At 34.0% G+C, this 115,343-nt stretch carries 91 protein-coding genes and 1 tRNA gene (2 of these 92 cut by a window edge); 30 read left to right on the top strand and 62 right to left on the bottom strand.

Annotated elements, in window-relative coordinates; all coding sequences use genetic code 11:
* Nucleotides 1–1,678, top strand: partial view of a type I restriction endonuclease subunit R gene (locus V5J73_RS13320; RefSeq protein WP_338646470.1) — the 3' portion only. 1,160 nt of this gene lie to the left of the window's left edge; the window shows 1,678 of its 2,838 coding nt (coding positions 1,161–2,838); its start codon lies beyond the left edge, outside the window; the stop codon is at nt 1,676–1,678.
* Nucleotides 1,679–1,754: 76 nt separating this feature from the next.
* On the opposite strand, the gene V5J73_RS13315 is transcribed toward V5J73_RS13320, so the two are convergent.
* From V5J73_RS13315 to V5J73_RS13270, 10 genes are all read right to left on the bottom strand, one after another.
* Entirely contained in the window at nt 1,755–2,468 is a 714-nt protein-coding gene (locus V5J73_RS13315; RefSeq protein WP_338646469.1) for a hypothetical protein, read from the bottom strand.
* A gap of 202 nt (nt 2,469–2,670) precedes the next feature.
* Nucleotides 2,671–3,081 (bottom strand): lipocalin family protein, encoded by a 411-nt coding sequence (locus V5J73_RS13310; RefSeq protein WP_338646468.1) that lies wholly within the window; start codon nt 3,079–3,081, stop codon nt 2,671–2,673.
* Between the two features lie 252 nt (nt 3,082–3,333).
* Nucleotides 3,334–4,608 (bottom strand): hypothetical protein, encoded by a 1,275-nt coding sequence (locus V5J73_RS13305; RefSeq protein ID WP_338646467.1) that lies wholly within the window; start codon nt 4,606–4,608, stop codon nt 3,334–3,336.
* Between the two features lie 1,029 nt (nt 4,609–5,637).
* Complete coding sequence (locus V5J73_RS13300) at nt 5,638–5,859, bottom strand: hypothetical protein (RefSeq protein ID WP_338646466.1); 222 nt, start codon at nt 5,857–5,859, stop codon at nt 5,638–5,640.
* 11 nt (nt 5,860–5,870) lie between these two features.
* Nucleotides 5,871–7,157 (bottom strand): hypothetical protein, encoded by a 1,287-nt coding sequence (locus V5J73_RS13295; protein WP_338646465.1) that lies wholly within the window; start codon nt 7,155–7,157, stop codon nt 5,871–5,873.
* 156 nt (nt 7,158–7,313) lie between these two features.
* Entirely contained in the window at nt 7,314–7,592 is a 279-nt protein-coding gene (locus V5J73_RS13290) for a helix-turn-helix domain-containing protein (protein WP_131480035.1), read from the bottom strand.
* A gap of 86 nt (nt 7,593–7,678) precedes the next feature.
* Nucleotides 7,679–8,317 (bottom strand): hypothetical protein, encoded by a 639-nt coding sequence (locus V5J73_RS13285; RefSeq protein ID WP_338646463.1) that lies wholly within the window; start codon nt 8,315–8,317, stop codon nt 7,679–7,681.
* 154 nt (nt 8,318–8,471) lie between these two features.
* Nucleotides 8,472–9,845, bottom strand: coding sequence for a phage integrase SAM-like domain-containing protein (locus V5J73_RS13280; protein ID WP_338646462.1), 1,374 nt, complete (start codon nt 9,843–9,845; stop codon nt 8,472–8,474).
* Nucleotides 9,846–10,148: 303 nt separating this feature from the next.
* Nucleotides 10,149–10,838 (bottom strand): hypothetical protein, encoded by a 690-nt coding sequence (locus V5J73_RS13275; RefSeq protein WP_338646461.1) that lies wholly within the window; start codon nt 10,836–10,838, stop codon nt 10,149–10,151.
* Between the two features lie 15 nt (nt 10,839–10,853).
* Nucleotides 10,854–12,620: a DUF885 domain-containing protein gene (locus V5J73_RS13270; RefSeq protein ID WP_338646460.1), complete on the bottom strand. Its 1,767-nt coding sequence runs from the start codon at nt 12,618–12,620 to the stop codon at nt 10,854–10,856.
* A 181-nt stretch (nt 12,621–12,801) separates the two neighbouring features.
* On the opposite strand from V5J73_RS13270, the gene V5J73_RS13265 reads away from it, so the two are divergent.
* On the top strand, nt 12,802–14,949 hold the full coding sequence (locus V5J73_RS13265) for a M3 family metallopeptidase (RefSeq protein ID WP_338646459.1): 2,148 nt from the start codon (nt 12,802–12,804) through the stop codon (nt 14,947–14,949).
* Nucleotides 14,950–15,030: 81 nt separating this feature from the next.
* On the opposite strand, the gene V5J73_RS13260 is transcribed toward V5J73_RS13265, so the two are convergent.
* The 6 genes from V5J73_RS13260 to V5J73_RS13235 all read right to left on the bottom strand — a co-directional run bounded on the left by V5J73_RS13260 (nt 15,031) and on the right by V5J73_RS13235 (nt 20,040).
* Complete coding sequence (locus tag V5J73_RS13260) at nt 15,031–15,393, bottom strand: nuclear transport factor 2 family protein (protein WP_338646458.1); 363 nt, start codon at nt 15,391–15,393, stop codon at nt 15,031–15,033.
* Between the two features lie 84 nt (nt 15,394–15,477).
* Nucleotides 15,478–16,386: a pseudouridine synthase gene (locus V5J73_RS13255; RefSeq protein WP_338646457.1), complete on the bottom strand. Its 909-nt coding sequence runs from the start codon at nt 16,384–16,386 to the stop codon at nt 15,478–15,480.
* A 339-nt stretch (nt 16,387–16,725) separates the two neighbouring features.
* Nucleotides 16,726–17,679 (bottom strand): geranylgeranylglycerol-phosphate geranylgeranyltransferase, encoded by a 954-nt coding sequence (locus V5J73_RS13250; RefSeq protein ID WP_338646456.1) that lies wholly within the window; start codon nt 17,677–17,679, stop codon nt 16,726–16,728.
* A gap of 46 nt (nt 17,680–17,725) precedes the next feature.
* A complete protein-coding gene (locus V5J73_RS13245; RefSeq protein WP_338646454.1) occupies nt 17,726–18,664 on the bottom strand; it encodes a mevalonate kinase family protein in 939 nt (312 codons plus the stop codon).
* A gap of 57 nt (nt 18,665–18,721) precedes the next feature.
* Entirely contained in the window at nt 18,722–18,916 is a 195-nt protein-coding gene (locus tag V5J73_RS13240) for a hypothetical protein (protein ID WP_338646452.1), read from the bottom strand.
* 41 nt (nt 18,917–18,957) lie between these two features.
* Nucleotides 18,958–20,040 carry a diphosphomevalonate/mevalonate 3,5-bisphosphate decarboxylase family protein gene (locus V5J73_RS13235; RefSeq protein ID WP_338646450.1) on the bottom strand — a complete coding sequence of 361 codons (1,083 nt, stop codon included), beginning with the start codon at nt 20,038–20,040 and terminating at the stop codon, nt 18,958–18,960.
* 113 nt (nt 20,041–20,153) lie between these two features.
* Here V5J73_RS13235 and V5J73_RS13230 point away from each other — a divergent pair, with 113 nt between their 5' ends.
* A complete protein-coding gene (locus V5J73_RS13230; RefSeq protein WP_338646449.1) occupies nt 20,154–20,630 on the top strand; it encodes a TspO/MBR family protein in 477 nt (158 codons plus the stop codon).
* A gap of 36 nt (nt 20,631–20,666) precedes the next feature.
* Here the strand turns inward: V5J73_RS13230 and V5J73_RS13225 are convergent, their stop codons facing one another.
* The 9 genes from V5J73_RS13225 to V5J73_RS13185 all read right to left on the bottom strand — a co-directional run bounded on the left by V5J73_RS13225 (nt 20,667) and on the right by V5J73_RS13185 (nt 32,913).
* The gene (locus V5J73_RS13225) at nt 20,667–21,413 is read right to left on the bottom strand and encodes a hypothetical protein (protein ID WP_338646448.1); all 747 of its coding nucleotides are present in this window, start codon (nt 21,411–21,413) and stop codon (nt 20,667–20,669) included.
* A gap of 83 nt (nt 21,414–21,496) precedes the next feature.
* Nucleotides 21,497–22,705, bottom strand: a complete 1,209-nt coding sequence (locus V5J73_RS13220) for an NAD(P)/FAD-dependent oxidoreductase (RefSeq protein ID WP_338646447.1) — start codon at nt 22,703–22,705, stop codon at nt 21,497–21,499.
* Entirely contained in the window at nt 22,702–23,379 is a 678-nt protein-coding gene (locus tag V5J73_RS13215) for a glycerophosphodiester phosphodiesterase (protein WP_338646446.1), read from the bottom strand. The genes V5J73_RS13220 and V5J73_RS13215 overlap by 4 nt, the downstream gene beginning before the upstream one ends.
* Before the next feature lie 81 nt (nt 23,380–23,460).
* A complete protein-coding gene (locus tag V5J73_RS13210; RefSeq protein WP_338646445.1) occupies nt 23,461–25,119 on the bottom strand; it encodes an alpha-amylase family glycosyl hydrolase in 1,659 nt (552 codons plus the stop codon).
* A 117-nt stretch (nt 25,120–25,236) separates the two neighbouring features.
* A complete protein-coding gene (locus tag V5J73_RS13205; protein WP_338646444.1) occupies nt 25,237–27,111 on the bottom strand; it encodes a glycoside hydrolase family 13 protein in 1,875 nt (624 codons plus the stop codon).
* A gap of 202 nt (nt 27,112–27,313) precedes the next feature.
* Nucleotides 27,314–29,620, bottom strand: a complete 2,307-nt coding sequence (locus V5J73_RS13200) for a glycoside hydrolase family 65 protein (RefSeq protein ID WP_338646442.1) — start codon at nt 29,618–29,620, stop codon at nt 27,314–27,316.
* A 63-nt stretch (nt 29,621–29,683) separates the two neighbouring features.
* The gene (gene pgmB, locus V5J73_RS13195) at nt 29,684–30,337 is read right to left on the bottom strand and encodes a beta-phosphoglucomutase (RefSeq protein WP_338646441.1); all 654 of its coding nucleotides are present in this window, start codon (nt 30,335–30,337) and stop codon (nt 29,684–29,686) included.
* Nucleotides 30,338–30,339: 2 nt separating this feature from the next.
* Nucleotides 30,340–31,701 carry an MFS transporter gene (locus V5J73_RS13190; RefSeq protein WP_338646440.1) on the bottom strand — a complete coding sequence of 454 codons (1,362 nt, stop codon included), beginning with the start codon at nt 31,699–31,701 and terminating at the stop codon, nt 30,340–30,342.
* Between the two features lie 189 nt (nt 31,702–31,890).
* Nucleotides 31,891–32,913: a LacI family DNA-binding transcriptional regulator gene (locus V5J73_RS13185; protein ID WP_338646439.1), complete on the bottom strand. Its 1,023-nt coding sequence runs from the start codon at nt 32,911–32,913 to the stop codon at nt 31,891–31,893.
* Between the two features lie 236 nt (nt 32,914–33,149).
* Between V5J73_RS13185 and V5J73_RS13180 the strand changes: the two genes are divergently transcribed.
* From V5J73_RS13180 to V5J73_RS13165, 4 genes are all read left to right on the top strand, one after another.
* Complete coding sequence (locus tag V5J73_RS13180; RefSeq protein WP_338646438.1) at nt 33,150–36,089, top strand: SusC/RagA family TonB-linked outer membrane protein; 2,940 nt, start codon at nt 33,150–33,152, stop codon at nt 36,087–36,089.
* 17 nt (nt 36,090–36,106) lie between these two features.
* Complete coding sequence (locus V5J73_RS13175; RefSeq protein WP_338646436.1) at nt 36,107–37,705, top strand: RagB/SusD family nutrient uptake outer membrane protein; 1,599 nt, start codon at nt 36,107–36,109, stop codon at nt 37,703–37,705.
* 23 nt (nt 37,706–37,728) lie between these two features.
* Entirely contained in the window at nt 37,729–38,841 is a 1,113-nt protein-coding gene (locus V5J73_RS13170; RefSeq protein WP_338646434.1) for a SusE domain-containing protein, read from the top strand.
* Between the two features lie 66 nt (nt 38,842–38,907).
* Nucleotides 38,908–41,796, top strand: coding sequence for an alpha-amylase family glycosyl hydrolase (locus V5J73_RS13165; protein WP_338646433.1), 2,889 nt, complete (start codon nt 38,908–38,910; stop codon nt 41,794–41,796).
* Nucleotides 41,797–41,915: 119 nt separating this feature from the next.
* On the opposite strand, the gene acs is transcribed toward V5J73_RS13165, so the two are convergent.
* The 8 genes from acs to V5J73_RS13125 form a co-directional block, all read right to left on the bottom strand.
* Nucleotides 41,916–43,823 carry an acetate--CoA ligase gene (gene acs, locus V5J73_RS13160; RefSeq protein WP_338646432.1) on the bottom strand — a complete coding sequence of 636 codons (1,908 nt, stop codon included), beginning with the start codon at nt 43,821–43,823 and terminating at the stop codon, nt 41,916–41,918.
* A gap of 14 nt (nt 43,824–43,837) precedes the next feature.
* The gene (locus tag V5J73_RS13155) at nt 43,838–45,736 is read right to left on the bottom strand and encodes a propionyl-CoA synthetase (RefSeq protein WP_338646430.1); all 1,899 of its coding nucleotides are present in this window, start codon (nt 45,734–45,736) and stop codon (nt 43,838–43,840) included.
* Nucleotides 45,737–45,751: 15 nt separating this feature from the next.
* Complete coding sequence (locus tag V5J73_RS13150) at nt 45,752–46,114, bottom strand: response regulator transcription factor (RefSeq protein ID WP_338646429.1); 363 nt, start codon at nt 46,112–46,114, stop codon at nt 45,752–45,754.
* 6 nt (nt 46,115–46,120) lie between these two features.
* Nucleotides 46,121–48,823: a sensor histidine kinase gene (locus V5J73_RS13145; RefSeq protein ID WP_338646428.1), complete on the bottom strand. Its 2,703-nt coding sequence runs from the start codon at nt 48,821–48,823 to the stop codon at nt 46,121–46,123.
* A 318-nt stretch (nt 48,824–49,141) separates the two neighbouring features.
* The gene (locus V5J73_RS13140; RefSeq protein WP_338646427.1) at nt 49,142–49,366 is read right to left on the bottom strand and encodes a DUF6814 family protein; all 225 of its coding nucleotides are present in this window, start codon (nt 49,364–49,366) and stop codon (nt 49,142–49,144) included.
* Between the two features lie 100 nt (nt 49,367–49,466).
* A complete protein-coding gene (locus V5J73_RS13135) occupies nt 49,467–51,002 on the bottom strand; it encodes an MFS transporter (RefSeq protein WP_338646425.1) in 1,536 nt (511 codons plus the stop codon).
* Between the two features lie 24 nt (nt 51,003–51,026).
* Nucleotides 51,027–52,406, bottom strand: coding sequence for a porin (locus V5J73_RS13130; protein ID WP_338646424.1), 1,380 nt, complete (start codon nt 52,404–52,406; stop codon nt 51,027–51,029).
* A 102-nt stretch (nt 52,407–52,508) separates the two neighbouring features.
* Nucleotides 52,509–52,928: an IS1/IS1595 family N-terminal zinc-binding domain-containing protein gene (locus tag V5J73_RS13125; RefSeq protein ID WP_338646423.1), complete on the bottom strand. Its 420-nt coding sequence runs from the start codon at nt 52,926–52,928 to the stop codon at nt 52,509–52,511.
* Nucleotides 52,929–53,392: 464 nt separating this feature from the next.
* On the opposite strand from V5J73_RS13125, the gene V5J73_RS13120 reads away from it, so the two are divergent.
* A complete protein-coding gene (locus V5J73_RS13120; protein ID WP_338646422.1) occupies nt 53,393–54,703 on the top strand; it encodes a M28 family metallopeptidase in 1,311 nt (436 codons plus the stop codon).
* 379 nt (nt 54,704–55,082) lie between these two features.
* On the opposite strand, the gene V5J73_RS13115 is transcribed toward V5J73_RS13120, so the two are convergent.
* Nucleotides 55,083–55,155, bottom strand: a tRNA-Phe gene (locus V5J73_RS13115).
* A 98-nt stretch (nt 55,156–55,253) separates the two neighbouring features.
* Here V5J73_RS13115 and V5J73_RS13110 point away from each other — a divergent pair.
* The 6 genes from V5J73_RS13110 (at nt 55,254) to V5J73_RS13085 (ending at nt 61,508) form a co-directional block, all read left to right on the top strand.
* On the top strand, nt 55,254–55,988 hold the full coding sequence (locus tag V5J73_RS13110; protein WP_338646421.1) for a type III pantothenate kinase: 735 nt from the start codon (nt 55,254–55,256) through the stop codon (nt 55,986–55,988).
* Entirely contained in the window at nt 55,981–57,231 is a 1,251-nt protein-coding gene (locus V5J73_RS13105) for a hypothetical protein (RefSeq protein WP_338646420.1), read from the top strand. Before V5J73_RS13110 ends, V5J73_RS13105 begins: the two co-directional genes overlap by 8 nt.
* A gap of 47 nt (nt 57,232–57,278) precedes the next feature.
* Nucleotides 57,279–57,833, top strand: coding sequence for an LPS export ABC transporter periplasmic protein LptC (gene lptC / locus V5J73_RS13100; protein ID WP_338646418.1), 555 nt, complete (start codon nt 57,279–57,281; stop codon nt 57,831–57,833).
* A 12-nt stretch (nt 57,834–57,845) separates the two neighbouring features.
* Nucleotides 57,846–58,040, top strand: coding sequence for a hypothetical protein (locus V5J73_RS13095; RefSeq protein WP_338646416.1), 195 nt, complete (start codon nt 57,846–57,848; stop codon nt 58,038–58,040).
* A 3-nt stretch (nt 58,041–58,043) separates the two neighbouring features.
* Nucleotides 58,044–59,303: a hemolysin family protein gene (locus tag V5J73_RS13090; RefSeq protein ID WP_338646414.1), complete on the top strand. Its 1,260-nt coding sequence runs from the start codon at nt 58,044–58,046 to the stop codon at nt 59,301–59,303.
* Nucleotides 59,304–59,411: 108 nt separating this feature from the next.
* The gene (locus tag V5J73_RS13085; protein ID WP_338646412.1) at nt 59,412–61,508 is read left to right on the top strand and encodes a peptidylprolyl isomerase; all 2,097 of its coding nucleotides are present in this window, start codon (nt 59,412–59,414) and stop codon (nt 61,506–61,508) included.
* Between the two features lie 207 nt (nt 61,509–61,715).
* On the opposite strand, the gene V5J73_RS13080 is transcribed toward V5J73_RS13085, so the two are convergent.
* Nucleotides 61,716–62,633 carry a GYDIA family GHMP kinase gene (locus tag V5J73_RS13080; protein WP_338646410.1) on the bottom strand — a complete coding sequence of 306 codons (918 nt, stop codon included), beginning with the start codon at nt 62,631–62,633 and terminating at the stop codon, nt 61,716–61,718.
* Nucleotides 62,634–62,684: 51 nt separating this feature from the next.
* Nucleotides 62,685–64,001 carry a hydroxymethylglutaryl-CoA reductase, degradative gene (locus V5J73_RS13075; protein WP_338646409.1) on the bottom strand — a complete coding sequence of 439 codons (1,317 nt, stop codon included), beginning with the start codon at nt 63,999–64,001 and terminating at the stop codon, nt 62,685–62,687.
* 179 nt (nt 64,002–64,180) lie between these two features.
* Here V5J73_RS13075 and V5J73_RS13070 point away from each other — a divergent pair, with 179 nt between their 5' ends.
* The 4 genes from V5J73_RS13070 to V5J73_RS13055 are packed head-to-tail and all read left to right on the top strand — an operon-like array spanning nt 64,181 to nt 70,223.
* Complete coding sequence (locus tag V5J73_RS13070) at nt 64,181–66,352, top strand: S9 family peptidase (RefSeq protein ID WP_338646408.1); 2,172 nt, start codon at nt 64,181–64,183, stop codon at nt 66,350–66,352.
* Nucleotides 66,353–66,361: 9 nt separating this feature from the next.
* Entirely contained in the window at nt 66,362–67,906 is a 1,545-nt protein-coding gene (locus V5J73_RS13065; RefSeq protein ID WP_338646406.1) for a peptide MFS transporter, read from the top strand.
* A gap of 4 nt (nt 67,907–67,910) precedes the next feature.
* Complete coding sequence (locus V5J73_RS13060) at nt 67,911–69,716, top strand: peptide MFS transporter (RefSeq protein ID WP_338646405.1); 1,806 nt, start codon at nt 67,911–67,913, stop codon at nt 69,714–69,716.
* A gap of 45 nt (nt 69,717–69,761) precedes the next feature.
* Nucleotides 69,762–70,223 carry a thioredoxin family protein gene (locus V5J73_RS13055; protein ID WP_338646404.1) on the top strand — a complete coding sequence of 154 codons (462 nt, stop codon included), beginning with the start codon at nt 69,762–69,764 and terminating at the stop codon, nt 70,221–70,223.
* 1 nt (nt 70,224) lies between these two features.
* Here the strand turns inward: V5J73_RS13055 and V5J73_RS13050 are convergent, their stop codons facing one another.
* The 5 genes from V5J73_RS13050 to surE all read right to left on the bottom strand — a co-directional run bounded on the left by V5J73_RS13050 (nt 70,225) and on the right by surE (nt 75,167).
* Nucleotides 70,225–72,264 carry a ComEC/Rec2 family competence protein gene (locus tag V5J73_RS13050; protein WP_338646403.1) on the bottom strand — a complete coding sequence of 680 codons (2,040 nt, stop codon included), beginning with the start codon at nt 72,262–72,264 and terminating at the stop codon, nt 70,225–70,227.
* A 69-nt stretch (nt 72,265–72,333) separates the two neighbouring features.
* The gene (locus tag V5J73_RS13045) at nt 72,334–72,855 is read right to left on the bottom strand and encodes a C40 family peptidase (protein ID WP_338646402.1); all 522 of its coding nucleotides are present in this window, start codon (nt 72,853–72,855) and stop codon (nt 72,334–72,336) included.
* Nucleotides 72,856–72,901: 46 nt separating this feature from the next.
* Nucleotides 72,902–74,014, bottom strand: coding sequence for a lipid-A-disaccharide synthase (gene lpxB, locus V5J73_RS13040; protein WP_338646401.1), 1,113 nt, complete (start codon nt 74,012–74,014; stop codon nt 72,902–72,904).
* Nucleotides 74,015–74,122: 108 nt separating this feature from the next.
* On the bottom strand, nt 74,123–74,395 hold the full coding sequence (locus tag V5J73_RS13035; RefSeq protein WP_338646400.1) for a hypothetical protein: 273 nt from the start codon (nt 74,393–74,395) through the stop codon (nt 74,123–74,125).
* Entirely contained in the window at nt 74,388–75,167 is a 780-nt protein-coding gene (surE, locus tag V5J73_RS13030; RefSeq protein ID WP_338646399.1) for a 5'/3'-nucleotidase SurE, read from the bottom strand. The genes V5J73_RS13035 and surE overlap by 8 nt, the downstream gene beginning before the upstream one ends.
* A 207-nt stretch (nt 75,168–75,374) precedes the next feature.
* Here surE and V5J73_RS13025 point away from each other — a divergent pair, with 207 nt between their 5' ends.
* Nucleotides 75,375–77,552 carry a carboxy terminal-processing peptidase gene (locus V5J73_RS13025; protein WP_338646398.1) on the top strand — a complete coding sequence of 726 codons (2,178 nt, stop codon included), beginning with the start codon at nt 75,375–75,377 and terminating at the stop codon, nt 77,550–77,552.
* 224 nt (nt 77,553–77,776) lie between these two features.
* Complete coding sequence (locus V5J73_RS13020) at nt 77,777–78,637, top strand: DNA/RNA non-specific endonuclease (protein ID WP_338646397.1); 861 nt, start codon at nt 77,777–77,779, stop codon at nt 78,635–78,637.
* A gap of 104 nt (nt 78,638–78,741) precedes the next feature.
* Here V5J73_RS13020 and rodA read toward each other — a convergent pair whose 3' ends face one another.
* The 6 genes from rodA to purH all read right to left on the bottom strand — a co-directional run bounded on the left by rodA (nt 78,742) and on the right by purH (nt 85,964).
* The gene (rodA, locus tag V5J73_RS13015) at nt 78,742–79,977 is read right to left on the bottom strand and encodes a rod shape-determining protein RodA (RefSeq protein WP_338646396.1); all 1,236 of its coding nucleotides are present in this window, start codon (nt 79,975–79,977) and stop codon (nt 78,742–78,744) included.
* 5 nt (nt 79,978–79,982) lie between these two features.
* The gene (gene mrdA, locus V5J73_RS13010; RefSeq protein ID WP_338646395.1) at nt 79,983–81,935 is read right to left on the bottom strand and encodes a penicillin-binding protein 2; all 1,953 of its coding nucleotides are present in this window, start codon (nt 81,933–81,935) and stop codon (nt 79,983–79,985) included.
* Entirely contained in the window at nt 81,932–82,438 is a 507-nt protein-coding gene (locus tag V5J73_RS13005; protein WP_338646394.1) for a rod shape-determining protein MreD, read from the bottom strand. Before V5J73_RS13005 ends, mrdA begins: the two co-directional genes overlap by 4 nt.
* Nucleotides 82,431–83,255 (bottom strand): rod shape-determining protein MreC, encoded by an 825-nt coding sequence (gene mreC, locus V5J73_RS13000; protein ID WP_338646393.1) that lies wholly within the window; start codon nt 83,253–83,255, stop codon nt 82,431–82,433. Before mreC ends, V5J73_RS13005 begins: the two co-directional genes overlap by 8 nt.
* Nucleotides 83,256–83,355: 100 nt before the next feature.
* Nucleotides 83,356–84,384: a rod shape-determining protein gene (locus tag V5J73_RS12995; protein WP_035668436.1), complete on the bottom strand. Its 1,029-nt coding sequence runs from the start codon at nt 84,382–84,384 to the stop codon at nt 83,356–83,358.
* Nucleotides 84,385–84,437: 53 nt separating this feature from the next.
* The gene (purH, locus tag V5J73_RS12990) at nt 84,438–85,964 is read right to left on the bottom strand and encodes a bifunctional phosphoribosylaminoimidazolecarboxamide formyltransferase/IMP cyclohydrolase (RefSeq protein WP_338646391.1); all 1,527 of its coding nucleotides are present in this window, start codon (nt 85,962–85,964) and stop codon (nt 84,438–84,440) included.
* Between the two features lie 198 nt (nt 85,965–86,162).
* On the opposite strand from purH, the gene V5J73_RS12985 reads away from it, so the two are divergent.
* Nucleotides 86,163–87,413: an ABC transporter permease gene (locus V5J73_RS12985; protein WP_338646389.1), complete on the top strand. Its 1,251-nt coding sequence runs from the start codon at nt 86,163–86,165 to the stop codon at nt 87,411–87,413.
* A 118-nt stretch (nt 87,414–87,531) separates the two neighbouring features.
* On the opposite strand, the gene accD is transcribed toward V5J73_RS12985, so the two are convergent.
* The 3 genes from accD to tamL all read right to left on the bottom strand — a co-directional run bounded on the left by accD (nt 87,532) and on the right by tamL (nt 92,157).
* Nucleotides 87,532–88,386 carry an acetyl-CoA carboxylase, carboxyltransferase subunit beta gene (gene accD / locus V5J73_RS12980; protein WP_338646388.1) on the bottom strand — a complete coding sequence of 285 codons (855 nt, stop codon included), beginning with the start codon at nt 88,384–88,386 and terminating at the stop codon, nt 87,532–87,534.
* 75 nt (nt 88,387–88,461) lie between these two features.
* Nucleotides 88,462–89,529 carry a class II fructose-bisphosphate aldolase gene (fbaA, locus tag V5J73_RS12975; protein WP_338646387.1) on the bottom strand — a complete coding sequence of 356 codons (1,068 nt, stop codon included), beginning with the start codon at nt 89,527–89,529 and terminating at the stop codon, nt 88,462–88,464.
* Nucleotides 89,530–89,589: 60 nt separating this feature from the next.
* Nucleotides 89,590–92,157 carry a translocation and assembly module lipoprotein TamL gene (gene tamL / locus V5J73_RS12970; protein WP_338646386.1) on the bottom strand — a complete coding sequence of 856 codons (2,568 nt, stop codon included), beginning with the start codon at nt 92,155–92,157 and terminating at the stop codon, nt 89,590–89,592.
* A 37-nt stretch (nt 92,158–92,194) separates the two neighbouring features.
* On the opposite strand from tamL, the gene V5J73_RS12965 reads away from it, so the two are divergent.
* The gene (locus V5J73_RS12965; protein ID WP_338646385.1) at nt 92,195–92,920 is read left to right on the top strand and encodes a TrmH family RNA methyltransferase; all 726 of its coding nucleotides are present in this window, start codon (nt 92,195–92,197) and stop codon (nt 92,918–92,920) included.
* Nucleotides 92,921–92,924: 4 nt separating this feature from the next.
* Here the strand turns inward: V5J73_RS12965 and porT are convergent, their stop codons facing one another.
* The 4 genes from porT to V5J73_RS12945 all read right to left on the bottom strand — a co-directional run bounded on the left by porT (nt 92,925) and on the right by V5J73_RS12945 (nt 95,793).
* The gene (gene porT / locus V5J73_RS12960; RefSeq protein ID WP_338646384.1) at nt 92,925–93,629 is read right to left on the bottom strand and encodes a type IX secretion/gliding motility protein PorT/SprT; all 705 of its coding nucleotides are present in this window, start codon (nt 93,627–93,629) and stop codon (nt 92,925–92,927) included.
* Between the two features lie 21 nt (nt 93,630–93,650).
* A complete protein-coding gene (gene ubiE, locus V5J73_RS12955; RefSeq protein WP_338646383.1) occupies nt 93,651–94,382 on the bottom strand; it encodes a bifunctional demethylmenaquinone methyltransferase/2-methoxy-6-polyprenyl-1,4-benzoquinol methylase UbiE in 732 nt (243 codons plus the stop codon).
* Nucleotides 94,383–94,964: 582 nt separating this feature from the next.
* Nucleotides 94,965–95,447, bottom strand: coding sequence for a dihydrofolate reductase (locus V5J73_RS12950; RefSeq protein WP_338646382.1), 483 nt, complete (start codon nt 95,445–95,447; stop codon nt 94,965–94,967).
* A gap of 13 nt (nt 95,448–95,460) precedes the next feature.
* Nucleotides 95,461–95,793 (bottom strand): 2TM domain-containing protein, encoded by a 333-nt coding sequence (locus tag V5J73_RS12945; RefSeq protein WP_338646381.1) that lies wholly within the window; start codon nt 95,791–95,793, stop codon nt 95,461–95,463.
* Between the two features lie 237 nt (nt 95,794–96,030).
* Between V5J73_RS12945 and V5J73_RS12940 the strand changes: the two genes are divergently transcribed.
* A complete protein-coding gene (locus V5J73_RS12940) occupies nt 96,031–96,327 on the top strand; it encodes an isoamylase early set domain-containing protein (RefSeq protein WP_338646380.1) in 297 nt (98 codons plus the stop codon).
* A 24-nt stretch (nt 96,328–96,351) separates the two neighbouring features.
* On the opposite strand, the gene V5J73_RS12935 is transcribed toward V5J73_RS12940, so the two are convergent.
* The 5 genes from V5J73_RS12935 to V5J73_RS12915 form a co-directional block, all read right to left on the bottom strand.
* The gene (locus V5J73_RS12935; protein ID WP_338646379.1) at nt 96,352–97,176 is read right to left on the bottom strand and encodes a thymidylate synthase; all 825 of its coding nucleotides are present in this window, start codon (nt 97,174–97,176) and stop codon (nt 96,352–96,354) included.
* Between the two features lie 30 nt (nt 97,177–97,206).
* The gene (locus V5J73_RS12930; RefSeq protein WP_338646378.1) at nt 97,207–98,490 is read right to left on the bottom strand and encodes a metal-dependent hydrolase family protein; all 1,284 of its coding nucleotides are present in this window, start codon (nt 98,488–98,490) and stop codon (nt 97,207–97,209) included.
* Nucleotides 98,491–98,614: 124 nt separating this feature from the next.
* Nucleotides 98,615–99,238, bottom strand: coding sequence for a bifunctional nuclease family protein (locus tag V5J73_RS12925; protein WP_338646377.1), 624 nt, complete (start codon nt 99,236–99,238; stop codon nt 98,615–98,617).
* Between the two features lie 145 nt (nt 99,239–99,383).
* Nucleotides 99,384–100,352 (bottom strand): electron transfer flavoprotein subunit alpha/FixB family protein, encoded by a 969-nt coding sequence (locus V5J73_RS12920; RefSeq protein ID WP_338646376.1) that lies wholly within the window; start codon nt 100,350–100,352, stop codon nt 99,384–99,386.
* A gap of 46 nt (nt 100,353–100,398) precedes the next feature.
* Nucleotides 100,399–101,145, bottom strand: a complete 747-nt coding sequence (locus V5J73_RS12915; protein WP_338646375.1) for an electron transfer flavoprotein subunit beta/FixA family protein — start codon at nt 101,143–101,145, stop codon at nt 100,399–100,401.
* A gap of 290 nt (nt 101,146–101,435) precedes the next feature.
* Between V5J73_RS12915 and V5J73_RS12910 the strand changes: the two genes are divergently transcribed.
* From V5J73_RS12910 to V5J73_RS12890, 5 genes are all read left to right on the top strand, one after another.
* Nucleotides 101,436–102,416: a pyruvate dehydrogenase complex E1 component subunit beta gene (locus V5J73_RS12910; RefSeq protein WP_066082989.1), complete on the top strand. Its 981-nt coding sequence runs from the start codon at nt 101,436–101,438 to the stop codon at nt 102,414–102,416.
* Nucleotides 102,417–102,552: 136 nt separating this feature from the next.
* Complete coding sequence (locus tag V5J73_RS12905; RefSeq protein WP_338646374.1) at nt 102,553–105,039, top strand: DUF5686 and carboxypeptidase-like regulatory domain-containing protein; 2,487 nt, start codon at nt 102,553–102,555, stop codon at nt 105,037–105,039.
* Between the two features lie 141 nt (nt 105,040–105,180).
* Complete coding sequence (locus V5J73_RS12900; protein ID WP_338646373.1) at nt 105,181–105,789, top strand: DNA-3-methyladenine glycosylase family protein; 609 nt, start codon at nt 105,181–105,183, stop codon at nt 105,787–105,789.
* Between the two features lie 101 nt (nt 105,790–105,890).
* On the top strand, nt 105,891–106,421 hold the full coding sequence (locus tag V5J73_RS12895) for an inorganic diphosphatase (protein ID WP_338646372.1): 531 nt from the start codon (nt 105,891–105,893) through the stop codon (nt 106,419–106,421).
* A 111-nt stretch (nt 106,422–106,532) separates the two neighbouring features.
* The gene (locus V5J73_RS12890) at nt 106,533–108,992 is read left to right on the top strand and encodes a sodium-translocating pyrophosphatase (protein ID WP_338646371.1); all 2,460 of its coding nucleotides are present in this window, start codon (nt 106,533–106,535) and stop codon (nt 108,990–108,992) included.
* Nucleotides 108,993–109,078: 86 nt separating this feature from the next.
* On the opposite strand, the gene V5J73_RS12885 is transcribed toward V5J73_RS12890, so the two are convergent.
* Nucleotides 109,079–109,693 carry a deoxynucleoside kinase gene (locus V5J73_RS12885; protein WP_086453323.1) on the bottom strand — a complete coding sequence of 205 codons (615 nt, stop codon included), beginning with the start codon at nt 109,691–109,693 and terminating at the stop codon, nt 109,079–109,081.
* Nucleotides 109,693–110,484 (bottom strand): hypothetical protein, encoded by a 792-nt coding sequence (locus V5J73_RS12880; protein ID WP_338646370.1) that lies wholly within the window; start codon nt 110,482–110,484, stop codon nt 109,693–109,695. The genes V5J73_RS12885 and V5J73_RS12880 overlap by 1 nt, the downstream gene beginning before the upstream one ends.
* 115 nt (nt 110,485–110,599) lie before the next feature.
* On the opposite strand from V5J73_RS12880, the gene V5J73_RS12875 reads away from it, so the two are divergent.
* The gene (locus tag V5J73_RS12875) at nt 110,600–111,511 is read left to right on the top strand and encodes a GLPGLI family protein (protein ID WP_338646369.1); all 912 of its coding nucleotides are present in this window, start codon (nt 110,600–110,602) and stop codon (nt 111,509–111,511) included.
* A 31-nt stretch (nt 111,512–111,542) separates the two neighbouring features.
* Nucleotides 111,543–114,293, top strand: coding sequence for a carboxypeptidase-like regulatory domain-containing protein (locus V5J73_RS12870; RefSeq protein ID WP_338646368.1), 2,751 nt, complete (start codon nt 111,543–111,545; stop codon nt 114,291–114,293).
* A 45-nt stretch (nt 114,294–114,338) separates the two neighbouring features.
* Here the strand turns inward: V5J73_RS12870 and metK are convergent, their stop codons facing one another.
* On the bottom strand, nt 114,339–115,343 hold the 3' portion of the coding sequence (gene metK, locus V5J73_RS12865; RefSeq protein ID WP_338646366.1) for a methionine adenosyltransferase. Its footprint extends 264 nt past the window's final position; 1,005 of the gene's 1,269 nt are visible here — the last part of the coding sequence; the start codon falls outside the window, past its right edge — the gene reads right to left on this strand; its stop codon occupies nt 114,339–114,341.

Genomic DNA, 115,343 nt, shown 5'->3' with positions numbered 1-115,343 from the left:
CCAATATTTTGAAAACTATCAAATGTTTGGGTTTACCGGTACACCTATTTTTGCTGAAAATGCCTCGTCTAAAAACAAGCAAAACCAAACAACTGCAAGCTTATTTGGTGAGCAATTGCATAGTTATGTCATTACCGATGCGATAAAAGATGAAAATGTATTGCGTTTCTCTGTTGAGTATGTAGGGAAGTATAAAGAGCGTGCGAATTCTCAAAACGAAATTGACATTGAAGTCGAGGCGATAGACACCCAAGAATTGTTAGAAAGCAAAGATCGTATCGAAAAAATTACTAATTATATTATTCAGCAGCATCCAATTAAAACACAGAACAAAACCTTTACGGCTATGTTTTGCGTGAGTAGCGTAGATATGTTGATTAAGTATTATGATTTGTTCCTCAAACTAAAACAGGAAGGCAAGCATGATTTAAATATGGCTACAATTTTCAGTTTCGGTGCCAATGACGAAATGATTAGTGACACAGACGATTATGATAGTAAAGATTTTAATGAAGTAGCAGAAAGGGAAGAGGTATATAATGCCTATCATAAAAGAGATAAACTCGAAAGTTATATTGAAGAATATAATAAAACATTTAAAACCAGTTGGACTACAAAAGACAGTCAGTCCTTTTATAATTATTACAAGGACATAGCACAACGAGTACGTACCAAACAAGTAGATATTTTGTTTGTGGTTAATATGTTCCTCACAGGATTTGATAGTAAATCATTGAATACTTTGTTTGTAGATAAAAATTTAAAGTACCATGGTTTAATTCAAGCCTATTCCAGAACCAACAGAATTTTGGGTGATAAAAAATCACAGGGAAATATTGTTGTTTTTAGAAATCTGAAGAAAGCCACTGATGATGCTATTGCTTTATTTTCAGATAAAAAGGCCAAAGAAATAATCATTTTAAAACCATACGAAAGTTACGTTCAAGAAATTAATGAAGCCTATGCTAGTTTAATAGCAATTACTCCAACTTTCGAATCGGTTGATGATTTATATACCGAAGATGAAGAACTGGAATTTGTAAAAGCATTTCGTGAAATCATTAGGTTAAAAAACATAATTGCTTCATTTGTAGATTTCAAATTTGATGATATTGCTTTAGGCGAACAAGAATTTGAAAATTATAAATCCAAATACTTAGAGTTATCAGATAAAGGTAAAAAAGAAAAAACCTCCATACTTAACGAAGTCGATTTTGAACTGGAGTTGATTCATCGCGATGATATTACAGTAACCTATATTTTAGGATTGTTAGCCAAGTTAAAAGCAACAAACCCAGCGGAAAAAGAACGCAGACAAAAGGAAATATTAGATCTTGTTGCGGGTGATGTTAAACTACGTAGCAAACGAGAATTGATAGAACGTTTCATTGAAGAAAACTTGCCGGCACTAGATGATATGTCTATTGAAGAGGGTTATACTGCTTTTATGATTGAAGAGCAGGAGAAAGCTTTTAACAAGTTTGTAGCCGATGAAAAATTGAATGCGGACAAACTTAAAAAACTAACCGAAGATTTTTTATTTACCCAACGAATCCCTAGCAAACAAGAAGTAGTGGAAGTACTGGAAAATCAACCCTCTATTTTACAAAGAGCAAAAGTTGGAGATACTATTTTGAGTAAGTTCTTGAATTTTATCGACACCTTTTTTAATGATTAATACTTTCAGTACTGAATTATGAAGGTATCTACAGAAAGTAGAAAATTAATACAAGCAATGCTATTGTTTTTTCATTTCAAAAATCGCTTTTTAATTCATTCAATTTACCCTCCACATCGCTCAATTTTGAATGAACGTTTTGCATACTACTATCGTAATTTTCAATGCTTACATCACTTATTTCACTATACAAATCGTCTAATGCGACCTCTAAATTTTTAGTTTTTTCTTCTATTTCATAAATCTTTATTTGCAAATCAGCACTTTCAATTTTGGATGCTTTTAATTTCTCCTCCGATATTGAGTTTTCTGTTTTCCTATATCTTTTTCTATCGTATTCTATGTGTTCGGAAATTGTATAATATCCAAATATCATAAAATAAGAAGCAATAAACACAGCAATCATTTTATCTGTATTTATACCTTCAAATAATGAAGTCTTAACACTTGCTATAATAAACACAATAACACAAAAAACAACGCAAAAATTATATTTAAAATCATCAAGAAAAATATAATCTATTTTTAATATTTTTCTAAAAACAATATAATGATAAACGACTAAACAACTAAATACAATTAAGGGAAGGAAATAAAATCTTTTTTTGTCTGAAAGTGTTTCTGTATAATAGACACCATGAATTTCTTCTCTTTTAATAAAACTTCTTATTCGATAAGTGATAAAAACATCACAAGATTTTACAAGATAACTTAAGAAAAAAACAAATAATGAGGTTATGAAAAATAAAGGAAATAAAAAGAAAATAAAAGTCAAAACATCTTTAGTCATATTACTGTCCTCTAAATTAAACAAATATAATTACACTTTTTTCAATCAGTAATAACAAGCAGTCAAAGTTCCCGCAGCTAAAAGAAGTGACAATGTTCGTAACCGATATTTTTCGGCTAGCACTAAATTTCTTGCGAAACGTATATGTGATGTAGCCACTTAATTTGCCATTTCTTGTTATTGCTGTTGTAGCTAGTTTCTCTTATCTAATAAAGTTTTCAGTTAAGATTTTTCCATCAACAGTTGATTGCCATTTAAGTGAACTAGAAGTTAATTCCGTTATAGTAAACGTTGCAACCTCTAATCCTGGGTCTGCAGAATCCCAAGTTATTTTTAATGTATTTCCTGTTTTCTGCCAAGTTCCATTTTCGTTAAAATCCTGACCATTATTTCCTTGGCCTAAATAAGTAAAGGAAACTTTATTGTCTGAAGTAAATGTAATAGGAGTATTATCAGGAACACCAGAGTTGGTCCCATTAAATGTACTCGAAACACCATTCCATTTTCCAATAATCAAATCAGCATTTTGTGTGTTATCGTTATCATCTTTTGAACAAGAGTAACTTACAATACTCAAAATTGTAACGATTGCTAAAATAAATTTTTTTTTCATAGTTTATAATTTTTCCGATTACTTCACTCGAAGTTTAAAGGCGTCGAAATGGAATTTTTAGTTAGTTTTTGCCCGCCATTTTTATTTATTACTATTCTTTTGAAATTACCTACAGCGTCTCGCAGCTTGCAGAAGTGGCGGATTAAGGAAGCCTAAACTTTCGTTTAAACACTGGACTTTGCAAGTACAAAACCAACTTTAAATTGAGCCCAAAACCCGCCATTTTTGCAAACTGCTGTTAGCCGTTCGTGCTTATTTTACTAATCGAATTGCTTTTACTGGCCAAGTTGAATTTTCATTATCATTTTCAACATCATATATTTCTATTTTGCCTTTATCTTTTAGTACATTAATCTGTGCGTATGTTGGACCAAATGAATAACCTTTACTTGCAAGAACATTTGTAACAAAAGATTTAAGTCCGATAAAAGTCAGATTTTTATATTTTAAAGATTCTTCTGCTCTAATAAGTTCTTTTAATAAAGTTTCTTCGGATATTATTTCATAATCATTGTCAAGTTTTTCAGTTAAGTCAATTTTACCAACTATTTTTATGTTGGTTGCTAATTCTTCCGTTCTTGGTTGCAAGGATGTAATATTTTCACTCGAAGTTTTGATCATTGCTTCTTGCTCTTCAACAGAGAATCTAAAATCGTCTATTTTGTCTTCTGCTTTTAGAATTATATCTTTTATTTCTGCATGAAGTTTGATTGCAGTATCTAAATCGGGTTTAATAAACAAATTATTATGTGCTACTTTATTTCTTAATTGAAAAAGTTGTTTCCATTTACTGTCAAAACTAAAAGTTTGGAAATGTTGTTTAAAAAATCGGTTGTAATTTCCGTCTAAATCTTGTTGCAGTTTTTGAAGTTCTTCTGTTGAGCTAATTGATAGAATTTTATCTGTTAAATTTTCAGGTTTATTGAATCCTAACTTATGTTTATAAATTATTTCACCCAAATCATTAAAATCAATTAAGGTCATATCAGTTTCAACAATTTTAGAAAAAACATTTTCATTATCTTGTCGCATTTTGGTCTTTTCAATTACCTTATCAGGAACAGCTTGTTTCCACCAATCAAGTCCTACTTTTTGGGTAAAAAATTTAGCTAAATATCTTCTTAATATATTTTCTAACTCGTTTATTAATGGATATATTTTATTTGAAATTTCTGTAGAAATATCATCGGTTAGAATTCTTATGTGTTCAAATCGTAGTCTACTTTTTAAATGTACAACAAGTAAATATCTAAATTTCTCTAATTTTTCAAAATCACTTGATACTATTTTTAATATAAATGCTGCTTCGTACAAGTTATAAAGAACAGAACTTGTATCGACAGGTTTTATTTTTAAAGTCAAATTTTTGTCTTTAATAAATTTTTTCCCGTTATCTTCAACTTCTTCTGGATTTTCCCATAATTTTTCAGTTGACAAAAGTCCGTATAATAAACTCTTTGGTGACTGAATTTCACTGCTTCCACTTGGATCGATTATCAATAATTCAAATGTAAATTCTTTTTTCATATGTTTTTTTTATACGGTTTTTAGGCATGACGGCTAACTTCTGTATGGGTCTTATAAAATCAGACCTATCACCCCAATTTAGGGTAGATAGTTCTTACTAGAGTCATAATTTATCCATTATCACATATATACTGAGTATCTTATTAATCCGAAATGAATTTTTAATTTACTGAGTACTTTTGATGCCTAATTATCAAATGTGACATGCAAGATTACAACCACAAAACAAAGTAAATCTTATCAATCAACTTTTGCAATACCCACTTTTAGTGATATTTAGAATTAAATAAGTTTTCAAATGTCGAACATGTAGCTCAAATAATGAGTCTATTCCAAAACAAAGCTTTAGAACACGCACTTGCTACACATGTTGATCAAAGGTGGTACATATAAAAAATTGTAGATAGCTGCGTGGTGGAGGTGGTATACAGTTTTTTCGCGCCAACCGGCCCAAAGGAAAACACGATTGCAAAAGGCAGGGGGGTGTAAATTAGCGATGATGGTCCAGAGTTTTTGCCTTTTTACTCACTGATTGCGAACGTCTCACTCACGTACTACTATGGGAGTGCAGTCCTATCAAGAACACATTGTGCGTGTGTAACTTGCTGATAAGGTATGAATTGTGTGCGGTGCATACATGATATTTCCCGACATGTTCCCGATATTGTGGTCCATGTGCCTATTCTGCTCGTGATATTTACAACTTGACAACTGGAGTGCAGTAAATTAAACTCATGAAAGGACAAATTGACCAGAACCCAGTTTTTCCCTCCTTGAACGTTCGTGTGTATGTTTCGGAAAGTGAGAGACAATCTTCCTATTCATCAAACTAAGACTTATGCATGTGTTGTTGGTTTAGTTCTTGTTATTATATATATAATTTATATTATATTATTTTATAATACAAGAAATTGACAAATAATCTTTTGAATACTAGTGCAGTTATTTTTTTTCGTACCAAAGACGAATACGATATGCAAAGCTTTCGTGCACTATTACTCATTTACTCAATCTTCATAATTAAAAGTTTTATATTACTAAACCTTTATTCATTCCATCTAGAAAGGCGTTAGTAATATCGCTATTACTTTGTATCATGTCATCAGCATTATTGAATCCTAGTATTTTTGCTACACTATCAGAGCTGTAATAGATTTGATTTGTTGTTTTGTCTTTTTTAATATTTACTTCTATTCCTTGAATGTAATCAATGTAGTAATCGTATTGTGTATCTGAGTTTATCAATTTCATCTGTTTGTTGTTTATATTCCTAATTGATTTAATATGTTTATTTGTTGTGGTTGGTAGATCCTTTTTTGTTTTATTGTTCTATTACTATTTTCATTCCTGATATTGTGCGCAATCTCTTTTATTTGGGTTTCAAAATTTGATTCAAACCAGATTTTTGTTAAATACCGCCTTTTGATTTGTTCAAAGATCCTTTTGTCTGTATTGTAGTAGTATTTTAGTCCTGTATGAGAGAGTAGAGTACTGTTTTCTTTTTGCATCGAAATATTCAAACCAGTCACCTTGCAAACCCATTGATTTTTAATTTCAATTATAGTATCGTTATGGGTGCATATTCCCCTATTATATAACTGTGAATCTGCACCCTTTTTGATATTGTCTTTAGGTAGTGATATTGCACCCTTTTTTAGTATTTCAAGTTTGTCATAAATGATTTGTCGCAATTGATTTTTTAAATTAATAGGCACTTTGTTTATTAGTTTATAGTATGCGGTTTTGTTCTTACTAAAACTATTGCGGTTTGATCCGTTGTTTATCTTGTACCATTCCATTGGATTATTAAACTTTGATATTTTAGTTTGTTCCTTTCGATTAAGAGTATTAAAATCGGTTTCACAATCTAAAATTAAAGTGTCTTCAAATTCAACTATTAAACTATTTACAAAAGCAAAATATACATTTACATGCAATAGATCAGTTAAATTATACACGCCCAGTTTATTAATAAACCTACTTTTTTTACTTTTCACTTCAAATCTGAATGTGTTTATATCTGAGTACTTCGGAAATTGTAAACCTTTGGCATACGCCTTGATTATTTTGTATTGATTTGCAGTTCCATATTTGGTAACTGAATAACTTTTTTTACTGTATGACAGTCCCGTATCTGTTTTAAATTCATTTTTTGAGTGATATATTATATATGTTATTAAGTTTCTTATATCAATTGGCGAAATTATATTTAGACCGTATTCGATATTGATAACCTTGAATACTTCTAAATCTAAATTTAAGGCGTTTTTAACCTCGCATATAACTGCAATACAATCAATAATTTTAAAGTCGTTTGCATTGTGTACATTGTCGTTGGAATAGTAATGAGGTTTAAAAAGTATATCTAATTTATTAGAGTAAAAACAAAAATAAATTCCTTTGTATTGTTTTATTTTCTTTGTGTTTATAACCTCTTTATCAAATATATTTATTTTGTCGATATCACTATGCCAGTCCAATAATTCATGATTAAATAGATAATCAATTTGAGTTGTATTAGTAGTTTCTAATTTTAGTAAATCAATCATTTTTCACTACATTTGATATGTTTCTGCATTGCCTGTTGAAACGAACTTTTGAACAAAGTATAAACGAGAGCCTGAACAACTCTCGTTTTTTGTATCTTTTAGTTTGTGTTATAGGAGCTAAGTATGTTTTGAAGTATTTGTATTGGAATCAGATTCTTAAACGTTTAGGGGTTTAAGACTTGCCTCTACTTCGGATCGTAAAAAGTAAACTCGCCCAGAGATTCCGAGAGGTTTTAGTTTTCCTGATTTTTGCCAATTGGAAACGGTACTTATGTCAACACTGAACATTTTCGCCACGTCTGATCGGGTTAAATATTCCTTTGGTTGGATTGGTGCGAAATGTTTTAAAAATTCCTGTAACTGGATTTTTATGCCCTCGTTAATTTGTTGTTGTAGTTCCTGAGGAGTTGTTTGGATAAATTGAACTTGTGCCATATCTAATGCTTTAAAATTATTGATGTGGCAAAGGTTTCAATACGGTTGTACTGTTTAAAGTCTGAAATTGTACTTTTTGCAGTCTGTTATTTATTCTGAAGTTTAAACCAGTCTAACGAATTTGAATAATGTTTTAATCTGTTAGGGTTTTGAGTTATATTTAATGTTTTTATTTGAAAACTTTCAACATTGTATACCTTAGTAAACCATTCTACAAATGGAAAGGGTTTTTGGATAATATAATTATCATTGTACATTTTCCAATAATAAAAACTAATGTCGTTTATACGCCCCCTATTTTCTGTGATGTGATTGTTTAAAATGTATTCAAACAATTTGAAACTGCCATTAATAAACATATTAGGGTGTTTGTTTTCGGTGGCAGGTTCTGTATGATGTGTTTTGGTTTCGAGATAGGTTAGTTTTGATTCTAAAAAATCTATTATTTTAAATGAACTCAGATTATGTTTTTTTGCAAACTCTAAAAAATCCAGATCTCCATTTTTGTCTAATTCACCTTGTACATTTTTATGAAAAAAATTTACTGAGAATTCATTACTAACCTCGATTGCTGAAATATCTATAATGCCGGAATAAAATTTTTTTATTTCTTCACTTGCAAATATAAATTCGTCATGGTCTTCATATTTTAATAGAAATTTTTCTAACAAAATCGGGTAATTTTCTTGGTATTCATTTAGAGTATAACTATTTGAAATTCTCATTTTTATTTGCCTGTATTGCTTGAATTAATTTGAACTTTTGAACTTGAGTTTATTTAAGTATAACTGTCTTGTTCTTATTTTTTTGCTTAGTCTTTTGAACTTTACTTGTGATTTTTTGGCCGTTTTACGAGCCTCAAAATCTTATATTTCTTTTTTATTCATTTGTACCGTTAGGTAATAATACCATTTTAGCTGGTTTATCTTTGTTGATTTCTTCATAAAATTTCATAAATAAATCAGCATTTGTGTCTTTATCCTCTCGCTGGTTGATGTACGTTAAAAACAAACTTTCCTTACTGTGGCCCGTTATACCAATTAACACTGCAGTAGGGATCTTTTTATAGTAATTGCTAGCAAATGAACGTCTAAAACAATGGGAGGCAATTAACTCGTATTTAGGATAGTCCCCTAATTCCTTTCGGTTTGTTTCTGTATTTAGTTTTGTTCCTTTTACTATTTCAACTATTCCAGATAGTTTACAAATCACCTTTGCATATTCGTTTAGTTTTTGGTGTGGGATTTTTTTAGGGAAGTGGTTTTCTATTATTTGAACAACATGAGGTGCAATAATACCAATTGTAACACTCTTATTTGTTTTTTGTTGTATGAGATCGATATAGTAGTTTTTACCATTATAACGAATGTTGTCGGCTGTAATTTCTAGTAAATCCCCACCACGTTGCCCAATCTCACAACCTAATAAGATCCAATTTCGAATATTGTTCAAACTTTCGGGGGTAATAGAAAGGTTTTTAGTTAGTTCGGGATTTTCTTTTTTGAATTGGTTGAGGTATTCAATGTTTGATAAATCTAGATTTTTGATTTGTTCCAATTCAGCAAAAGATAAGGTTTGAATATAACGGTCTTTTTCACTTTCTCTAAAATGTTGAATTATTTTTGAGTAGGGAGTTATCTGTATGTCATTTTTTTCTGCATCAATACAAACAGTTTTAAGGATTTCCAATTGTTTACCAGCGTAATTAGTAGAATATTTTTTTTCATTAATTAGCCAATTGGTAAACTTGTCAACAAAAGGTTTTGTAACCTCAATAAATTGAATTTGTTTTTTAATCTTTTTTTGGTATTCTAAAATGATGTTTTTGAAAAGATTGTAGTTTTTGATTGTGCTGGGACTCAAACCAATTTTGTTTTTTACTTTACGAGTGTTTGCATTATCGATTATGTATTGAATATGATTTGTAATTATTCCAATATCGGTTTTTACAACTCTACTAAAGCAATCATTGATTTTTAACTCTAACCAATTGGAGTCAATCAAAATTCCTTTTCCCAAATCGATATTTAGATTTTTAGATACAAATGAATCTAGTTTCTTTAGGTCGCTAGATAATATTTTATTTTCAGGGTTGGTTTGTTTGGGCAGTCCTGTTGTTGCGCTCCAATCTTTTGGATGGATTGAAAAACCTGTACTTACTTCAAATACATTGTTTCGGTCTATTGATAGACGTATTTTTATAGAAACATTTTTATTTGCCTTGCTTCTTAATCTAAATTGTATTGTTGCCATTTTTTGAATTTTTGAACTTTGAACAATTCAAAAGTAATTAATTTTTAAATACATTTCACAAAGTTGCCCAACCATTGCCCAACCATTTTAAGATTTCGTTCTATTTTATTCTATTATTTTCTACTCTTAATTAAGCTGATGAAACCTTCTTAAGTGTTGAAATTATTGAATTTTAAGGTTGTTATTGTACAGTTTTCAGATGTTTAGTGTTTTGGCTGAATAGAATGTCTTGGCGTGTAGGTTCGAGTCCTATTATCCGCACAAAAAAAAGCTTCTCAATTTGAGAAGCTTTTTTTGTTTATTCTATAAATTCGATAAGAATTTTGAAATTTCAATAACACTCTTTTCATCTTTTAAAGAAAGGTTATTCTTTTTTAAGTAAACTGCAATCTCTTCTTTTTTCTCCGGAAAGAGATCTTGAAGTTCTTTCTTGTTTTTTGGCATCATAACAGCCGTTTCGTTTTTTAAACTCAAATAATACTCGTCATTTGCTTTTACATATCGAGCGGAAGTAGCAGGTGAATAGGAATTAATAGCTTCTTTTCCTTTTTGCAAATTAATTTTATCTCTTCTATACAAGGCAACTTCATTATTACTGTATAATAGTACGAGATAACCATTTACATCCCCATCTTTAGTTTTATAATTTGTAAGTTTAATTTTATCCGTAAATGGAATGATAGTGATGGTATTAAAAGGTTCTTTTTTCATTAGTGAGAAAATTTCCTTTTTTTCATTTTGTACTTCTATCATGTCCGTCATCGCATTATAACGTACCATAATCTGTTGAGGAATGCCAGCTACCTCAGCTAATCTAAATTCATCAACTAAGTATTCTGATCCTTCTATTTTTGTCATGTCTTTTTTATTCAAAACGTCGTTTCTGAATAAAGCTCCAGAGGAAGTAGGATCCATCGTGTCCATTAGTCGTTGTGCATTAGCTGTAAATGCCATAAAAGACAATAATAATGTGTTTAGCAATAATTTTTTCATAGTTTTTAATTTTTATTAGTTAGATTTATTTATCCACGTATTTATTTTCATCTCTAATAGTGCCAATGGCATTACTCCAGATTCTAATACTTTTTCATGGAATTTTTTAATATCAAATTTTGTACCCATTTTAGTTTCCGCTTTTTTACGAAGTTCTATAATCTTTAATTGTCCAATTTTATAAGACAATGCTTGTCCTGGAATGGCCATATAACGCTCTATTTCAGGAATAATACTGGCTTCACTTTCGGCTTCGTTGGCTAACGAATATTTAATGGCTTGCTCTCTAGTCCAGCCTTTGGAGTGCAATCCAGTGTCAACTACTAATCGGACAGCGCGGTGCATTTCATTGCCTAACATTCCAAAATACTGATACGGATCTTGATACAATCCAAGTTCTTTTCCTAGACTTTCGGTGTACAAAGCCCAGCCTTCGCCATAGGCACCAAACCAATTGAATTTTCTGAAGTCAGGCAAACTCTCATTTTCTTGTTGCAAAGAGATTTGAAAGTGATGTCCCGGAATCGCTTCATGCAAAAACAAATCTTCATCACCATACATATTATAATTTGCTACATCTGGAATTGGTACATAAAAAATTCCCGGACGAGATCCATCTGCAGTTCCTTGATTGTATTCAGCACTTGCGGTTTGTTCTCTAAAAGCTTCTGTTCTTCTAATTTCAAATTTCGTTTTGGGTTGCAGTGCGAATAATTTATCTACATTCGGTTTGATGCGCGTATAAATGTTTTGAAAATTGGCAATCACTTCCTCGGGTTTTGTAAATGGTTTCAATTCTTTTTTATTTCGAACTTCTTCAAAGAATTCTAATAATGTGCCTTTAAAGCCAACTTGAGTTTTTACCTTTTCCATTTCGGCAGTTAATCGCGCTACTTCTTTCAATCCTAATTCGTGAATTTGCTCAGGTGTCATGTCAGTAGTCGTCCATTGTTTTACATAGGTAGCATATACTTCTTTTCCAAAAGGCAAACTGCCAATACCGCTAGTAGTTCTTGAGGCAGGAAGATATTCCTTGGTCAAAAAATCGGCCATTTTCTTGTACTGTGGAATTAATTTGTTAGCAATGGTAGCGGTGTATTTTGCCGTTAAATCTTTTTTGATGCTTTCAGGAAACGACTCTGGCATTAATTTTATCGATGAGTAAAATAAATTGTCTTCAATATTTGGAGTAGCCATTTCTGCAAATTGTGGAATTAACTTTACGGTTAATGCTTTTGGTAATACGACTCCTTTTGTCATTCCTTTTTTCATGTACACCATTGCCGAATCAATCCATACAGCGTATTTATCCATTCTTTTGAGGAAATTAGTATAGTCTTTTTCTGTTTTAAAAGGCTGTGCGCTGGTTCCTCCTGCAAACTGCCCCATAGTAAGATGTGTTCCCCAAAATTGATGAACAGGAATTAGGTTCGTAGGTTGTTTCAACAAGTCTTTACCAATCTCAACTTCCCATTTAATGATTTCATAACTGTTTTTTTCTTCTTCAGATAAGGCTTCTTTATCAACCGTATTTAAGGCTGTTTGGTATTTGTCAAAAAAAGCTTCTTGAGACTTTCGGTAGCTGTCAGTCATTTCAAACTGTAATTGGTCATTGTATTCATTTTGACCACTTTGAGTGGCGTCCAAAGGACTCATCGCATTTTTATCATCAAAATAGTTTTTGGTGATACTGCTGAAATCTTGCTTTTTATCTTCCGATTTGCAGTTAACCAAAAATAAAGAGGTGATTAAAGTAAAAAGAAGAGTGGTTATTTTTTTCATAATATAAATTTGGTGTTTGATTAAGCTAATTTATTGATTTTTTTTAATATCTATTGTAAGATTAGTCATTCGTTTAGGAATGCCATTTATTTTATGTCATAAAATTTAGTTAACGCACCACTGGGATTCTTGTTTTATAATCATTTCTGTTAAATTTACTATTCTAATAATTTACATCTAAATGAGAAAAAAATCCTTTTTTATTTTGTTAGCCATCGGGAATATGCTAACAATTGAAGCTCAAGAGAAAAAAGAAAACACTATTATGAATCCATTTTTTCAAGCTTACGACACGCCCTTTAATGTGCCGCCTTTCGACAAAATTAAAAATGAACATTTTAAACCCGCTATTTTAGAGGGAATCAGTAAACATCAAGCGGAGATTGATGCTATTGCAGATAATACGCAGCCTGCCACTTTTGAAAATACGATTCTTGCCATGGAAAATGCAGGAGAATTATTGTCGAATGTGAATACGGTTTTTTCTAATTTGAATTCGGCGAACACTAACAAAGAGATTCAGAATATTGCTAAAGAAATGGCGCCGAATCTTTCTGCACACCGAGATAATATTTACTTGAACGAGAAATTATTCGCCAAAGTAAAATCGCTTTGGGACAAAAAAGAAACATTGGGCTTGAATTTAGAACAAACTAAAATTTTAGATAATGCCTACAAAGATTTCGTTCGAAGTGGAGCGAATTTATCAAATGCTGACAAAGAAATATTACGCAAAATAAACGGAGATCTTTCGCTAACCAGTTTAAAATACGGTCAGAATATTTTGGCGGAGACTAATTCATACGAGTTAGTTATTGATTCCAAAAAAGATTTGGCCGGATTGCCACAGGGATTAATCGATGCTGCAGCTGTTGATGCTAAAGCAAAAGGTAAAGAAGGAAAATGGGTTTTTACCCTTTCCAATTCTAGTGTGATGCCGTTTTTGCAATACAGTTCCAATAGAGAATTGCGTAAGCAAATTTGGAATGCGTACCAAACCAGAGGCAACCATGATGATGCTTTTGATAACAAGAAGAATGCAGTAGATTTAGCCAATCTTCGTGGGCAAAAAGCTCGATTGTTAGGTTTTAAATCGCACTCTAATTATGTTTTGGAAGAATCGATGGCTAAAACACCTGAAAATGTAAATAAGCTGTTGAATGATTTGTGGAAACCAGCTTTGGAAATAGCCAAAACAGAAGCCGCTGATATTCAGAAAATGATGGCTAAAGAAGGAATTAAAGGCGCGGTACAACCGTATGACTGGAGGTATTACACGGAGAAAATCAGAAAAGAACGTTTTGATCTTGACGAAGAAGAATTGAAACCATATTTCAGTTTACATAATGTTAGAAAAGGTGTTTTTCAAGTAACCGAAAAATTATACGGAATACAATTTAAAGCGTTGACTAATGTTCCAAAATACCACGAAGATGCAACCGTTTGGGAGATTTTAGAAAAAGATGGATCTCATATTGGGGTTTTATACATGGATTTTCATCCGCGTGAATCGAAACGTGGCGGTGCTTGGATGACCTCATACAGAAGTCAGAAAACGGTAGATGGCAAACGTGTTGCTCCGGTAGTTTCTATCGTTTGTAATTTTACGAAACCATCAGCAACCGCTCCTGCACTTTTGACTTTTGATGAAGTGACAACTTTTTTCCATGAATTTGGACATTCTCTACACGGATTATTATCGAATGTGACGTATAAAAGTTTAGCAGGAACTAGTGTTCCAAGAGATTTCGTAGAACTTCCTTCTCAAATTATGGAGAATTGGGCGGCTGAACCAGAAGTTTTAAAAATGTATGCGAAGCATTATAAAACAGGTGAAGTGATTCCGGAAACGCTAGTGAATAAATTGAAGAAAGCAGGTACTTTTGACCAAGGTTTTACCACAACCGAATATCTTGCAGCTTCTTTATTGGATTTAGAATACCATTCTCAAACCAAAGATATTACTGTTGATGCAAACGCTTTCGAAAAAGCTGCAATGACAAAAATTGGTTTAATTTCTTCTATTATTCCAAGATACCGTAGTACGTATTTCAGCCATATATTCTCAGGAGGATATTCTTCTGGATATTACAGCTACATCTGGTCAGGTGTTTTAGATACGGATGCTTTTGAAGCGTTCAAAACAACTACTTTGTTTAATCCAGAAAAAGCAAAATTATTCCGTGAGAATGTTTTGGAAAAAGGAGGAACCGAAGATCCGATGGTTTTGTACAAACGTTTCCGTGGTGCCGAGCCAAGTATCGAACCGCTATTGAGAAAACGTGGTCTGGACAAAAAAGCAGAACCGCTTAAAAAAATGAAAGGATAATTATAATTTTCTTCTAAAACAAAAACCCTACAACATAAATAAATTGTCGTAGGGTTTTTTGTTTTTAATCAAAATCGGTTTTTATCCGTGATACACTCGTGAAGCAATTATTTTGTCTTCTCTAATGTCTAATACTTCAGCTACCAATAAATCTTCTTCACCGGTAACTGTTCTTATGTATTCCATGAAAATGCGGTCACCATTGGCGGTAAGCGATTTTACTTTGTAATTCAAGCTTGGTAAACGCTCAAAAGCATCTTTCCACCATTCTCGCAAGGCTTCTTTACCGGTAACAAAGCCGTTACTTTCCGGTTTGTACATTTTTAGTTTTGGACTAAAATGAACGGCATCTTCATCATATAAAGACAGTAATTTTTCTAATTCTTTATTATTGAAAGTTTCAAACCATTTAAAAGCAATTGATTGTAATTTTTCTGGTGTCATACTTATTTAGGATTGAATTTTTAATTAAAAAAATCCCATTCCGTATAAACGGAAGGGATTTCATTGTATAATTTCAAAGAAATATTAAACGTTCTTCAAATTGATAATTTCTTGGTCAGTAAGCAATCTCCAGTTTCCTCTTGGCAAATTCTTTTTGGTCAAACCAGCAAAAGAAACTCGGTCAATACGCAATACATCATAACTAAAGTGTTCAAAAATAGAACGAACCACTTTCACGTTTGCTGAACGCAATTGCAATCCAATTTCACTTTTCGCTTCTCCTTCAATATAGCTTACATCTTCCACAAAAACGCGATGACCATCAAGCGTCAATCCTTTTTGTATTTTTTCTAAATCTTCAAATTTCAAATTTTTATCCAATGAAACTTGGTAAATTTTAGATGATTTTTGACTTGGTAACGTAAATTTACGAATCATATCCGTGTCATTTGTGAACAATAACAAACCAGTTGTATTCTTGTCCATTCTTCCCACTGCACCAATTTTTGCAGTCGTAGAACCTTTTACCAGTTCTAATACATTACGATACTCCTGACCTTCGTCCATCGCAGTTGTAAAGTTTTTTGGTTTGTTCAGTAAGATGTATACTTTTTTCTCCGGTGTCAAAGTCGCACCGTCAAAATTTACAACATCACCTGGTTTTACCATGTATCCCATTTCAGTAACAGGAATTCCGTTTACTTTTACCGTCCCGGATTGAATATAAATATCAGCATCACGACGCGAGCAAGCACCTGAATTAGCGATGTATTTATTCAAACGAATTTCGTCTTTTACTTTCGGTCTCTTTGGTGCTTGATTTGGTTTTTTCTCTACTTTATCAGTAGCAATATCGGCAACTTTAGTATTTACTTTAACTTTTTTCGGCCCTTGAGCGCGCTTCTGCATGGCAGGTTTTGGCTTATTTGAACTTGGTCTTGAGCTAGCTGCTCTTGGACCACTTTTCTTATTATTGCCTTCCTTGTTATTCATAATATTCCAATAATTTGTGCAAAGATACTATTTATATACTTGACAATCAATAACCACCAATTATAAAAACGCTAACTGTCTAGTTAATAAGCTAATTAATATATTTTAGTATTATTTTTTGGAGTTATTTAGCTGCGCTGAATCTTCGATGTCCCGCTTTCCACTCTATCTTTTTCTTTTTTAAAGGAAAAAAGAAAAAGGATGCCGTTACAAATGAAATTCACTGAACTCGGATGCGAACAAAGGCTAGGTGAAGTAATCGGGGCTACCCTATCGGTGAATATAGGAGAATTTTGAGAATGGTTTTTTATCCTTTTTATAATTTGAACTAAGGCAAAATTAAACCATCAACAATCGTTTTCCGTGCCATAAAACACTTGGATTAATCAAGACAATACAAAAGACTCCCGCAACAATAAGAAATTTCAATACATTGTGAAGTAGCAAATACTGTGGTTTCGCATTGGATTTCCACAAGTAAAGCAAGAAGAAAATTAGGATAATGAGACAAGAGTAAAAATAAATATCCATATAACCTACATCATAAATATTAATCAAAGCGTAAACTGGAAAAACAGTCAGAATGGTTAAAATAGTTATAGTTATTTTTGATGTTTCTTCGCCATAAACAATAGGAATGGTCTTGTAGTCATTTACTAAATCCCCTTTTAGGTTTTCTAGATCTTTGATCATCTCTCGAATCAGCAATAGCAAAAACAAAAAGGAAGCATGCGCTAAAATTACTCCAAGTTGCTGTTTATAATTTTCTATTTCTTCAAATGGGATTCGGGTGTAAAAATACAGCAGTATCGCAAAAAAAGGCAAAACCGCTAATAAAGCAGCCATTAGGTTTCCTATTATTGGGTATTTTTTTATTTTGTGAGAATAAAACCAAATGAAAAAGATATATCCTGAAAAGAATAAAAATACGCGCCACGAAACAAACAACGCCATTAAGGCGACAATAAAATTCAACGTAAAATAGACATTTAGTTTAGTTTTTTGACTCACTAGTCGATCCAACATTGATTTGTTTGGACGATTGATTAAATCCTTTTGGCTGTCATAAAAGTTATTGATGATATAGCCGGAAGCAATCGTAAGTGACGATGCAAAAACTAGAATAAATAAATTGAAATCGAGCAAAATATCTAACGCTCTTTTTTCTGGAGCCAGAATAAATATAGCCGAAAGGTATTGCGCCAAAATAATGACGGGAATGTTATAGCCTCTAACTACAGAGAACAAACTTGCAATTTTCATTAGGAGAAGTTTGTGCTGCCTGCTTAACATTATAGGAGTAAAATTTAATTTTTAAATTCCCCGTCGGGGTTAGGAGCTAAAACTGATATACTACTTCTAGTTTATAATCTTTCAACGATGCTTTGGCTTTTTCTAAATCTTCGGTAAAACCTAAAATATAGCCACCGCCACCAGAACCGCATAGTTTTAAATAATAATCATTACTATCAATTCCTTGTTGCCAAATTCCATGAAATTGCTCAGGAATCATTGGTTTGAAATTGTTCAAAACTACTTTTGATAATTTTTTGGTGTTCATGAATAACGATTTCATGTCTCCGCCAAGGAAATTTTCAACGCAAGCATCCGTATATTTTACAAATTGATTTTTCAACATCGCACGGAAACCTTTATCTTTTAAACTTTCCATGAAAATATTGACCATCGGAGCCGTTTCGCCCACAATTCCTGAATCTAACAAAAACACAGCGCCTTTTCCGTCAAAACTTTGTGTAGGAATCCCGGTTGCTTCAATATTGTCTTTGGAGTTAATCAAAATCGGAATACTCAAATAGCTATTCAAAGGATCTAAGCCAGAACTTTTTCCGTGGAAAAAACTCTCCATTTGAGAAAATATATTTTTTAATTCCAATAATTTTTCACGGGTAAGATTCTCTAAAACCGTAATTTTATTTTGTGCATATTTATCATAAATCGCAGCTACTAATGCGCCACTACTTCCTACGCCATACCCTTGCGGAATACTGGAATCAAAATACATTCCGGTTTCAACGTCTTCTTTCAAAAGTGCTAAATCAAAAGTTACTAAACCTGGCTGTTCGTTTTGTAGTATTTCTAAATAGGTAACAAATCGTTTCAAGTGACCGTTTGATTTGATAGCTTCGTCAGATGGATTATCCTCTCTTTTAAGCGCGCCGTTATAAAAATTATAAGGAATTGAAAGCCCTTTTGAGTCACGAATAATGCCGTATTCTCCAAAGAGTAATATTTTTGAATAAAATAAAGGTCCTTTCATAGTATGTTGTTAATTAACAATTTGAGATTGATAATTGTGTGTTGTAATAAATAATTTTTATAAATCTACTTGGTCTCCACGATTTGCTTCTAGAATTCCCAAGTCAATTTCTTCTTGTTGTTCAGGAGATAATCCTTTCCAAACGTCTTTTTTTTGTGCTTTGAAAATATTTTTTATGGCCTCGATTATAGCTTTGTCGTCAGTTTCCAAAACCATTTTTATCAATTCTAATTTATCTGATTGAATATCCATAATTTCAGCTCTTTAAAAAATAAAGATAGAAAAAAAACAAATTAAATCAACACAGCACCGTTTCCAATTTCGTCACAAATGTACTGACCATTTTGACAATAGCCAACTAATTCGTTCTGAATAAATTGTAAAACTTGTTTGCTAACGTTTTTGGGATACAAAACATGTACATTTGCGCCAGCATCAAGTGTGAAACAAACCGGAATTTGAGTCGCATTTCTAAATTTCCAAATTGCATTTATAATCTCTAAAGTGTTCGGTTTCATCAATATAAAATAGGGCATCGAGGTCATCATCATCGCATGCAACGTCAAGGCTTCACTCTCAACAATTTTGATGAATTCATCCAGATTCCCACTTTTGAAAATAGCAATTAGTTGGTCTAAGTTTTCATGCGCTTGTGCAAATCGCCTTTCGGCAAAAGGATGGTTGTGCATCAAATCATGGCCTACGGTACTGGAAACTTGTTTTTCTCCTTTGTCAACCAGTAAAATAGTGTCTTGGTAATTTCTGAAATTCTCATGAATGGCATGAGGAAATTCCACTCCAAATAATTCAGAACTTCCAGAAATGTTCTTTTGGCTTCCCCAAACTACAACCTGTCCTTTGACACTACGGCAAGCACTTCCAGAACCCAAACGCGCTAATAAAGACGCTTTTTGATAGAAATAATCATCAGTCATTTCCGGGTTTAATGCTTTTTCTACACTCATCAAATTCATAGCCAAAGCAGCCATTCCAGAGGCTGATGAAGCAATTCCCGAACTGTGCGGAAAGGTGTTTTCAGTATCAATCGTAAAATGGTAGTCTTTTAAAAAAGGCAAGTAGATTTCGATACGCTCTAGAAATTTTTGAATCTTTGGTTTGAAATCTTCTTTAGGTTGTCCTTCAAAAAGCAAGTCAAAAGAGAATTTATCATCATTGTCTTTTTTGGCGAAAGCCAATTTGGTAATTGTTTTGCAATTATTCAACGTAAAGCTCACCGAAGGATTCGCAGGAATTTGATTCTCCTTTTTCCCCCAATACTTTACGAGAGCAATATTACTTGGCGCGCTCCATTGAAAGTTTCCGTTTTCAACTGAATGTGTATATGGTGATGGAATAAAATCGTTTGTTGCAATCATGAATGTATAAATTTACGCAAAGATACTTTTTTTCAGTTATTTGTTTCTTTGTTTAATGCGTTATTCGTTCGAAAGATTTGATTAAATTTGGCTCACATTAGAAAAAAATAAAAATGAATAAAATCACTCGAATCTTAGCTGTTGTTGTTACGTGTCTTGCTATTGGATATTTCTCAGGAATGGTAACCCGATCCGCCATTACAACTTGGTATCCTACTCTAATAAAACCTAGCTTTAATCCGCCTAATTGGGTTTTTGCACCGGTTTGGAGTATGTTGTATGTGATGATGGGTGTTGCGGCAGGATTAGTTTGGGACCGCATAGAAGCAGATAAAGTAGTGGTAAAAAAAGCGTTAATTTTCTTTGCAATTCAACTAGCCCTAAATGCGTTGTGGTCGTATTTGTTTTTTGGATTACAAAACCCAATGCTTGCTGGTTTAGAAATTATCGTGTTGTGGCTGATGATTTATGAAACGTACATTCAGTTTTCTAAAATCAATAAAATTGCGGGTTATTTGTTTATTCCGTATTTGGCTTGGGTTAGTTTCGCTGCCGTTTTAAATGGAAGTATTTGGTGGTTGAATCGCTAATGCTGTAACTTATTTTTAGTAAATAGCTGCTATATGTTAATGCGAATCATTTTTTGTAAAGTACAGGATTTTACCACTCATAAATTCCATCAAAGTTAGGACATTTTGATTTTCAGCAATTAGTTTTGATTTGGGATCTTTGTCACAAAATTCAAGGAAAGCACTAATTTGTTCGGGTTTTAATTGTAGTGTTTGTGTAAAAAAATCTTGCTCGCATTTTGCTTTTGCAGCTTCTATAAAAGATAAGTGAGGACTTTGTTTTATTAGTGTATCTTTTTCTTTTTTGAATAAGCCAAGAATCATTTTTCCTATTCGCATAAAATTCATACCGTTTTCAATACTTCCATTGTAAACACCAGGGTTTTTAATTGAACTTGCCGCTTTTTGCAGTGCTAGTTGATCTAGTTTTCCTTGTTCCCACTTCGCATCTTTACTTAGCTTTATGGATGGATTGTTGTTTACCAAGACCTCTTTTAGCTCTTCGATTTTTTGGTTTAAAGTAACTTTTATAAATCCTTCAGCAAGTAATTTGCTACTCACTGTAATTTTTTTTATTTCATAATTTTTAGAAATAAAAACAAGTAAATCGTTTGGTTTGGCAGCAATAGAAAATCCACCATTTGCATCGGAAACTACTAGTGTTTTTGTGGTAGAATTGATGATTTCAACTTGAGAAACAGCATTATTGACAAAATAAATTTGCCCTTTGAGCGTACTATTCGTTTGGGCAATTCCCAACTGATATATTAAAAACAGGAGTGTACTAAGTAATTTTATTTTCATATATTTTTAATAAGCTATTCGTAAAGTTATTAGAATCGTCTTAAATAAAACTTAGTGATTTTGTAAACTCTTGTTAATTAAATTTAAATGGAAGCTGCCACAATAAACCCGCTTGTCCATGCATTCTGAAAATTAAATCCTCCAGTAATGGCATCAATGTTTACAATTTCTCCCGCAAAATAAAGGTTTTTATGCAATTTGCTTTCCATGGTTTTAAAATTGATTTCCTTCAAATCGATACCTCCAGCTGTTACAAATTCTTCTTTAAAAGTACTTTTTCCGTTCACTTGAAAAGTTGCATTCGTCAATTGATTCGCGAGATTTTGCAATTGTATTTTAGATAAATCGGCCCATTTCGTCTCCACTTCAATGCTTGAAGCAAGTACTAAACTTTCCCATAATCTATTGGTTAATTCGAAAGGAGATTTCTTTGAAACTGATTTTTTAGCGTGTTCCTGTTTTAATTCTTTCAGCTTTTTCTCGACATCAGCAGTATCTTCATCATTCAACCAATTCACGAAAATGGTAAACTGATAATTTTTGTCATGCAAGATTCGGGCACCCCAAGCAGAAAGTTTCAAGATGGCTGGGCCACTCATTCCCCAATGCGTAATTAATAAAGGTCCTGTTGTGGTGAGTTTGGTGTCTTTTACCTTTACAGTTACTTGTGTTGCAACTCCGGGTAATTCTTTTATTCTGGAGTCTTTGATATTGAAAGTGAATAGGGAAGGAACTGGACTGACAACAGCGTGACCAAAATTCTGTAACATTTCCCATACTTTAGGATTGCTTCCTGTGGACAGAATCAGCTTTTCGGCAAGATAGTTTTCAGTTTGGGTTTCTACTTTCCAAGCGGTGTCTTTCTTGAAAATAGATTGCACACTTTGTCCTGTAAGTACTGCAATCCCTAGTTTTTGTGTTGCTTTCAGGAAACAATCAATAATCGTTTGAGACGAATTCGAAACGGGGAACATGCGTCCGTCCGCTTCAATTTTGAGTTCTACGCCATGCTTCTCGAACCATTCAATCGTATCGCCAGAACAAAACTGATGAAAAGGACCGCGTAATTCTTTTTCGCCACGCGGATAAAACTTCACTAATTCGTTCGGTTCAAAACAAGCATGCGTCACGTTGCATCTTCCACCGCCGGAAATTCGAACTTTTTGTAATACTTCCGCACCGCGTTCTAAAATGGCAACTTTCAGTTTTGGATTTTTCTCCACGATGTTAATGGCTGTAAAAAAACCTGCTGCGCCGCCGCCTACTATTATTATATCGAAATTCTGATTCATATTCTATTTGGGAAATCGGTGATGATACCGTTTACGTTGCATGTTTTTATTTTTTGAATGTCTTCTAATGCATTGATGGTCCACGGGAAAACCTGCAATCCTTTTTCCTGTATTTTTGCCGTGTTTTCTTTTGTCAATAAATGAAAATGCGGATGAATGGATTTTGCCTGAATGAATTTGGCGAAAGCCAAAGCCAAGTCTAAATCAGTTTCCGTTAATACACCAACAGGAATTTTATCATTTAAAAATGCCACTTGTTGCAGTGCATTCCAATCAAAACTGGAAATTAAAAATCGGTCGTATTTCCATCCTTTTTTAGTGACGTATTTTTCTATAAGTGAAACCACTTTATCTGTTGCTTCATGACTTTTGAGTTCAATATTGATAAAACAATCTTGGTTTACCAAATCAAAAACTTCCTTCAGAGTTGGAATTTCATATTTTCCATCGATACGAAAAGCTTTTAATTCGCGCAAAGATAATGTATTTACAAAACCTTTTCCGTTGGTCGTTCGGTCAATAGATTCGTCATGAATAACGATTATTTCGCCATCAGCACTCAAATGCACGTCGAGTTCAATGCCGTCCACTTGCATGTCTAATGCTTTTTGGAATGAAACAAAGGTGTTCTCTGGTTCATAACCTTTTGCGCCACGATGTCCAATTTTGAGCATTTTCTTTGATTTTTTTGTAAAGGTAAACATAAAAAAAACGCCTTCATTTCTAAAGGCGTTTGGATTAAATCATTTTAAAAATTATTTTTTCAATTCCAATAAAACAATGTCGAATTCTGAATCAATACTTACTTTTCCATTGGAAACAATTGCTTCTTTACCAGAATAGGCATCTCTTACGTTAGTTCCATTTTTAAAAATAGAACCTACTGAAAGTTCTTTGGTCCCAATCGCTAAATCCAATCCAACTACAACATTATCTGAATAATTTTCTTTAGAAAAAGTTCTGGAAAAAGTATACGGTTGAGCCGAAATTTGTTGGTGTATTCCTGCTCCCACCGAAGCGTGGTTTTTTCTGAATTGACCCAGTTTTTGCCAATGTAACAGTGTTTTTTGTGTTTGAGGATTTGAATTAATAGCTTCCCAATTCATAAACGAACGCAAGGTTGCATCGCCTTGAGTGCCTTCGATTACTAAGGATCGAGCGCTTTCGTCACCATAATATACTTGAGAAAGTCCAGGACTCAGTAATAATTTTGTTCCGCTTTCTATAGTTTTGGTACGATTGGCATCAAATGGTCCGCCGTCATCGTGTGAAGACAAATAGTTCAAAACACTATATCCTTTTAAGTCATTGTTTAGCTTGTCAGAATATTTGGAAAATATAAATTCATAGTCTTTTTGTGCATCCCACTTGAATTCGAAGTTGATCATGTTATTGAAACCATTCTTAAAATAGTTTATTTTTTTATCTCCAAAATCAAAATCTTGTCCGCCACTGATGCCATAATTGTATACTTCGGCAATCGTGTAAAAAGGGTTGTTGTCTAAAATTTTTGCTGGATTGTTTTTCTTCCAAGTTTCAAAAGCGTAGTCACATTGGGTTTTAAAATCGGCCCAAACCGTTTCATTGGTATGTTTTACCGTGTCGCCTCTGTACCCGTCAACGCCATAATCCGCAATATAATCTGTCAACCACTTGATGATGTAATATTTGGGCGCTTTTGGATAACCAGTACGCGCAAAAAATGCGTCCAATTCTTTCATTTCTTGTTCGTAACGGCCTTCTTTTTTCCATTTTTCAATTAAATAGGGAGGCAATTCTACATTTTGATTGCTCTCTGTTTTTATATCCGGAAGATTAGCTACGAGTGTGCAAGCGGTTGTGTTTTCAAACGATTTATAATCACAAGTTGGTCCTGTTCGAACCCAGTCATTTGGCCAAACCGTATCTTCAGCAGTTACGGGGCCAGTGTGATTGATTACGCCATCGAGAATGATTCGGATTCCGTGTGCGTGTGCTTTTTGTACCAATGCAGCCAAATCTTCTTTTGTTCCAAAGTTAGGATCTAAGTTGGTCCAGTCTCTTGTCCAATAGCCGTGGAAGCCATAGCTTAAACCGGTTCCTTCATCAACGCCATCGTGGATTTGCTCTACTATTGGTGTAAACCAAATGGCATTGATTCCTAATTTATCAAAATACCCTTCGTCAATTTTTTGAGAAATCCCTTTGATATCGCCACCTTCAAAACCACGAAGTTTTCCCGTTGTTTTGGTTCTGTTGAAGTTTATATCATTTGAAGTGTCACCATTATTAAAACGGTCTGTCATCAGGAAATAAACATTGGCACCTTCCCAAACGAAAGGTGTTTTGTTACTCTCAGCAACCGTTTTTGTACTGGAGCAACTACTTAAAATTGTCATGGTTAATAGTAAAAGTGGGATTGAATATTTTTTCATTTTTTCAGTGTTAAATGATTGTTTTTCTTGAAACATATAAGTCATATAAGTTGAAATAATAGCGATACATTTTCTATCAAGCGCTTTTGTTTTATGCTTTTTCTGATAGAATTTTAATTACTTCAACTCTAAAATCAAAACCGACTTAGGTTCGATACTAATTTCGTTTGTAACGTCAAATGTAAATTCAGAAATTACATCTTTTCCGGTTTTAAAGTTTTTGATATTTTCTTTAAAGCGATCGGTTTTTACAGTTTTGGTTACGTTGCTGTTGTTCATTAAAACCATTATCGTTTCATTCGTGTTGTATCTAAAATAAACGTAAATGTTGTTTTCTGGAATGTAATGCGTCATTTTTCCGGTATGAATTGCCGCTTTTGTTTTTCTCCAATTGAATAATTTGGAAGTAAAGTCAAAATACTCACTTTGTCCCGGAGTTCTTCCTTCTTTGACAAAAGCATTGTTTTTATCACCTTCCCATCCGCCAGGGAAATCTTGACGAATATCCGCATCACCTTTGTTTTTATCACCGGCCATTCCTATTTCACTTCCGTAATACAATTGTGGAATCCCGCGAACGGTAGCCATCAAAGTCATTGCCATTTTGTATTTTCGGATGTCATTTCCGTAAGTTTGATTGATGCGATTGGTGTCGTGATTTTCGACAAAAATCAACATATTATTGATATTTGGATACAGAAAATCATTGGTAAAATTGTCATACATTTTTACCATTCCTTTGTCCCAAGTCCCTTCGTCTTCGCTGAAAGCTTTGGTAGTTGCCTCATATAATGTAAAATCCATTACACTTGGCAGATACGAGTTGTAATTTTGTATTTCAGCAATTTTACTGTCTTTTTGCCAATAAGCCATTTGCGCTTGACTTTGCATCCAAACTTCCCCTACAATATTAAAATTAGGGTATTCATCTGTTATGGATTTTGTCCATGTTGCAATTCCTTTTGGGTCTGAATAATTATAGGTGTCGACTCTGAATCCATCCAAATCAGCTGATTCAATCCACCAGATGGCATTTTGAATCAAGTATTTTAAAGTCAAAGGATTTCTTAAATTTAAATCAGGCATCGAGGGAACAAACCAACCGTCTATTGCGATTTTTTTATCAATTTCAGAGGCGTTGGTATCATGGATCACCGTTCTTTTGTGATTGGTTTGGGTGTACGTATCAAAATGATTAATCCACTCCTTGGTAGGTAAATCTTTTATCATCCAATGTTCAATTCCCCAGTGATTCGTTACATAGTCCATTACTAATTTCATTTTGCGTTTGTGCATTTCAGCAGCCAAACGTGCATAATCTTCATTGGTTCCAAAACGTGGATCTATTTTATACACATCCGATTGGCCGTAGGTGTGATACGAATGTTTCGCATCATTGTCTTCGCAAAGCGGCGTACTCCAAATGGCTGTTGCACCCAAGGATGAAATATAGTCTAGGTTTTTTATAATACCCTCTATGTCTCCACCGTGTCTTCCGCCAGGTAATTCTCTGTTGTATTTTTCTTGGGTCGAATTTTCACTGTCGTTATTCCTATTGCCATTTGCAAAGCGATCCGGCATTAATAAATACATCATATCCGAAGAATCAAAGCTTTTGCGTTGTGCAGAATTTTCTCTTCGTTTCTTGAGACTGTATTTTTGTGTAAAGGTTGCTGTGTTGTTTTTAAAAGTAAAAAGAAAATCAGATGCAACTACTTTTTTGGTGTCAATAGTGACGAAAAGGTAATTGGGATTTTCTGTTCTTTTAACATTGTTTATTTTTATGCCATTAGAAACGGTGACTTGATATTGCGAAATATTTTTGCCGTAAAAAAGAATTTGTAGCTCTGGATTATGCATTCCTGCGTACCAAAAAGGAGGTTCTACTTTGTCGATTTGAGCGTTTAAAGTTAGAGACATAAAAAAAAGGAATACAGTTATTTTTTTTAGAAAACTTTTATTTATCAATGGTAAAGGAATAGTTTTATTCATTGTGAAATACATTTATTAATTTTTTTTAAGAACATTAAAATAAAGGTGACATACTTTTCGCAGAATTAAGGATGTTAACACCGCAAAACTACTCTTGAGAATTGTCACTAAGTAAACAATCCCAATAGGAATTGGGATTGTTTGTAAGCCTAGCGAGGCTTGGAATCAAATGTTAGAATTAACTACAAGTTCTAGCAATTGTTTACGATACAGTAGCTAAATTTTCAGGTTTTACAAGAACTTTCTGGCCGTTTACTATGATATTTAATTCATTGTTGCCATCAATTGAAAAAGTGGTTTCCTTATGATTGATAGCCACTTTCAAAATTTGATTTCTGAAATTTATTTTAAAAGAATATCCTTCCCATTCTTTTGGAATTTTTGGTGAAAAATGAAGTGTATCCTCTTTAATTCGCATTCCACCAAAACCTTCTACAATACTCATCCAAGTACCAGCCATAGAAGTAATGTGACAGCCTTCCTCTACTTCTTTATTGTAATCATCTAAATCCAAACGTGAGGTTCTTAAATAGAACGTGTACGCCATATCCATTTTGTCTAATAAAGCTGCTTGAATGGAGTGTACGCAAGGCGAAAGTGAACTTTCATGAACTGTGAAGGATTCATAGAATTCAAAATTATTTTTCAGTTCTTCTCTCGAAAAATGATCTTCAAAGAAGTAAAAGCACTGTAAAACATCGGCTTGTTTGATATACGGAGAACGTAAAATTCTATCCCAAGACCATTTTTGGTTGATTGGTCTTTGGCTTTTATCTAAATCAGCTACGCGAACTAATTCTTTGTCCAAGAAACCGTCTTGTTGCAAGTACACGTTGTGTTCTTCCGAAAAAGGGAAGTACATATTGTCTGAAACTTTTTTCCAAGATTGCAATTCGCTATCCGTGATTTTTACTTTTTCTGTTATTCTTTTATGATCAACAGGATATTCCAGTGACACTTTCTGAATTTGTTCGTAGGTATATTCCAGACACCATTTTGCGATATAATTCGTGTAGAAATTATTATTTACGTTGTTCTCATATTCGTTTGGACCAGTAACTCCAAGAATTACGTATTGGTTTAGATTAGTCGAAAAATTCGCTCTTTGATGCCAGAAACGTGCAATTCCGATTAATACTTCCAGTCCTTTTTCAGGAATGTAGCTGTAATCGCCTGTGTATCTGTAAAAGTTGTAAATGGCAAAGGCAATAGCTCCATTTCTATGAATCTCTTCAAAAGTAATTTCCCATTCGTTATGACATTCTTCGCCATTCATGGTTACCATTGGATACAAAGCAGCGCCATTAGTAAATCCTAATTTAGCCGCATTTTCTATGGCTTTGTCCAACTGATTGTAACGGTACGTCAACAAGTTTCGAGCCACTTCCTGATCTTTCGTCGCCATGTAAAACGGAATGCAATAGGCCTCGGTATCCCAATACGTTGATCCGCCGTATTTTTCTCCTGTGAAACCTTTTGGTCCAATATTCAAACGGGAATCTTTTCCTAAATAGGTTTGGTTCAACTGAAAAATATTGAAACGAATTCCTTGCTGTGCTTTTACATCGCCGTCAATTGTAATATCGGACATTTCCCAAATTTTTGACCAAGAATCAATCTGATCTTGCAACAAGGCATCATATCCTAATTCTAGAGCAGCCTGAATTGCTTTTTCTGCAGCTGTAAATGTATTTTCATGGTTTAAAGAAACAGTGTATCCGCCAATTTTTTGGATAGATGATTTTTGGCCTTGAGCCACAATTACATCATAACTAAATTGAATCTTATCAGCAGTTGCATCAATGTTAGAAGGAGAAATACATGTTTTTTCACCATTTGTCAAAATGTTATTTTGCATGAAAGTAGTCACCTTGAAGTGTGTTTTGAACGTTTGAGCCGTTACAAATGCTTCGTTTCCTGATTTTTTAACATCAAGTGGTTCCCAGAATTTTTCTTCCCAGTTCGCATCTTCATTAGTTACACCAGCGTCGATGTAGGGTTTGTAAACTATTTTTGAATCTTTATTTAAAGGTGTGATTTCATAATTGATAACCCCAATTTCATCTAAAACGATTGAAAGAAAACGACGAATATTCACTGAGATGGCTGTTCCGTTTTTCAAAGTGGCTTCAAAAGAACGGTTGTACCAACCTTCTTTCATGTTTAGCTCTCGGCGAAAATTTTTAACATCAGTACAGGTATTTAAATCTAGTTTTTCTCCGTTGATTTCAATATCAATTCCAATCCAGTTGGGCGCATTTAAAACTTTGGCAAAATATTCAGGATACCCATTTTTCCACCAGCCCACTTTGGTTTTGTCGGGGTAATAAATTCCTGCGATATAACTTCCTTGGAATGTTTCTCCAGTATAATTTTCTTCAAAATTAGCACGTTGTCCCATGGCACCGTTCCCAATGCTAAACAAACTTTCAGATGATTTTACGCGCTCTACATCAAATCCTTCTTCTATGATGGACCAATTATCTGGTTTTATATAATCTTGATTCATTTTATTTTTTGTTTAAAGTTTAAGGTTTCAAGTTGTCTCAAAACTTTAAAAATACATTTCGTTTTATTTTATCAAATTTGCAATGAATGATGTTTCTATCTCAGTAAAGTCTTTAAAGATATATTTCGCTTCATGCAAAGTACTTGCCTCTCCTATTCCTATGCTGATCATTTTTCCAATATTTGCTGCTTGTACTCCCGCCACTGAATCCTCAAAAACGATAGAATCTTCTGGTTTGATGTTCAATAACTTTGCAGCCATTAAGAAAACTTCCGGATCTGGTTTGGCATTCGTTACATCATTTCCGTCTACAACAGCATCAAAATAAGAGCGTATTCCTGTTTTTTCTAAAATAGGTCTTGCGTTTTTACTGGCTGAACCCAAAGCGATTGGTTGGTTGTTTTCTTTCAGAAATTTTAAAATTTCAAAAACTCCCGGAAGAATCTCGCTTGCATCCATGTCAACTAAATAGGATAGGTAGTCTTCATTTTTTTGAACTAACCATCGGTCTTTGTCTTCTTGTGATGCGGTTACTTTTCCTAATTCTAATATGATATCCAAAGAGCGCACGCGGCTGACTCCTTTTAATAATTCATTATGTTCGTGTGTAAATTCGATATTTAATTCAGTAGCGATTTTTTGCCACGCCAGGTAATGGTATTTAGCGGTGTCAACAATTACTCCGTCAAGGTCGAATATAAATGCTTTTGTATTCATTATTATTGTTTTATTACGTCATCAACATCTTTTACTTTGGCCACTAAAATAGCAGCAATCAAGAAGCTGACGCCACTAGTAACTAATGCAAATATGGCGTTGTCATTGTATACATATTTAACTAAGGGTCCGCCAATCAAGGCATTGACAATTTGGGGAATTACGACAAAGAAGTTAAAGATACCCATGTAAACTCCCATTTTCATTGGAGATATTGATCCGGCTAGGATGGCATACGGCATCGATAAGATACTTGCCCAAGCAATACCTACAGCAACCATAGAAAGAATTAGCCAGTTTTCATTAGGAACAAAATAGATAGATATTAACCCAATTCCTCCAACAATTAAAGAGATGGAGTGTGTTAATTTTCTGCCGAATTTTTTTGCGATATATGGCAAAGCAAAAGCATAGAAAGCAGAAACTAAATTGTAAATACCGAACAGTACTCCAACCCAGTCTCCTGCGTTTTGATACGCTTCACTTTTGCTGTCCGAAATGGGTAGGCCATAAATATGATGGGCTATGGCAGGAGTGGTGAAAACCCACATTCCAAAAAGACCAAACCATGAGAAAAATTGTACCCAGCTTAATTGTCGCATCGTGGTGGGCATTTTTCTGAAATCATCAAAAATATCTAGTAAACTGGATTCTTTTGGATTAGTATCAGCCACTTTAGTTTCCTGATGCGCCATTTCGTCTTCAAATTGTGCTAATTCTTCTGGAGAATATTCTTTGGTAGAAAAAATGGAAACCAGAATGGAAACTACTAGAATAGCCGCTCCTATCACAAAGGATAAAATCAAGTGCATTGGAACCCCGCCATTATCATCTCTGTTTGAAACGCCAAAATAATTCGTTAATACATATGGTAATAATGAACCAATAACAGCACCAAAACCAATTAATGCGGTTTGTACGCTAAAACCTAATGTTCTTTGGTCGGTTCTTAAATTATCTCCCACTAATGCTCTGAAAGGTTCCATAGCAATATTGAAAGACGCATCCATAATCATCAGCATTCCGGCACCAACCCATAAGGCAGGTAAAAAAGCGATAAAAATTTCGGCTTGTGGCATTAATATTAAGCCAATAGAGGCAAGTAATGCTCCGACTAAAAAGAATGGTTTTCGTCTTCCGAATTTCCCCCACGTTTTGTCACTGTAATGTCCTATTATGGGCTGTACAATAAGTCCCATTAAAGGGGCAATGATCCAAAACCAGGATAATTCATGAACGTCTGCTCCAAAAATCTGCAAGATTCTGCTGGCATTCGCATTTTGAAGGGCAAAACCCATCTGTATTCCTAAAAAACCGAAACTCATGTTCCAAATTTGCCAGAAACTTAATTTACGCTTTTCCATTATCGTAATTTAAAAATTAATACGATAAGCGCTATGCTTATCAAAACTTATCTTATTTTCGAAGTAAAAGTTGAAGCTTTGAATGGGTAAATATAAAAATATATTTGAAACTATTGTTTTAGAGAAACAAATAATCTGGATCTTTTACAACTACAACCTTGTAGTTGTAAATAAATTAACGATTAAGTGCTAATTAGTTGATTCTCTTTCTATCAAATGCGTTTCAATTACTTCCGTTTTATAGTTTTCGTTTTCTTCTTCCTCTTCAGATTCGAGTCTTTCAATTAGCATTTTTGCAGCTTTATTTCCCATTTTTATGCCACTCTGACTTACTGTAGTAATAGTAGGTGTAGAATATTTTGAAATGATTCCGTCTGTAAAAGCTATAACGGCTAAGTCATTAGGGACATTCAATCCTATTTTATTAGCTGTTTTGATTATGGTAACTGCAAAAAGTTCATTTACAGCAAAAACGGCATCAATAGCTTTGTCTTCCAATAGTTTTCCAATGGTGATTTCGCAGGTATCAATGTCTTCAATTTTGATAATTAGTTTTTCATTGAAGGGTATTCCGTTGTCAAGAAGCGCTTTAGTATAACCATCAGTCCTTAGTTTTCCTACACTTACATAATCAACGGTTGTTACTAAGGCAATTTTTTTTCGTCCTTTATCAATTAAGCTTTGCACGGCTTCATAAGCTGCATATTTATCGTCTATGATCACTTTATCGCAAAGAATATCATTAGTAACCCTGTCAAACATTACAACAGGCATTCCTTGATTGATAACTTCGGTAATATGATGAAAATCACCTCTAAATTGGGTTTCTTTGGAGAGTGACATGATGAATCCGTCAATGCTTCCGTTGGCAAGCATTTCCATGTTAAGTACTTCTTTGTCAAATGAATCATCTGATAAACAAATGATTACGCTATACCCATTTTCATTAGCAATTTGCTCAATTCCATTAATGACTGTTGAAAAGAAATGGTGAACAATTTCGGGAATAATAATTCCAATTGTTTTTGTTTTTCTGTTCTTTAAACTAAGTGCAATGTTGTTGGGTTTATAGTGGTAAAATTTAGCAAACGCCTGCACTTTTAGTCTTGTTTCTTCACCTATTTCAAGGCTGTTTCTCAACGATTTTGAAACGGTAGAAATGGATACGTCTAATTCTTTTGCAATTTGTTTAAGCGTTATTTTCCTTTTCATGTTGAAGATGTGGTAAAAAATTATTTCGTAATAAAGATAAAATTAAATTTTACAAATGGTAATTAAACTGATAAAAATTTATGTAAATCAGAAAGTTTTCAACACTATTACGTTTTCGTAAGTCAAATAAAAAGAGGCCTTGTCGAGCGTTATAAAATTTACATAAATTTAACATTCGAAGTAATAGTTAAAGGTTGAAAACTCAACAAAAAATTAAATTAATTTAAACAAAAAGTATGAAAACAATTTATAAAAAGTTGTTAATTTTAGTACTGCTACTCCCTTTTAGTATTCTGGCTCAGAATACTGTTGGCGGAACTGTTCTTGATAAAGTTTCAGGACAGCCAATTCCGGGGGTAAATGTAAATGTACAAGGTGCCGCAAATGGTGTTTCTACTGATTTTGATGGTAAATATCAGTTGTCTAATGTTAAGAAAGGGGATAAAGTCGTGTTTTCTTATATTGGATATAAAAATACAGTTGTGGATTATGTTGCCCAAAAAGTAATGAACGTTTCTTTAGAAGAGGATGCGAATCAATTAAAAGAAGTTGTGATCCAAGTGGGTTATGGTACTGTTAAGAAGAAAGATGCTACCGGAGCGGTAACAGTATTGACAACTAAAGATTTTAATAAAGGACCAGTAACTTCTGCGGATCAAATGATTCAAGGTAAGGTAGCTGGTTTGCAGATCATCAACGGTGGAGGTTCTCCAGGTGAAGGTGCTACAATTAGAATTAGAAGTGGGTCTTCTTTATCTGCAAACAACGATCCATTATATGTGATTGATGGTGTGCCAGTTGCTGCTGGTGGAGTAGAAGGAAGTAGAAACCCATTGTCTACAATCAACCAAAACAACATCGAATCTATTTCGGTTTTGAAAGACGCTTCGGCTACTGCAATTTATGGTTCACGTGCTTCGAATGGGGTAATTATTATTACAACCAAAAAAGGAAAAGCAGGTGATTTACAAGTAAATTATAACGGAAATTTTCAAGTATCTGAAATCACTAATAAAGTAGATGCTTTGTCAAGTAAACAATTCAGAGATTTTGTAACCACTAACGGAAGTGCTGCGCAAGTAGCATTAATGGGTGCTGCTGATACAGACTGGCAAGATGAAATCTATAGAACGGCTATTGGTACAGACCATAATATTTCATTAAGTGGTGGTTCTGATAACATAGTATATAGAGCGTCTGTAGGTTATGCAAATCTAAATGGTATCTTGAAAAGAGATAACATGGAGAGAACAACATTAGGTGTTGGTGTAACAGGTAATTTCTTGGATAATCATTTAAAAATTGAATTAAACAATAATACATCTCTTATAAACAGTAATTATAGTAATCGTGGTGCTATTGGATCCGCTATTCGTTTTGACCCAACACAAGCGGTAAGAAATCCTGATGGAACTTTTTTCCAATGGTATACTTCTCCTACTGAAATCAATCAATTGTCGGGAAGAAATCCATTGTCTCAAATTGAGCAACAAAATAGTTACGGAACATCATACAGAAGTATTGGAAACATCCAAACGGAGTATAAAATGCATTTCTTACCAGAATTGAAAGCGGTTGCTAACTTTGGTTACGATCAGTTGACAGGTAGATCATTTGGAAATACAGAAGCTGATTACCTTAATGGTCTTTCTGGTTCTGGATTTAATAACACTTATGAAAATAATCAATCACGTTTTAATAAGTTGATGGATTTGTTTTTGAATTACAATAAAAAAGTAGAATCAATCAATACTGTTTTTGATGTAACGGGTGGTTATTCATATCAAGATTTTAGAGAGTCTTACAGATCTTCAAACTTTAATTTTCAAAGTAACAATACTACTGTAGGTACTAATTTCCCTACTCGTATTAACTTGCAATCTTTTTTTGCGAGAACAAACATTAGTATTGCCGATAAATATTTATTGACTTTATCATACAGACGTGATGGTACTTCAAGATTTACAGAAACAAATCGTTGGGCAAATTTCCCTGCTGTTGCTTTAGCTTGGAAATTGAATGAAGAAAGCTTTTTGAAAGATGTAGAAAGTATTTCTACATTAAAAATCCGTGGAGGTTGGGGTATTACTGGACAACAAGATATTGGAGTTAGCTACCCATCTATTCCATTGTATTTAGCTTCTAATACAGCTGCTCAATACCAGTTTGGGAGTGATTTTTATACAACCTACAGACCACAACCTTATAATAGTAACTTAAAATGGGAACAAACTACTACCGTTAATGCTGGTTTGGACTTTGGATTTGTAAACAATAGGATAAATGGTAGTGTTGATTTATACAAGAGAACTACTAAAGATTTATTATTGTACACACAAAATCCTTCTTTCTTTGGATTCTCAAACTTTGACAATTACAACGTAGGAACAATCGAAAATAAGGGAATTGAAATTGCTGGTGAGGTAATTCCTGTTCGCAATGACAATTTTGAATGGAGAATTGGTGGTAACATTACATTTCAAGATTCTAAAATCACCAAGTTAACTACTACACAGCCAAATACTCCGGGTATTAATATTGGAGGGTACGAAGGTGCTACTGGAAATACGATTCAAAACCACCAAGTAGGTTATGCACCAAGTTCTTTTTATGTGTATGAGCAAGCGTATGGTGTAGACGGAAAACCATTAGATGGTGTGTATATCGATAGAAATAAAGATGGATTGATTACGCAACAAGATAAATACCGTTTTCATAAACCTGCAGCTGATGTTTTTTACGGTTTCAATACTAGCGTAACTTACAAAAACTTTGATATGGGGATGAACTGGAGAGGATCTTGGGGGAACTATAATTACAACAACGTAGATTCTAGTAAAGGTTCTTTCAATAACATTTTGATTAGGAACACAGATTTATCTAATGGTGTTGAAAATTTACTAGAAACAGGTTTTCAATCAAATGATACTAAACGTTTCGAATCGGATTACTACATTCAAGATGCTTCTTTTATTAGATTGGACAACGTAAGTGTTGGATATACTTTCAATCAAAAAGAGAATTCAACTTCATTAGTTAAATTGACATTGTCAGCTCAAAATGTTTTGGTAATTACTAAATATGAAGGTTTAGATCCAGAAATTTCTGGAGGTATTGATGGAAATTTATACCCACGACCAATTACTTTCACGTTAGGTTTAAACGTTAATTTCTAATACAAATAACAAGAAAAATGAAAAAGACACAAATAAAATTATTGGGTATTTCTTTGTTACTGTTGGTGCTATTATTCCCATCGTGTACAGATGATTTGAACCAATCTCCGGAAGGCAATGTTGCTGTTCCTGGTGATGAATTTTTTAGCACGCCAGAATCCTACAAACAAAATTTGGCTAAGTTATATGCAGGATTTGCTACTTCGGGTCAAACTGCAGCTGGCTCTCCTGATATCTCAGGAATTGATGAAGGAGAAAGTCAATACATCAGAGGGTTTTGGTTGATGCAAGAATTAACTACAGACGAAGCTGTTATCGGATGGAATGATGGTACTATAAAAGACCTACATTCTCAAACATGGACTTCACTAGACCGTTTTATCACGGCTACATTTGCACGTTTCTCTTTTCAAATTGTAAATTGCAATGAGTTTTTAAGACAAACTACAGATGAGAAATTAGCTTCTAGAGGGCTTGATGCTGCTTTAATAGCAGAAATTAAAACGTACAGAGCAGAAGCACGTTTCTTAAGAGCATTAACGTATTGGCACTTAATCGATATGTTTGGTGGTGGATCTTTAGTTACTGAAAATTCTCCAAGCACATTCTTTTACCCTGAATATGCTACAAGAGCAGAACTATACAAGTTTGTTGATGAAGAATTAACAGCAATCACCCCTGAATTGAAAGCACCAAAAACAAATGAGGCGTATCGTGCAGATCAAGCAGCAGCTTGGATGTTACAAGCTAAATTGTATATGAATGCCAAAGTATACATTGGTACTGATAATTATGCAGGTGCATTGCCATTAATTACGAAAGTAATCGCTACTAATTATTCTTTGCATAGCAATTATAACCAATTGTTTTTTGCTGACAATGATAGAAATGGAGCGCAAAATGAATTCATTTTTGCAATTGCTTTTGATGGACTTAGAACTCAAACCTATGGCGGAACTACTTTCTTGACACATGCACCAGTGGGTGGTACCATGAAAGCTTCTGAATTTGGAATCAATGGTGGTTGGGCTGGAATCAGAACTACTTCGGCATTTGTAGATAAGTTTAATGGAAATACTACTGATACAAGAGGCCAATTCTATACAGATGGACAAACGAAAGAAATTGTTGACATTAGTAATTTCACGGATGGGTTTGCTATTCAAAAATTTAGAAATGTAGATGTAAATGGAGTTCAAGGTTCTGATAAATCAGGAGATTTTTCTGATTCAGATTTTCCAATTTTCCGTTTGGCAGATGCTTATTTAATGTATGCTGAATGTGCGGTAGTTGGTAAAGTTGGAGATCTTGGAACTGCCAGAGGCTATGTAAATGCTCTAAGAACCAGAGCAAATACTTCAACGATAGCTACTCTTAACGCAGATGCTACTGGAGCAAACTTAATTCTTGATGAAAGAGCAAAAGAGCTACACTGGGAAGGGCATAGAAGAACGGATTTAATTCGTTTTGGTAAATTTTCAGGTGGCAGTTATATCTGGCCTTGGAAAGGAAATGTAGCTGGTGGAGCGCCAACTCAAGCGTTTAGAAATTTATTTCCTATTCCTGCTACTGCATTGTCATCAAACAGTAAATTACAACAAAACCCTGGATATTAATAATATTAAAAATAAATAGAAAAATGAAAAATATAACTAAATCAGTAATTGCTTTATTCGCGGTACTTGCCTTGTCTTGTAGCGTTGAAGATGTAGAAGATAGACCAGTAATTCAAGGAGTTGATACTCCAGAATTAGTTGCGCCTGAAAACGATAAATCATACATATTACTTGAAGAAAATGCAGATAATGTTGCAGAGCGTTTTGTATGGACCAAAGCAACTTATGGCGGTGATGTTGAGATTGGATACAAACTTTTAATAGACGTTAAAGGCGGTGATTTTACAAAAGCAATTGAATTAGGAGGAACTTCTGGTGCCACTCAAATTGAAGTATCTGTAAAAACCTTAAATCAAGCAGTAATTGAATTAGGTGGAATTCCTGATGAGTTAGGATCGTATGATGTTAAAGTTGTGTCTAGTTTAGCAGGAATCGAAAAAATGATGTCTGAAACTCCATTGACTATTTTAGTTAATCCATACACAGGATTAGTGCCATACGCATTTACAGATTGGTACTTAATTGGTGCAGCCGTTGAAGGTGGTTGGGATAATAATGTTGATACGAAACACCAACCTATGTTTAGAGGTGGAGCGAATCCAAGTATTTATAAATTTACAGGATACTTTGCTGCAGGAAATTTTAAGCTAATTTCTGTAAAAGGGAGTTGGGCATCTCAATTAGGGAATGCAGGAAATAATACAATTGAAATTAAAGATAATGCAGGTGAATTTACAATTTCAGCTTCAGGATATTACACTTTTACATTTAATGTAGAAACGTTAGCGTACACTTTAGTTCCTTATAACGCATCTGCGGCCTCAGTTTATTCAAGAATTGGTTTCTTGGGATCTTCTAGAACGGGTACTGATGCAGGTTGGAATGGAGATGATTCTGAAATGACTGTTTCAGCATTTAGTCCTCATGTTTGGTCACTAAGTATTTCTCTATTTGATGGTAAAGGGAAATTTAGAGCAAACAATGCTTGGGATACTAATTGGGGAGGAGATACAGAATTTTCAGGTTTTACTGGTAATGGTGCTAGTGGAGGAGACATTCCAGTTGCAAAATCAAAATACAAAATTTATTTCAATGATTTAGATGGTAGTTATTTGATGTTGCCAAATCAAGAATAAGTTATAAAAATAAAAAGGCTATCTCATAGGTAGCCTTTTTCTATCTAATTAAATTAACACTTAACTATGAAAAAAACACTACTTTTTTTATTGTTTTGCCTTTCAATTGGTGTCTCAGCTCAACAGCAAAGTATTAGCTATACTATAAGTCCAGCTACTTTTGAGGCAACAACTCCTATTACAATCACAGTAAATGGAGCTTCTGTAAATGAAGCAACTTGGGGAGTTACCGGAAACGCATTATACATGTGGACTTGGTCTTTTGACATCAATGATGCAAACAGTATTGATTGTCCGACTAATGGTACATGGACTGCGTCCAACGAAGCGAATAGATTTACTTATAATTCGGTTTCAGATACCTATACTAAAACATTTACTCCTGCTACCTTTTATAACAGAAACGGAATAGGTAGAATAGGATTTCTTGTAAAAGCTAAAGACGGAACTGGGGATAAAAAATCACAAGATAACTTTGTTGAAGTTGGTGCTTTTCAGGTTACATTAAGTGCCCCAGCGGAGAATAGCTCTACTATTATAGCTTCAGGTGGTAATCTGAGTATTTCAGCTACTAATACAAGCGGTAACGCCAGTTATGTATTAAAAGCAAATGGAGCTAATTTAAATATTAATGCTGCAACTTCTAGTTATTCCTTTAATCATACTAATATTACTGGAAATCAAAACTACGAACTACAGATTACACAAGGAGCAACTGTGGTTACTAAAAAATTTAGTGCTATCGTGAATCCTAATGTAGTTAGCGAAGCTTTGTCAGCAGGTTTATTAGATGGTATCAATTATAATCCTACAGATGCAACAAAGGCAACTTTAGTATTGGATGCTCCGTTTAAAGATTTTGTATATGTTGCAGGAAGTTTTAACAACTGGCAACCAACAGCTGCTTTTGCGATGAAAAAGGACCCAACTTCGGGTAAATTTTGGTTGGAGTTAACAGGATTGGTTTCTGGTACAAATTATACGTATCAGTATTGGGTAGTTGATGCTACGCCTATTGCAGGGACACCATCTTTAGTAAAAACAGCGGATCCATATTCGACTCTTGTTTTATCTCCGTTTGATGATGGCGGGATTCCTGCTTCGAAGTATCCAAACATGCCAGTTTATCCTGAAGGACAGGAAAGAGAAGTAACCGTTTTACAAACAGGTAAAATACCTTATGCATGGAGTAGTGCTACAACAAACTTTGTTAAACCAGAAAAAGAAAAATTGGTGGTTTACGAATTACTAGTACGTGATTTTGATGCTAATAGAAGCTATCAAGATTTGATTAATAAAATTGATTATTTTAAAAATTTGAAAATAAATGCGATTGAGTTAATGCCAGTAATGGAATACGAGGGCAATGAAAGTTGGGGTTATAATACCTCTTTTCACATGGCTTTGGATAAATTCTACGGAACTTCAGATAAGTTAAAAGAGTTTGTTGATTTGTGCCACCAAAACGGAATTGCCGTTATTCTTGATGTTGCATTGAACCATGCTTTTGGAAGAAATCCGATGCTTCGTATGTGGATGAACGATCCTGATGGCGATGGATGGGGTTCTCCTTCAACTGAAAACCCTTATTTTAATACAACGGCCATGCACAGTTATAGCGTTGGGGAAGATTTTAATCATCAACAGCCAAGAACTCAGAACTACGTAAAAAGAGTCATTAAACAATGGGTTGAAGAATATAAAATTGATGGATTTCGTTGGGATTTAACCAAAGGATTTACCCAAAATTGCCCTGCTAATGTTGTTGGAGGTCAAGAAGCTTGTACCGGTATTAAGCAACAAGATCGTGTAGATGTTTTGAAAGCCTATGCTGATTATTCTTGGAGTTTAGACCCAACTCATTATACTATTTTTGAGCATCTAGGGAATGATGATGAAGAACAACTTTGGGCAAATTACAGAATTAACGAAACGCCTAGTAAAGGGATTATGATGTGGGGAATAATGACCAGTCAATACAATGAATTGTCAATGGGATATTCTGGAAACATTTCGCGTATGAATAGTTCCAGTAGAGGCTTTACCACAAACAGATTAATTGGTTATGCCGAAAGTCATGATGAGGAACGACTAATGTATAAAAATTTACAATTTGGGAATAGTGCCAATGCCGCTCATAATGTAAAAACACTCAACGTAGCTTTGTCTAGAATGTCAGCAATTGGGGCAGTTTCGTTATTGGTTCCAGGACCAAAGATGATTTGGCATTTTGGTGAACTAGGTTGGGAAAATTCTATTTTTGCTTGTAATAATGGCAGTGTCAACTCTCCTTCGGATGCAATATCTGGGGATTGTAAATTAGATACCAAACAACAACCACAATGGGTTGATAATTGGCTTGAGGACACCAATAGAAGTAAAATTTACAACGATTGGTCTAAAATGATTACGATGAAAACGGTAGAGCCTGTTTTTTCAGGAACTGCAACTATGGCAAATACAAGTTCTTTATATCCAAATATCAAAATTACCAATAGTGCTTTGGCGTCAAGCCAACTTAAAGATGTTTTGATCTTGGCTAATTTTAATGTTACCACGCAAAATGTGGCAACTGGATTTCCTTACACGGGACAGTGGTATAATTTGATGGATAATACTACAATCACCGTTACGAATGTGAATGACCCGATAACAATTCCGCCCGGTGAATACCGAATCTATGGAAACAAAACGGCCTCATTGGCAATAGATGATTTTGAAAAAACACCAACAGTTTTATTATATCCAAATCCAGTTTCCAGTTATTTTACCATTAATGCTGAGACTTCTAAAGTTCAGGTTTTTTCTATAACAGGACAATTGGTAAAAACGTTTGATGAAAAGCAATCTGAAGGACATCAATTTGTGGTTAGTGACTTGAACAAAGGTTTTTATATAGTAAAAGCGTATGATGAGAATAATGGAGTTCAGGTATTGAAGTTCATTAAGGAATAATACGGTTTGTTTGTTTTGTTTTAAATGTTTGAAAGGCTGTCTCTACCAAGACAGCCTTTTTTGTATAAAAAAACTGCTCCATGAATGAAGCAGTTTTTAACAACAATTAAAACTAAAATCTAAATTTTTCCGTCTTTGATTTCTTCCACAATTTCAGGATTCAATAACGTTGAAATATCTCCAAAATTAGAGTAGTCTCCTTCGGCAATCTTACGCAAAATTCTACGCATGATTTTTCCCGAACGGGTTTTTGGTAAACCGGAAACAAACTGGATTTTGTCCAATTTTGCAATGGGTCCAATATGGTCTGATATGTGTTGGTTAATCTCTTTACTCAGATTTTCTCTGTCGCGATATTCTCCGGTTTCTTTAAGAATTACAAAACCATACAAAGCATTTCCTTTGATGTCATGTGGGAAACCTACAATAGCACTTTCAGCAACAGCAGGATGTTCATTGATTGCATCTTCTATAGGAGCAGTTCCTAGGTTATGTCCAGAAACAATAACCACATCATCTACGCGGCCCGTAATTCTGTAATAACCAACTTCATCACGCAATGCACCGTCTCCAGTGAAATATTTGCCTGGGAAGGTAGAGAAATAGGTGTCTTTATAACGCTGGTGATCGCCCCAAATGGTTCTGGCAATTCCCGGCCAAGGAAATTTAATACATAAACTTCCTGTAACCTGATTGCCTTCAATTTCGTTGCGTTTTTCGTCCATCAAAACAGGTTGAATACCTGGTAGTGGTAATGAAGCGTATGTCGGTTTTGTTGGCGTTACAAATGCGATTGGCGAAATCATGATTCCTCCCGTTTCGGTTTGCCACCACGTATCCACCACTGGACATTTTTTATCGCCTACATGGTTGTTGTACCAGTGCCACGCTTCTTCATTAATAGGTTCTCCCACAGATCCAATCACTTTCAAAGAGGTCAATTGGTACCTTTGTACATATTCGATGCTTTCTTTTGCCAAAGCTCTAATAGCAGTTGGTGCCGTGTAAAACTGGGTCACTTTATGCTTTTCGATGGTTTGCCAAAAACGACTAAAATCAGGATAAGAAGGAACGCCTTCGAAAATTACCGTCGTAGCTCCGTTCAATAATGGTCCGTAAAGAATATAGGAATGTCCGGTAATCCAGCCAATGTCAGCGGTACACCAGAAAATATCATTGTCTTCATAATTAAAAACGTTCTTAAAAGTATACGCAGAATACACCATATAACCTGCTGTAGTGTGTACCATTCCTTTTGGTTTTCCTGTTGAACCAGAAGTATAAAGGATAAACAAAGGATCTTCGGCATCCATGATTTCAGCTACATTATTGTCCGAAGCTTGATCCAAAAGAGGTTGCAACCATTGGTCACGACCTTCTTTCATGTTAATGTTTGAGTTGATTCTTTTAGCAACTAAAACGTTCTCTACACAAGGACAATTCAATAAGGCTTCATCAACGATACTTTTCAAATCGATGGTTTTGTTCCCACGATATCCACCATCTGAAGTGATTACCATTTTACATTCGCTGTCATTGATTCTTGCTGCTACTGCCGAGGCAGAAAATCCTGCAAAAACAACCGAGTGAATGGCTCCAATTCTGGCGCAGGCCAAAGTGGTAATCGCTAATTCAGGAATCATTGGTAAGTAAATACAAACGCGATCTCCTTTTTGTATGCCTTGTTCCTTTAAGACATTCGCCATTTTGCAAACACGTTCGTACAATTCATTATACGAAATATGCAATGCTTCTTCATTTGGATCATTTGGTTCAAAAATGATAGCTGTTTTGTCTCCTTTTTTAGCAAGATGCCTGTCAATACAGTTTTTTACAATGTTTACTTTTGCATTGGTAAACCATTTTATATCGGCTTCAGCCATATTAAAGTCAACTACTTTATCCCATTCTTGGTACCAAGTAAAATTTTCCGAAGCAATTTTGTCCCAAAACTTTTTGGGTTCACGAACTGATTTTTTGTAATGTTTAAAGTACTCTTCTAAATTATTTATTTTATAGTAACTCATGATTTTGGTAAATTTTAAATATTATAAACGCCTATTTTATACTTTTTTAATGTGGTCACGATTTCTTCTACAATGGATTCATCATCAATAGTTGACGGAATTTGGAATTCCTCGCCATCGGTAATACTGCGCATCAGTTTTCGAAGGATTTTCCCCGACCGTGTTTTGGGCAATCGTTGTACAATGACTACATTTCGTAGCGAAGCTACAGCTCCAATTTGCTGACGAACCAGTTTAATGATTTCTTGTTCCAACTGGTACTGTTCGATTTCAGTTCCTGATTTGGTTACCACCAAAGCCAAAGGAATTTGTCCTTTTAACTCATCGTGAATTCCAATAACGGCACATTCAGCCACGGATTCATGAGAAGCAACAACTTCCTCCATTTCTGCTGTTGACAATCGATGTCCAGCTACATTTATTACATCATCCGTTCTTCCAGTGATGAAAATATAACCGTCTTCATCTTTGTAACCACCATCGCCAGACAAATAATAACCGTCAAATTTGCTGAAATATCCAGTTTTGAAACGTGCTTCGTTTTCCCAAATGCCTAACATATTCCCCGGCGGTAAAGGCAATTTTACAACAACCAAACCTTCTTCATTGGCGCTTAATTCGTCGCCGTTTTCATTAAAAATCCGAATGTTATATCCACAAACTGCTTTGGTAGCTGAACCGGGTTTGACTGGCATTTTTTCAATTCCTAGAGAATTGGCAATCATTGGCCAGCCAGATTCTGTTTGCCACCAATGGTCAATTACAGGAATAGGAATGTGTTGTTGGTACCATTCTAATGTGGCATTGTCACAGCGTTCTCCCGCCAAAAATTGATTTTTAAGACAACTCAAATCATATTGTTTGATGAATTCTCCGTCGGGATCTTCTTTTTTAATGGCTCGAATGGCGGTTGGAGCGGTAAACATAGTACCTACTTTATGCTCTGAAATGATTCTCCAAAACGTACTTGCATCTGGAGTTTTTATTGGTTTTCCTTCAAAAATTATGGTGGTATTTCGGTTTAATAAAGGGCCATATAAAATGTAGCTGTGTCCCACTGCCCAGCCCATATCCGATGCCGCCCAAAAAGTTTCGTCTTGATTTACATTATAGATGTATTTCATGGAAAATTTCAATGCCACGGCATAACCACCGGTATCTCTTACGATTCCTTTGGGTTTTCCTGTAGTGCCGGAAGTGTATAAAATATACAGCGGATGATTGGAATGTAAAGGAATACAAGGCGTTTCTTCGGAGCCGTAAACCAAGGCGTCGTAATCCACATCGTATTTCTTAAAGGGAATTCGCGCACCTAATTTTCTATTGAAAACAATGACTTTTTTTGGTCGATGAGAAGCAAGTTCAATGGCTTCGTCTACCAAAGGTTTGTACGCAATTAATCGGTCAATCTCTATTCCGGATGATGCCGTTATGATTGCTCTGGGTTTGCAATCATCGATTCTAATCGCCAATTCATGCGGTGCAAAACCTCCAAAAACAACCGAATGAATCACGCCAATTCTGGCACAAGCCAACATGGCAAACGCAGTTTGAGGAATCATAGGCATGTAAATTATGGCCGTGTCTCCTTTTTTCAAACCCAGTGACTGCATGCCTCCAGCTAATTTTGCCACTTCGGTTTTTACCTCTGAAAAGGTATATTTTTTTACGGTTTGTGTTACCGGAGAATCGTATATAAAGGCGGTTTGGTCCCCGTATCCGTCTTGAATATGCTTGTCTAATGCGAGATAACAAATGTTCAATTCGCCATCTTTGTACCAAAGCGGATATCCATTTTCGTCTTTCGACAAAATTGTTTCCGGTTTGCTGTACCACTCAATTTCATCGGCTTGCGCTGCCCAAAAGGCTTCTGGTTGCGCAATACTTCGGGTATAAATTTCTTCGTATTTCATGGTTGAATTTGTTTCTTATTGAATTAAATCCTGAACTTGTTCTACTAATTTTTTAATCGAAAAAGGCTTGACTACATATAAATTAGCCCCTAGGGAAAGCCCTTTTTCAATATCTTTTTCTTTGTTTTTTGCGGAAAGGAAAATGACTTTGCAATGCCGCAAGCGATCGTCTTTTTTTATTTGTTCTAATGTGGCAAAACCGTCCACCATGGGCATCATTACATCCAGAATAATTACATCCGGAAGTTGAATGCTTAAAATATCAAGCGCTTCTTGACCGTCTCTTGCTATGAAAACTTCAAAATTGTTCTTTTTGAAAGTATATTCCAATGCCATTACAATGTTTGGCTCGTCATCTACAATTAAAATCTTTTTCATTGTTAACTATTTTTCTGTAGTATTATAATTGGGTAACGTAAAGATGAAAGTGGCTCCGTCAGTTACCTTTTTTTCAGTCCAAATGCTTCCTTTATGGTGTTCGATAATTTGTTTGCAAATGGCTAATCCTAAGCCGCTTCCTATTGGTTTTTTTATGTTTTGGTTTCGCGATTGGTAGAACTTATCAAAAATTGCTTCGGCATCTTCTTCTTTAATCACTTTGCCGTTATTGTGAATTTTCACTTCTATATTAGACTCGTTTTCAAGTATCGAAATAGCTATTTTTCCATTTGTTTCGGAACAAAACTTTATCGCATTCGATAACAAATTATGAATCACCTGAACAATTCGTTCTTCATCATAAAAAGCTCTAATTTCTTTGCTAGAATCGTCAAATTCAATCTCTATATTTTTATTTTTAATTAATTGATTTAAGGATTTTAAGGTATTTTTAATGGTTTTTGTGAGGTTGTTTTTAGATAAGTAAATCTTCTGCTTTCCAGTTTCAAATTTTTCTAAATCCAGAATTTTATCAATTAAACGGTTCAAACGATCCGACTCCGAAATGATATTTTGTAAAAACTGTTTTCTCAGTTCATCCGGAATGTCGTCATCATCGTGAAGGATTTCGCTCGCTGCACGAATGGCGGTTATTGGCGTTCTCAATTCATGGGTAACCGTATCCAGAAATTCATCTTTTTGAATGTCTTTATTGACTAATTCCTGATTCGCATTTTTTAGTTGTTCTGATATTTTTTTTAATTCATTCGAGGTGTCCGTCAACTTCTTATTGATGATGATGTTTTCTTTGGATTCTTCCAAAATTCGGAGTACTTCGGGCAAACTGATTTTGTCTTCTTTGACCACACTCGAGATTAAAATTTTGGCGGAAGCCGTACCAATATGGCCTGTCAATAAATTTTCGGCAAATTTTATAAATCGCGCATCGGCAGTGGTAACGTCTTTATCGATATTGTATTTCAAATTGAAGATAGTCAGTGCTCTTTTGGTTCGGTCTTCGCCAAGAAATCGCTGCAACACTTTTTGAATATCCGAGATGTAAGCGGTTCCTTTCCACACAAAAGCATTTTCGTGATTGGTGATGTATTTGTCTATATCTACAAACATTTCGGCATAATTACGTTCTCTATAATTGCCTTTAAAACTAACTGATACTGCTGCGTAACTCAAAATATTGATTAGTAAACTCCAAAAAACCGCATGTGGAATTGGCTCTAAATAATTCAATCCAAAAAGTTCGAATGGCCTCAATAAAGTATTTCCCCAAGGACCTTCAGTAAGAAAATGGCTTGTAGAATTTGTCATTCCTAGCGCATAAGGAATTAACAGTGTGTACAAACAAACTAAAAAGCCAAGCACGATACCTGTTACAGCACCGTTTTTAGAACCTCTTTTCCAGAATATAGCACCAAAAAACGAAGGAGCCAATTGGGCAATAACTACAAAAGCAACCAGCCCGATGGAAACCAAAGAATAGTCTAAAATGAAAATGCGATAGATGGCATAAGCCAAAATAATGAGGGAAAAAATCCCTATTTTTCTACTGTTTACAATTCGTTTGCTGTTCTTTTTCTGTGAAGAATTTTCTAGTGAACCAATAAAACCATAAGGAATCAGTAAGTTGTTGCTCAGCATGGTGGCCAGTGCGATAGAAGATACAATAATCATCGAAATGGCTGCTGAGAACCCACCTAGAAATACCATAACGGTCAAGGTGTTATTGTCAAATAGTTGCGGTATCAGCAAGGAATACGTGTCTGAATTATGGCCTTTTCCTTCAAAAAGGATGTTGCCACCCCAAGCTATTGGGAATACAAAAATATTAAAAAGTAACAGATACAATGGGAAAAGCCAGATCGCTGTTCGGATGTGCGTTTCTTTGTTGTTTTCGACAATAGCGGTATGAAATTGCCTTGGCAACAGAAAAATAGCAAACATGGATAGTATACAAAGAAAGAACCAGTTGATTCCGTTTGTAAGACCACCAATGGTATTTTTTTTGTCGAAATCCTGCAGCACTGCCGCTTTTTGATAGATGTCATCAAATCCATCAAAGACAAAATAGGTCACATAAATACCTACGATTAGAAAGAAAACCAACTTCAAGATGGACTCCATGGCTACGGCAGTTACAATACCGCGTCTTTTTTCGGAGGCATCTACATATTTTGTTCCATAATAAGAGGCAAATAACGCCAATGCTAGACACACATAAGTTGTAGTATCCGTGAAGATGTTGTCACTCGATTCCGTTTTGGTAACAATATGAAAGGTATCCGAAATTGATTTTAGCTGTAAAGAAATATAGGGTAAAATCCCAGAAATACAAACTATGGTAACCAATGCACCAAGAAATCTACTGTTTCCGTATCGTAAAGAAATAAAATCTGCAATGCTGGAAATTTTATTTACTCTCGAAATTCGGATAATTTTCTTGAGAATAATCATCCACGTTGGGATAATTAATATGGGACCTAAATAAATGGGTAAATAACTCAAACCGGATTCTGCAGCAACACCAATACTTCCGTAATAGGTCCAGGCGGTACAATATACGGCTAATGAAAAGGAATAGATGTAGGGATTATTTGTCCATTTAGAATGACTTCTTTTTTCGGACCAATAGGCAATGTAAAAAAGAATCGACAAATAAAGCATCAATATTAATAAGAGTCCAATGCTATTCATAATATCTTTTTATGATTAGGTACGATATGGCGATTGAAAACAGCCAAGCCGAGAAGATATAAATATAGATGATTGGGAATCCAAAAAGGGGTTGTGAACTGTCAAATAACAGCAAGAGTGGCACGTTCAAAGCCAATAACATTAGCATTGAAAGGATAACCAACTTTTGTTCATGTCTCTTTTTCATAAGAAGATGCAGTTTGCTTTGCAGCGGTATTGCTTTCGCTTTTTAAAGATTTTATTGTTGAATCTTTATGTTTAAAAAAAATAAACAATCTCTGCAAATACATGCAGAGACTGTCTATTGTGGCAATTTAATTAATTTTTTTCATCATAATCACCCATTAAGGAGTAATACCCAAAGGTTCCTAATCCTAAAACGATTAATGGAGTGAGTATAAAAAGGATAATAATCCCAAATACTAAATCTTCTTGTTTGCCTGACATAAATTTTGGCAATCCAAAAGTAAAGATGCAAAAATACGCTGCAGCAGCAGCACAAGCAATCCAAACTAATCCTAAAACTCTTTTTATCTGATTCATATGTTGATATTTATTGTTTTTTATCGGTCATATGTAATTCGCATATCATCATTGGTGTTTGTAGCCAATTGCAGTAATGCTCATTTCATAGCTGTGTTTTTTATACGTGAGCGTTTTTATCTTTATTTTTAATGTAAACCATTCCAACTACAAAGCTGACTGCAGCAATAACAATTGGATACCACAATCCTTCAAGGTAAAACTCTGGATGTCCTAAGTCTTTTGCATTCGTTACAAAATAAGTCGAGATAGCTGGAAGTAATCCTCCAAAAATTCCATTTCCTACGTGATATGGCAATGACATTGACGTGTATCTAATTTTTACTGGGAACATTTCAACTAAGAACGCCGCAATAGGACCGTAAACCATAGTTACAAATATCACTTGTATAAATACTAAAAAGATCAAAGCCCAATTGTCACTGGAGTTAATTTTTAGCGTTGTTTTAGTTTCAATTTTCGGCTTACCGTCTACAACTTTAGCGGTTCCGTTCTCTAAAGATACCGTTTTTACCTCTACTAATGTTGTTCCATCTGAATACTCTTTATTCGTAGTATAGATAGAGTCCATGGTTTGTTTTTTATTCTCCTTTAATTCAGCAATAATTTTAGTATTTGCTACGATTTCAGTTTTATTTTTGACAGATGTAGTTTCATACATTTGTTTGTAAATAGGTCTGTATAAGACAATGGCTAATAACATTCCGCCCATCATAATGTATTTTCTTCCTACTTTATCACTCAGCCAACCAAAAAAGATGAAAAATGGTGTACCCAAGATTAATGCAATTCCGAGTAAGGTATCTACTTGTGACGAATCAATAGACATTACTGTTTTTAAGAAACTCATGGCATAGAATTGACCGGTGTACCAAACAACTCCTTGTCCCATTGTGGCCCCAAATAAAGCTAGCAAAACAAATTTTAAGTTGTAACGGTTTCCAAAACTTTCTTTCAATGGGTTGGTGCTTGTTTTTCCTTCGCTTTTCGCTTTAGCAAAAACAGGAGATTCATCCATGTTTTTTCGAATCAAATACGAAACTCCAACCATGATGATAGAAACCCAAAACGGAACTCTCCATCCCCATTCGTCAAATTGCTCTGGTGTAAGGATGTTTCTCGTGGCTAAAATTACCATCAAAGAGATGAATAAACCCACCGTTGCAGTAGTCTGAATCCAAGAAGTCCAATATCCTCGTTGTCCAACGGGAGCATGCTCGGCGACATAGGTTGCGGCTCCACCGTATTCACCACCCAAAGCAAGACCTTGAAGCAAACGAAGAATTAATACTAATAAAGGCGCCATGAATCCAATAGTTTCATAACTCGGGATACATCCTATCAGGAATGTCGCTCCACCCATTAAAAGTAAAGTGACCATGAACGTATATTTTCTTCCAATTAAATCGCCTAATCGTCCAAAGAAAAGGGCTCCGAAAGGACGCACTACGAATCCTGCTGCGAAGGTTGCTAAAGTGGATAAGAATGCTGCTGTAGGATTATCTGAAGGGAAAAATTTTGTTGAGATTACAACGGCTAAACTTCCAAAGATGTAGAAATCATACCATTCGATCATTGTACCCATTGAGGATGCGGAAATGACTTTCCAAATTCCTTTTGTTGATTTTGTACTCATAAATTTATATTTTTTAAAATTGGTTTATAGATAGATTTGGATTTGTACTATGAAGTCTCCCAATGATCCAGAACGAGTTGTTGGAGCGGTGTAAACAGGTCTAGTAGAATATTGCGCTGTTATTTTTGCATGATGGCCATCTAGGAAAAAGTTAGATCCTACGTCAAACTGAGTACTTGATTGCTCTAAAGCATCAAAGTTTTTATAAGTAACAGCTCCAAAAGGCTGGATGCGAACTTTAGGTTTCGCCTCTTTGTTAGGTAATAAAATTCCGGCTTGTGTATACCATATATTTCCTGAGCCAATAGTAGGTTGTGCATTTCCAGCTCCAGCGATTGCTCTGCTTCCTGTGAAATTAGGATCTACTGATCCAATGTTCATGATACCAACATTACGTAAGTAATTAGGTCCAAAATCATAATCATACAGTACACTATATCCAGTTAAAGCCATTTTATTTTCTTTTTTCCCTATCGGTAAATCTAGAAAAACGTCAGCTGAAAAAAGTTTGATATCGTGTTTGTTTATAGTACCGCTTACAGATGATCTTGTCGCGTCAGGAGCGGTGTAAAAACCAGCACCTATATTGAATACTTTTTTGGTTCCTAAATAACTTCCGACTTTAAAAGGCAATACATTTGCTTCTTGCTCTAGAAACTGATATTCAAAATAACCTGCTTTTGACCATTTTGTCATGCCGCTATTATCAACGGCCACAGCATTTTCGGCAGTCGTTACGTTTGTAGGAACTAGGTTTGTAGCATAAGGTTTATTGTAGCTCAAACGATATTCTAATTTTCCATATTTTCCTTTTGCAAATAACCCTACTTGTCTCGCAAATTGATCCGAGTTTTCAATTAATGGCCAGTTAAAAATAGGTGCGTCGATAGTTAAGAAGTTAAGTGTAGAAGCCATCGTTAATCGGGATAATCCCATGTAGTAATGTAATCCAGCGCCAAGCGACATGCTGAATTTTTTCTCTTTTTGAGGCAATACAACCGCATATTCGTTCCAAGCATCGTGGAAAAATAAACCAGGTTTTTTACCAGCGCCATAGCCTCCAGTTCCAGACGTTCCTGCTGCGCCACCATTGGTAAAAGTTTGGTTGTTAATACCAAAGTGGGTTACAATCATGTATCTTTTTGATACTTGTGCATACGCTAGAAAACGCAAACGTCGATTACCAATGTCGGTTGCGGTCGAAGTTGCTTCACCGCCAATCATGGTGCCAGGATTCATTTGAGCAGAACGCATCCAGATCTGGTTCCATGCAATCACACGCATGAATTTAGAACCATCTTCATTCAAATTGAATTTCAGTCCGGCGCCATAGTCGGTAGAGCCTTGCGAAAAACCTTTTTGGGACAATAAGAGTACTGCCGCTATAAAAAATATTTTTTTCATAAATAAAATTTTGGTTAGTAAGTGGTTGGTTAATAAAGTACCAAATTCTATTATTTTATTCTGAAAAAAAATTTAGATATATATATATGTAAAGTTGTATAGTTAATCTTTGAATCTTTCCCATTTTATAAGCATAAACTTATCGCCAAGTTCAGTTATTATCATTCCTGCTCCAGAGAGCAGTTCTTTATTTTTTAGATGTTCAACTAGTTCTAAGTGATTAAAAATCTTATAGGTAGGATGGTAGTTGGCATGAGATGGTTTTTTGATATTGAAGGTTTTTACCCAGTTGCTTACGGTTACGTGAGAAACCCCTATAATGCGCTCGATTTCACGAAAACTCAAGCCTTCTAAATATAGTTGGAGCGCTTTGGTAACATAGTAGTCATCGATCTTTTTGCCTATTTTGTTGACTGTGAAAAAATAATTACATTTTTTGCATAAATACCTTTGTTTGCTATTGATTATACCACTTTTTATAATGTGGTCGCTTTGGCATTTTGGGCACGTTAAAAGTTCCATATATATAAATTTTGCATAAATATATCAATTTAGCAACTATATAAAAGAGAATTATTTAAAAAATATGTTTTTAATTTATGAAAGGTGCATTTTTATTAAAAAAAATGTGTGTGTTTGATAAATTTTATCCGTTTTTGATAAAGTCATTGCTTGGAATACCGTATCTATTTATCAATCATTTTATTTGTAATACTACCTTACTGAAAAATAATTTTATGTATTATAATGTAGCATGTTTACGCTAGTTTCCACCAATAGCCTTGATAGTCTTGAACCCTAGGAAGGTATTCTCGTTGTGTAACAAATAGAAACAGTGGACAGCAAGAGGATTCATTCTTGAAAACTTCAATTGTTCTACTCCAAATTGTAAATAGGTTCTAAAATCTTTTTATTAGTTTTACTGTAACACAATTTCAATCCGATACTCTTACTGTAAAAACTATTGTTATTAAAAGCTATAATTTATGAAAAAAATTGTTTTAAGTGCTGTTTTACTTTGTTCTGCATATATGTTGCAGGCTCAGTCAATCAATAAAATTATCAATAAAAAATACGTTACGAAGATAGAGAAAGTACTTTCGGCGGATGATATGCAAGGCCGAAGAGCTTTTACTCCAGGAATAGATAAAGCTTCCTCTTTCATTGAATCTGAATTTAAGAAAATTGGATTGCAAACATTTAACGGTGCGAAAGATTTTAAGCAAGAGTTTTTCATGACCGAGTCTAAAAATGTTTCTTTAAATGTTTTAATTGATGGTAAAGCAATAGATAAAGAGGATGTGGTTTCTTTTTCCTATCAACCACAAATTGCTTTGACTGAAAAAAGTGATGTTCAGGTTGTAAAAATAAGTATCGGAGATAAATTTGGTCCGAAGTTTTACGAATATTACCAAAGTGAAAAAAATCTTTTAGTTCTAGTGGATGTTTCTTTTAAACCCAGAATTCAAAATATGAAGCATATTCCGCAAATGAGTGCTAATCCTGGTGGGAATACGGTAGTGTTTGTTTTTGGAACTATGGAGGCGACCCAGTTTACTATAGAAGGAACTAATACAGTAACTAAAAAAGCATTGAATAATGTAGTAGGTGTTTTAAAAGGCAAAAGTAAACCCAATGAATACGTGGTTTTCTCAGGGCATTATGACCATTTAGGTGTGGGTTCACCTGCTGAAGGGGAGCAACATGATGCTACTGATTCTATTTATAATGGTGCCAATGATGATGCCGCTGGAACAACAGCTGTAATTATGTTAGCCAAGTATTTTAAAAAACTAAATAATAATGAGCGTACGATATTGTTTACCACTTTTGTAGCAGAAGAAATAGGTGGTTATGGCTCTCAATACTTTTCGAAACAATTAAATCCAGATCAGGTTATGGCTATGTTTAACTTGGAAATGATTGGAACGGAGTCAAAATGGGGTAAAAATTCAGCTTATATTACTGGTTTTGAGAAATCAAGTATGGGGGCAATATTGCAAAAGAATTTAGAAGGATCAGCGTTTAAATTTTATCCAGATCCTTATCCAGAACAACAATTATTCTATCGTTCGGATAATGCAACTCTAGCAAAATTAGGCGTTCCGGCACATACAATTTCTACGTCAAAAATGGATAGCGAGCCTAATTACCACAAAGTAAGTGATGAAATTGAGACTTTAGATATGGTAAACATGACAGAAGTCATTAAAGCAATTGCAATCAGTTCTTCTACCATCATCAACGGAAAAGATACACCATCACGCGTCGATAGTAGTGCTTTGAGTAGGAAGTAATAAAATTTTTGGTTTCTTTAGTGGATACTGTAACGATAGTATTAAAGGGTAGTTGTTTGACAATAAAAAAAATTGTTAAATAATTATCCTTTTTGTGTTTTAAAAATTCAATCGCGCTGCTGAGCTGCAATCGTTAGCTCCTGATGGTTCCGAAGCGTATTGAGAAATTCTCGCAGTCCCAATCTCGAAGCATTAGGACGGGACGAAGAAATGTATTGAATAGTAGGAGGTTTTATTCTTGAAAACTTTAATTGTTCTGCTTCAAATTGTAAATAGATTCTAAAATCTTTTTATTAGTTTGACTGTATCGATTATGACCTAAAAAGTGCTTCATGAATTTTAATAAACAAAAAACCCACTAATTTCTTAGTGGGTTTTGTGGTACCTCCAGGGATCGAACCAGGGACACATGGATTTTCAGTCCATTGCTCTACCATCTGAGCTAAGGTACCTCGCTGTTGCGGGTGCAAATATAGAATGATTTTTAGTTTATCCAAAACAATTTTTAAAAAAAATCAATTCGTACCTTCGCCAAATCAAAAAACAAATTATGATTTTAGTTGTCGATGTAGGAAACTCTAGAATTAAAGCGGCTGTCTTTGAGGGTGCTATCCTTTTTGAAATTTTCGTTTTTTCTGAAATTGAACTGCAGAAAAATATTGAAAATATTTTAAAAAAATTCGAAAAAATAACTGATTTGATTGTTTCGTCTGTTGGAGATGTCGAAAAACAGTCTTTTTTAGCTTTTAACAATGTATTGAATGTGCATTTTCTATCTCATGAAGATTCTTTTCCGTTTCAGAATCGGTATGCGACTCCTAAAACTTTGGGAATTGATAGGATGGTTCTTGCTGCGGGAGCAACGCTTCAGTTTCCAAATCAGAATCGATTGGTTATTGATGCAGGAACGTGTGTTACGTACGATTTTATTGATGAGAAAAATAATTATTTAGGTGGAGCTATCTCGCCAGGTTTGCGATTGCGCTACGAAGCGCTGCATAATTTCACAGCTAAACTTCCTTTGTTGTCATTAGAAAGTCCTAAAGGTTTCATTGGAACATCGACTTCAGAATCTATTCATTCTGGCGTGGTTAACGGTTTCGTCTATGAGATTGACGGTTTTATCGATGAATATAAAGCAATGTATTCAAATTTTATAATAATTTTAACGGGTGGCGACACAGATTTTTTGGCTAAACGATTAAAAAATACCATATTTGCCAATTCAAATTTTCTCCTGGAAAGTTTGAATCAAACATTTCAATATAAAATCAAAAATGATTAAAAAAATTATAATAAGCGCATGTTTGCTTTTATCATTAGTGTCTTTTGCTCAAGAAGGAACATCTTCGCCATACTCTTTTTACGGAATAGGGGATGTAAGGTTCAAAGGAGCGCTTGAAAATCGCTCTATGGCAGGATTAGCTGTTGAACAGGATAGTATTCATATAAATTTACAAAATCCAGCCAGTTTCGCAAACCTTAAACTAACCACTTTTACTTTAGGAGGAACTTATGGAACAACAACTTTGAAGAATACAACTGAATCCGCAAATGCTACAAGGACTACTTTGGATTATCTTGCAGTTGGTTTGCCTTTGGGTAAGTTTGGTTTGGGATTTGGATTGATTCCGTATTCTTCTGTAGGATATAAAATTGAATCTATTTCAGGAAATGCAACAGAAAATAACAAGCGTTTTAATGGAACTGGAGGGTTGAATAAAGCTTTTTTAGGAGTGGGATATAAAATTGCTCCAAATTTTAACATTGGTGCAGATGTGAATTATAATTTTGGAAAAATTGAAACGAATAGTCTTGAGTTTATTACCGGAGTTCCTATTGGAACACGCGAATTGAATTCAGCAGATTTATCAGGAGTGAATTTCAATCTTGGAATGATGTATCAAACCAAAATCTATAAAAAAATCACTCTTTTTAGTAGTTTGACTTATTCACTAGAGAGTTCTTTAACTTCTAAAAATACTCGAAATATAGCAACAGTAGTTTATAATTCAAATTTTGATGTGGCTGTTGTTGATGCTCTTGATGATATTAAAACGGAAGCAAGTATGACAATGCCAAGCAAAATATCCTTAAGTGGAGGTATTGGAGAAGCTAGAAAATGGCTTATTGGTGGAGCCGTTTCTTATGGAAAAACTTCAGGGCAAGCAAATGACTATAATAACGAAGCAAATGTAGGTTACGGAAAATATGGAAGCGTGAGTTTAGGAGGGTATTACATTCCTAATTACAATTCGTTTACTAGTTATACAAAAAGAATGGTCTACAGAGCTGGTATTAAATATGAGAAAACAGGATTGGTTATCAACTCTGAATCGATAAATGATATGGGACTTACTTTTGGTTTGGGACTTCCAATAACGGGTAGTTTCTCTAATGTAAATTTTGGTTTCGAATTAGGGAAAAAAGGAACTACAAAAGCAAATCTTGTTCAGGAGAACTATGCTAATTTTAGTGTGGGTTTCTCACTTAATGACAAATGGTTTGAAAAACGTAAATTCAACTAAAAACAAGAATTGGTGCTATTGCCAAATATCTCGGCCAAGTTCAGCGTATGACTTTAGTCAAAAAAAAACATATTAAATTAGTTGTCACAGTTTTTGCTGTGACACTATTTTTTGGTTGCGAAAGTAATTTCAAAGAGATTCAAAAGATTAATTTCTCTGAATTTATTCCGAGCAGTGATGCGGATATAGTAAATTTGAAATACACCGATTCAGGAAGAGTTACGGCAATTTTGGTTAGTTCGAAAATGCTAGATTATGCAACAGTTGATTTTCCTTTTACAGAATTTCCAAAAGGAATTGATGTAACTTTATTTGATAAAAAAGCAAAGAAAACATTTATCAAATCCAATTATGCTATTTCATATAAAGGTACAAATATCATTGATTTACAAGGGAAAGTGAAGATTTTTACCGAAGAGGGTCAGACCTTAGAAACGGAGCAATTGTATTTTGATCAAAAAAACGAATGGTTTTTTACGGAAAGAAAATTTAAATTATCAGATCCAAAAGGAACTTCAAATGGACAAGGAATTGACTTTAGCAAAGATTTCAAAGTGATTAATTCTCAAAAAATAACTGGCGAAATAGAATCAGCCGATTAATACAAATACAATATGAATTACCTAAAATATACACAATACGTTTACCTTGTTTTTGGAGCCTATTTCATTTATGATGGTTTTACTAAATTAAATGATCCCGCAGGAACTTTTTGGTTGAGTTTCATGATCGCAGGATTGGCTATTTTTATGTTTTTCTTCAGAAGAAAATTTGCTAAAAAATTTGACGACCGAAACAAAAAATCCTAATTAATGGAAATTAGTATTATCATATTGTGTCTAATACTAAGTGCTTTTTTTTCAGGGATGGAGATAGCCTTTGTCTCTTCAAATAAAATTTATCTTGAAATTGAAAAAAAACAAGATAATTTCGTTTCAAAAACACTCACGAAGCTTACTGAAAAACCAACTAATTTTATAGTAACCATGCTTATTGGGAATACTGTGGCTATGGTGGTCTATGGTTTTTTTATGAGCGAATTAGTGATGCAATGGTTTGTAGCTTTAGGATATCATTTTTCAGATGGATTAAATTTAGTGTTACAAATTCTGGTTTCAGCACTACTAATTGTTATTACCGCGGAGTTTCTGCCTAAAGTTTTTTTTCAAATTTATGCGAATTCCTTAATTAAGGTTTTTGCAGTTCCAGCCTATGTTTTCTATAGGTTTTTCTATTTTATTTCTGCCTTTTTTATTGGGGTCTCTGATTTTATATTAAAGAAATTCTTCAAGACTGAAGGAGACACTATTCAATTATATTTTAGTAAAATAGAACTGGGAAATTATATTACTGAGCAAATGAGCACTGTTGAAGATAACGAAACCGTAGATTCTGAAATACTAATGTTTCAAAATGCATTAGAATTTTCTGGCGTGAAAGCCAGAGATATAATGAGTCCTCGGACTGAAATTATTGCTGTTGACGTATTTGATTCTATTGAAAACCTCAAGGAACTATTCATAGAAACGGGCTATTCTAAAATTGTAGTTTATCAAAACTCATTGGACGATATTGTTGGTTATGTACATTCGTTTGATTTGTTTAAAAAACCAAATAACATTAAGGAAATTGTCATCTCGGTAGAGTTTGTTCCCGAAACAATATTTATAAAAGACGCTATGAACTTGCTTACAAAAAAACGCAAAAGTGTTGCTGTAGTGTTAGACGAATATGGAGGGACTTCTGGGATAATTACTATAGAAGATATTGTGGAAGAGCTTTTTGGGGAAATAGAGGACGAACACGATTCAGACGAAGAACTGATAGAAAAGGATTTGGGTGATGGGGTTTTTGTTTTTTCAACGCGTTTTGATGTAGAGTATTTAAATGTAACCTACAAACTTGCAATTCCTGAAAGTGATTCTTATGGGACACTTGGCGGTTTTATAGTCGATTTTACAAAAGAGATCCCTGAAAAAGGGGAGGTGATTACCATAGGCAACTATCATTTTATAATTGAAGAAGCTACAAATAAGAAAATAGAATTAGTAAAAATGACCGTACAAGAGTGATTTTTTTTAGGAAAATAAAATTTCTTGCAAAATAAAACGCTACTAGTATAATTATTAATTAGATAATTGTATTTTCGCAAACTGAATATAAAAATTAACAACAATAAAATGGCAGTTTTACAAAAAATTAGACAACGTTCACTTCTTCTGATACTCGTTATTGGGTTTTGTTTATTAGCATTTATCATAGGTGATATATTCAATAGCGGTGGTTTCAACAGTACATCAAAAGATGTAGGAAGCATCGATGGAAAAGATATTTCATTTGAAGATTTTAGGGTTAAAGTAAGTAATGTTGAGAAAAGTGGTCAAGGCATTACTTCAACTGAAGCGGCTAACAGAGTTTGGGAACAAGAAGTTTCTGTTGCTTTATTAACTTCTGAATTTGATAAATTAGGACTTAGAGTAGGTGAAAAACACTTATTAGAAGTGTTAAAAACAGATCAGAATATTGGAGGAAATCCATTGTTTTTAAACACAGCTGGTGTTTTTGATGTTGTGAAATTCAAAGAATATTTTAAAGCAAATCCTGCACAAGCTCAATTCTTGAAAGATAGAGAGAAGGATGCGGAGTTGAATGCTAAATACCAAATGTATAACACTTTGATTAAAGCAGCAGTTTACACAACGGAAAGCGAAGGAAAGTTGAAATATGAAATGGAAGCAAACAAAGTAAACTTTGCTTACGTTGCAGGTTTATATTCTACAATCAAAGACAGTGAAGTAAAAGTTACTGATGCTGAGATTGTTGATTTCATGAAGAAAAATGAAAAAAAATACAAAGCGGATGAGTCTCGCGAAGTAGAATATGTTTTGATCGAAGACAAGCCTTCTGCTGCCGATGAATCAGAAGTTAAAACAAAAATAAATGCATTGTTAACTGGAAGTGTGGTTTACAATCAAACTACAGGTAAAAACGATACATTGCCAGGATTTAGAACAACTTCGAATGCAGTAGAATTTGTAAATTCTAATTCAGATGTTCCTTATGATTCAACTTATATCGCTAAAAAAGATTTGCCAGCTTTAGATGCTGATAAATTATTTAACCTTGCTCCAGGAGCAGTTTATGGACCATATGTTTATGGGAAATACTACTGTATTTCAAAATCTATGGGTATGAAATCAGGAGTTAATGCTAAAGCAAGTCATATTTTAATTGGTTACGAAGGAACACAAGTTCCTAACCAAAAAGAGAAGAGAACAAAAGAACAAGCAAAAGCAAAAGCAGAAAGTATTTTGGCACAAGTTAATGCTAATCCAGATAGTTTCATGATGTTGGCTTTCACTAGCTCTGATGATTCATCAGCACAACAAGGTGGTGATTTAGGGTATTTTGGTCCTAACCAAATGGTAAAACCGTTTAATGATTTCGTTTTTAATAATGGTATTGGTAAAGTTGGTTTAGTAGAAACTGATTTTGGTTTTCATATTATTAAAGTTACTGATAAACAAGACGGAATTCGTTTGGCTACTGTAGCTCAAAAAATTGAAGCCTCTGAAGCAACTTCTGATAAAATGTTTACACAAGCAACTAAGTTAGAAATGGATGCTGCGGATAAAGATTTTAATAAAGTGGCAAAAGATATGGGACTTAAAGTTTCACCAGCTGTTTCAGTTAAGGGAATGGATGAAAACTTTGGAACATTAGGAAATCAAAGAACAATCGTGAGATGGGCTTTTGAGGATGGTGTTAAAGTAGGTGCTGTAAAAAGATTTGAAGTGGCTAATGTAGGTCACGTTATTGCAAAACTAAAAAGTATTGATAACTCTGGTTTGGTAGCTGTTTCAGTTGTTAGACCTTATGTTGAGCCAATTCTTAAAAACAAAAAGAAAGCAGAGCTAATCAAAGCAAAAATGTCTGGTTCTTCTCTTGAAGCTATTGCAAAAGCGGTTGGAGGAACAGTGCAACAAGCTACTGGTTTGACTATGGAAAATACGATGTTGCCAAATGTTGGTCCAGAGCCTAAAGTGGTTGGAAATGCATTTGCATTAGCAGCAAATAAATTATCAGCTCCAATTGAAGGGAATACTGGAGTTTATGTGGTGAAAAACATGAGTACAGTTAAAGCACCAGTTTTAAAAAGCCACGCTGCGTATGTAACTAAATTAAAAGCACAAAGCGCTTCTGATGCAAATAGAGTTATTCCTGCATTGAAAGCTAACGCAAAAATTGAAGACAATAGAATAGATTTTAATTACTAATTTCTAAGAAGTAATTGATCAAACTAAAAATCCCGATACGTTTTTAAATGTATCGGGATTTTTTATGATATTAACTTTTCTAATTAGCGCCGCGACTATCTTTGAATTGGTTTGTTGTGCGGGAAGCTCTTCAGCAAAGTGGATCTCGGGTTAACATGCTTCAAAAGTAAAAAAATGAGTAGCTAGAGTAAAAGAAAAAGCGTAGTATTAGCTTAATATCATGTCATTGTAAGCGACAATAGTATCGTATCCTTTTGATGCGAAATAAGCGCTAGGATTTTTCTCTGAAATCGCCATCACAAAATCGCCACCCCATGCACCAAGACTTTTTATCACACCGTTAAAATCAGGAAATACAGCTTCTTTTATGGTATGTGTTTCCAGAATACTGCTCATTTGAATTTCGTGCCTTTGTAAAGCAGCAGCAAAAGATTGAAGCGAAGTAGCATTCAAAACTTCAGAAGTTATGTTGTCATTTAAAGCAATGGTTTTAGCAAGATTGTTTTTTTTATTAATGTTATAAGCTGCTATAGCGGTTTTACTGCTTTGCTTTTTGTTGAGATATACAAAGTATAGGTTTTGTGTGAATTCTGGATTGAAAGGTGTCTTTTCCACGATAGGATTGCCGTGTTCCAGATGATATAATATAGGAGTATCGTTTTGTGCGCACGCAATATCATAACCACTACCTCCAAAACTGTTTTTAAGCAGTATAAAGGCATCAATTTGCAACCACTGTGCAATATTGTTTATCAAAGTCGATGATGTTCCTAGGCCCCAGCTTTTTGGGAATCCAAGTTCAGTAGTGATACTATAACCATCCGAATTTAAAATGAAATCCGGATTGAGTTTAAATGCTTCGTGTAAAATAGTAGTCAGTGTTGTTTTGACCGATTCGTTTTCATCAGTTATTCCGTTAGAAATATCAGAAAATGAAAGAGTGTCTTCAAACCAAATACTTCTATCAGCATCATAACTTTTCCAGAAAATTTCGTTGTTCTTTCCTTTTTCTATAATAAGGTTTTGTCCTTGTTTCGTAGGTAAAGCGAATGCTTTTGCACCATCAAGAACCAGATATTCTCCTGTGATTAAAAGTTTTCCGTTACTGTAGAATGTTTTTTTCATTGTCTTTGCGAGGAACGAAGCAATCTTATTCTTTGTTGCTTCAAGATAAAATTATTTTCTTAAACCTTCAATAAAGGTGACTACTGCACTATGCGAAACGGTATTTTTTTTGAAATATTTCTGAATCAAAACACGTTCTTCGTCATTAGCTTCAAACTGGTTGATGATGTTGTTCAAATGCATTTTCATGTGTCCTTCCTGAATTCCAGTTGTAGTTAGAGATCGCAAAGCAGCAAAGTTTTGGGCCAGACCCGCTACCGCTACAAACTGCATTAACTCCTTGGCAGATGGTTTTTCCAACATTTCCAATGATAGTTTTACTAACGGATGCAAAGAAGTTAAACCACCTACAGTTCCTAACGCTAAAGGAATTTCTAACCAAAAAGTAAAAATACCTTCTTCAATTTTAGCGTGTGAAAGGCTGGAATATTTTCCGTTTCGTGAGGCGTAGGCGTGAATTCCTGCTTCGACAGCACGGAAATCATTTCCTGTTGCTAAAACTACGGCATCTACTCCATTCATGATTCCTTTGTTGTGCGTTACGGCACGATAGGGTTCAACTTCGGCGATTTGAACGGCTTGCACAAATTTCTCGGCAAATTCGAGAGGATTAGTAATGTGTTTTTCTTCTAAATCAGCAATCGGACAAGACACTTCGGCTCTTACAATGCAATTTGGAACATAATTCGAAAGAATGCTCATTACGACTTCAATCTCTTTCTCTGTTTCCGTGAACAAGTCATAATTATGTGCTTCTTCTTTTAGAGTTTTAGAAAATTGTTCTAGGCACGAATTGATGAAATTTGCTCCCATGCTATCTTTAGTTTCAAAAGTGGCATGCAACTGAAAATAATTCGGCAATAAATCGGTTTTGTCTTTTAGAACAATGTCTAAAATTCCGCCACCGCGTTTTTGCATATTTGTGGTAATCGATTCTGTTTCTGAGAAAAATTTATTTTTGTTTTGGGCAAAAAATAAGTTCAGTTTTGAAATATCACCTTTGTAGATAAAATGAACCTGACCTATTTTTTCGGTATTGATTACAGTTGCTTTAAATCCGCCTCGCGTGGACCAAAATTTAGCAGCTTTGGAGGCAGCAGCAACAACAGAACTTTCTTCAATAGCCATGGGAATGGTGCTGTATTTTCCATTAATCAGGAAATTAGGAGCAACTCCCAGCGGAATATAGAAATTAGTTATCGTGTTTTCGATGAATTCATCGTGTAATTTCTGTATTTTTTCATCCGAATTCCAGTAGTTTTTCAGCAAGGAGATGGCTTCTGCAGGTGTAGAAAAATATTGATTGGCAATCCAACTAATTTTTTCTTCTTTGGATAATTTAGAAAATCCGCTAATGGCCTTATTCATTCTCAATAGATTATAGTATGTATAAGTGCAAATATACGATTTTAACGGTTTTGTTTGCTATGATAGTATCCTCAAAAAATGGGCATTTAGAATATTGTTTTTAACATTTAACACATCGAATGTGAAATTATTGTAAATTTTTCACTAAAATTGACGGTTTTTATATTTAAAGAAATATCATGTATTCGAAAAAAATTATTGCCTTATTTTTATTTCTGTGTTTATCTGTTGTTGGTCAACAAAAAATCACAATTGATGAAATGTACAACGGCACATTTCGTGCTCAAGGAATGGACGAGTTACAGTCCATGAAAAATACAAATCAGTACACTGTATTGAATTTAGATTACAGTTCCAGAAGTATGCAAATTGATTTGTACGATTTTGCAACTTTAAAAAAGGTAGCTACACTTATAGATACAAAATCCCACAAGGAGTTGTCAAATGGGATTGATAGTTACACGTTTGATGCTTCAGAAAAAATGATTTTATTGGCTTGTAATACCAATCAAATCTTCCGCCACTCGTTTACTGCTGATTATTATTTATATGATATTACTAGTAAAAAATTAAATAAATTATTTGATTTTCAGGTTCAAGAACCAACCTTTTCTCCTGATGGGAAAAAGATTGCTTACGCCAAAGAAAATAATTTGTATGTATATGATTTAGCCTCCGCTACATCGACTCCAATTACTACAGACGGACAAAAAAACAGTATTATTAATGGTATTACGGATTGGGTTTACGAAGAAGAATTTGCTTTTGTAAAAGCTTTTGATTGGAGTGCTGACAGCAAAAAAGTAGCCTACATTCGTTTTGACGAAAGTCAGGTTCCAGAATTCTCCATGTCCATGTTTGGAAAAGACTTGTATCCAACGATGCAAACATTTAAATATCCAAAAGCTGGTGAGAAGAACGCTGTAGTGTCGTTACATGTTTATGATGTGAATGCAAATGCGGTGAAAAATATAAATCTTGGGAAATACAATGATTTTTATATTGCCAGAATGAAATGGACTAACGATGCAAATATCTTGTCTGCGCAGGTATTGAATCGCCACCAAAACAATTTGGATTTGTTATTTATCGATGGTAATTCAGGAGTTGCAAAAGTAATTTTGAACGAAAAAGATAAAGCGTATGTTGATGTAACGGATAATTTGACCTTTTTGAAAGACAACAGTTTTATTTGGACTTCTGAAAAAGACGGTTTCAATCACATTTATTTGTACGATAAAAATGGCAAATTAAAAAATCAACTGACCAAAGGAAATTGGGAAGTAACAAATTACTATGGTTTAGACCAAAAGACAAATACAGTTTTCTATCAGTCTGTTGAAAATGGATCTATCAATAGAGATGTTTACAGAATAGGACTTGACGGAAAAAACAAATTGCGTTTGTCGCAAAATACAGGAACGAATGCAGCTACATTCAGTCCGAATTTTCAATATTACATCAATACGTTTTCTAGCGCGTCTCAACCGACTACCTACACGCTAAACGAAGCCAAAGCCGGAAAACAGGTTCAGGTCATTGAAAACAATGCATCATTGGCTACGAAGCTAAAAAGTTATAATTTGCCCGCTAAAGAGTTTTTTGTTTTAAAAACGGACAAAGGAAATGAACTAAATGCTTGGATGATTAAACCTAAAGATTTTGATTCAGCTAAAAAATATCCTGTTTTCATGTACCAATATTCTGGTCCGGGTTCACAACAAGTGAATAACGAATGGAACAGCACAGATGATTACTGGTTTATGATGCTGTCACAACAAGGGTATATTGTGGTTTGTGTAGATGGACGTGGAACTGGTTTTAAAGGAGCTGCTTTCAAAAAAGTAACACAATTGCAATTAGGAAAATACGAAGTAGAAGATCAGATTGACGCTGCAAAAGTGATAGGAAATTACGCATTTGTGGATAAATCTAGAATTGGTATATTTGGCTGGTCGTATGGTGGTTTTATGGCATCTAATTGTATCATGAAAGGAAATGATGTTTTCAAAATGGCAATTGCTGTAGCTCCGGTTACAAACTGGCGTTTTTATGACAGTGTATATACGGAACGTTACATGACGACACCACAGGAAAATGCGAGCGGTTACGATGATAACTCACCAATAAATCATGTGGATAAGTTGAAAGGGAAATTCCTTTTGATTCACGGTTCAGGAGATGATAATGTGCATGTTCAAAACTCTATGCAAATGATGGAAGCTTTGATTCAGGCTAACAAACAATTTGATTCGCAAATTTATCCAGACAATAATCACGGAATTTACGGTGGAAAAACCAGAGTTCAGTTGTACACTAAAATGACTAATTTTATCAAAGAAAATTTATAACAGCGCTTTATGACAAACGACGCATTGAATAAGGAAGAATTTTTTGGACATCCAAAAGCGCTTTTTATATTGTTTTTTACCGAAATGTGGGAACGGTTTTCGTTCTACGGTATGAAAGCTTTATTGATTTTTTATCTGACAAAATACCATTTGTTTTCGGATTCTTCAGGGAACTTATTAATTGGTAGTTATGCTGCTTTAGTATATGCTGTGCCTGTAATAGGTGGTTTCATAGCCGATAAATACCTTGGATTTAGAAAAGCAATTGTTTTTGGAGGTATTATGCTGGTTTTGGGTCATATAGGAATGGCGTATGAAGGAAATGCCGCAACTGAATCTATAACAGGCGAAATTACGCGGGACGAAACTGCCTTGCAAATATTTTACTTTTCCCTATCGCTAATTATTGTTGGAGTTGGTTTTCTAAAAGCCAATATCTCGTCCTTAGTGGGAGAATTATATGAAACGGGCGATAAAAGAAGAGATTCTGGATTTACCTTATTTTATATGGGGATCAACTTAGGTTCTTTTTTAGCTACGTTAATTTGCGTTTGGCTTGGAGAAAAATATGGTTGGAGTTATGGTTTTGGAGCAGCCGGAGTTGGAATGTTTTTTGGATTACTAACTTTTATTTCCGGTAGAAAATTATTGAATGGAAAAGGAGAATCAAACAATGCTTCGTTCTTAGAGGAAAAATCATTTGGACTTAAAAAGGAATGGTTAATTTATATTGGAAGTGTATTGTCGACATTGTTGTTTTGGCAAATGGTTCAAAATCACGATGCAGTTTCATGGGCTTTGAAAATTGCAGGAGGAATCTCTTTTGTTTATATTGTATATTATGCCATTACGCAGTTAGATGGTAAAGCACGTCATCAATTGATTGCTTTGACTATTTTAATCGTTTTTACAATTGTATTTTGGGCGTTGTTTGAACAAGCGTATACTTCTATGAACTTATTTGCTGATAGAATTTTAGATCGAACTATTTTTGGTCATGAAGTCTCTGCCGGACAGTTCTTAAGTTTTAATGCCTTATTTATAATTTTGCTCGCCCCAGTTTTTGCTTGGATATGGCCAAATTTAGGAAAATACAATCCAAATACAGCGGTGAAATTTGCTTTAGCATTAGCTTTAGTAGGTTTGGGTTTTGGCGCATTAGTTATGGGTATAAATCTTTCTGGTACAGGAAAAGTAGCGGCGATTTGGTTGATATTAGCTTATTTTTTGCATACTTGCGGAGAGTTGAGTTTGTCACCAGTAGGACTTTCTGCAGTGACTAAATTGTCTCCGGCAAAAATCGTTGGTTTCATGATGGGCGTTTGGTTTTTGGCAACAGCCAGTTCTGAATTTATTGCCTCTATTTTAGCGAATATCGCTTCTGTAGATACGTCAAATGGTACAGCGCCTGATTTGAATTTGGCTAAAGAAAGTTACTTAGTTCTTTTTGAATATTTATTTTATACAGGACTAGGTTTTGGATTAGTACTATTAGTACTTTCGCCAATAATCAAAAAATTAATGCACGGAGTTGATAAAGAATTAAATAATTAATACTATGAGTGAAAATACTACAGATCAATTTTTTAAAAGTACCGTTCTAGGACATCCAGCGGGGTTATTCGTTTTATTCTTCACAGAGATGTGGGAGCGATTTTCATTCTATGGAATGCGTTCTTTATTGATATTGTTTTTAACTGCTTCCTTTACAGATGGTGGTTGGGAATGGACTCGTGAAAATGCTTCTGCATTATTTGGATCTTACGTAGGTTTGGTTTATTTATCCACAATGTTAGGTGGTTATTTTGCCGATAAAGTGATAGGTTTTAGATGGGCAGTTGTTGTAGGTGCCAGTTTGATGACTTTAGGACACGCTTCTATGGCTATTGAAACAGAATTTTCTATTTACTTAGGATTAGTATTATTGGTTTTTGGTAATGGTTTTTTCAAGCCAAACATGACATCAATCGTATCTGAAATGTACAAAGATCGTCCTGAGAAAAAAGATGGGGCCTATACTTTATTCTATATGGGTGTAAATGCCGGGGCTTTCTTTGGTATTTTACTTTGTGGATATTTAGGAGAAAAAGTGGGTTGGACGTATGGTTTTGGTCTTGCTGGAATATTTATGTTCTTTGGAATGTTACAGTTTTGGTTGTCTCAAAATATCTTTGGAGACATTGGTTTGAAACCAAATAAAGAAAGCAAAGCAAAGGCAGAAGCATTGGATACAGATAAAAGAAATCCTTTTACACCTATACAATTAGCTGCTATTGCATTTTCGTCGTTATTAGCTTTATTGTGGCTATTAAATGATCCCGCTTCCAAGATATCAGGAGGAAAAGTGAATGTTTTTTCATTCCTTGGTGAAAACGGAAACTCTATTGCTATAGTTTCGGCACTAGTTGTGTTTATTGTATTGTTAGTGTATAGATTTACTCAGTATTCTAAAATCACCAAAGAAAAATTAATAGCAGTTACCTTCTTTGCATTTTTGACTATTTTCTTTTGGGCAATTTTCGAACAGTCTCCAAACAGTTTAACCATTTTTGCGAATGATTATACGGATAGAGTTTTAACAGGTAATTGGAGTGTAGTATTTTTAGTGATGAATTCATTGATAACGATTCTACCATTAGTAATTATTACTTGGGTATTGATCTTATTATTCAAACAAACTTTTAAATTTTACGCTCTTGCTAATATTATTCTAAGTGTGAGTTTTATAATTATTTGGACAATAGCAATCTGGATGTTGACAAAAGATTATTATACAGCAGGCTATTTATCATTATCAGATTCAACTTTGCAAGCATTGAAAATTGATAAAGTTACCACGGCTTTAACCGAAGTTCCAGCAACTTGGTTTTCTACCTTAAATTCCTTGTTTATTATTTCATTAGCACCATTGTTTTCTAAATGGTGGGAGAGTAAATACAATCCTTCTGCGAATTTGAAATATGGTATAGGAATGGGGTTATTAGCACTTGGTATGGCATGTGTCGCTTTTGGCGCAAGCGGAATCGAAGCTGGTGCCAAAACGGCTTCAGTAAGTATGATTTGGTTGATTCTAGTCTATCTTTTCCATACAATGGCTGAATTGTGTATCTCGCCAGTAGGACTGTCTTATGTAAGTAAATTAGTTCCAGCAAGAATGATTGCATTTATGTTTGGAGTTTGGTATCTTGCAGTAGCAATTGGAATGAAAGGTGCAGGTATGTTTGGAGAAAATATTGATAAAATTGCTGACGAACATGGATTGAGTTATTTCTTTTGGATGCTAGCAATAATATCTATAGTGGTGGCTTTATTCTCTATTTTGATGGCACCGATAATTAAAAAATTAATGCATGGTGTTCGATAATTTTAGGCATTGTTTTTGATTTGTCAATAATTAAAAGGTATAAATATGAAGAAAATAATAATTGCTTTATTATTGTTTGCGGGTTCATTTGCAGCAGAAGCACAAGAATTAGTTTGGGAAACCAATGTCATTAAGGCTATGGAAGTTTCGAATGCAACTAAAAAACCAATGTTGTTATTTTTTACAGGTAGCGATTGGTGCGGATGGTGTATCAGGTTACAAAAAGAGGTATTGAAAACACCTGAATTTGCTACTTGGGCCAAAGATAATGTAGTTCTTGTAGAATTAGATTATCCTAGAAGAGCACCACAGACTCCTGAGATTAAAAAACAAAACGACGAATTACAGCAAGTTTTTGCAATTCAAGGATTCCCAACAATCCATTTTGCGAATGTTACCACTGTCGATGGTAAAGTGAATTTTGTAGGTTTAGGAAGTACGGGTTATGTTGCTGGCGGACCATCTGCGTGGTTGGCTGTTGCAAATGAATTTCTGAAAAAGAAATAATTTAGTCATTCAATTTATAGAATCCCTTTTCACTTGTAGCGTGAAAAGGGATTTTTTGTTTGATACAAGCTGCCTTCCATTGTTTTTGAATGGTTTTATAATTGGAGGCATCTGCTACGACCATCTTTGGTTTTATAGTTTGCAACAAGCGTTCAAAATTTATTTTGGGAGATTGAGTCAGTACAATGATATCCGGATGTATGTTTTTTGGAAAAATACCTGAACTGTCTAAAATGAAAATCTTTTTTCCATTAAAATAAAAAAGGTTTTGCAGTATTTTTTTCTCTCTAAGACTACTTAAATTCCCTATTCGATACGCCTTTAATGCATTATTTTTTTGTGCAGTTTTCAAAATACTGTCATTGGCGTAGACCGTAATATTTTTCCCATTTCGTTCTGCAAGTAATGTATTTCTTTTGATGTTAAAAACAATCCATTCTTGTTCGTTTTGAGTGTTCCATTGAATACCTAAACACGAAATTTGTAAAATTATTATAGAAACTAATACCAGTACTAATTTGTTAAAGTTGGGTTTTTTTAGCCAAATAATTGCAGTAAAAAGCAACAAATAACTACTGATTAATAGGTAAAAATGCAATGGAATGTCTTGGATTATAAATTGTTCTAATGATGCAATGGCATTGATGATTCTGTTCAAGTAATAAATGCTCCATTCCAATAGTTGTGAAAGGAATACAGGAATAACATTGAATGCGGCTAAAAGCATGACTAAAACACCCAAAATCATGATGATGGTTAGTAATGGAATTACAATTATATTGGTCACGAAAAATAAACCTGGAAATTGATGGAAATAGTAAACACTTAATGGTAATGTTCCTATTTGTGCTGCAAACGATACCGTAAGAATGTCCCAAATGTATTTTGAAATTTTGTTTTTAGGTTGCCAAAAGGAGGATAACAGCGGTTGCAACCAAATGATAAAAAATAAGGCTAAATAGCTTAACTGGAAACCAACGTCGAATAAGAATGAAGGTTCAAAAAGTAAAATCAGTAATATAGAAACGATTAATGTATGGTAAATATTGACGCTTCTTCGTAAATGATTTCCAATGGCAACAAATGAAAACATCGTTACAGAACGAACTACCGAAGGCGCTAAACCCGCAATGATTCCGAAACTGAATAAAGAGGCAAGAATGATGAGTAGTTTTATAAATGAACCTCGTTTCGTATTCGGAATTGGCTTTAAAAGGAAGGTTACAAAAACCAAAATAAATCCAATGTGCAGTCCTGAAACGGATAAGATATGTACGGCTCCAGCATATTGATAATCCCGAATAATTTCTGGTGAAATATCTTGTTGTTGTCCCATTATTAAAGCTATGGCGACATTTAATTCGGTTTTGTTGAAGTTGTTTTTTTCTAAATTATGAATAATTCGGGTTCTTAATTTAGAAGAATAATACCATATGTTTTTCTCAACTTCAGTTCCAATTTTGATTTCGTCAACATCAGCATACAGTTGTGCGTAGATCTGTTTATTATCGAGATATTTACTATAATCAAATTGATTCGGATTAGTAGGAGGTCTGTTTTTAGATAAAATGTCCTTAATCAATAGAGGCGCTCCAATCTCGAATTCATGATGCAAACTGTCTTTTTGAATGTTTAGGATTATTCTTCCTGTTTGTTTTTTCTCATTTACGCGTTTTATAATGGCAATATACCGGTCGCTAAACGGAGAGCTTTTTAGCTTTTCGCGGATGATTATGGAAATGGAATGCGGTTTTTCAAAAATAGTAGTATTATGACTGTAATTGCTTTTCTGAAAATGATCAATGTGAATTACTTGAGTCGAAATTCCGATAAGAAAAGACAGAAGATATGTTGTCAGACCAAAATAGAAGATCTTGTTACTTTTGTTTTTGAATAAAAAATACAACACTCCAAAAACAGTAATGGATATTGAAAGTAAGATAAATAGTAATGATAGCGGTAGATGAAAGTAGTAGGCGAAAAGGATTCCTGAAATAAATCCAATTGTTATTCTCGCTAAAGGAAAATGGAGTACTTTCATGTATCTAAAGTACGCATTTTTAGCAAGAAAAAACTTTATTTTTAAAAGTTATATAGCTTTTTAGCTTGACTATAGCACCCGATTTAATTGTGCAAAGGTTTTTTTATAATAGGGTTCTTTTGTAGAGGAAATAATTACTCCTTTTGAAGTAGAAGAATGAATGAATTTTATCTCATCATCATTGACTTCAATGACGATTCCTACGTGATTTATCTGTGAATTTTTGTTGGTTTTAAAGAATATTAAGTCTCCTTTTTGCGCCTCTTCACGTTCTGTATTGATAACCTCACCTATTTTTGACTGTTGATAAGAGCTACGAGGAAGGGTTATGTTATGTGAACTAAAAATGGTGTACATCAAGCCTGAACAATCAAAACCTGCTTTTGTTGTGCCTGCATATTTATATTTTACTCCAAGATTTTCAGCTGCTGCATCAATCAGTTCTTCTGCCAAACGATTTGATTTTCTTTTATCGGATTTCGTTAATTTCTCTTTTTTGGTGTCTGGTTTTTTAGAAGTAACTATGGGGGAAGTAGATTTACAAGCCGTAAAAAAAATAAGAATCAATAGTAGAAATGCGAAATGTTTCAAAAGAATTTTTTTTGATGAATTTAAATAGTAATAAATTAGTTGTAAACTATTGTAAATCAGAAACAATGAATTTAGCGGTTTTCTCGCTGGCGCCAATGCCTCCTAATTTGTCTTCTAATAACGCATATTTTTCTAAAAGCGTATTACGATGATTGGATTCTAGAATTTTTTTAAGTTCTTCACTAATGCGTTTGGTAGTACATTCCTCCTGTATTAATTCGGTTACTACTTCTTCATCCATTATCAAGTTTACCAATGAAATGTATTTGAGCGTGATGATTCGTTTCGCAATTTGGTAGGAAGCCCAGCTGCCTTTGTAACATACCACTTCCGGAACTTTAAAAAGTGCCGTTTCCAGAGTTGCAGTTCCTGAAGTGACTAAAGCGGCAGTTGAATTTCGCAATAAGTCATAGGTTTTATTGGAAATGAATTTTATGTTTTCATGAGAAATGAAATTTTTATAAAAAGAGAATTCCTGACTTGGAGCGCCGGCAATTACGAATTGATAGTCGGGAAAATCATTGACAACACTCAACATTACAGATAGCATTTTGGTAATTTCCTGTTTTCGGCTCCCTGGCAAAATAGCAATAATTGGTTTTTCGTCTAATTGATTTTCTTTTCTAAAAAGTATTGGATCAATTGCGGGTTGATTGTGTATAGCATCGATTAAAGGATGTCCTACGAATTCAACTGGAAAATGATGTTTATCCTCGTAAAATTGTTTTTCAAAAGGTAAAATCACATACATTTTGTCAATATCGTGCTTGATATCGGTAATTCTACTTTCTTTCCAAGCCCAGATTTGAGGTGAAATATAATAATGCGTTCTCATGCCTAATGCTTTGGCCCATTTTGCTATGCGCAAATTGAAACCTGGATAATCTATGAAAATAAGAACGTCGGGTTGAAACTCAAGAATGTCTTTTTTGCATATTTTGATGTTATTCAAAATAGTTTTTAAGTTAAAAATCACTTCGATGAAACCCATAAACGCTAATTCCCGATAGTGTTTCACTAAAGTACCGCCAACATTTTTCATCAAATCGCCACCCCAAAAACGGATGTCAGCATTTGGATCTTTTTGATACAGCTCTTTCATCAAGTTTGAACCGTGTAAATCCCCAGAAGCTTCACCTGCTATAATATAATATTTCATGCTTTTTTGATTAAGAGTTTATAAATCTGTTTTTCAAACCTATAAAATCATATTGCTTTTTTAAAAATCTATTTTTTTCGATTTACAAAGATAAACTATTAAGATTTCTTAAGTAAACATAGTTGTAATTGCCATGATTATCACGGATAAAGCCACACCACGCGCCATTGTTTCTTTATTCATTTTTAGTAAAACACCAAATGCTGCCAAAGTAAGAATAGAGCCTAATGTTATGATTTTACCTAAATTCCCTTGTGATTTCATGATTTGTATTCCTGCAATAAAATTAAAATCAGTAAAAAAAGTTATAAAAATATAACTCCCAAGAATGGCACTCGCAATGCCAATTAAAAACCCAACAAACAAGTCTTTTTTATTCATTCCATTTCCAAGTGTTAAGTTGTTGTATTGTGTGATGTGCCGTTAGGTCAAACTGAACAGGGACCACGGATATGTATCCGTTCTGTAATGCCCATTCATCGGTATCTTCGCCTTTGTCTTGGTTTACAAATTCTCCAGCCAGCCAATAATAGTCTCTTCCTTGTGGTGTTTTTCGTTTGTCAAATTTCTCTACCCAAAGTGCTTTCGCTTGACGACAAATTCGGATTCCTTTAATATCTTTTTCTTCTAATTTTGGAAAATTTACATTTAGAACAACTCCTTCTGGAAGTCCGTTTTCTAAAACTTCTAATGCTATTTTTCGAATAAAAGATTTTATAGTTTCAAAATCGGCATTCCAATCATAATCCAACAAAGAGAAACCAATAGCTGGAATACCTTCGATGCCTGCTTCGACTGCCGCACTCATAGTCCCAGAGTAAATCACATTGATAGAAGAATTTGATCCATGGTTTACACCGGAAACACATAAATCTGGTTTTCGTTTCAGAATTTCATTAACCGCAAGTTTGACACAATCTACGGGTGTTCCAGAACAACTATATTCTAAAAAAGGGTCGTTTTCTTTAGAAATTTTATTCAAATATAAGGTGCTATTTATGGTAATGGCGTGGCCCATGGCACTTTGAGGATTGTCAGGAGCTACGACAACTATTTCACCTATTTCTGCCATAACAGCAATTAAAGCTTTAAGTCCTGGAGCTGAAATACCGTCATCATTTGTTATTAAAATTAAAGGTTTGCTATTTTTCATTATTTATAGTGCAAAAAGGATTGATTATGGATTGTTTTGAAGACAAATGTAATAACACAGAATGGATTGCGTAAACAAAAGATAAAAATATGTTATGTTGATTCATTTAACTAAAAAGAAAAGAACATTTTTATATCTTTAACAAAAATTTATGGAGGCTCTCCCACTGTTGGCATAGTTTTTACCGTAATTTAGATTAAAAAATTCATGAATACTATTATTAACTTTATGAAAAGAAATTATAAAATACTTCTTGTTGTAGTATGCCTTTCTGTGACATTGTTTGCATTCAAAATGAACGCGACTAAATCAGCAGATCCCGAAAAAGATAAATTACTTTTAGAGTTGTTGACTTATGTTATAGAGAAAGGACATTACAGTCCCGCCACAATTGATGATACATTCTCTAAAGGAATATATAAAGGTTATATAGAAGCATTAGATCCGTCCAAACGATTCTTTTTGCAGTCCGATATTGATGAATTTTCTAAATTTGAACTGCAATTAGACGATCAGTTGTTGAATAAAGATTTGAGTTTTTTCAATCTTACTTACGAGCGTTTAATAAAGCGTATGGAAGAAAGTAAAAAGATTTACAAAGATGTTTTGAGTACTCCGTTTGACTATTCCGTTGATGAAAGTTTCAATATTGATTATGAAAAAGCACCTTATTCTAAAAGTGCTACTGAACTTAGAGACAAATGGCGCAAGCAAATCAAATTATCTACTCTTTCATCTCTTGTTGACAAGCAAAAATTAGAACAAGATAAGAAGAAAAATGATGCTACCTACGAGGTTAAATCTTTTGAGACTTTAGAAAAAGAAACAAGGGAAAGTTCAGGTAAATCATTAGACGAATATTTTGGGTTTATTAAAGACCTAGATAGAAACGATTGGTTTTCAGTTTATATTAATTCTATAACAGCACGTTTTGACCCACATACAAATTATTTGGCAGCAGACGATAAAGCTCGTTTTGATCAAGATATTAGCGGTAAATTAGAAGGAATTGGTGCTCGTTTACAAAAGAAAAATGATCTTACTGAAATTTCAGAACTTATTTCTGGTGGTCCAGCTTGGAGAGGAAAAGAACTTGAATCAGGAGATTTGATTATGAAAGTGGCTCAAGGAAATAGTGAGGCTGTTGATGTTGTTGGGATGCGTTTAGACGACGTTGTTAAAAAAATTAAAGGTCCTAAAGGCTCGGAAGTTCGTCTTACTGTAAAAAAAGTGGATGGAACCATTAAGATTATTTCTATTATTAGAGATATTGTTGAAATAGAAGAGACGTATGCCAAGTCTAGTATTGTAAATAAAAATGGATTAAAATACGGAGTAATTTATTTGCCAAAATTCTACATTGATTTTGAAAATAAAGATGGAAGAGATGCTGGAAAAGATATTGCCATAGAAGTAGATCGATTGAAAAAATCAGGTGTAAACGGAATTATTCTTGATGTACGTGATGACGGTGGTGGGTCTTTATCAACTGTTGTTGATATAGCTGGATTGTTTATTGAGCAAGGTCCAATTGTTCAAATTAAATCAGCTGGAAGACAAAAAGAGGTTCTTTATGACCGAGATAAAAAAATTGAATGGGATGGTCCTTTAGTAATTATGGTGAATAGTTTTTCAGCTTCGGCTTCAGAAATTCTTGCTGCAGCTATCCAAGATTATAAAAGAGGAATCATCATTGGAAGCAAGCAAACCTATGGTAAAGGAACAGTACAAAATGTTTATGATTTAAATACTCTGGTACGCAATAGCGCAGTGGGTGATTTAGGCGCAATCAAAACAACAACTCAAAAATTCTATAGAATTAATGGTGGATCTACTCAATTAGAAGGAGTACGCAGTGATATCGTAATGCCGGATAGATATGCTTATTTAAAAATGGGTGAACGCGATATTGATAACGCAATGCCTTGGGATAAAATTGATCAGGCAGATTATACGGTTTGGAATAATAATGCAAATTTTAATCAAGCAATTGCCAATAGTAAAAATAGAATTAATAAAAATCCACAGTTTCAATTAATTGAAGAAAATGCAAAATGGATTGATAGTAGAAGTGAAGAAAACGTCTACAGTTTAAATATTGACAAGTTTAAAATTGCTCAAGCAGATATAGAAGAGAAAGCAAAAAAGTACAAGCCAATTGTAAATTACAAAAACACATTGACCTTTACTTCGTTGCCTTATGAAACAGAAGCTATGAGTAAAGATGCTTCTTTGAAAGAAAAAAGAGAAATATGGCATGAATCTTTATCTAAAGATATTTATGTTGAAGAAGCAATCAATGTTTTGGATGATTTGCAACCCAAATCAATTTCAAAAAAGAATATTCCAGCTAAAATAAAAAAAGATAAATTGGTAAAATCTTAAGTAGTGATTTGTTAATTCACTACATAAAAAATCATTAATAAGCTAGAACGCTCCAGATATTCAACAGAATTCTCGGAGCGTTTTTTATTTAGTTTACTTATCCAATTTTTTTTATTTAATATTGAACACTTAATAAAGCTGTCTGATGTGTTTTAATTTGTTAGAACTCTTTGTTTTTATTTATTAGCTAGTGGAATACCAATAAACTTTATATAGAGTTAGAAATGAAAAATACAAAACTAGTCGCTTTACTATTGGTTGTGCTTAATGGATTCCTTTTTTCTTTTTGTAAAAAAGATGTTGGAAGAGGTAATTCAAAGCTTTACAACGAAGACAAGAATTATCATTTAAATAAGTATAAAAATCCAGTTGATAGTTTTGATAATAGAAGCCTATCAATGGGCGAGGACTTTGATTTCTTGCCGTCTTCCTCTGGAGGACAAGTTGTTAAGCATCAGTATTATACTTTGTCGTATAATGAAGTTCATGAACAGGCAGAATGGGTTGCTTATGAACTTAAGAAAAGTTATGTAAAGAATAATGATTTTAAACGTCCTTTTTTTATTGCGGATGCTAAAGTAACCACAGGATCGGCTGATTGGCGAAATTATAAAAATACAAATTATGACAAAGGACATCTTTGCCCAGCAGGCGATATGGAGTTTGCTTTGGATGCCTATAACGACACTTTTTTTACCTCTAATATTTCTCCACAAGTTCGTAATTTTAATAATGGGGTATGGAATAGATTAGAACAGAAAGTACGTTATTGGGCTGTAAAATATGATGGGGTTTATGTAGTTACAGGTGGTGTTTTGGAATCTTCATTGTTGACAATAGGGAAAGAAAAAGTTTCAGTTCCTAAGGTTTTTTATAAAATATTAGTAGCTAATTCTGGAGATAATCTCAGAATGATAGGTTTTCTAGTTCCAAATTTAGAAAGTAATGCGCCATTATATAGCTTTGTAGTTTCGGTTGATTATATCGAAAAAATGACAGGAATTGACTTCTTTCCACAATTGAATGATAAGATTGAAAATCAATTAGAAAAAAACAATGATTATAAAAATTGGAGTTTTAATTAGGCTTTAAAAAATTAGCTTTTTTAAATTTAAATGGGCAATCTGGTCCCTTTATGATACAATGAAATGTTTTTAATTCTCAAAATTTTGAAAAGATAGATTATTTGTTACCACTCATTTACTTTATTGGCATCCATTTTTATAAATATGAATAATAATATTGTGAATCCCCAAAGCCCAGATCCTCCATAGGAAAAGAAAGGAAGCGGGACACCTATTGTAGGGAAAATACCAACTACCATAGCAATATTCACAAAAAAGTGAGTGAATAAAACTCCAGCTACACAATAGCCATATACTCTACTGAATTTTGTTTTTTGTCTTTCGGCCAGATATATTATTCGGAGTAATAAGCCTGCAAAAAGAGCAATAACTACTAAGGAACCAACAAATCCCCATTCTTCGCCCACTGTTGTGAATATGTAATCCGTATGTTGCTCAGGAACGAATCCACCTTTTGTTTGTGTACCTTCTAAAAACCCTTTTCCAAACCAACCACCAGAACCAATGGCTATTTCGGATTGATTTGTATTATAACCAATTCCTTTTAGATCTACGGTTTTACCTAATAGGATATTAAAACGATCCCTATGGTGCTGTTTGAATACATTTTCGAAAACATAGTTTACTGATAAAACAAACCCAGAAATCACTACAAAAAGGATACTACTCAAAACAATATTCCTATCAGCTAATCTTGATTTGAAATGAACTAATAATAATGTGATTAGTGCTATGAGAATTACATATTGTGGCTCTAATATAAGCGTTAATACGAATAAAAGAATGGTGATAAAACCTGTCCAAACATACCATGAGGGTAAGCCTTCACGGTATAAAACGATGATAAATATGCTGTATATTAAAGCGCTTCCTGGGTCAGGTTGAGGAAGTATTAGAATCACAGGCAAAAGAATTATGGCAAGGGCTTGTACTTGCCTATTTACTTCTTTTAAATTGATTTGAGTGTCACTTAAATATTTTGCTAAGGCTAAAGCTGTTGCCGCTTTTGCAAATTCAGAAGGCTGTATTGTAAAACTACCTATTGCATACCAACACCGTTGACCTGCTATAGTTTTACCAAATAAAAACAGCCCTGCTAATGTAAGTAGGGATATTCCAAAAATAATACTGGCATATTTTTCATAAAACTTACCGTCAACAGAAAGGACAACAAAAATTAAGGGAATAGTCAATATGATGAATATAAGCTGTTTTTCATGAGTGCCTTCCATTGATGAAAGCGAAGACGAATAGATATTTAGCCAACCCAAAATAACTAATACAGCATATATTATGATGCTTATCCAGTCGATGTTATTCGTTATACTTTGGTTTTTCATCTGGATTAAGTAGTTTGTTTATTCGTTTTAGTAGTGTCTGTTTTTGCTTTAACAGCTGGAACTGTTGTTTTCTTTTTTAGAAGAGAATCACTAATCCTCAATTGTAGTTTTACTGCATCAGAAAGCCCTCCTAATTTAGCATAACGACTTTGTAAACTAGTGGCTAGAATTCTCTTTTCAAGATCAATTCGGGTAATTTTTTGTCTAAGGTATTTTTCAATCATTAAGCTGGCAATAGGTCCTGCAATTGTTGCTCCGTATCCACCATTTTCAACCATAACTGCAATGGCAATTTTTGGATTGTCTTTTGGTGCAAAAGCTACAAATATAGAATGGTCTTCTAATTTTACTCTGACTCCTCCGATTTTTGCAAAATTTTCTGCAGTACCAGTTTTTCCACAAATGTCAATTCCTTCAACGCGTAATGATCTAGCTGTTCCTAAGTTATATACATCAAATAAGCCACTGATAATTGGTTCGAAATATTTTTTATCAATTGTGGTTACATGTTTAGTCGTAAATTTTTCGTCAATTTTATGCCCTTCAATTTTTTTGATGATATGAGGCGTGTAATAATGCCCTTTGTTAGCTACTGTAGCCATCATATTAGCCAGTTGAATTGGCGTCATAAGTACTTCGCCTTGTCCAATAGAATTTGAAACAATAGTAGTGCTTCTCCAACCTCCGTTAGGGTAAATACGTTTGTATGTTTTTGAATCAGGGACTTTCCCTCTTTTACCAGTTGGTAAATCATAACCCATGAATTGTCCTAAACCAAAACTTTTTACGTGATTACTCCAAATATCAACCGCTTGTGCAGGTTTTGCATACTTGTTTATCGTTTTCATGTAGGCTGTAGCAAAATAAGAATTGCAAGACTCAAAAATACCTCTATGCAATTGAAGTGCACCTCCATGGCAATGACATCCCATAAAACGGCCTCGAGCATAACTAAAACCTCTGTTGCAAAAAACAGTACTATTCTCATCAATAACACCTTCTTGCAGTGCTACAAGTCCAGTTAAAATTTTGAATGGAGATCCTGGAGGATACTCAGCTAGCAAACCTCTATCATAAAGTGGTTTCGCTATTGAATCGCGATACAGTTCGGTATAATTTTTAGAGCGTTGTCTTCCTACCAATATGCCCGGATCATAAGATGGAGCAGTTACAAGTGCCAATATTTCTCCACTACTTGGTTCGATTGCGACAATTCCACCTCGTTTGTTGATCATTAATTCTTCTCCGTATTTTTGAATTTCAGCATCAATAGTAAGGTTTATGTCTTCTCCTTGAACAGCAATAGTGTCATATTTTCCATCTTTGTAAGAACCAATTTCTCTATTGTATTTGTCTTTTTGAATATATTTTACGCCTTTTATTCCTCGTAAAAGGTCCTCATAGCTTTCTTCTACACCTTGTCGACCAATTAAATCTCCACTATTATAATATGGGTTTTTGGCAACTAATTTTTCATTTACCTGAGTAATGAAACCAAAAACATTGGCTCCAAAATTGACTTCATAGTCACGTAAGGAACGTTTTTGAAAATAAAAGCCTTCGTATTTTCTTATTTTTTCTTGAAAAGCAGCAAATTCACTTTTGTTTAATTGTGCCAAGAAAACGGATGGCAAGCGGGGACTGTATATGGTTGCCTTTTGAATTTTTTTAATGAAATCTTCTTTAGTAATATTCAATAATTGGCAAAACTCCAAAGTATCCGTATTTTTTACTTCTCTTGGAATAACCATGATGTCATAAGATGCTTGGTTGGCAACTAATAACTTTCCTTTTCTATCATAGATATATCCTCTTTCTGGATATTCGTACTTTTTCTTGATGGCATTGTTTTCCGACTTTAGTTTTAAAGTATCGTCAACAATTTGCAAATAAAAGATACGCATTACAAGCAAAGAAGTAGCTAGAATGATTAAAGAAGGCAACAAGACTTTTCTCATCTTTTGTTTGGCTTAATAAGATATATTATTATGATGCAAATAATAATTGTAAATACAGTACTTAATAAAATTCTGATTAGAATATCAAAAATAAAGCTAAACTGGAAAGCTTCTAATACAAATAATGTAAAATGATGAATAAAAACAGAAAGTAGTATAAATGAAAATCTTTCAGGCGTCAATACATCATTTAGTTTTATGGTTTGATATTCATAACTGAGACCAAAAGCAAATTTAAAAATAAAAGGTCTAAAATAGGCTAGCACTAAACAAGCGGTAGCGTGTATTCCACCAGAATTGCTAAACATGTCCATAATAAGTCCAAGTAAAAAACTCGCTAGTACTAGGCCAGACTTATTTCCATTTACTGGGTAAAGTATGATGAACAATAGGTACGGAAAAGGGCTTATGTAGCCTAAAAAATTCATATTATTGAATATGATAATTTGAACTGCCAATAACAGAATAAATCGAAAAATATTGACTAACAAGGTGCTATTCATCTTTTTCTCTTTTTTCTAAATTAGTAACTTCTTCGCGATCTTTATTTTTTATAATATATACATGACCTAAGTTCGTCATATCATTAAACAATCTCACGGTTATCGTATAATAGTTCGTTTGATTGTCTATTTCTATTTTGTCAATTGTTCCAATGTTAATGTTTTCTGGAAAAATTACTGATTGACCTCCAGTTACAATTGTATCTCCTTTACGGATTGCTGCTAATCTAGGGACATCAATCAACTGAACGAAACCCGTACTTTTTCCGTTCCAAATCAAAGAACCAAAGTGATTTGACTTTTTGATTTTAGCATTGATTTGTGACTTTTTATTCAGAATACTAATTACTGTCGAGTAATTTGGAGATGTATTTTCTATAATTCCTACTATTCCTAAACTATTAATCACGCCCATATCCGGTTTTACACCCTGTAATTCTCCAGAATTCAAGGTTAAGTAATTTTCATGAACATTATAGGAATTATGAATTACTTTAGAAACGACTATATCATCTGGTTTCACCCCTTTGATGCTGTCCAGTTTTTTTATTGCAGTAGTGTCTTTAAGATTAAATAAAAGACTTTTTAGCTTTGCATTTTCAAGAGCAAGAGCATCGTTTTGACTTTTTAAATTTAAATATTCGTTAAGATTATTCACCTTTTCATATACACCGCCACTTAAAAAGTTTGCAGAACTAATTATTTTGCTTCTATGGAAAGAATGTGATTGAATAGTGAGTGATAACGAGATACCCAAAAGCAGCAAAAACAGTAATCTATTACTGTTTTTAAAAATAAAATTAAATATTTGCTGCATTTCTTAACGGTATAATGTAAATAACTGTATGTCTTGTTTGGTAACCTAATTGTTATAAATTGACTTGAACTTGAAGCCAGAAAAGTAGAACAAAAATAAATTACTTAATCAAAATGCTTTTAAATTTTGTAATGTTTTTAAGTGCCATACCAGTTCCTCTAACAACTGCTCTTAATGGATCTTCTGCAATGTAAACAGGTAAATCTGTTTTTTGCGAAATCCTTTTATCAAGTCCTCTTAACATAGATCCTCCACCTGCAAGGTAGATTCCTGTGTTGTAAATATCAGCTGCTAATTCAGGAGGTGTTTGTGATAAAGTTTCCATTACAGCATCTTCAATTCGTTGGATTGATTTGTCTAGTGCTTTAGCGATTTCTCTATAAGAAACTTCTACTTGTTTTGGTTTACCAGTAAGTAAATCTCTACCTTGAACTGACATGTCTTCTGGAGGAGTTTCTAAATCTTCAATAGCTGCGCCAATTTGAATTTTGATTTTTTCAGCGGTACTTTCTCCAACAAAAAGATTGTGTTGCGTACGCATGTAATACACGATATCATTTGTAAATACATCACCAGCAATTTTTACTGATTTGTCACATACAATTCCACCTAATGCTATTACTGCAATTTCTGTTGTTCCTCCACCTATATCAACAATCATGTTTCCTTTTGGTTGCATGATATCGATTCCAATACCAATTGCTGCTGCCATAGGTTCATGTATTAAATAAACTTCTTTACCGTTTACTCTCTCGCACGATTCTTTTACGGCTCTCATCTCTACTTCAGTAATTCCTGAGGGAATACAGACAACCATTCTTAATGCTGGAGTGAACATTCTTTTTTTCAATGCTGGTATGCTTTTTATAAACATACTGATCATTTTTTCTGAAGCATCAAAATCAGCAATTACACCATCTTTCAAAGGTCTTATCGTTTTAATGTTTTCATGTGTTTTTCCCTGCATCATGTTGGCTTCTTTACCAACAGCGATGATTTTGCCTGAAACTCTATCACGAGCAACTATCGAAGGGCTGTCTATGACAACTTTATCATTATGTATGATTAAAGTGTTGGCGGTACCAAGGTCTATCGCGATATCCTCAGTCATGAAATCAAAAAATCCCATAAGTTTTTTAAGGGTTAAAAGTTATAAATTTGTGACGGGCAAAGTTAAACAAATTAATGTTTAAAATGACGAGTTCCTGTAAATACCATTGCAACTTTATTTTCATTACAGTAATTAATACTCAATTCGTCTTTTATGGAACCTCCTGGCTGAATTACAGCAGTTATTCCTGCTTCTTTAGCTATTTCTACACAATCTGGAAATGGGAAAAAAGCGTCGCTTGCCATAGATGCACCATGTAAATCAAATCCAAAAGTTTTTGCTTTTTCTATTGCTTGTTGCAAGGCATCTACTCTTGATGTTTGTCCAGTACCAGAAGCAATAAGTGTACCATTTTTTGCAAAAACAATCGTATTTGATTTCGTGTTTTTACAAATTTTAGAAGCAAAAATTAGATCCTGAATTTCTTGTTCAGTAGGTTCAGTTATAGTAACGGTTCTTAAGTCTTCTTTATTGTCGGTTATGTTGTTTCTTTCCTGAACTAAAATTCCGTTTAAGCAAGTACGAACTTGTTTTTGTGGTAATTCTACTTCGTTTTGGATTAATATAATTCGGTTTTTCTTTTCTTGTAAAATTGCAATGGCTTCAGTATCATATTCTGGGGCAATTACAACTTCGCAAAACAATTTATTTATTTCTGAAGCTGTAGCCACATCAATTTTTGTATTCGAAATTAAAACACCTCCAAAAGCTGAAGTAGGATCGCAGGCTAATGCTGCAAGATAGGCTTCGCTGATAGTAGTTCTTGACGCTAAACCACAGGCATTATTGTGTTTTAATATAGCAAATGTAGGACCGTCATTTTTGAATTCATTAATCAAATTTACTGCAGCATCTACATCTAATAAATTATTGTAAGACAATTCTTTTCCGTGAACTTTGTTGAACATTGCATCAAAATCACCGAAGAAAAATCCTTTTTGATGTGGGTTTTCACCATATCTCAAAACTTGTCCGTTAGCAATACTTTGTTTGTAAATGGTTTCGTCAGTGTTGAAATAATTGAATATCGCAGTGTCATAATGTGAGGAAACATGAAATGCCTTTGTAGCCAATAATTTTCTATCTTCTAGTGTTGTAGCACCATTTTGAGATGTAATCAAATCCAAAAGCAAGCCATATTGGTCTACCGATGCAACAATTACAGTATCCTTGAAGTTTTTTGCGGCAGCGCGTATCAAAGAAATACCACCAATATCTATTTTTTCAATAATATCTGATTCACTAGCTCCTGAAGCAACCGTTTTTTCAAATGGATACAAGTCTACAATTACTAAATCTATTTGTGGAATGTTGAACTCTATCATTTGTTGCACATCACTCTCATTATCTTGGCGGTTTAAAATTCCTCCAAAAACTTTAGGGTGTAATGTTTTTACTCTGCCACCTAAAATAGAAGGGTAGGAAGTAACATCTTCTACAGGAATTACAGGAATTCCAAGATTTTTTATAAAATCTTCAGTCCCTCCTGTAGAATAAAGTGTAACATTTTGACTGTTTAGTTGTCTTACTATAGGTTCTAATCCTTCTTTTGAGAAGACAGAGATTAATGCAGATTGAATTGTTTTTGTTGTGTTCATTATGTAGTTATAGTTATGAAGTGCAAAAATAGTTTTTTAATGTGAAAATTAAGCCATTTGAAAATGAGATAATATGTAATTTTTACTTCTATTTCATTGGCAAAGATAAAATAATTGATTCACGCAGCAACGAATACATTTTTCATTAGGTTTTTGAATAATATTTATGGAATTTTACTTTAATACAAAAAAGATTTTATGCTAGTTTACCTTCGGTTATTAAAAGAGAGTTTGGGCTTTGCTATGAATGCATTGCGCAACAACAAGTTAAGGACGCTGCTTTCTTTGTTAGGAGTTACTATTGGAATTTTTTCAATTATAGCGGTACTTGCTGCTGTGGATTCTTTGGACAGAAAGATCACAAAGGATTTGAGTAGTTTAGATAAAAATACAATCTATTTGATGAAGTTTTCTTTTGGACCTTCGGAGATTCCGCAATGGAAAAGAGAACAGTTTCCTAATGTGAAGTACGACGAGTATACATACATGAAAGGGGCTATGACTAATACGGATCAAATGGCATATCAAATATTTACTCGAAGAGAGTCTATTAAATATGATTCAAAAACCGTTAGTGATATCAATATTGTTCCAGTTTCACATGAATTCATAGATATTCAAGGGCTTGAATTTGAAAGAGGAAGGTTTTATAATGAATCTGAGGCTAACTCTGGTGTTACAGTTATCGTTCTTGGAAGCGAAATTGCAAAATCCTTGTTTGAAAATGCGGAACCAATTGGAAAAAATGTTCGTTTGTATGGCAAGCGTTTTACTGTTATTGGTGTTCTTAAAAAAGAAGGTTCAGGTTTGTTTGGCGATAGTAATGATACATCAGCATATATTCCAGTGAATTTTGTGCGCCAATTGTATGGGGATAATAATACTTCTTTGACAAACGTTATTATTTTTAAACCTGAAAAAGGGGCGGATATGGATGCCTATAAAGGTGAAATATCTCAAAAACTTAGAAGTTTTAGAGGTTTGAAAGCTGGTGAAATTGATAATTTTTTTATTAATGTATTTTCTGGTTTTACAGATCTTATTGATGGAATTTTAGGGCAAATGAATGTTGTAGGATGGATCATTAGTGGCTTTTCATTATTAGTAGGCGGTTTTGGGATTGCCAATATAATGTTCGTTTCCGTAAAAGAGCGAACTAATTTGATTGGTATTCAGAAATCATTAGGAGCCAAAAACAGATTTATATTATTCCAGTTTTTGTTTGAAGCGATAATACTTTCTGTTATCGGCGGAATGATTGGACTTTTTCTCGTTTGGATAATTTCTGTAATCTTAACAAAAGCACTGGATTTTGAGTTTGTTTTAAGTGCAGGGAATATTCTTTTGGGAACTGGATTAGCTGCTATAATTGGATTGATATCTGGAATACTTCCAGCGATTTCTGCTTCAAAACTAGATCCTGTGGAAGCGATTAGAACAGGAATGTAATTTATACGAACTCTATTAAAGAAATAAAAAAAACAGCTTTCAGATAATTTTGAAAGCTGTTTTTATTTGTAGTGAAATAGTTAAAAAATAAAAAATCCCGATTGCTCGGGATTTTCATTTATCTAATAGGATTGTTTTGAATCAAATCAATATACAAATTAATTTTGTCTTTCAATTCTTTTCGTGGTGTTATAAAGTCTAAGAAACCATGTTCAAGTAAGAACTCAGCAGTTTGGAAACCTTCTGGTAAATCTTTACCGGTTGTGTCTCTAACTACTCTAGGTCCTGCAAACCCAATTAATGCGCCTGGTTCAGAAATATTAATATCTCCAAGCATGGCGTAAGAAGCAGTTGTTCCTCCAGTCGTTGGATCCGTACATAACGAAATGTAAGGTAATTTTGCTTCGGCAAGTTGAGCGAGTTTTACGGATGTTTTAGCTAATTGCATTAATGAATAAGCAGCTTCCATCATTCTTGCTCCACCTGATTTTGAAATCATAACAAAAGGCAGTTTGTTTTTGATAGCGTGATCGATTCCTCTTGCGATTTTCTCTCCCACTACAGCTCCCATAGAACCACCGATAAAGGCAAAATCCATACAGCAGATGACAACATCTTTCCCTTTTGATTTTCCAACTCCGGTGCGCACTGCATCCTTAAGTTTGGTTTTTTCCATAACATCTTTCAAACGATCTGCATATTTTTTTGTATCAACAAAATGCAAAGGATCTTTAGAAGTCATGTTTTTATCTAATTCAACAAATTCATTGTTGTCAAATAAAATTTGAAAATATTCTGTACTTCCAATCCTAACGTGAAAACCATCTTCGGGACTTACAAATAAGTTACGAGCTAGTTCATCGGCATCAATAATTTTTCCAGTTGGAGATTTGTACCAAAGTCCTTTTGGAATGTCCATTTTGTCTTCGGTAGCAGTAGTAATCCCTTTTTCTTTTCTTTTAAACCAAGCCATATTTATTGTTTTTGTTGTTTCGGGTCTAAAGTTTAAAGTTTTGAAAACCTTGAACCTGAAACTTTAAACTTTTTATTATAATGTATTTACGTTGTTCAAGTCAGCAAATGCTTGCTCAAGTCTTGCGTTGAAAGTAACTTCGCTTTCACGCAACCATTTTCTTGGATCGTAATATTTTTTGTTTGGAGCATCAGCACCTTCTGGGTTTCCAATTTGAGTTTTCAAATAATCGATGTTTTTTACCATGTAATCACGGATACCTTCCGTAAAAGCAAATTGTAAATCAGTATCGATATTCATTTTTATTACTCCGTAGCTAATACCTTCTCTAATTTCTTCTAACGTAGAACCTGAACCACCGTGGAAAACGAAATCTACTGGGTTGTGTCCTGTGTTGAATTTATTTTGAACAAAATCTTGAGAATTTTTTAAGATTTTTGGAGTCAATTTCACATTTCCTGGTTTGTAAACTCCATGTACGTTTCCAAAAGCAGCTGCAATTGTAAATTTTGGACTTACTTTAGAAAGTTCCTCGTATGCGTAAGCAACTTCTTCTGGTTGTGTGTATAATTTAGAGCTATCAACATCAGAGTTGTCAACACCATCTTCTTCACCACCGGTAATACCAAGTTCGATTTCAAGTGTCATTCCCATTTTGCTCATTCTTTCTAAATATCCTTTGCAAATTTCGATGTTTTCTTCGATAGGCTCCTCAGATAAGTCAATCATGTGTGAAGAGAATAATGGTTTTCCAGTTTTGGCAAAATGTGCTTCTGAAGCATCTAATAAACCGTCAATCCAAGGTAATAATTTTTTTGCGCAGTGGTCAGTATGTAAAATTACAGTTGCTCCATAAGCTTCTGCCAATGTATGAATGTGTAATGCACCAGCAATTCCACCAGCGATTGCTGCTTTTTCACCTGCATTAGAAAGTCCTTTTCCAGCATTAAATTGTGCTCCTCCATTAGAAAATTGAATGATAACTGGAGCATTAAGTTTTGCTGCAGTTTCAAGTACTCCATTGATTGTATTTGATCCCGTAACATTTACTGCCGGAAGTGCAAATCCTTTTTCTTTGGCATAATTAAAAATTTCCTGAACCTGATCTCCTGTAGCTACGCCTGGTTTTATGTTGTGTGCCATTGTAATTTTTTTAGTTGTTTTATTTAGTTTTTAGTTTGCAAAAATAAGAATTAATTAGGATTAGAACGGATAATTTATTCCAAAATTTAAAACGGAGTTCGCAAAGTTGTATTCCCTAAACCATCTTTTGTTGGTTTCATTAGCTGGATTGTAGGTTTTAAATCCTAAATCAAAACGAATTACAAAGAAACTAAGGTCGTATCTAAGTCCAAATCCAGTACCTAACGCAATGTCTTTCAAGTCTTTAAGTTGGGTAAATGTAGATTTCTCATCTTCTACATTGTCTAATACGTTCCATATATTTCCAGCATCTGCAAAAAGAGCTCCTTTCAAACTGCCTAATATTTTAAAGCGAAATTCACCACTAATCGCAATTTTCATATTTGCTTCATTAAAATCGTCTAATGCGCCGCTGCTTCCCGGTCCTAAACCGTAGGGTTGCCATGCTCGATTGTCATTTGACCCACCTGAAAAGTAACTCCTTGAAAAAGGGATATAGTCTGAATTTCCAAATGGAATCGCGATTCCAAAAAACGATCTAAAGGCAACTATTTTTTCTTTCGATAAATCCCAATGTTTGATATAATCAAATTCTGTTTTTATGTATTCAGAATATTCTAAATTAAATATTTCATAATTGCCATTTGAATTTTTTTTCTGGTTGCTTGTTGCTGCAAAAGCGGATAAAAGAGTTCCTGCCGATTCTATCTTTGTTTTAAAAAGATAAAAAGTATTGTCCGTTAAATCCTTTTTTGTTGTTTTCGAAAAAGTAAAACTAGTAGCTAAAATAAAATCGTTCTCAGTAAGTCTCAGTCTTCTTTCTTCAATGCTTTTTACAGACTGAAAATCTGCAGGTTCTAATGGTTTTAAGAAATTAGCATTTCCAGTGAGAACGTCATTAGTAAAGCCTGCTGTTCCTTGTTCAATAAGCAAGTCCTTATCAATGTCATTGTTATAATAAGAAGGATTTGTATTGTATTCCTTGCTGATTTCATTCAAAGCGTTGTACGAAGAACCATAAACATTAAAGTAGTTCTGTGGGTTCAGATTTCGTACAAACTGAGTGTTGAACAAGTCAAATCTGGCGGTATTGTTTCTTTTTGGTGTCCAATTGTATGACAATGCTCCTGTAAAATTCTCTTTGTCTAGGCCAATATTTTGTTGTTTCGCAAAACCCACAGTAATTAGTGTTGATGGAATCATGCTTTTAGGAATGATCTTTTCTGTGCTGAATGGCATGAAAATCCGTGGAATGTTAAGCTTTAAATCTAAACCATATTCAGAAACATTGAAAAAATTGTTTTTTGGATTTGCTAAATCCTTTGAAGATCCAATATTTCCGCGCACAGCTAATTCGAGCGTTTCGGCTCCATTGAAAACGTTTCGTATCGTTTCAGAAACACTTAAACCCACACCAAAATCTTGTATGTTAGAATGGGTGACGTCTAGTGTCGTCCCAAAGCTGTATTTTTTTCTAGGAGTCAAGTATACTTTTGCAATCAATGACTGTGCGGTTGAATCTCTTGGATCAACTTCATATTGTATCGATGGGTAGTTAAAAATTTTAAGATTATTCAAATACCGTGTTGTTAAAACGGTTTTATAATCAGCAAATAATCCTCCTTTTGTAATAAAGATCGCATTAGTAATTGCTCGTGGTTTGTATTTTAATTTGTCTTGACTGTATAGATTAAAGTTGTTGTAGGTTGTACTGTCAGTAATTTTTATACTATTATTACTTGGAGAATAATCAGTGTAAATATTTACATCGCTTATTGTATAAATTTTGAAAGGTTCGGTTTTGCTTGAATCTTGTTCCTGATACGAATAATTACTAATCATCAAGTTGATGTTTGCTTGATTGACTTTCTTAATGGTATCTATGTCAAAAGTTACATAATTAGGCTGAAAATAGTATGCTCCATTATTTCTAAAATGGGTAGTGATTCTGTTTTTTTCATTCTCAAAATCTTCTGTTTTATATTGATTTCCTGATTTTATAAATGTATTGGATTTGTTAGTTTCATATAAAGAATCTAAAGCTGGCGTTAAAATAGTAGTTCTTAAGGAATCCAGAAAATAGGCACTTCCTGGGGTAATTTCGTATTTTATTTTACCCTTTTTGATGCTCAAAGTATCTATTTTGTAGGTAGCATTTACATTAAAAAAGCCGTTGTTGAAGTAATAATATTTCAGTCTCAACAATGATTTGGTTGCTCTGTCTGTATCAATAATTACGGGAGGCTCTCCAGTTTCTTTTAAAAAATCATGGATTCCACGGTACCAAAAAGATTTTCCAAGGCGATTCACTTGTTTTTCAGACAACCATTTGGATTTTCTTCTGAATTTTTCTGGATTATTAGTAAATTTAGCTTGGTAAGTTGAATCGGGATTCAGATTGGCAAGGTTATAAAGATTCAATCTTAAACGGTATCCAAGTAAAGTGCTATTAGGTTTTTGATACAGTTGATTGAAAACATTTTCATCCTTAATAGCTTTGTCATTTACCGTAATTTCGTTTTTTGTAAGCAGTAATTTACCGTCCGGAACTCTTTTTACAGCGTTACAAGCGCAAATTAATATTGCAATTAGAATAAATGCAGTTATTTTTGTGGAAGTTTTTTTCAAGTGTTCTAAAATATTTAATTCAAAAGTACATTATTTTATGGTTAGTAAAAACCAAATAAAGCTTATAACGAGTTTGCAACAAAAAAAATATAGAATTGCCAATAAATTATTTTTTGCCGAAGGTGTAAAAAGCATTCAAGAACTGCTGGAGTCTAATTTTGAATTGGAACATTTGTACACTACCCAAAATGATTTTGAAGAAGTTCCACTGGATAGAAAAACGATTGTTCACGAAAATGATTTAAAAAAAATCAGTGCACTAGCAACCCCAAATACTTGCTTGGGAGTTTTTAAAATGCCATTGGAAAAACCAATTGTTGAAACGGGTTTAATTGTAGCTCTGGATGCTATTCGTGATCCAGGAAATTTAGGCACTATATTGCGTTTGTGTGATTGGTTTGGAGTAAAGCAGTTGTTGTGTTCTAAGGAAACAGTTGATATTTACAATCCAAAAGTAGTTCAGGCAACCATGGGTTCTATCGCCAGAGTCAATGTGAATTATATTGACCTTAATCCTTTTATAACAGAAACTAAACTGCCTGTTTATGGCACTTTTATGGATGGATCAAATATCTACAAATCTATTTTACCTAACCAAGGCATTATTATTATGGGTAATGAGGCTAATGGTATTTCAGAAGAATTAGAAAAATTAATTCAAAACAGACTTACTATTCCTCGTTTTGGAGCTCTTCAAAAAACAGAAAGTCTTAATGTTGCCACTGCTACTGCAATAGTCTTAAGTGAGTTTTGTAGAGGGTGAAGTTTTAGTGGAAAGTAAAATTGATGAAAACTGCTCTAGTTTTCAAAGATTCTATGTTGCTTGTCCAAGGACTATTTGGGTCTTTGTCTCTGATTAATTCGTCATTCATACCAAAAACACCTCTTATGGAAGGAGAAAATATGAAATATTCTGAAAAAAGATCAATTCCAAAACCCAATTCATAATTAGTTGTCCATGCTTTTACTCTAAAACGTTGTTCTAAATTGTCATCAATTAATTTAGAATTACTAGATAAGTTCAATGTTGCGGATAATCCTCCTACTAAATAGGGGCGAATGTTTCCTGTTCTAAGTGAAGAGAATTTTACTAATAATGGAAAATGAATGTAAGTGCTATTTACTTCCCTCAGCGCATCAAAGCTGTTGGTGAAATTTGGATAATACAAGTCTCTTTTTGTATAGTAAAGTCCTGGTTCAAATCTCAAATCTATATATTCCTGAAGCTTCAAATCAGCAACAATACCGACATTAAATCCAGTGGTTCTTTTTATAAGAATATCGGGTCCTACCGTTTTATAGTCAATTTTGAAATCATATGAGTTAAATCCAAGATAAAACCCATAGTACATTCTCTTTTTTTGAAAATTTTCCAAATTAATAATAGGATCTCTACTAAATATATTTTTAGATTTTTGAGCGTATCCTTTTATGATAAAAGCAAAAAATAGTAAGACAATTATTTTTCTCATGTTTATGCTGAAATCTTCAGTTTATTTTTTAGAAGCAGAGTATATAGTAGCTACGCCAAAAGTTTGTGGTAAAGCTACAACATCTATAAACCCAATTTTTCTCAAAATATTGTTTAATGCTTCTCCATAAGGAAATGCAGCGGCAGATTCAGATAAATAACCATAAGCAACGTCATCTTTGGAGAAGACTTTACCTATTAATGGAAGAATGTTTTTAGTGTAAAAATTATACCCTTGTTTGTAAGGCGTTTTGTCTGGCACCGAAGTTTCTAAAATAACAAATACTCCGTTAGGTTTTAAAACTCTTAAAATTTCACTTAGGCCTTTTTCTAAATGTTCAAAATTACGGACTCCAAAAGCAACCGTTATGGCGTCAAAATAGTTGTCTTCAAAAGGCATGTTTTCTGAGTCGGCTAAAATCATTTCAATAGTGTTAGAAAGATTTTTCGAAGCAATTTTTTTTACACCTACTTCCAGCATTCCAGCAGAGATGTCTAGTCCAATAATTTTTTTAGCATTAGTTTGTGCCATCAAAATTGCTAAATCACCAGTTCCCGTTGCAATATCTAAAATTACTTGTGGGCTTGATTTTGAAACTATTTGTAGCACTTTTTTACGCCATTTTATATCAATACCAAAAGAAATGACACGATTCAAATTGTCATAATTTCCAGAAATGGTGTCAAACATTTTAGCAACTTGTTCTTTTTTACCTAGAGCTGAATCTTTATAGGGCGTTATTTTTTGTGACATTTTTTTGTTTTGTACAAATATAATACAAAGTTGATGAACTTAAAATGAGTTTTAAAATTAGAAACAAGTTTTATTTTCAGTTTAAAAAATAGGCTTAAGCAAGCTAAAAACTAGAATTCATTTTATTTGAAATATCACTAAAAGTGGGTATTGTAGCTAAGGATTTTTTTGCACAAATTTGTTATTCAGGAAAATAACCATATTAAATGATTAAAAGAGAATTGATCAATCAAATCAAGTGGATAATTTTAGCGTTTGTTATCTCATTTGCTCTTGTTAGCTGTTTTGAAAACATTGTTTTACATAACAGTGTTGTAGATAAAGCGCAAAATACGTTCTTAGGATTAAATTTGTTTTTGGAAATTTTAATTTTTTTCGTCTTTAGTACCTTCGTGGTATTTGGTATTAAAGGCTTTTTTGAGATGTATTCTCAGAAAACATCAAATGTTATAATCTTCATTTCTGGAGTTTTATTACTATTTGTAATTTTTATTTTATGTTATCAAATACTCTTTCAAGATTAGGTCATCTCTTTGATTAATGGTTAAAAAAAACATCCTGTAAAAAGGATGTTTTTTTGTTTTATTTTCTAATGAATGTCTGATACGAATAATCGTAGAGATGTTTTTCGTCCTTGGCATTAAATTCTGAGTCTATTATTTCCCATTCAGTCTCATTTATTTCCGGGAAATGCGCATCACCTTCAAAGTTGCGATGTACACGTGTAATTTCTATTTTGTCAGTAAAAGGAAGTGCTAAGTTGTAAATTTCACCACCTCCTATTATAAAGTTGTCTTCGTCCTTGGGACAAATTGCTAATGCTTTATCAATACTGTCTACTACTAGACATCCTTCAGCTTGATACCCTTTTTGTCTAGTGATTATTACGTGAGTTCTATTGGGTAATGGTTTTGGAAAACTTTCAAATGTCTTTCTACCCATTATAATATGATGTCCAGAGGTAAGAGATTTGAATCTTTTGAAATCATTTGGTAAATGCCAAACGAGTTCATTGTCTTTGCCTAGGGTATTATTTTCGGCAACGGCCGCAATCATTATTATCATAATTGATTTACTGTTATTTAAGGTCGTCGTTGTTGACCTGTGTTTGTAATTGATCCAGTTTTTTTTGTTGTAAAGCGACTAGTCGGTCTATTTGTTCTCTTTCCCAATTTTTATTCATAAAACGATCCGTGATGAAAATTTTTATAAAATGTAAAATAAAGAGAAACAACCATATAGTAATAACCCAAATTGACCAGTGAGAATCTGCGGCAATTTCGAAAAATTTATTTGCAATAAATAAAAGTAAACTCCCTAAAACGAAAAGGACAAAATGGAAATACAGTCTTTTTTTCTGTTTAATTCTTCTCCTTGCATATTCGTATTGTTCGTGTAATTCTTTTTCCATTGATCAAAATTTAGTTTATAAAGGTAAAATTTATTTTGCAAAGTCACTATTTTGCTTCTAGATTATTTAGAATGAAAACGTTTTCTGATTTTTGAATAGTAAATTTAACCTCCTTATAATTATTGAATTATTTATAAATTAACATAGTTTGGGCTATTCTATTAAATCTTTGGGTCTCTGTTGAAAGTTCAAATTCTTTTATTTCCTTTGTCTTATAAATCTATAAATGAAATAGTTATGGCAATTAAGAAACAGTTCGTTAAAACAAAACCAGTTTGCAAAGTTACTTTTTCGGTAGCTGCAAAAGAGGCAAGTCAAGCTTCCGTTGTTGGAGATTTCAATAATTGGAGTGTTACTGAAGGTGCTTTGATCAAATTAAAAAATGGTACTTTCAAGGGTGTATTCGATGTAAATAAAGATGCAGCCTATGAATTTAAATATGTTATTGATGGTACATTTGTAAACGAGCCAGAAGCGGATTCTTTCAAATGGAATGAGTTTGCAGGAAATGAAAACGGTGTTTTAGTAGTGTAACTAAAACACCGTTTTTTTATTACGTTATACCGCAACACTACCTTTTATCAAGGCATGCGGTTCATAGCCTTCGAGTGTGAAATCTTCAAAATCGAATGCGAAGATATCTTTTATATTGGGATTCAAAATCATTTTGGGTAATGGTTTTGGATCACGAGACAATTGCAGTTGAAGTTGTTCAAAATGATTGTTGTAAATGTGTGCGTCGCCAAAAGTGTGAATGAATTCCCCTGGCTCAAAATCGCAAACCTGTGCAATCATCATTGTGAGTAGCGCGTAAGAAGCAATATTAAAAGGAACGCCTAAGAAAATGTCAGCGCTTCGTTGGTACAATTGACACGATAACTTGCCATCAGAAACATAAAACTGAAAGAAAGCGTGACAAGGGGGCAAAGCCGCTTTATTGTTAGCTACATTTTCATCAAATGATTTTGTAGTGTCAGGAAGAACCGAAGGATTCCATGCCGAAACCAACATCCTGCGACTGTTAGGATTGGTTTTTAGTTCCTTGATAAGTTCTGATATTTGGTCAATTTCTTCACTATTCCAATTGCGCCATTGGTGGCCGTAAACCGGTCCTAAGTCGCCATTAGCATCTGCCCAAGCATCCCAAATCTTTACTCCGTTTTCTTGTAGGTACTTAATGTTTGTGTCACCTTTTAAGAACCAAAGTAATTCATAGATAATAGATTTTAGGTGAAGTTTTTTGGTAGTAACCATTGGGAAGCCTTCACTCAAGTCAAAACGCATTTGGTAACCAAATACACTTTTTGTTCCTGTTCCCGTACGATCTCCTTTTTGACAACCGTTTTCCATTACGTGTTGCACTAAGTCTAAATATTGCTTCATTGTATCTTTATTCTATTTTGCGGTGCAAGTTTAGTTTTTATATATTTTTCCATCTTTCATTACAAATACGACCTTTTCCAGTGTTTTGATAGTATTCAAAGGGTTTTCATCAACTGCAATAATGTCTGCCAAAAAATTTTCTTTGATTTGACCTACTTCATTTCCAATGCCTAATAACATAGCATTTGTTGTTGTCGCTGATTGTATCGCGGCTAACGCAGGCATTCCTGCTTCAACCATGTAGCCAAATTCTTTTGCGTTGATTCCATGAGCAAAAACTCCGGCGTCTGTTCCAAAAGCAATTTTCACTCCTTTTTTATATGCTTTTGCAAAAGTAGCTTTCAATTGTGGGCCAACTTCTCGTGCCTTTGGAACGACTATGTCAGGATAAAAGCCAGTGATTTCTGCGTTTTTTTCTACTTCCTTTCCAGCAGTCAAGGTGGGAACTAAATAAGCATCGTATTTTTTCATCAATTCCATTGTTTCCTCACTCATAAATGTCCCGTGTTCAATGGTTTTTATGCCGCCTAATATGGCTCGTTGCATCCCTTCATCTCCGTGAGCATGGGCGGCAGTAAGCATATTGTAATCTTTTGCGGTTGTGGTTATGGCTTTGATTTCGTCTAAAGTAAACTGAGGATTTTTACCACTTTTAGCAACGCTTAAAACTCCACCTGTAGCAGTAATTTTAATAACATCAGCTCCTTCTTTATAACGTTCTCTTACTGCTTTTACGGCTTCTTCTGGAGAATTGATTACCCCTTCATGCGGGCCTGGATCGCCTACGAGTTTTCGATTGCTTCCGTTGGTTGGGTCAGCATGTCCACCTGTTGTAGCAATAGATTTTCCTGCAGTATATATTCTGGGGCCTTTTACGATTCCTTTATTAATAGCATTTCTTATTGAAATATTAACACCTGTTCCGCCTAAATCACGTACGGTGGTGAATCCAGCCAGAAGTGTGATTTCTGCACAACGAACTGCTTGAAATGCAATGTCAGCCTCATTGTCTAAATATTTTGACATGTAACTTTTGGTGTCGTGCTCTCCTTCAATATGCACGTGTAAATCGATAAGACCTGGTAAAACATATTTGTTTTTGAGGTCTATTTCAATGTCTTCGGGTTTTGTTTTAGCTACAAACCCATCTTGTATTTTTGTAATTTTATTTTTAGAAACAACTATGGTTTGGTTGGATAATTCTTTGCCAGATTGAGTGTTTAGAATTTTCCCACAGTGTAAATAATAATCTTGCGAGAATACAACTGTTGAAATAAATAAGGCTACGAGGATAAGGACAAATTTTGTTTTCATAGAGTAGATTTGTAACAGTTGACAATATAAATATAGTAAAAAATGCAACATTTACTAATGTTGCATTTTTTATTTAGTCAATTGTTTGTATATCAAATAATGCAATTATAAAATCAATACTACTTTATCTTTTTGAGATTTCGTCTCTAATCTTAGCTGCTTTTTCATAATCCTCATGAGAAACAGCTTGTTCTAGTAGTTCATTTAATTCTTGTAAACTGTGTTTAGAATAGGTCTCTCCGGATTGATTACTTTCCTCTTCACGACCAAAAGTTTCTGGATTAGAAAGTACATCATCGATTTCTTGAGAGTCTTTATTGGCTTCCAATGGATTTGCTTTGAGGTATATTCCTGCTTTATCCAATATGTTTTTGTAAGTAAAAATAGGCGCATTAAAACGCAGTGCTAAAGCAATTGCATCAGATGTTCTGGCATCGATAATTTCTTCAATTTTATCCCTTTCGCAAATAATACTCGAATAAAAAACACCATCAACTAGCTTATGAATAATGACTTGTTTTACCACAATATCAAAACGCTCAGCAAAATTTTTAAAAAGATCATGAGTCAGAGGACGTGGTGGTTTTATTTCTTTTTCTAATGCAATAGCAATTGATTGGGCTTCAAAAGCACCAATGACGATAGGTAATTTTCTTTCGCCGTCAACTTCATTCAATATCAAAGCGTAGGCTCCGTTTTGAGTTTGACTGTATGAAATTCCTTTTATGGATAATTTAACTAAGCTCATAATTCTTAAAATGGGTAAGTACAGTGTACTTATTTTTGATGTAAATCAAGTTTCTTTTTTTGCTAAAAAAAATGCTACTTAAAAGCAAAGATACAAATATCTTGTTTTAAGCAGCATTTAAATCGATTTAATGATTTTCTATGATTTAGGAATTCTGAGCTTTAAAAGCTTTAAATTTCTCAATTAATTTTGGTACAATTTCAAAAGCATCTCCAACAATTCCGTAGTCAGCTACTTTGAAAAATGGCGCTTCTGGATCACTGTTGATTACGACTTTAACTTTAGACGAGTTTATTCCTGCAATGTGTTGTATTGCTCCCGAAATTCCAATCGCAATATATAAGTTAGTAGCAACTGGTTTTCCTGTTTGTCCTACGTGTTCTCCGTGAGGTCTCCAACCTAAATCAGAAACCGGTTTTGAACAAGCTGTTGCAGCTCCAAGAACCGTAGCTAATTCCTCTACCATGCCCCAGTTTTCAGGACCTTTAAGTCCGCGACCTGCTGAAACTACAATGTCAGCATCAGCAATAGAAACTTTTCCTGAAACTTTTTCAACAGACTCTACTTTTACACCAAAATCATTGTCTCCAATAGTTGGGTTAAAATCTTCTTGAGTCAATGTAGAAGGAGTTTCAAAAATCCCATAAGAGTTTTTTGCAAGACCAAGTACTTTCACTTCAGTGTCAATTTCTGTGATGTTGAATGCTTTGTTAGAGAATGCCGTTCTTTTTACCTGAAATGGAGCAGTAGAAAGTGGTAATCCAACCACGTTTGAGGCATATCCAGCTTCTAGAGCAACAGCAACAAGTGAAGAAAGATAAATACTATCTGTTGTAGAAGATAGTAAAACTAATTTTACGTTTTCTTTTTCAGCAGCCTGTTTGATGACATCAGCGTATGCTTTTGCAGTAAATCCTGATAGTTTGTCGTTGTTTACTTTTAATACTTTATCAACACCGTATTTTGATAATTCTGAAACATCTCCAGCATTTACTGTTACAGCAGTAACCGTCGTACCTAAAGTTTCAGCTACTTTTTTAGCATAAGAAGCCAATTCGAATGCTACTTTTTTAAATTTTCCCTCTGCGTATTCCGCGTATATTAATATTGACATGCTATTTTTGTTTAAAGTTTAAAGTTTTACAACTGAAAACTGATTACTAGATTACCTTTGCTTCGTTGTGTAATAAATTGATTAATTCATCTAAATTGTCAGCAGAAACTAATTTCACAGCTGATTTAGGAGCTGGTTTTTCAAATTTTACTGCTTTTGTATTTACAGTGGCATCTACTGGCTCCAGAATTGTCAATGCTTTAGTTCTTGCAGTCATAATTCCTCTCATGTTTGGAATACGCAAGTCTTTTTCTTCCACTAATCCTTTTTGTCCACCAATGATTAATGGTAAAGTAGTAGCCACAGTTTCTTTTCCTCCGTCAATCTCACGAACTGCTTTAACGCTTGTTCCATCTACTGTCAGACTTGTACAAGAATTAAGGAAATTGTATCCTAAAATTCCGGCTATCATTCCCGGAACCATTCCACCATTATAATCTAAAGATTCTTTTCCTGCGATAATTACATCGTAACCTCCGTTTTTAATTACTTCGGCAAGTTGTTTGGCTACAAAAAATCCGTCAGTAGGAGTAGCGTTGACACGAATGGCTTCGTTAGCGCCTATTGCTAATGCTTTTCTTAAAGTTGGTTCGGTTTCTGGTCCTCCAACATTGACAACAGTAACTGTTGCGCCTTGTTGTTCTTGAAACCAAATGGCACGTGTTAGTCCAAATTCATCATTTGGGTTGATTACATATTGTACACCATTGGTGTCAAATTCAGAATCGCCGTTGACAAAGTTAATTTTTGAAGTAGTATCAGGAACGTGACTGATGCAAACTAATATTTTCATAAGTATATTTTTAATTATTCTTAATTTCTTTTACAAATTTAAAATATTAATTTGAATAATATACTATGCGTGCATAATAATTTTCAATACTATTACGTTTTCGTAGCCCGGATAGGAGCGGCATCCTTCCTGTGGTTCCTTTAGCCACAGGAAGATACAGCGGAAAGCCGGAAATAGCTCCTGAAAATTATCATGTTAAATCCTAAATTAATTTAGTATAATTTATGCTTTTAAGTGATTTAAAATATTTATTTTTGCTTTTCGAAAATTAGACACATACAATATATAATATGAGAACGATACAATTTAGAGAGGCCATTTGCGAAGCGATGAGTGAAGAAATGCGTCACGATGAGTCCATATACTTAATGGGTGAAGAAGTTGCTGAATATAATGGTGCCTACAAAGCATCTAAAGGAATGCTTGCTGAATTTGGCGAGAAAAGAGTTATTGATACTCCTATCGCAGAGCTTGGTTTTACTGGTATTGCAGTAGGATCAGCAATGAACGGATGCAGACCTATTGTGGAATACATGACATTCAATTTTTGTTTGGTAGGTATTGATCAAATTATAAATAACGCTGCCAAAATGCGTCAGATGACTGGTGGACAATTTAATGTGCCAATTGTTTTTCGTGGTCCAACAGCTTCGGCAGGACAATTAGGAGCGACTCACTCACAAGCATTAGAAAACTGGTTTGCGAACACTCCGGGTCTTAAAGTGGTAGTTCCCTCTACTGTTTATGACGCAAAAGGATTGTTGAAAGCAGCTATTCGTGATAATGACCCTGTGATTTTCATGGAATCAGAACAAATGTATGGTGATAAAGGGGAAGTACCAGATGGTGAATATGTAATTCCGCTTGGAGTTGCTGATATCAAACGTGAAGGAACGGATGTAACAATCGTTTCTTTTGGGAAAATCATCAAAGAAGCTCATATTGCTGCTGACGAATTAGCCAAAGAAGGAATTTCATGTGAGATTATCGATTTGAGAACGGTTCGTCCTATGGATTATGAGACTATTTTAACATCAGTTAAAAAAACAAATAGATTAGTAGTTCTTGAAGAAGCTTGGCCTTTTGCAAGTGTCGCTTCGGAGATTACGTATATTGTTCAAGAACGTGCTTTTGATTTCTTGGATGCGCCTATTCAACGCATCACAACTGCGGATACTCCAGCACCATACTCTCCAGTATTACTGAAAGAATGGTTGCCAAATGCTGGTGACGTGGTAAAAGCTGTTAAAAAAGTAATGTATAAAAAATAGTCAGTTGAAGTGGTTTGGTATTGGGTAAACTTTAACAATCAGTTTATTAAATAGCAATTAATCTAACGGTCTAAATTAACTATATTTGAAACTTCATCAATTCTTTAATTTGATGAAGTTTTTTTTTTGAATGATTATGAAAAAGAATTTATTATTTTTCGTGCTTTTGTTGTTGGTTTCAGCAACTGCAGTTTTTGCACAAACAAAAGTGAGCGGGATTGTGGTGGATAAACAAAATCAGCCTATTCCTTTTGCGAATGTAGTTTTCAAAGATTCTAGCGAAGGAATTGTTACCAATGAAGATGGCCGTTTTTATCTTGAATCCCAAAAAACATACACCACTTTAGTAATTTCTTCTGTAGGTTTTTCTGAAAAAGAAATTATTTTAGACAAACCTGTAAATTATAATTTCAAAATTCAGTTAAGCGAAGCGGAGAGCTTGAGTGAAGTTGTTGTTTTTGCCGGTAAAACGTCTAAAAAAAATAATCCTGCGTTGGATATTCTTAGAAAAATTTGGGAAAGAAAGCGTAAAAATGGATTGTATCTTTATGACCAATACCAGATGGAGAAGTATGAGAAAATAGAATTTGATATGAATTCTATTGACAGTGCTTTCATGAAAAGCAAACTTTTCAAAGGGATGGAATTTATATTCAATCAAATGGATACTTCAAGAGTAACCGGGAAAACCTATTTGCCTATTTTTATCAATGAATCCCTTATTGATGTTTATGGAGATACTAAATTAAAGAAAGTCAAAGAGAAAATAAAAGCCAATAAAACGTCAGGTTTTAATGGGAATCAACAGATTTTATCTTTTGTAAAAGACTTATATTCAGATTATAATATCTACAACAATTACTTAACTTTTTTTGATAAAAGTTTTACTAGTCCGTTGTCTAAAACTGGGATTGATGTCTACAATTATGTGTTGAAAGACAGTGCGTATATTGACAATAAATGGTGTTATAATATTGTTTTTTATCCAAGACGTAAAAACGAATTGACTTTTAAAGGTGATTTTTGGGTGAATGATTCGACATTTGCCATCAAAAAAATAAATATGGCAGTTACTAAAAGTGCCAATATCAACTGGGTAAAAGATATTTATTTAGAACAGGAATTTGAGGTAGTGAGTGACTCTGTTTTCTTATTGACTAAGGATTATTTGATGTCCGACTTTGCTTTGAACAAAAAAGAAAATTCCAAAGGCGTTTATGGAAAGCGAACCACGTTTTATAGAAACCATCAATTTAATAAAGAGCAACCAGTAGCGATTTATAAAGATGAGGTCAATTATATGGATGACGAAGTCTACAATAAATCCGATGAATACTGGAATGAAAACCGTTTTGAGAACTTAAGCAAGGATGAATTAGGTGTTTATAAAATGCTAGATACCTTGCAAACCGTAAATAAGTTCAAACAATTGTATAGTTTGGTTTCTATACTAGGAAGCGGTTATGTCGAGTTTAAAAACTTTGATTATGGACCTGTGTTTTCAAGTTTTGGATACAATGAAGTAGAAGGAGTGCGCTTGCGAGTGGGCGGAAGAACTTATTTTGGTCCTAACGATCCTTGGCGTATTCAAGCCTACACGGCGTATGGGTTTAATGATGATAAATTCAAATACGGACTTTCAGGAAAATGGATGATTGACAAGAAAAACCGAATCATTTTGTCTGGAGGGAATAGGCGTGACATTGAACAAATAGGCGCCAGTTTGACCACTACAAACGATGTTTTGGGGCGCAGTTTTGCCTCATCAGCGGTATTTTCTTCTGGTAGCAACGGAAAATTGACGAATATCAATTTGACGAACGTGGCCGTAGAAATAGAGCCAATAAAAAACCTAACGTTTCAAGCGGGGGTTTCTTATCGTACATTGGAGTCTGCATCGCCCACGTTTAGCTTAGATTATTATACGGATATTGCTAATGAAATTACAAAAAGTGATGTGAAACAATCCGAAGCCAACTTTCAAATCGAATATTCTCCAAAGCGAAAAACGATTGGTTTTGGAGTAGAAAGAAGTAATGTTGATAGTCCGTTCAGTCGCTTTTTTATCAACTACAGTCATGGATTTAAAGGGCTTTTGAACAGTGATTTCAAGTATGACAAAGTACAATTGTATTACAAACAACCTATAATTATTGGACCTTTAGGAAGAACTAATATTATTATGGAAGTGGGAAAAACTTTTGGAAAAGTACCGTTAGGATTATTGAGTGTTATTCCGGGGAATCAGACTTATTTTACCATAGAAAACACGTTCAGTAACCTTAATTTCTATGAATTTGTATCCGATCAATATGCTACGTTACAGTGGAACCACAATTTTAATGGTCGCCTTTTCTCCAGAATTCCGTTTATGCGCAAACTCAATTGGAGAGAAATAGTATCGGTAAAAGGGGTCTATGGAACCATTTCTGATGAAAACCGAGCCATTAACGCATCGGATTTGATTTACAATGCGCCCGAAAAAGGGTATTGGGAATACAGCGCCGGAATTGGGAATATCTTCAAAGTATTCCGCATCGATTTCGCTTGGCGAGGCAATTATCTCAACACGCCAGACACCAATCGTTTTACGGTAAAAGGATCGTTCGGGTTTAATTTCTAGGAGCTATTCAAGCTATTCGTTTCAATCTTTTTCTTTTTTTCTTTAAAAAAGGAAATGGATTTACACTGCAAACGAAGTTCACGGAACTCCTATTAAAAATAGATATTAAGTGAAGTAATCTGGGCTAAAAAAAGTAATACTATGCAAGAGGCGATTGACTATCTTTTAGAGAAAGACACTATTTTTAAAACCATTATTGAACAATATGGGTTACCAAAAATTCCTACTAGACCGCAAGGTTTTGAGACTTTGGTATTGTTAATTTTGGAGCAACAAGTGTCCATTGATTCCGCTAAGGCTACTTTTTTACGATTGCGAGAAAGAATACAAGATTTTGAACCCGCTATTGTAATCGATTTATCTGATGCTGAGTTTAGAGCCATTGGCGTAAGCCGTCAAAAAACGTCTTATATCAAAGCTTTGGCGACAGCGCTATTAAATAAAGAGCTTGATTTAGAAAGTTTGCCAACTAGAACTCCTCAGCAAGTACGCGAAGAACTCATCAAAATCAAAGGAATAGGAAACTGGACTATCGATATCTATTTGATGTTTTGTTTGCAAGCCCCGGATTTGTTGCCTTTAGGTGATGTAGCGGTAGTCAACACAATGAAGGAGTTACTCAATATTCACGAAAAAGAAGCAATGGAAACGCACGCTAAACAATGGAGTCCATACCGTTCTTATGCAACCTATTTTTTATGGCACCATTACTTGAACAAACGAAATAGAACAATCACATATCAATATTAGTTTTTTGAAAGCGTAATGTATAGATAATAGGGTTTTTTTATTGTAAAAAGGGATACTTTCCTTACTTTTGCACCCATAAATATAGAAAAGAAAAAACTAAAATGACTGCAGACAAATTAACAACTTTCGATGTCTTAATCGAAATACCAAGAGGAAGTAGAAATAAATACGAATATGATTTCGAAATAAAAAGAATGCGTTTTGATAGAATGTTATTCTCGTCAATGATGTATCCTGCTGATTACGGATTTATCCCAGAAACATTAGCATTAGATGGAGATCCTTTAGATGTATTGGTTTTGGTAAACGAACCAACTTTTCCTGGATGTGTAATGGAAGTAAAACCTATCGGTGTTTTCCACATGGCAGATGATAAAGGACCAGATGAAAAAGTAATCTGTGTACCCGTTTCAGATCCAATCTGGAATTCACTAGAAAACCTTTCAGATATTAATCCACACTTATTAAAAGAGATTGAACACTTTTTCCAAGTGTACAAAGATCTTGAAAACAAACAAGTTGATGTTGAAGGCTGGGGAGATGTAAACGAAGCGTATGCTATTATTAAGGAGTGTACAGCGCGTTTTAATGATATTCCAAATAAACCAGAAGGATTATTCAGTATTAAATAAATTATTGTCATAATTTTTATAAAAAAAGCAATACTCTGTTAAGAGTATTGCTTTTTTGTTTATTTTCGTTTTGTTACAGTATTAATATTAACCAAAAACCAAACCAAAATTATGAATACAATAATGATTTATTTGCCAATCGCCATGGCATTCATTGGACTGGCATTTATGTTTACAAAACGAGCATGGGTTTTAAAACAAGATCCGGGTGACGGTAAGATGAAAGAGATTTCAGATTACATTTACGAAGGAGCCTTGGCTTTCTTGAAAGCGGAATATCGGTTATTGACTTTCTTTGTAATTGGAGCAAGTGTAGTTCTGGCCGGAATTTCATTTATCGTTCCTACTACACATATATTAATAGTGGTTGCTTTTGTTTTCGGAGCTTTTTTCTCGGCTTTGGCGGGGAATATGGGTATGAAAATAGCAACAAAAACGAATGTTAGAACCACTCAGGCAGCACGTACTAGTTTGCCTCAAGCACTAAAAGTTTCTTTTGGCGGTGGTACAGTAATGGGATTAGGAGTTGCAGGTTTAGCAGTTTTAGGGCTGACCACTTTCTTTATTTTCTTCTTTCACTTTTTTATGAATGGAGTTTGGACTTCAACAGAAGATATGACTATTGTTCTGGAAACATTGGCCGGTTTTTCTCTTGGAGCAGAATCTATTGCTTTGTTTGCCAGAGTTGGTGGCGGAATTTATACAAAAGCTGCCGATGTTGGTGCTGATTTAGTGGGAAAAGTAGAAGCTGGAATTCCCGAAGATGATCCTCGTAACCCTGCTACAATTGCAGATAACGTAGGAGATAATGTTGGAGATGTTGCTGGAATGGGTGCCGATTTATTTGGTTCTTATGTAGCAACAGTTTTAGCGGCTATGGTTCTGGGGAATTATGTTATCAAAGACATGGGCGGAAATATTCAAGATGCTTTTGGCGGAATAGGACCTATTTTATTACCAATGGCAATCGCTGGTTTTGGAATTTTATTCTCTATTATCGGGACGATGTTAGTGAAAATTACAGATGATAATGCCAAAGAAGCACAAGTTCAAAAAGCATTAAATATAGGAAACTGGGTTTCTATTCTGTTAACAGCTATAGCTTGTTTCTTCTTAGTACAATATATGTTGCCGGAAACGATGAAAATGGATTTCTTTGGCGAAGGGGCTAAAGAAATTTCGTCAATGCGCGTTTTCTATGCTACAATCGTCGGATTAGTGGTTGGAGCAGTTATCTCATCTGTTACTGAATATTACACAGGATTGGGTACAAAACCAGTTATGGCAATTGTACAAAAATCTTCAACTGGAGCAGGAACAAACGTAATTGCAGGTTTGGCTACGGGAATGATTTCTACATTTCCAACCGTTTTATTATTTGCAGCAGCGATTTGGACATCGTATGCTTTTGCAGGATTTTATGGTGTGGCTTTGGCTGCTTCGGCGATGATGGCAACAACGGCAATGCAATTGGCAATCGATGCTTTCGGACCAATATCAGATAACGCAGGTGGAATTGCAGAAATGAGCGAATTACCAAAAGAAGTACGTACCAGAACCGATATTTTGGATTCTGTAGGAAACACTACGGCAGCAACTGGAAAAGGATTTGCGATTGCTTCGGCTGCATTAACATCATTAGCGTTATTTGCTGCGTATGTAACGTTTACTGGAATTGACGGAATCAATATTTTTAAAGCGCCTGTTTTAGCCATGTTATTTGTGGGCGGAATGATACCGGTAGTTTTCTCTGCTTTGGCGATGAATTCTGTTGGAAAAGCTGCGATGGACATGGTGTATGAAGTACGTCGTCAATTCAGGGAAATTCCAGGAATTATGGAAGGAACTGGAAAACCAGAATATGCTAAATGTGTCGATATTTCTACAAAAGCCGCTTTGCGCGAAATGATGTTGCCAGGAATTTTAACTATTGGCTTTCCTATTGCGATTGTGTTGCTGGGCAAATTAGTCTATGCAGATAACAACCAATTAATTGCCGAAATGCTAGGAGGTTACATGGCCGGAGTTACGGTTTCAGGTGTGCTTTGGGCTGTTTTTCAAAACAATGCCGGTGGTGCTTGGGACAATGCCAAGAAATCTTTTGAAGCAGGAGTGATGATCAATGGTGAGATGACTTATAAAGGTTCTGATGCGCACAAAGCATCGGTTACTGGAGATACAGTAGGAGATCCGTTCAAAGATACTTCTGGCCCATCAATGAATATTCTAATAAAATTGACATGTTTAATAGGTTTAGTTATTGCCCCAATTTTAGGTAATGGAAGTCATACTCTTTCTGACAAAGCGGCTTGTTGCGCTACTGCTGAAATGTGCACTTCTATGTCTAAAGAAGAATGTCTCGCAAAAGGTTGTGACAGTAAAACGTGTAAATTTATGAACGTTTCCGAAGCAACAACTAAAATGGTTTCTAAAGAAGTTGCTATTGAAAAAACAAATGTTGATGGAAAAGTAAAAGCGACTATTAAAACAAATATTAATGGAAAAGTTACTATTCAAAATTTTGAAGGAACTGACGAAGAAGTGCAAACTCAAATAGACTCTTTGAAGTAATTAAAAATCTTGTAAATAATAAATGCCTCGCAATTGCGAGGCATTTATGTTTATTAAAATCTGTGGTAATTAGTGTAATCTGTGTTTTAAAACAATCCGTTCAATTCTGCATCAATACGATTGAAAATATTTCCTAAATCTTCAGGATTATCAACGAAATTGATGTTGTCTACATCAATAATTAATAATTTTCCTTTGTCATACGTTTGAATCCAACCTTCGTAGCGTTCGTTCAAGCGACTCAAATACTCAATAGAAATCGAGTTTTCGTATTCACGACCACGTTTGTGTATTTGCCCGACTAGATTAGGAATGGAGCTTCTCAGATAAATTAATAAATCAGGTGCTTTAACAGTAGATTCCATTAATTCAAAAAGAGAAGAATAATTTTGGAAATCACGATTGGTCATTAAACCCATGGCATATAAGTTAGGTGCGAAAATATGCGCATCTTCATAAATGGTTCGGTCTTGAATGATTTTTTTACCGCTTTCACGAATTTGCATCACCTGACGGAAACGGCTATTCAAGAAATAAATCTGTAAATTAAAGGACCAACGTTCCATCTGATGGTAAAAATCATCTAAATATGGATTGTCAACTACATCTTCAAAATGTGGTTCCCATTTAAATTGTTTCGCTAATAAGCGCGTTAAAGTTGTTTTTCCAGATCCTATATTTCCTGCTATTGCTATGTGCATTACGGTATTGTGATTTTATAATTTGTAATTCCTGTGGATGTAAAAATAGATAAAATTTGGTCCTTGTAATAGAATTTTTTAAACGTTTTTTCTGAAATTTCAATTTCAGTTTTTTTGTCTTTTTCTATATCCTGTAAAATCAAAATAGCATTCTTAGAATACATAAATTGTTTTTCATTAATAATGATAATAGAATCAAAATCAGGAATTGTTCCCTTACTTTTTATTTTTCCAAATAGGTCACAGGTATGCCAATTGTTTTTGTTGTCAATCCAGTAAAAGAGATTAAAATCGGAATAATAATACTTGATGGTTTCTGTAAAAGGCACAGAAATGGTTTTGTAAGTAGCACTTAAATAATCATAAAGTCCCAGTTGTTGATTCATACTGTTATAAACCCACAGTTGATTTTGAGAGGCAATTCCAATACCCGTGGCCACAATTGGAATTGGATTTTCTGAAAAATTAACTTTTTGTGTTTCATTCAATTGATTGTCTAAAGTGACAACGGTGTTGAAATTTTCATAAAATAAAACAATATTAAGTGGATTTTGTAAGTCAACTTTAGTGATTTTTCCTAATGAAATGTTTTTATATTCTAAAGTTTCGCTTTTGTTTACTTTAGAAAAAACATTGTTTTTAATGGTGTAATAAAAACCAAATGAATCGTATCCTAAAAAATCATCACCGTCAAAACGAATGGAATCCATTTTTACAACCGTTGGGTTTTGTGTTTGACTGAAAACCACTGAAAACGAAGCGATAAAGAGAAATAGCATTAATTTTTTCATGAAAGCGAAATTATGATTAAACCTTATCCAATAAGGAATGTCTTATTATTATTTTAACAGAATACTTGTAACAAAAATAGTATTTTTTGGTCTTATTTATCAAAATCCAAATAATATGTATAAAGTAATTTTCACATTAGTATTAGCAGTCGCATCATTTATGGGACTTCACGCTCAGGAATTTCAAGGAATGGCGGTTTATGAATCGAAAACAAGTACTTCTGATTTTAAAGCAAGAATGGAGGGTAACAGAAACATGACTCCGGATATGCAAAAGATGATTGAGGAAAGAATGAAGAAAATGTTCGAAAAAACGTTTATTCTTAATTTTAATAAATCGGCATCAATTTATAAAGAGGAAGAAAAACTGGATGCTTCAGCGCAAGCTGGTGGCGGTATGCGAATGATGAGTTCTATGACTGGCGGTGGCGGAACCTATTACAAAAACGTAAAAGAGAAATCCTATACTATTGATAAAGAATTTATGGGGAAAGAGTTTCTTATAAAAGATTCCTTGCCTAATTTACAATGGAAAATGGAGGGAGAAACTAGAGTAATTGGAGGTTATACCTGTTATAAAGCAACTGCTATAAAAGCAGCAAGTGCAACTGATTTTAGAAACTTTAGACCTAAAAGAGAAGAGGCCAAGAAAGAAGAAGACAAAAAAGAATCAGACAAGCCAACAGCAGAGAAGAAAACTAATTTCCTAGATGCTGTAGAATTGCCAAAAGAAATTACGATTACTGCTTGGTATACACCAGAAATCCCTGTAAATCAAGGTCCAGAAGGATATTGGGGATTGCCGGGATTGATTTTGGAAGTGAATGATGGTAAAACAATTATTTTATGTTCGAAAGTTGTTTTAAATCCCAAAGAAAAAGGAGAAATAAAACCTTCAACTAAAGGTAAAGTAATTTCTCAAAAAGAATATGACGAAGCTGTAGTGAAAAAAATGGAAGAGTTTAGGGAAATGAACCAAGGTCGAGGCGGTAGAGATGGTGGAATGCAAATTCGTTTTGGAAATTAACTAGAAATCACTATCCATTAAATACTATCAGATGAAGAAAATTTTATTGTTTATTGCCCTTATTTTAGCATCAATCACTTACGCACAAAACATTCGTTTTGAAGGGATAATTCAAGATATAGGCAAATCGCCTTTAGAAATGGCTAATGTCATGGCAGTGAATCAAACTACTAAAGCAATGGATTCCTATGCAATTACCACTGATAAAGGTAAGTTTATTCTAAATTTAAAGGCAAAAACTACCTACGTTATAAAGTTGAGTTACCTTGGAATGCAAAATAAAGAAATTACAATTACCACGCAATCGGAGAATATGGTGCAAAATATTACTATGGAATCTGGTGGGATTGAATTAAATGGCGTCGAAATTGTGCGCGAAATGCCAGTTTCTATTAAAGGCGATACGATTGTTTATAATGCCGATTCGTTTAAAACAGGTGAAGAACGAAAGTTAGAAGATGTTTTTAAAAAACTGCCTGGTTTTGAGGTAATGAGTGATGGTCAAGTTCAAGTGGAAGGTAAAAAAGTGGCTAAACTATTTGTTAACGGAAAGCCATTTATGGAAGGAGATACCAAATTAGGCTCAAAAAATATACCTTCAGATGCTGTTGATAAAATTCAAGTTATGCGTAATTTCAACGAGGTGTCTCAAATGAAAGGCCTTGAGAACAATAACGATGATATTGCGCTAAATATCAAACTTAAAAAAGGAAAAGATAAGTTTTGGTTTGGTGATATTAGCGGTGGTTTGGCGAATGACAAAGGCTATATTTTTAATCCAAAATTATTCTATTATTCACCCAAGACGAGTATCAACTCCATTGTAAATTTGAATAATATTGGAGAAGTATCCCTAACTTCTGCTGATTTTTTCAGGATAACCGGTGGTGCCAGGAATACAATTGGTAGAAGTGGTACTACATTGAACTTAAATCGAAATTTCTTTGGACTTTCTGGCGGTGATAATGTTGCTAAGGCCAGCGATAAATTTGGTGCTTTAAATTTGAATCATTCGGTTTCTAAAAAATGGACTTTATCTGGTTTTGCAGCCTATTCATCTACATTCAATCAGTCTATTACAAATTCTGAAAGAGGTATTTTTGAACCTAATACCACAAATATTGCGACCTTAGAAAACAGAAAAAATAAAACGGATTCTAAAAACAACGCATTTATTGCGAAATTCGGTTCTAAGTATAAAGCAAATGATAACTTTCAATTGGATTATGATGCGTTCTTTAGAAAAAATGATCAACAAGATGTGGATAATAGCCAAACGGATTTTAGTTCGATGAACAATGGTTCAATGGTGTCTAATTCTAATACGGTTATTGCTTTTCAAAAACAAGCTCCGGTATCATTCAATCAGAGTCTTAATTTATTTTACACACAAAATCCCAAAAGTACGTGGGTAGTCGAGATGCAGCATCAATATGAGGATGAAGATCCTTTTTACAATCCGCAGCTATCTGTTAATCCCTATCAAAATAGTACCTCGCAAGATCCAAATGATCCAAGTGCCGTTTTTGTGAATGAAAACACTTTAAATATTGAACAGTCAAGATTTGTTAAAACCAATAAATTAGATGCTAAAGTCGATTATTACTATCAAATTTCTAACAAAAGTATACTGAACGTAACGGCAGGAAATACAAATGCTTTTCAAACGTATAATTCAAGTATTTTGCAAATTTTAGAGGATAAGTCTGTCAATCAAGTTGAGCAAGCTGCGTATAGAAATGATGTGCGATACACTTTTAATGACTTATTTTTAGGGGTACACTATAAGTTTATAGTAGGGAAGTTTACCTTTAATCCAGGCTTTTCAATTCATCAATACAACACAAACAATCAGCAGTTTGCTAACCCGTACCAATTAAATTTTACCCGTTTTTTACCAGACATGTTTGCGCGTTGGGATTTGAAAAAATCAGAAAATGTAACCTATAATTTTAATGTAAGAAACGGATTCAATGATGTGAACTCATTAGTGGAAGGCTATATTTTTACTAATTTTAACAGCATTGCAAGAGGAAATGCACAATTAGAAAATTCTCTTGTTACTTCACATAGATTGAATTATTCCAAATATAATTTATACAACTTCACAACAATTTTTGGTAATATTGCGTATACGACTACAAAAAATCCAGTGGTAAATGGGATTTCATTCCAAAGTATTTATTCTACCTCAGACCGTTTAAATTTAGATGCAGAAAATGAAAGTGTAAACGGTAATTTGTTTTACTCCAAAAGTTTTCAAAAGTATTACAAAGCAACGGCTGGTATTAATGCCAGTTGGAACAAAAATTTTGTTTTAAACCGAAGAGTAGTAAATGGCAATACACAGGAATTCATTCAAGGAATTGAAAATGTAAACCATGGCTATAGCCTTGCTTTAGCAACACAGTTTAAAAAATATCCTAACATTGATTTAGGATATCGAATTAATTTTTCTGACCAGGCATCTACTCGTTTTACTACACAAACTCCAAGTGTAAAGCTTAATTATTATTTCTTGAATGGGTTGAATATCAACTGGGATTATTCGCTTAACCGCTTTAAAAATGAAACAACTGGAGTGGCCAATAATTTTAAAATTATGACAGCGAGTCTAAATTATATCAAAAAAGACTCTAAATTCGAATACAGAATTCAGGCTAATAATCTTCTCAATACAAGATCAAGATTGAACAATACCTTTAGCGTGAATGGTTTCAATACCAATGAAACTGTTATCTTACCACGATTTGTAACATTTATTTTGAAGTATAATATTTAATAAAAAATAACGGGGATTTTGACTGAACAAAATCCCCTTATTTATTTAAAATAGTATTTTAGATTCCAATCCAAAAGCAGTTTTTACTTGATCTACAAAATCTAATTTTTCCCAAGTAAACAATTCAACAGTAACTGTTTTTTCGTTTCCACCTGGAGCAGAGAAAGTTTTAGTAACTGTTTCTGGAGTACGTCCCATGTGCCCGTAAGCAGCAGTTTCGCTATAGATTGGGTTTCTCAGTTTCAAGCGTTGCTCAATAAAGTAAGGACGCATATCAAAAATAGCTTCTACTTTTTTAGCAATTTCACCATTGGTCAAATTCACTTTTGAAGTTCCGTAGGTATCAATAAAAATACCCATTGGTTTAGCCACACCAATTGCATACGAAACTTGTACTAAGATCTCGTCAGCAACACCCGCTGCAACTAAGTTTTTAGCGATATGACGTGTTGCATACGCCGCACTTCTATCTACTTTACTTGGATCTTTTCCAGAGAATGCACCACCACCGTGAGCACCTTTTCCACCGTAAGTATCCACAATGATTTTTCTTCCAGTTAATCCAGTATCTCCGTGTGGTCCACCAATTACGAATTTCCCAGTTGGATTAATATGGTATTGAATAGCATCATTAAATAAATGAGCGTGTGTTGGATTTTTAGCAATGATTCTTGGAATCAAAATTTCAACAAGATCTTTTTTGATTTTTGCAAGCATGGTAGCTTCTTCATCAAAATCATCATGTTGAGTAGAGATTACAATAGCATCAATACGAGTTGGCTTATTGTCATCGCTGTATTCTAAAGTTACTTGAGATTTAGCATCAGGACGCAAATACGTGATTTCGTTATTTTCACGTCTTAGAATAGCCAATTCCTGTAATAGTTTATGAGATAAATCAAGTGCCAATGGCATATAATTTTCTGTTTCATTAGTGGCGTAACCAAACATCATTCCTTGGTCACCAGCGCCTTGCTCTTCAGGATTTGCTCTGTCAACACCTTGATTAATGTCAGCAGATTGTTCGTGAATGGCAGAAAGGATTCCACA

Origin of the sequence: Flavobacterium sp. KS-LB2, from assembly GCF_036895565.1 — a bacterium.
Classification (GTDB): Bacteria; Bacteroidota; Bacteroidia; order Flavobacteriales; family Flavobacteriaceae; genus Flavobacterium.
This window is presented reverse-complemented; position numbering and strand designations above follow the sequence as displayed.

What these genes read in the sequence shown, in the direction of transcription:
- V5J73_RS13240 (WP_338646452.1), bottom strand. Translation starts at nt 18,916, where the DNA reads ATGGATATTCAATCAGATAAATTAGAATTGATAAAAATGGTTTTGGAA.
- ubiE (WP_338646383.1), bottom strand. Translation starts at nt 94,382, where the DNA reads ATGTCACAAAAAATAACGCCCTATAAAGATTCAGCTCTAGGTAAAAAA.
- V5J73_RS12945 (WP_338646381.1), bottom strand. Translation starts at nt 95,793, where the DNA reads ATGGAAAAAGAATTACACGAACAATACGAATATGCAAGGAGAAGAATT.
- V5J73_RS13190 (WP_338646440.1), bottom strand. Translation starts at nt 31,701, where the DNA reads ATGGAAAAGCGTAAATTAAGTTTCTGGCAAATTTGGAACATGAGTTTC.
- V5J73_RS13185 (WP_338646439.1), bottom strand. Translation starts at nt 32,913, where the DNA reads ATGAAAAGGAAAATAACGCTTAAACAAATTGCAAAAGAATTAGACGTA.
- V5J73_RS12905 (WP_338646374.1), top strand. Translation starts at nt 102,553, where the DNA reads ATGAAAAAGAATTTATTATTTTTCGTGCTTTTGTTGTTGGTTTCAGCA.
- V5J73_RS13310 (WP_338646468.1), bottom strand. Translation starts at nt 3,081, where the DNA reads ATGAAAAAAAAATTTATTTTAGCAATCGTTACAATTTTGAGTATTGTA.
- V5J73_RS12995 (WP_035668436.1), bottom strand. Translation starts at nt 84,384, where the DNA reads ATGGGATTTTTTGATTTCATGACTGAGGATATCGCGATAGACCTTGGT.
- V5J73_RS13085 (WP_338646412.1), top strand. Translation starts at nt 59,412, where the DNA reads ATGGCAGTTTTACAAAAAATTAGACAACGTTCACTTCTTCTGATACTC.
- V5J73_RS13095 (WP_338646416.1), top strand. Translation starts at nt 57,846, where the DNA reads ATGAATTACCTAAAATATACACAATACGTTTACCTTGTTTTTGGAGCC.
- V5J73_RS13105 (WP_338646420.1), top strand. Translation starts at nt 55,981, where the DNA reads ATGATTAAAAAAATTATAATAAGCGCATGTTTGCTTTTATCATTAGTG.
- V5J73_RS13225 (WP_338646448.1), bottom strand. Translation starts at nt 21,413, where the DNA reads ATGAAAATAAAATTACTTAGTACACTCCTGTTTTTAATATATCAGTTG.
- V5J73_RS12950 (WP_338646382.1), bottom strand. Translation starts at nt 95,447, where the DNA reads ATGATAATAATGATTGCGGCCGTTGCCGAAAATAATACCCTAGGCAAA.
- V5J73_RS13140 (WP_338646427.1), bottom strand. Translation starts at nt 49,366, where the DNA reads ATGAATCAGATAAAAAGAGTTTTAGGATTAGTTTGGATTGCTTGTGCT.
- V5J73_RS13080 (WP_338646410.1), bottom strand. Translation starts at nt 62,633, where the DNA reads ATGAAAAAAACATTCTACAGTAACGGAAAACTTTTAATCACAGGAGAA.
- V5J73_RS13125 (WP_338646423.1), bottom strand. Translation starts at nt 52,928, where the DNA reads ATGGAACTTTTAACGTGCCCAAAATGCCAAAGCGACCACATTATAAAA.
- V5J73_RS13290 (WP_131480035.1), bottom strand. Translation starts at nt 7,592, where the DNA reads ATGGCACAAGTTCAATTTATCCAAACAACTCCTCAGGAACTACAACAA.
- V5J73_RS13020 (WP_338646397.1), top strand. Translation starts at nt 77,777, where the DNA reads ATGAAAAATACAAAACTAGTCGCTTTACTATTGGTTGTGCTTAATGGA.
- V5J73_RS13065 (WP_338646406.1), top strand. Translation starts at nt 66,362, where the DNA reads ATGACAAACGACGCATTGAATAAGGAAGAATTTTTTGGACATCCAAAA.
- V5J73_RS13220 (WP_338646447.1), bottom strand. Translation starts at nt 22,705, where the DNA reads ATGAATCAGAATTTCGATATAATAATAGTAGGCGGCGGCGCAGCAGGT.
- V5J73_RS13285 (WP_338646463.1), bottom strand. Translation starts at nt 8,317, where the DNA reads ATGAGAATTTCAAATAGTTATACTCTAAATGAATACCAAGAAAATTAC.
- V5J73_RS13090 (WP_338646414.1), top strand. Translation starts at nt 58,044, where the DNA reads ATGGAAATTAGTATTATCATATTGTGTCTAATACTAAGTGCTTTTTTT.
- accD (WP_338646388.1), bottom strand. Translation starts at nt 88,386, where the DNA reads ATGGCTTGGTTTAAAAGAAAAGAAAAAGGGATTACTACTGCTACCGAA.
- V5J73_RS12890 (WP_338646371.1), top strand. Translation starts at nt 106,533, where the DNA reads ATGAATACAATAATGATTTATTTGCCAATCGCCATGGCATTCATTGGA.
- V5J73_RS13245 (WP_338646454.1), bottom strand. Translation starts at nt 18,664, where the DNA reads ATGAAAGGACCTTTATTTTATTCAAAAATATTACTCTTTGGAGAATAC.
- V5J73_RS13260 (WP_338646458.1), bottom strand. Translation starts at nt 15,393, where the DNA reads ATGACACCAGAAAAATTACAATCAATTGCTTTTAAATGGTTTGAAACT.
- V5J73_RS13305 (WP_338646467.1), bottom strand. Translation starts at nt 4,608, where the DNA reads ATGAAAAAAGAATTTACATTTGAATTATTGATAATCGATCCAAGTGGA.
- V5J73_RS13300 (WP_338646466.1), bottom strand. Translation starts at nt 5,859, where the DNA reads ATGAAATTGATAAACTCAGATACACAATACGATTACTACATTGATTAC.
- V5J73_RS12895 (WP_338646372.1), top strand. Translation starts at nt 105,891, where the DNA reads ATGACTGCAGACAAATTAACAACTTTCGATGTCTTAATCGAAATACCA.
- V5J73_RS12870 (WP_338646368.1), top strand. Translation starts at nt 111,543, where the DNA reads ATGAAGAAAATTTTATTGTTTATTGCCCTTATTTTAGCATCAATCACT.
- V5J73_RS13145 (WP_338646428.1), bottom strand. Translation starts at nt 48,823, where the DNA reads ATGAATAGCATTGGACTCTTATTAATATTGATGCTTTATTTGTCGATT.
- V5J73_RS13150 (WP_338646429.1), bottom strand. Translation starts at nt 46,114, where the DNA reads ATGAAAAAGATTTTAATTGTAGATGACGAGCCAAACATTGTAATGGCA.
- V5J73_RS13170 (WP_338646434.1), top strand. Translation starts at nt 37,729, where the DNA reads ATGAAAAATATAACTAAATCAGTAATTGCTTTATTCGCGGTACTTGCC.
- V5J73_RS13230 (WP_338646449.1), top strand. Translation starts at nt 20,154, where the DNA reads ATGAATAAAATCACTCGAATCTTAGCTGTTGTTGTTACGTGTCTTGCT.
- rodA (WP_338646396.1), bottom strand. Translation starts at nt 79,977, where the DNA reads ATGAAAAACCAAAGTATAACGAATAACATCGACTGGATAAGCATCATA.
- V5J73_RS13200 (WP_338646442.1), bottom strand. Translation starts at nt 29,620, where the DNA reads ATGAATCAAGATTATATAAAACCAGATAATTGGTCCATCATAGAAGAA.
- V5J73_RS13205 (WP_338646444.1), bottom strand. Translation starts at nt 27,111, where the DNA reads ATGAATAAAACTATTCCTTTACCATTGATAAATAAAAGTTTTCTAAAA.
- mrdA (WP_338646395.1), bottom strand. Translation starts at nt 81,935, where the DNA reads ATGAGAAAAGTCTTGTTGCCTTCTTTAATCATTCTAGCTACTTCTTTG.
- V5J73_RS13025 (WP_338646398.1), top strand. Translation starts at nt 75,375, where the DNA reads ATGAATACTATTATTAACTTTATGAAAAGAAATTATAAAATACTTCTT.
- V5J73_RS13255 (WP_338646457.1), bottom strand. Translation starts at nt 16,386, where the DNA reads ATGAATAACAAGGAAGGCAATAATAAGAAAAGTGGTCCAAGAGCAGCT.
- V5J73_RS13295 (WP_338646465.1), bottom strand. Translation starts at nt 7,157, where the DNA reads ATGATTGATTTACTAAAATTAGAAACTACTAATACAACTCAAATTGAT.
- V5J73_RS13060 (WP_338646405.1), top strand. Translation starts at nt 67,911, where the DNA reads ATGAGTGAAAATACTACAGATCAATTTTTTAAAAGTACCGTTCTAGGA.
- V5J73_RS13250 (WP_338646456.1), bottom strand. Translation starts at nt 17,679, where the DNA reads ATGTTAAGCAGGCAGCACAAACTTCTCCTAATGAAAATTGCAAGTTTG.
- V5J73_RS13155 (WP_338646430.1), bottom strand. Translation starts at nt 45,736, where the DNA reads ATGAAATACGAAGAAATTTATACCCGAAGTATTGCGCAACCAGAAGCC.
- V5J73_RS13235 (WP_338646450.1), bottom strand. Translation starts at nt 20,040, where the DNA reads ATGATTGCAACAAACGATTTTATTCCATCACCATATACACATTCAGTT.
- V5J73_RS13120 (WP_338646422.1), top strand. Translation starts at nt 53,393, where the DNA reads ATGAAAAAAATTGTTTTAAGTGCTGTTTTACTTTGTTCTGCATATATG.
- V5J73_RS12940 (WP_338646380.1), top strand. Translation starts at nt 96,031, where the DNA reads ATGGCAATTAAGAAACAGTTCGTTAAAACAAAACCAGTTTGCAAAGTT.
- surE (WP_338646399.1), bottom strand. Translation starts at nt 75,167, where the DNA reads ATGAAAAATAGCAAACCTTTAATTTTAATAACAAATGATGACGGTATT.
- V5J73_RS13275 (WP_338646461.1), bottom strand. Translation starts at nt 10,838, where the DNA reads ATGAAAAAATTATTGCTAAACACATTATTATTGTCTTTTATGGCATTT.
- V5J73_RS12925 (WP_338646377.1), bottom strand. Translation starts at nt 99,238, where the DNA reads ATGAGCTTAGTTAAATTATCCATAAAAGGAATTTCATACAGTCAAACT.
- V5J73_RS12965 (WP_338646385.1), top strand. Translation starts at nt 92,195, where the DNA reads ATGGTTAGTAAAAACCAAATAAAGCTTATAACGAGTTTGCAACAAAAA.
- fbaA (WP_338646387.1), bottom strand. Translation starts at nt 89,529, where the DNA reads ATGGCACACAACATAAAACCAGGCGTAGCTACAGGAGATCAGGTTCAG.
- V5J73_RS13055 (WP_338646404.1), top strand. Translation starts at nt 69,762, where the DNA reads ATGAAGAAAATAATAATTGCTTTATTATTGTTTGCGGGTTCATTTGCA.
- V5J73_RS13265 (WP_338646459.1), top strand. Translation starts at nt 12,802, where the DNA reads ATGAGAAAAAAATCCTTTTTTATTTTGTTAGCCATCGGGAATATGCTA.
- V5J73_RS13070 (WP_338646408.1), top strand. Translation starts at nt 64,181, where the DNA reads ATGTATTCGAAAAAAATTATTGCCTTATTTTTATTTCTGTGTTTATCT.
- V5J73_RS13110 (WP_338646421.1), top strand. Translation starts at nt 55,254, where the DNA reads ATGATTTTAGTTGTCGATGTAGGAAACTCTAGAATTAAAGCGGCTGTC.
- V5J73_RS12930 (WP_338646378.1), bottom strand. Translation starts at nt 98,490, where the DNA reads ATGAAAACAAAATTTGTCCTTATCCTCGTAGCCTTATTTATTTCAACA.
- V5J73_RS12910 (WP_066082989.1), top strand. Translation starts at nt 101,436, where the DNA reads ATGAGAACGATACAATTTAGAGAGGCCATTTGCGAAGCGATGAGTGAA.
- V5J73_RS13315 (WP_338646469.1), bottom strand. Translation starts at nt 2,468, where the DNA reads ATGACTAAAGATGTTTTGACTTTTATTTTCTTTTTATTTCCTTTATTT.
- V5J73_RS13210 (WP_338646445.1), bottom strand. Translation starts at nt 25,119, where the DNA reads ATGAAAAAATATTCAATCCCACTTTTACTATTAACCATGACAATTTTA.
- mreC (WP_338646393.1), bottom strand. Translation starts at nt 83,255, where the DNA reads ATGCAGCAAATATTTAATTTTATTTTTAAAAACAGTAATAGATTACTG.
- lptC (WP_338646418.1), top strand. Translation starts at nt 57,279, where the DNA reads ATGACTTTAGTCAAAAAAAAACATATTAAATTAGTTGTCACAGTTTTT.
- V5J73_RS12885 (WP_086453323.1), bottom strand. Translation starts at nt 109,693, where the DNA reads ATGCACATAGCAATAGCAGGAAATATAGGATCTGGAAAAACAACTTTA.
- V5J73_RS12875 (WP_338646369.1), top strand. Translation starts at nt 110,600, where the DNA reads ATGTATAAAGTAATTTTCACATTAGTATTAGCAGTCGCATCATTTATG.
- V5J73_RS12900 (WP_338646373.1), top strand. Translation starts at nt 105,181, where the DNA reads ATGCAAGAGGCGATTGACTATCTTTTAGAGAAAGACACTATTTTTAAA.
- lpxB (WP_338646401.1), bottom strand. Translation starts at nt 74,014, where the DNA reads ATGAAATATTATATTATAGCAGGTGAAGCTTCTGGGGATTTACACGGT.
- V5J73_RS13180 (WP_338646438.1), top strand. Translation starts at nt 33,150, where the DNA reads ATGAAAACAATTTATAAAAAGTTGTTAATTTTAGTACTGCTACTCCCT.
- V5J73_RS13005 (WP_338646394.1), bottom strand. Translation starts at nt 82,438, where the DNA reads ATGAATAGCACCTTGTTAGTCAATATTTTTCGATTTATTCTGTTATTG.
- V5J73_RS13215 (WP_338646446.1), bottom strand. Translation starts at nt 23,379, where the DNA reads ATGCTCAAAATTGGACATCGTGGCGCAAAAGGTTATGAACCAGAGAAC.
- V5J73_RS13035 (WP_338646400.1), bottom strand. Translation starts at nt 74,395, where the DNA reads ATGAATAAAAAAGACTTGTTTGTTGGGTTTTTAATTGGCATTGCGAGT.
- V5J73_RS12880 (WP_338646370.1), bottom strand. Translation starts at nt 110,484, where the DNA reads ATGAAAAAATTAATGCTATTTCTCTTTATCGCTTCGTTTTCAGTGGTT.
- V5J73_RS13280 (WP_338646462.1), bottom strand. Translation starts at nt 9,845, where the DNA reads ATGGCAACAATACAATTTAGATTAAGAAGCAAGGCAAATAAAAATGTT.
- pgmB (WP_338646441.1), bottom strand. Translation starts at nt 30,337, where the DNA reads ATGAATACAAAAGCATTTATATTCGACCTTGACGGAGTAATTGTTGAC.
- V5J73_RS12920 (WP_338646376.1), bottom strand. Translation starts at nt 100,352, where the DNA reads ATGTCAATATTAATATACGCGGAATACGCAGAGGGAAAATTTAAAAAA.
- V5J73_RS12915 (WP_338646375.1), bottom strand. Translation starts at nt 101,145, where the DNA reads ATGAAAATATTAGTTTGCATCAGTCACGTTCCTGATACTACTTCAAAA.
- V5J73_RS13135 (WP_338646425.1), bottom strand. Translation starts at nt 51,002, where the DNA reads ATGAGTACAAAATCAACAAAAGGAATTTGGAAAGTCATTTCCGCATCC.
- V5J73_RS13165 (WP_338646433.1), top strand. Translation starts at nt 38,908, where the DNA reads ATGAAAAAAACACTACTTTTTTTATTGTTTTGCCTTTCAATTGGTGTC.
- acs (WP_338646432.1), bottom strand. Translation starts at nt 43,823, where the DNA reads ATGAGTTACTATAAAATAAATAATTTAGAAGAGTACTTTAAACATTAC.
- V5J73_RS13075 (WP_338646409.1), bottom strand. Translation starts at nt 64,001, where the DNA reads ATGAATAAGGCCATTAGCGGATTTTCTAAATTATCCAAAGAAGAAAAA.
- V5J73_RS12985 (WP_338646389.1), top strand. Translation starts at nt 86,163, where the DNA reads ATGCTAGTTTACCTTCGGTTATTAAAAGAGAGTTTGGGCTTTGCTATG.
- V5J73_RS13175 (WP_338646436.1), top strand. Translation starts at nt 36,107, where the DNA reads ATGAAAAAGACACAAATAAAATTATTGGGTATTTCTTTGTTACTGTTG.
- purH (WP_338646391.1), bottom strand. Translation starts at nt 85,964, where the DNA reads ATGAACACAACAAAAACAATTCAATCTGCATTAATCTCTGTCTTCTCA.
- V5J73_RS13270 (WP_338646460.1), bottom strand. Translation starts at nt 12,620, where the DNA reads ATGAAAAAAATAACCACTCTTCTTTTTACTTTAATCACCTCTTTATTT.
- V5J73_RS13130 (WP_338646424.1), bottom strand. Translation starts at nt 52,406, where the DNA reads ATGAAAAAAATATTTTTTATAGCGGCAGTACTCTTATTGTCCCAAAAA.
- V5J73_RS12935 (WP_338646379.1), bottom strand. Translation starts at nt 97,176, where the DNA reads ATGAAGCAATATTTAGACTTAGTGCAACACGTAATGGAAAACGGTTGT.
- V5J73_RS13050 (WP_338646403.1), bottom strand. Translation starts at nt 72,264, where the DNA reads ATGAAAGTACTCCATTTTCCTTTAGCGAGAATAACAATTGGATTTATT.
- porT (WP_338646384.1), bottom strand. Translation starts at nt 93,629, where the DNA reads ATGAGAAAAATAATTGTCTTACTATTTTTTGCTTTTATCATAAAAGGA.